The 114,163-nt window shown below is 72.8% G+C and carries 101 protein-coding genes, 1 tRNA gene and 1 pseudogene (1 of these 103 cut by a window edge); 63 read left to right on the top strand and 40 right to left on the bottom strand.

The genetic code is table 11. The features are described 5' to 3' along the window. On the bottom strand, window positions 1-570 hold the 5' end (the start) of the coding sequence (locus tag ACH4N1_RS11065; protein ID WP_398096261.1) for a low temperature requirement protein A. The gene continues 720 nt to the left of window position 1, outside the view; only the first 570 of its 1,290 coding nucleotides appear in the window; the start codon lies at window positions 568-570; its stop codon lies beyond the left edge, outside the window. Between the two features lie 214 nt (window positions 571-784). Between ACH4N1_RS11065 and ACH4N1_RS11060 the strand changes: the two genes are divergently transcribed. Beyond that, a complete protein-coding gene (locus ACH4N1_RS11060; protein WP_398096260.1) occupies window positions 785-967 on the top strand; it encodes a hypothetical protein in 183 nt (60 codons plus the stop codon). Window positions 968-1,013: 46 nt separating this feature from the next. Here ACH4N1_RS11060 and mscL read toward each other — a convergent pair whose 3' ends face one another. The 6 genes from mscL to ACH4N1_RS11030 all read right to left on the bottom strand — a co-directional run bounded on the left by mscL (window position 1,014) and on the right by ACH4N1_RS11030 (window position 7,259). After that, complete coding sequence (gene mscL / locus ACH4N1_RS11055; RefSeq protein ID WP_398096258.1) at window positions 1,014-1,490, bottom strand: large conductance mechanosensitive channel protein MscL; 477 nt, start codon at window positions 1,488-1,490, stop codon at window positions 1,014-1,016. A gap of 138 nt (window positions 1,491-1,628) precedes the next feature. Then, on the bottom strand, window positions 1,629-2,201 hold the full coding sequence (locus ACH4N1_RS11050; protein ID WP_398096256.1) for an RcpC/CpaB family pilus assembly protein: 573 nt from the start codon (window positions 2,199-2,201) through the stop codon (window positions 1,629-1,631). Between the two features lie 382 nt (window positions 2,202-2,583). Next, window positions 2,584-3,417 (bottom strand): S-methyl-5'-thioadenosine phosphorylase, encoded by an 834-nt coding sequence (locus ACH4N1_RS11045; protein ID WP_398096254.1) that lies wholly within the window; start codon window positions 3,415-3,417, stop codon window positions 2,584-2,586. Between the two features lie 259 nt (window positions 3,418-3,676). Further along, a complete protein-coding gene (locus ACH4N1_RS11040) occupies window positions 3,677-3,988 on the bottom strand; it encodes an FmdB family zinc ribbon protein (RefSeq protein ID WP_366057258.1) in 312 nt (103 codons plus the stop codon). A gap of 67 nt (window positions 3,989-4,055) precedes the next feature. Beyond that, the gene (locus ACH4N1_RS11035; protein WP_398096253.1) at window positions 4,056-5,348 is read right to left on the bottom strand and encodes an MFS transporter; all 1,293 of its coding nucleotides are present in this window, start codon (window positions 5,346-5,348) and stop codon (window positions 4,056-4,058) included. A 354-nt stretch (window positions 5,349-5,702) separates the two neighbouring features. Then, entirely contained in the window at window positions 5,703-7,259 is a 1,557-nt protein-coding gene (locus ACH4N1_RS11030; RefSeq protein WP_398096252.1) for a potassium/proton antiporter, read from the bottom strand. 217 nt (window positions 7,260-7,476) lie between these two features. Between ACH4N1_RS11030 and ACH4N1_RS11025 the strand changes: the two genes are divergently transcribed. Then, window positions 7,477-10,323, top strand: a complete 2,847-nt coding sequence (locus ACH4N1_RS11025) for a penicillin acylase family protein (RefSeq protein WP_398096251.1) — start codon at window positions 7,477-7,479, stop codon at window positions 10,321-10,323. A 64-nt stretch (window positions 10,324-10,387) separates the two neighbouring features. Here the strand turns inward: ACH4N1_RS11025 and ACH4N1_RS11020 are convergent, their stop codons facing one another. After that, window positions 10,388-11,005 (bottom strand): 5-formyltetrahydrofolate cyclo-ligase, encoded by a 618-nt coding sequence (locus tag ACH4N1_RS11020; protein WP_398096249.1) that lies wholly within the window; start codon window positions 11,003-11,005, stop codon window positions 10,388-10,390. Window positions 11,006-11,098: 93 nt separating this feature from the next. Here ACH4N1_RS11020 and galU point away from each other — a divergent pair, with 93 nt between their 5' ends. The 7 genes from galU to ACH4N1_RS10985 all read left to right on the top strand — a co-directional run bounded on the left by galU (window position 11,099) and on the right by ACH4N1_RS10985 (window position 16,812). Next, the gene (gene galU / locus ACH4N1_RS11015; RefSeq protein WP_398096248.1) at window positions 11,099-12,010 is read left to right on the top strand and encodes a UTP--glucose-1-phosphate uridylyltransferase GalU; all 912 of its coding nucleotides are present in this window, start codon (window positions 11,099-11,101) and stop codon (window positions 12,008-12,010) included. Then, window positions 12,007-13,329 carry a gephyrin-like molybdotransferase Glp gene (gene glp / locus ACH4N1_RS11010; protein ID WP_398096247.1) on the top strand — a complete coding sequence of 441 codons (1,323 nt, stop codon included), beginning with the start codon at window positions 12,007-12,009 and terminating at the stop codon, window positions 13,327-13,329. Before galU ends, glp begins: the two co-directional genes overlap by 4 nt. Window positions 13,330-13,437: 108 nt before the next feature. Then, the gene (gene moaC, locus ACH4N1_RS11005) at window positions 13,438-13,950 is read left to right on the top strand and encodes a cyclic pyranopterin monophosphate synthase MoaC (protein ID WP_363086626.1); all 513 of its coding nucleotides are present in this window, start codon (window positions 13,438-13,440) and stop codon (window positions 13,948-13,950) included. Continuing rightward, on the top strand, window positions 13,947-14,462 hold the full coding sequence (locus ACH4N1_RS11000) for a molybdenum cofactor biosynthesis protein B (protein ID WP_398096246.1): 516 nt from the start codon (window positions 13,947-13,949) through the stop codon (window positions 14,460-14,462). The genes moaC and ACH4N1_RS11000 overlap by 4 nt, the downstream gene beginning before the upstream one ends. Continuing rightward, window positions 14,459-15,127: a GNAT family N-acetyltransferase gene (locus ACH4N1_RS10995; RefSeq protein ID WP_398096674.1), complete on the top strand. Its 669-nt coding sequence runs from the start codon at window positions 14,459-14,461 to the stop codon at window positions 15,125-15,127. Before ACH4N1_RS11000 ends, ACH4N1_RS10995 begins: the two co-directional genes overlap by 4 nt. 171 nt (window positions 15,128-15,298) lie before the next feature. Continuing rightward, window positions 15,299-16,624: a gephyrin-like molybdotransferase receptor GlpR gene (gene glpR / locus ACH4N1_RS10990; RefSeq protein WP_398096244.1), complete on the top strand. Its 1,326-nt coding sequence runs from the start codon at window positions 15,299-15,301 to the stop codon at window positions 16,622-16,624. Window positions 16,625-16,738: 114 nt separating this feature from the next. After that, window positions 16,739-16,812, top strand: a tRNA-Ala gene (locus tag ACH4N1_RS10985). Window positions 16,813-16,934: 122 nt separating this feature from the next. Here ACH4N1_RS10985 and sbnB read toward each other — a convergent pair. Together sbnB and ACH4N1_RS10975 are read right to left on the bottom strand one after the other, a co-directional pair. Next, window positions 16,935-17,966, bottom strand: a complete 1,032-nt coding sequence (gene sbnB / locus ACH4N1_RS10980; RefSeq protein ID WP_398096242.1) for a 2,3-diaminopropionate biosynthesis protein SbnB — start codon at window positions 17,964-17,966, stop codon at window positions 16,935-16,937. A gap of 29 nt (window positions 17,967-17,995) precedes the next feature. After that, window positions 17,996-20,218 carry an MMPL family transporter gene (locus ACH4N1_RS10975; RefSeq protein ID WP_398096240.1) on the bottom strand — a complete coding sequence of 741 codons (2,223 nt, stop codon included), beginning with the start codon at window positions 20,216-20,218 and terminating at the stop codon, window positions 17,996-17,998. A 231-nt stretch (window positions 20,219-20,449) separates the two neighbouring features. Between ACH4N1_RS10975 and ACH4N1_RS10970 the strand changes: the two genes are divergently transcribed. Next, window positions 20,450-21,412 carry an ATP-binding cassette domain-containing protein gene (locus tag ACH4N1_RS10970; protein WP_382790017.1) on the top strand — a complete coding sequence of 321 codons (963 nt, stop codon included), beginning with the start codon at window positions 20,450-20,452 and terminating at the stop codon, window positions 21,410-21,412. Then, a complete protein-coding gene (locus ACH4N1_RS10965; RefSeq protein ID WP_398096239.1) occupies window positions 21,405-22,181 on the top strand; it encodes an ABC transporter permease in 777 nt (258 codons plus the stop codon). The genes ACH4N1_RS10970 and ACH4N1_RS10965 overlap by 8 nt, the downstream gene beginning before the upstream one ends. Window positions 22,182-22,633: 452 nt before the next feature. Here ACH4N1_RS10965 and ACH4N1_RS10960 read toward each other — a convergent pair whose 3' ends face one another. Next, window positions 22,634-23,602, bottom strand: a complete 969-nt coding sequence (locus tag ACH4N1_RS10960; protein WP_398096238.1) for a LuxR family transcriptional regulator — start codon at window positions 23,600-23,602, stop codon at window positions 22,634-22,636. Between the two features lie 230 nt (window positions 23,603-23,832). Between ACH4N1_RS10960 and ACH4N1_RS10955 the strand changes: the two genes are divergently transcribed. The 13 genes from ACH4N1_RS10955 to ACH4N1_RS10895 all read left to right on the top strand — a co-directional run bounded on the left by ACH4N1_RS10955 (window position 23,833) and on the right by ACH4N1_RS10895 (window position 47,535). Next, window positions 23,833-24,093, top strand: a complete 261-nt coding sequence (locus ACH4N1_RS10955) for a hypothetical protein (protein WP_398096236.1) — start codon at window positions 23,833-23,835, stop codon at window positions 24,091-24,093. Between the two features lie 477 nt (window positions 24,094-24,570). Beyond that, window positions 24,571-24,774: a hypothetical protein gene (locus ACH4N1_RS10950; protein WP_398096235.1), complete on the top strand. Its 204-nt coding sequence runs from the start codon at window positions 24,571-24,573 to the stop codon at window positions 24,772-24,774. Between the two features lie 28 nt (window positions 24,775-24,802). Further along, the gene (sbnA, locus tag ACH4N1_RS10945; protein ID WP_398096233.1) at window positions 24,803-25,807 is read left to right on the top strand and encodes a 2,3-diaminopropionate biosynthesis protein SbnA; all 1,005 of its coding nucleotides are present in this window, start codon (window positions 24,803-24,805) and stop codon (window positions 25,805-25,807) included. Then, entirely contained in the window at window positions 25,804-33,708 is a 7,905-nt protein-coding gene (locus tag ACH4N1_RS10940; RefSeq protein ID WP_398096231.1) for an amino acid adenylation domain-containing protein, read from the top strand. Before sbnA ends, ACH4N1_RS10940 begins: the two co-directional genes overlap by 4 nt. Before the next feature lie 14 nt (window positions 33,709-33,722). Further along, window positions 33,723-40,691 carry an amino acid adenylation domain-containing protein gene (locus ACH4N1_RS10935; RefSeq protein ID WP_398096230.1) on the top strand — a complete coding sequence of 2,323 codons (6,969 nt, stop codon included), beginning with the start codon at window positions 33,723-33,725 and terminating at the stop codon, window positions 40,689-40,691. Window positions 40,692-40,831: 140 nt separating this feature from the next. Further along, window positions 40,832-41,035 carry an MbtH family protein gene (locus ACH4N1_RS10930; RefSeq protein WP_366057269.1) on the top strand — a complete coding sequence of 68 codons (204 nt, stop codon included), beginning with the start codon at window positions 40,832-40,834 and terminating at the stop codon, window positions 41,033-41,035. 69 nt (window positions 41,036-41,104) lie between these two features. Next, window positions 41,105-41,359, top strand: a complete 255-nt coding sequence (locus ACH4N1_RS10925) for an acyl carrier protein (RefSeq protein ID WP_398096228.1) — start codon at window positions 41,105-41,107, stop codon at window positions 41,357-41,359. Next, window positions 41,356-42,576, top strand: coding sequence for a beta-ketoacyl-[acyl-carrier-protein] synthase family protein (locus ACH4N1_RS10920; protein ID WP_398096226.1), 1,221 nt, complete (start codon window positions 41,356-41,358; stop codon window positions 42,574-42,576). Before ACH4N1_RS10925 ends, ACH4N1_RS10920 begins: the two co-directional genes overlap by 4 nt. 2 nt (window positions 42,577-42,578) lie before the next feature. Beyond that, on the top strand, window positions 42,579-43,697 hold the full coding sequence (locus ACH4N1_RS10915; RefSeq protein WP_398096225.1) for a beta-ketoacyl synthase N-terminal-like domain-containing protein: 1,119 nt from the start codon (window positions 42,579-42,581) through the stop codon (window positions 43,695-43,697). A 113-nt stretch (window positions 43,698-43,810) separates the two neighbouring features. Then, entirely contained in the window at window positions 43,811-44,530 is a 720-nt protein-coding gene (gene fabG / locus ACH4N1_RS10910; protein ID WP_398096672.1) for a 3-oxoacyl-ACP reductase FabG, read from the top strand. A gap of 53 nt (window positions 44,531-44,583) precedes the next feature. Further along, window positions 44,584-45,699 carry a class I SAM-dependent methyltransferase gene (locus ACH4N1_RS10905; protein ID WP_398096223.1) on the top strand — a complete coding sequence of 372 codons (1,116 nt, stop codon included), beginning with the start codon at window positions 44,584-44,586 and terminating at the stop codon, window positions 45,697-45,699. A 392-nt stretch (window positions 45,700-46,091) separates the two neighbouring features. Then, window positions 46,092-47,288 (top strand): methionine adenosyltransferase, encoded by a 1,197-nt coding sequence (gene metK / locus ACH4N1_RS10900; RefSeq protein WP_398096222.1) that lies wholly within the window; start codon window positions 46,092-46,094, stop codon window positions 47,286-47,288. 16 nt (window positions 47,289-47,304) lie between these two features. Next, complete coding sequence (locus ACH4N1_RS10895) at window positions 47,305-47,535, top strand: acyl-CoA carboxylase subunit epsilon (RefSeq protein WP_398096220.1); 231 nt, start codon at window positions 47,305-47,307, stop codon at window positions 47,533-47,535. 101 nt (window positions 47,536-47,636) lie between these two features. Here ACH4N1_RS10895 and ACH4N1_RS10890 read toward each other — a convergent pair whose 3' ends face one another. Then, window positions 47,637-49,643, bottom strand: a complete 2,007-nt coding sequence (locus ACH4N1_RS10890; RefSeq protein WP_398096218.1) for a serine hydrolase domain-containing protein — start codon at window positions 49,641-49,643, stop codon at window positions 47,637-47,639. 173 nt (window positions 49,644-49,816) lie between these two features. Here ACH4N1_RS10890 and ACH4N1_RS10885 point away from each other — a divergent pair, with 173 nt between their 5' ends. The 5 genes from ACH4N1_RS10885 (at window position 49,817) to ACH4N1_RS10865 (ending at window position 53,484) form a co-directional block, all read left to right on the top strand. Further along, on the top strand, window positions 49,817-51,058 hold the full coding sequence (locus ACH4N1_RS10885; protein WP_398096216.1) for a sensor histidine kinase: 1,242 nt from the start codon (window positions 49,817-49,819) through the stop codon (window positions 51,056-51,058). Continuing rightward, window positions 51,043-51,690, top strand: a complete 648-nt coding sequence (locus ACH4N1_RS10880; protein ID WP_366057279.1) for a response regulator transcription factor — start codon at window positions 51,043-51,045, stop codon at window positions 51,688-51,690. The genes ACH4N1_RS10885 and ACH4N1_RS10880 overlap by 16 nt, the downstream gene beginning before the upstream one ends. A gap of 209 nt (window positions 51,691-51,899) precedes the next feature. Then, window positions 51,900-52,919, top strand: coding sequence for a hypothetical protein (locus tag ACH4N1_RS10875; protein WP_398096215.1), 1,020 nt, complete (start codon window positions 51,900-51,902; stop codon window positions 52,917-52,919). Next, window positions 52,916-53,197, top strand: a complete 282-nt coding sequence (locus ACH4N1_RS10870; RefSeq protein WP_398096213.1) for a type II toxin-antitoxin system Phd/YefM family antitoxin — start codon at window positions 52,916-52,918, stop codon at window positions 53,195-53,197. The genes ACH4N1_RS10875 and ACH4N1_RS10870 overlap by 4 nt, the downstream gene beginning before the upstream one ends. A gap of 5 nt (window positions 53,198-53,202) precedes the next feature. Next, window positions 53,203-53,484: a type II toxin-antitoxin system RelE/ParE family toxin gene (locus ACH4N1_RS10865; protein WP_398096212.1), complete on the top strand. Its 282-nt coding sequence runs from the start codon at window positions 53,203-53,205 to the stop codon at window positions 53,482-53,484. A gap of 131 nt (window positions 53,485-53,615) precedes the next feature. On the opposite strand, the gene ACH4N1_RS10860 is transcribed toward ACH4N1_RS10865, so the two are convergent. Continuing rightward, entirely contained in the window at window positions 53,616-54,098 is a 483-nt protein-coding gene (locus ACH4N1_RS10860; RefSeq protein ID WP_398096210.1) for a GNAT family N-acetyltransferase, read from the bottom strand. A gap of 79 nt (window positions 54,099-54,177) precedes the next feature. Between ACH4N1_RS10860 and ACH4N1_RS10855 the strand changes: the two genes are divergently transcribed. Further along, window positions 54,178-54,981, top strand: a complete 804-nt coding sequence (locus ACH4N1_RS10855) for an exodeoxyribonuclease III (protein ID WP_398096209.1) — start codon at window positions 54,178-54,180, stop codon at window positions 54,979-54,981. A 22-nt stretch (window positions 54,982-55,003) separates the two neighbouring features. Here ACH4N1_RS10855 and ACH4N1_RS10850 read toward each other — a convergent pair whose 3' ends face one another. Then, window positions 55,004-55,645, bottom strand: a complete 642-nt coding sequence (locus ACH4N1_RS10850; RefSeq protein ID WP_398096207.1) for a MerR family transcriptional regulator — start codon at window positions 55,643-55,645, stop codon at window positions 55,004-55,006. A gap of 178 nt (window positions 55,646-55,823) precedes the next feature. Here ACH4N1_RS10850 and ACH4N1_RS10845 point away from each other — a divergent pair, with 178 nt between their 5' ends. From ACH4N1_RS10845 to ACH4N1_RS10830, 4 genes are all read left to right on the top strand, one after another. Further along, window positions 55,824-57,362, top strand: coding sequence for a flavin-containing monooxygenase (locus ACH4N1_RS10845; protein ID WP_398096205.1), 1,539 nt, complete (start codon window positions 55,824-55,826; stop codon window positions 57,360-57,362). Then, window positions 57,359-58,279, top strand: a complete 921-nt coding sequence (locus ACH4N1_RS10840) for an alpha/beta fold hydrolase (RefSeq protein WP_398096203.1) — start codon at window positions 57,359-57,361, stop codon at window positions 58,277-58,279. The genes ACH4N1_RS10845 and ACH4N1_RS10840 overlap by 4 nt, the downstream gene beginning before the upstream one ends. Beyond that, window positions 58,276-59,160, top strand: coding sequence for an SDR family oxidoreductase (locus ACH4N1_RS10835; RefSeq protein WP_398096201.1), 885 nt, complete (start codon window positions 58,276-58,278; stop codon window positions 59,158-59,160). The genes ACH4N1_RS10840 and ACH4N1_RS10835 overlap by 4 nt, the downstream gene beginning before the upstream one ends. A gap of 90 nt (window positions 59,161-59,250) precedes the next feature. Beyond that, window positions 59,251-59,469 carry a hypothetical protein gene (locus ACH4N1_RS10830; RefSeq protein ID WP_398096199.1) on the top strand — a complete coding sequence of 73 codons (219 nt, stop codon included), beginning with the start codon at window positions 59,251-59,253 and terminating at the stop codon, window positions 59,467-59,469. 225 nt (window positions 59,470-59,694) lie between these two features. Here the strand turns inward: ACH4N1_RS10830 and ACH4N1_RS10825 are convergent, their stop codons facing one another. Continuing rightward, a complete protein-coding gene (locus ACH4N1_RS10825) occupies window positions 59,695-63,039 on the bottom strand; it encodes a S41 family peptidase (RefSeq protein ID WP_398096197.1) in 3,345 nt (1,114 codons plus the stop codon). A 164-nt stretch (window positions 63,040-63,203) separates the two neighbouring features. Here ACH4N1_RS10825 and ACH4N1_RS10820 point away from each other — a divergent pair, with 164 nt between their 5' ends. From ACH4N1_RS10820 to ACH4N1_RS10805, 4 genes and pseudogenes are all read left to right on the top strand, one after another. Beyond that, window positions 63,204-63,806 (top strand): TetR/AcrR family transcriptional regulator, encoded by a 603-nt coding sequence (locus tag ACH4N1_RS10820; protein WP_398096195.1) that lies wholly within the window; start codon window positions 63,204-63,206, stop codon window positions 63,804-63,806. Between the two features lie 87 nt (window positions 63,807-63,893). Then, window positions 63,894-64,268 (top strand): annotated as a pseudogene (locus tag ACH4N1_RS10815) (MMPL family transporter); the annotation flags it as partial. 465 nt (window positions 64,269-64,733) lie between these two features. Then, window positions 64,734-65,318: a lamin tail domain-containing protein gene (locus ACH4N1_RS10810; RefSeq protein ID WP_398096194.1), complete on the top strand. Its 585-nt coding sequence runs from the start codon at window positions 64,734-64,736 to the stop codon at window positions 65,316-65,318. Window positions 65,319-65,395: 77 nt separating this feature from the next. Then, the gene (locus tag ACH4N1_RS10805; protein ID WP_398096192.1) at window positions 65,396-66,241 is read left to right on the top strand and encodes an EamA family transporter; all 846 of its coding nucleotides are present in this window, start codon (window positions 65,396-65,398) and stop codon (window positions 66,239-66,241) included. Between the two features lie 30 nt (window positions 66,242-66,271). Here ACH4N1_RS10805 and ACH4N1_RS10800 read toward each other — a convergent pair whose 3' ends face one another. Further along, entirely contained in the window at window positions 66,272-66,670 is a 399-nt protein-coding gene (locus tag ACH4N1_RS10800) for a VOC family protein (protein WP_398096190.1), read from the bottom strand. Between the two features lie 357 nt (window positions 66,671-67,027). Here ACH4N1_RS10800 and ACH4N1_RS10795 point away from each other — a divergent pair, with 357 nt between their 5' ends. Then, window positions 67,028-67,876: an arylamine N-acetyltransferase gene (locus ACH4N1_RS10795; RefSeq protein WP_398096189.1), complete on the top strand. Its 849-nt coding sequence runs from the start codon at window positions 67,028-67,030 to the stop codon at window positions 67,874-67,876. Window positions 67,877-67,942: 66 nt separating this feature from the next. Beyond that, entirely contained in the window at window positions 67,943-68,218 is a 276-nt protein-coding gene (locus tag ACH4N1_RS10790; RefSeq protein WP_392243693.1) for a DUF1876 domain-containing protein, read from the top strand. A 22-nt stretch (window positions 68,219-68,240) separates the two neighbouring features. Here ACH4N1_RS10790 and ACH4N1_RS10785 read toward each other — a convergent pair whose 3' ends face one another. The 6 genes from ACH4N1_RS10785 to ACH4N1_RS10760 all read right to left on the bottom strand — a co-directional run bounded on the left by ACH4N1_RS10785 (window position 68,241) and on the right by ACH4N1_RS10760 (window position 73,231). Further along, on the bottom strand, window positions 68,241-69,407 hold the full coding sequence (locus tag ACH4N1_RS10785) for a serine hydrolase domain-containing protein (RefSeq protein WP_398096186.1): 1,167 nt from the start codon (window positions 69,405-69,407) through the stop codon (window positions 68,241-68,243). A gap of 74 nt (window positions 69,408-69,481) precedes the next feature. Then, window positions 69,482-69,886: an organic hydroperoxide resistance protein gene (locus ACH4N1_RS10780; RefSeq protein WP_366057439.1), complete on the bottom strand. Its 405-nt coding sequence runs from the start codon at window positions 69,884-69,886 to the stop codon at window positions 69,482-69,484. 298 nt (window positions 69,887-70,184) lie between these two features. Next, window positions 70,185-70,667 (bottom strand): MarR family winged helix-turn-helix transcriptional regulator, encoded by a 483-nt coding sequence (locus ACH4N1_RS10775; RefSeq protein ID WP_398096185.1) that lies wholly within the window; start codon window positions 70,665-70,667, stop codon window positions 70,185-70,187. Next, window positions 70,664-71,422 carry an energy-coupling factor ABC transporter ATP-binding protein gene (locus ACH4N1_RS10770; RefSeq protein WP_398096183.1) on the bottom strand — a complete coding sequence of 253 codons (759 nt, stop codon included), beginning with the start codon at window positions 71,420-71,422 and terminating at the stop codon, window positions 70,664-70,666. Before ACH4N1_RS10770 ends, ACH4N1_RS10775 begins: the two co-directional genes overlap by 4 nt. Beyond that, window positions 71,410-72,171, bottom strand: coding sequence for a cobalt ECF transporter T component CbiQ (gene cbiQ, locus ACH4N1_RS10765; protein WP_398096181.1), 762 nt, complete (start codon window positions 72,169-72,171; stop codon window positions 71,410-71,412). The genes ACH4N1_RS10770 and cbiQ overlap by 13 nt, the downstream gene beginning before the upstream one ends. A 1-nt stretch (window position 72,172) precedes the next feature. Beyond that, window positions 72,173-73,231 carry an energy-coupling factor ABC transporter permease gene (locus ACH4N1_RS10760; RefSeq protein ID WP_398096180.1) on the bottom strand — a complete coding sequence of 353 codons (1,059 nt, stop codon included), beginning with the start codon at window positions 73,229-73,231 and terminating at the stop codon, window positions 72,173-72,175. A 195-nt stretch (window positions 73,232-73,426) separates the two neighbouring features. Between ACH4N1_RS10760 and ACH4N1_RS10755 the strand changes: the two genes are divergently transcribed. Continuing rightward, a complete protein-coding gene (locus ACH4N1_RS10755; protein WP_398096179.1) occupies window positions 73,427-73,792 on the top strand; it encodes an SsgA family sporulation/cell division regulator in 366 nt (121 codons plus the stop codon). An 87-nt stretch (window positions 73,793-73,879) separates the two neighbouring features. Here the strand turns inward: ACH4N1_RS10755 and ACH4N1_RS10750 are convergent, their stop codons facing one another. The 3 genes from ACH4N1_RS10750 to ACH4N1_RS10740 form a co-directional block, all read right to left on the bottom strand. After that, complete coding sequence (locus ACH4N1_RS10750; RefSeq protein ID WP_398096178.1) at window positions 73,880-75,547, bottom strand: penicillin-binding transpeptidase domain-containing protein; 1,668 nt, start codon at window positions 75,545-75,547, stop codon at window positions 73,880-73,882. Window positions 75,548-75,885: 338 nt separating this feature from the next. Then, window positions 75,886-77,517, bottom strand: coding sequence for a penicillin-binding transpeptidase domain-containing protein (locus ACH4N1_RS10745; protein WP_398096176.1), 1,632 nt, complete (start codon window positions 77,515-77,517; stop codon window positions 75,886-75,888). 110 nt (window positions 77,518-77,627) lie between these two features. Next, a complete protein-coding gene (locus ACH4N1_RS10740; protein ID WP_398096175.1) occupies window positions 77,628-79,379 on the bottom strand; it encodes a dolichyl-phosphate-mannose--protein mannosyltransferase in 1,752 nt (583 codons plus the stop codon). 129 nt (window positions 79,380-79,508) lie between these two features. On the opposite strand from ACH4N1_RS10740, the gene rsmI reads away from it, so the two are divergent. The 6 genes from rsmI (at window position 79,509) to ACH4N1_RS10710 (ending at window position 85,546) form a co-directional block, all read left to right on the top strand. Beyond that, window positions 79,509-80,366: a 16S rRNA (cytidine(1402)-2'-O)-methyltransferase gene (rsmI, locus tag ACH4N1_RS10735; RefSeq protein WP_398096174.1), complete on the top strand. Its 858-nt coding sequence runs from the start codon at window positions 79,509-79,511 to the stop codon at window positions 80,364-80,366. 240 nt (window positions 80,367-80,606) lie between these two features. After that, entirely contained in the window at window positions 80,607-81,047 is a 441-nt protein-coding gene (locus tag ACH4N1_RS10730) for a hypothetical protein (protein ID WP_398096172.1), read from the top strand. A 49-nt stretch (window positions 81,048-81,096) separates the two neighbouring features. Next, on the top strand, window positions 81,097-82,050 hold the full coding sequence (locus tag ACH4N1_RS10725; RefSeq protein ID WP_398096170.1) for a TatD family hydrolase: 954 nt from the start codon (window positions 81,097-81,099) through the stop codon (window positions 82,048-82,050). A 93-nt stretch (window positions 82,051-82,143) separates the two neighbouring features. Continuing rightward, the gene (locus ACH4N1_RS10720) at window positions 82,144-83,625 is read left to right on the top strand and encodes a ubiquitin-like domain-containing protein (RefSeq protein WP_398096169.1); all 1,482 of its coding nucleotides are present in this window, start codon (window positions 82,144-82,146) and stop codon (window positions 83,623-83,625) included. A gap of 158 nt (window positions 83,626-83,783) precedes the next feature. Then, window positions 83,784-84,656, top strand: coding sequence for a 16S rRNA (adenine(1518)-N(6)/adenine(1519)-N(6))-dimethyltransferase RsmA (gene rsmA / locus ACH4N1_RS10715; protein ID WP_398096167.1), 873 nt, complete (start codon window positions 83,784-83,786; stop codon window positions 84,654-84,656). Next, complete coding sequence (locus tag ACH4N1_RS10710) at window positions 84,653-85,546, top strand: 4-(cytidine 5'-diphospho)-2-C-methyl-D-erythritol kinase (RefSeq protein ID WP_398096165.1); 894 nt, start codon at window positions 84,653-84,655, stop codon at window positions 85,544-85,546. The genes rsmA and ACH4N1_RS10710 overlap by 4 nt, the downstream gene beginning before the upstream one ends. A 4-nt stretch (window positions 85,547-85,550) precedes the next feature. Here ACH4N1_RS10710 and ACH4N1_RS10705 read toward each other — a convergent pair whose 3' ends face one another. Then, window positions 85,551-86,147 carry a Uma2 family endonuclease gene (locus tag ACH4N1_RS10705; protein WP_398096669.1) on the bottom strand — a complete coding sequence of 199 codons (597 nt, stop codon included), beginning with the start codon at window positions 86,145-86,147 and terminating at the stop codon, window positions 85,551-85,553. Between the two features lie 157 nt (window positions 86,148-86,304). Here ACH4N1_RS10705 and ACH4N1_RS10700 point away from each other — a divergent pair, with 157 nt between their 5' ends. From ACH4N1_RS10700 to ACH4N1_RS10675, 6 genes are all read left to right on the top strand, one after another. Continuing rightward, window positions 86,305-88,110: an ABC-F family ATP-binding cassette domain-containing protein gene (locus ACH4N1_RS10700; protein ID WP_398096164.1), complete on the top strand. Its 1,806-nt coding sequence runs from the start codon at window positions 86,305-86,307 to the stop codon at window positions 88,108-88,110. Between the two features lie 339 nt (window positions 88,111-88,449). After that, window positions 88,450-90,300 carry a PQQ-binding-like beta-propeller repeat protein gene (locus ACH4N1_RS10695; protein WP_398096162.1) on the top strand — a complete coding sequence of 617 codons (1,851 nt, stop codon included), beginning with the start codon at window positions 88,450-88,452 and terminating at the stop codon, window positions 90,298-90,300. Between the two features lie 172 nt (window positions 90,301-90,472). Continuing rightward, window positions 90,473-92,716, top strand: coding sequence for a PQQ-binding-like beta-propeller repeat protein (locus tag ACH4N1_RS10690; RefSeq protein WP_398096160.1), 2,244 nt, complete (start codon window positions 90,473-90,475; stop codon window positions 92,714-92,716). 287 nt (window positions 92,717-93,003) lie between these two features. After that, window positions 93,004-93,714, top strand: a complete 711-nt coding sequence (locus ACH4N1_RS10685) for a LuxR C-terminal-related transcriptional regulator (RefSeq protein ID WP_398096158.1) — start codon at window positions 93,004-93,006, stop codon at window positions 93,712-93,714. 167 nt (window positions 93,715-93,881) lie between these two features. After that, window positions 93,882-94,229 (top strand): hypothetical protein, encoded by a 348-nt coding sequence (locus ACH4N1_RS10680; protein WP_398096157.1) that lies wholly within the window; start codon window positions 93,882-93,884, stop codon window positions 94,227-94,229. After that, entirely contained in the window at window positions 94,226-94,552 is a 327-nt protein-coding gene (locus ACH4N1_RS10675; RefSeq protein ID WP_398096155.1) for a hypothetical protein, read from the top strand. The genes ACH4N1_RS10680 and ACH4N1_RS10675 overlap by 4 nt, the downstream gene beginning before the upstream one ends. Before the next feature lie 204 nt (window positions 94,553-94,756). Here the strand turns inward: ACH4N1_RS10675 and ACH4N1_RS10670 are convergent, their stop codons facing one another. Beyond that, window positions 94,757-95,167, bottom strand: a complete 411-nt coding sequence (locus tag ACH4N1_RS10670; protein ID WP_398096153.1) for a RidA family protein — start codon at window positions 95,165-95,167, stop codon at window positions 94,757-94,759. Between the two features lie 80 nt (window positions 95,168-95,247). On the opposite strand from ACH4N1_RS10670, the gene ACH4N1_RS10665 reads away from it, so the two are divergent. Further along, window positions 95,248-95,619 carry a winged helix-turn-helix transcriptional regulator gene (locus ACH4N1_RS10665; protein ID WP_398096152.1) on the top strand — a complete coding sequence of 124 codons (372 nt, stop codon included), beginning with the start codon at window positions 95,248-95,250 and terminating at the stop codon, window positions 95,617-95,619. A gap of 52 nt (window positions 95,620-95,671) precedes the next feature. Here ACH4N1_RS10665 and ACH4N1_RS10660 read toward each other — a convergent pair whose 3' ends face one another. The 4 genes from ACH4N1_RS10660 to ACH4N1_RS10645 all read right to left on the bottom strand — a co-directional run bounded on the left by ACH4N1_RS10660 (window position 95,672) and on the right by ACH4N1_RS10645 (window position 97,746). Continuing rightward, window positions 95,672-95,860: a DUF397 domain-containing protein gene (locus ACH4N1_RS10660; RefSeq protein WP_398096150.1), complete on the bottom strand. Its 189-nt coding sequence runs from the start codon at window positions 95,858-95,860 to the stop codon at window positions 95,672-95,674. A gap of 176 nt (window positions 95,861-96,036) precedes the next feature. Then, a complete protein-coding gene (locus tag ACH4N1_RS10655; RefSeq protein WP_398096149.1) occupies window positions 96,037-96,597 on the bottom strand; it encodes a hypothetical protein in 561 nt (186 codons plus the stop codon). Window positions 96,598-96,694: 97 nt separating this feature from the next. Then, a complete protein-coding gene (locus tag ACH4N1_RS10650) occupies window positions 96,695-96,886 on the bottom strand; it encodes a DUF397 domain-containing protein (RefSeq protein WP_398096147.1) in 192 nt (63 codons plus the stop codon). 8 nt (window positions 96,887-96,894) lie between these two features. Beyond that, on the bottom strand, window positions 96,895-97,746 hold the full coding sequence (locus ACH4N1_RS10645; RefSeq protein ID WP_398096145.1) for a helix-turn-helix domain-containing protein: 852 nt from the start codon (window positions 97,744-97,746) through the stop codon (window positions 96,895-96,897). 205 nt (window positions 97,747-97,951) lie between these two features. On the opposite strand from ACH4N1_RS10645, the gene ACH4N1_RS10640 reads away from it, so the two are divergent. Continuing rightward, window positions 97,952-98,365, top strand: a complete 414-nt coding sequence (locus tag ACH4N1_RS10640; protein WP_398096143.1) for an ATP-binding protein — start codon at window positions 97,952-97,954, stop codon at window positions 98,363-98,365. 33 nt (window positions 98,366-98,398) lie between these two features. After that, window positions 98,399-99,295 carry a hypothetical protein gene (locus ACH4N1_RS10635; RefSeq protein ID WP_398096141.1) on the top strand — a complete coding sequence of 299 codons (897 nt, stop codon included), beginning with the start codon at window positions 98,399-98,401 and terminating at the stop codon, window positions 99,293-99,295. A gap of 110 nt (window positions 99,296-99,405) precedes the next feature. Here the strand turns inward: ACH4N1_RS10635 and ACH4N1_RS10630 are convergent, their stop codons facing one another. Both ACH4N1_RS10630 and ACH4N1_RS10625 read right to left on the bottom strand, forming a co-directional pair. Beyond that, complete coding sequence (locus ACH4N1_RS10630) at window positions 99,406-99,771, bottom strand: hypothetical protein (protein ID WP_398096139.1); 366 nt, start codon at window positions 99,769-99,771, stop codon at window positions 99,406-99,408. Between the two features lie 46 nt (window positions 99,772-99,817). Then, window positions 99,818-101,497: a sodium:solute symporter family protein gene (locus ACH4N1_RS10625; RefSeq protein WP_398096137.1), complete on the bottom strand. Its 1,680-nt coding sequence runs from the start codon at window positions 101,495-101,497 to the stop codon at window positions 99,818-99,820. A 181-nt stretch (window positions 101,498-101,678) separates the two neighbouring features. Here ACH4N1_RS10625 and galT point away from each other — a divergent pair, with 181 nt between their 5' ends. From galT to galK, 3 genes are read left to right on the top strand one after another with little or no spacing between them, the layout of a single operon-like run. Next, window positions 101,679-102,737, top strand: a complete 1,059-nt coding sequence (gene galT / locus ACH4N1_RS10620) for a galactose-1-phosphate uridylyltransferase (protein WP_398096136.1) — start codon at window positions 101,679-101,681, stop codon at window positions 102,735-102,737. Continuing rightward, window positions 102,737-103,705 carry a UDP-glucose 4-epimerase GalE gene (gene galE, locus ACH4N1_RS10615; protein WP_398096134.1) on the top strand — a complete coding sequence of 323 codons (969 nt, stop codon included), beginning with the start codon at window positions 102,737-102,739 and terminating at the stop codon, window positions 103,703-103,705. Before galT ends, galE begins: the two co-directional genes overlap by 1 nt. Then, entirely contained in the window at window positions 103,706-104,863 is a 1,158-nt protein-coding gene (galK, locus tag ACH4N1_RS10610; RefSeq protein WP_398096132.1) for a galactokinase, read from the top strand. Between the two features lie 157 nt (window positions 104,864-105,020). On the opposite strand, the gene ACH4N1_RS10605 is transcribed toward galK, so the two are convergent. Then, window positions 105,021-105,476, bottom strand: coding sequence for a GNAT family N-acetyltransferase (locus ACH4N1_RS10605; protein WP_398096130.1), 456 nt, complete (start codon window positions 105,474-105,476; stop codon window positions 105,021-105,023). A gap of 262 nt (window positions 105,477-105,738) precedes the next feature. Here ACH4N1_RS10605 and ACH4N1_RS10600 point away from each other — a divergent pair, with 262 nt between their 5' ends. Next, entirely contained in the window at window positions 105,739-106,518 is a 780-nt protein-coding gene (locus tag ACH4N1_RS10600) for a LuxR C-terminal-related transcriptional regulator (protein WP_398096128.1), read from the top strand. Here the strand turns inward: ACH4N1_RS10600 and tamR are convergent. Then, complete coding sequence (tamR, locus tag ACH4N1_RS10595) at window positions 106,477-106,974, bottom strand: MarR family transcriptional regulator TamR (protein ID WP_356568718.1); 498 nt, start codon at window positions 106,972-106,974, stop codon at window positions 106,477-106,479. The two genes, ACH4N1_RS10600 and tamR, sit on opposite strands and share 42 nt — an antisense overlap. A gap of 125 nt (window positions 106,975-107,099) precedes the next feature. On the opposite strand from tamR, the gene ACH4N1_RS10590 reads away from it, so the two are divergent. Continuing rightward, complete coding sequence (locus ACH4N1_RS10590) at window positions 107,100-107,894, top strand: trans-aconitate 2-methyltransferase (protein WP_398096126.1); 795 nt, start codon at window positions 107,100-107,102, stop codon at window positions 107,892-107,894. Here ACH4N1_RS10590 and ACH4N1_RS10585 read toward each other — a convergent pair. Beyond that, window positions 107,791-108,108: a type II toxin-antitoxin system RelE/ParE family toxin gene (locus tag ACH4N1_RS10585; protein WP_398096667.1), complete on the bottom strand. Its 318-nt coding sequence runs from the start codon at window positions 108,106-108,108 to the stop codon at window positions 107,791-107,793. The genes ACH4N1_RS10590 and ACH4N1_RS10585 overlap by 104 nt on opposite strands. A 35-nt stretch (window positions 108,109-108,143) precedes the next feature. Next, window positions 108,144-108,398 (bottom strand): type II toxin-antitoxin system Phd/YefM family antitoxin, encoded by a 255-nt coding sequence (locus ACH4N1_RS10580; RefSeq protein WP_398096124.1) that lies wholly within the window; start codon window positions 108,396-108,398, stop codon window positions 108,144-108,146. A 106-nt stretch (window positions 108,399-108,504) separates the two neighbouring features. Between ACH4N1_RS10580 and ACH4N1_RS10575 the strand changes: the two genes are divergently transcribed. Continuing rightward, entirely contained in the window at window positions 108,505-108,678 is a 174-nt protein-coding gene (locus ACH4N1_RS10575) for a CsbD family protein (RefSeq protein ID WP_366057331.1), read from the top strand. Window positions 108,679-108,744: 66 nt separating this feature from the next. Here ACH4N1_RS10575 and ACH4N1_RS10570 read toward each other — a convergent pair whose 3' ends face one another. Together ACH4N1_RS10570 and ACH4N1_RS10565 are read right to left on the bottom strand one after the other, a co-directional pair. Continuing rightward, window positions 108,745-109,422 (bottom strand): TetR family transcriptional regulator, encoded by a 678-nt coding sequence (locus ACH4N1_RS10570; protein WP_398096122.1) that lies wholly within the window; start codon window positions 109,420-109,422, stop codon window positions 108,745-108,747. Next, a complete protein-coding gene (locus tag ACH4N1_RS10565; protein WP_398096120.1) occupies window positions 109,419-110,453 on the bottom strand; it encodes an acyl-CoA desaturase in 1,035 nt (344 codons plus the stop codon). Before ACH4N1_RS10565 ends, ACH4N1_RS10570 begins: the two co-directional genes overlap by 4 nt. Before the next feature lie 288 nt (window positions 110,454-110,741). Between ACH4N1_RS10565 and ppc the strand changes: the two genes are divergently transcribed. Continuing rightward, window positions 110,742-113,471 carry a phosphoenolpyruvate carboxylase gene (ppc, locus tag ACH4N1_RS10560; protein ID WP_398096118.1) on the top strand — a complete coding sequence of 910 codons (2,730 nt, stop codon included), beginning with the start codon at window positions 110,742-110,744 and terminating at the stop codon, window positions 113,469-113,471. Window positions 113,472-113,555: 84 nt separating this feature from the next. Here the strand turns inward: ppc and ACH4N1_RS10555 are convergent, their stop codons facing one another. Continuing rightward, window positions 113,556-114,107, bottom strand: a complete 552-nt coding sequence (locus ACH4N1_RS10555; protein ID WP_398096116.1) for a hypothetical protein — start codon at window positions 114,105-114,107, stop codon at window positions 113,556-113,558. Between the last annotated feature and the right edge of the window lie 56 nt (window positions 114,108-114,163).

The following is a 114,163-nucleotide window of genomic DNA, read 5'->3' as shown; positions in this document are numbered from 1 at the left end:
CTGGCAGAGCGCCACACCGACGGCGTACCGCAGGGCCATCGCTCTCTCCGGGCCCTCGCTCGACAGGGCGACGCGCAGCCACTGCGTGGTCAGGGCGAGCCGCATGACCAGGTAGCCCACCACGACGGCCAGCCAGTCGTGGTCCTCGAACGCCCGCGACACCCCGGCGGCCAGGATCAGGACACCGGCGATCTGTATGAGGGTGACGACCCGGTACAGGACGTCGTCGTTGTCGTACGCCGAGGCGAACCAGGTGAAGTTCATCCAGGCCCACCAGATGGCGAAGAAGACCATCGCGTAGTTGAGGATGCCCTCGCCCGCGTGGGACTCCGCGACGGCGTGCACCAGCTGGACGCCCGCCTGGGCGATGGCCACGACGAAACAGAGGTCGAAGAACAGCTCGAGCGGGGAGGCGACGCGGTGGGCCTCGCCCCGTCCGCGAGCGGTGAGCCTGCGCACCGGCTTGGCGTGGGCCGGCACACCGGGGGAGGAAGAGGGTGCCGGGGAGGAAGAGGACGAGGGAGAGGACGGGGACGACGAGGACGACGAGGGAAGGGGACTGGACGTCATGGACCCCAGCACAGCAGATAAACCAGGGAAAATCTTGCCGAGGAGTGCACGGCCGGGAGGCCGGGGCGGCCGCACCTGAAGACCCAGCTCAGAGGGGCTCCGCAGGGTCCGGTGGATGCGGACCCGGGGGCGGCCCGCGACCGACCCCGGCCCGCGTCCCGGCACTCGTCCCGGTCCTCGTTCCGGCCCGCGCCCGGCGCCGTACCCTGGAGGCATGAGCACTCCCGCCGCCCCCGAGCCGCGCGAGCCCAGGGCCGCGCTGATCTTCGACGACCCGCTGGACCGGCAGTCCTCGGACGACACGGACCACGGGTGGGGCGAGCGGCCCGGATCCGCCTCCGACAGCGCGGCCGACCTCAAGCGCTTCCTCGACGAGAAGCCGCCCCACCACATCTGAACCGGGCGGGCCCGGACCGCCGCCCGCGGCTCCCCGCACAGGACCGCTACAGCTGTCGCTGCCCCTCGCCGGGCCCGGAGCCGCGCTGGGCGACCAGGGCGTCGCGGATCTCCTTGAGCACCTCCAGCTCGGTGACCTCGATGATCTCGCGCGTGCCCTCCTTGGCCTTCCGGCGGGCCTCCATCCTCGCCAGGTACTTCGACATCGGCAGGACCATCAGGAAGTAGACGACGGCCGCCGTGATCACGAAGGTCAGCGTCGCGCCGAGCACGGAGCCCCAGAGGATCCGGACCCCCGTCGCGGTGTCGCCGGTGCCGGTGCAGGGGCCCTTGAGGCAGGAGCTGTAACTGTCCAGGTTCTTGGTCCCGACGGCCCCGACCAGCGGGTTGATGACCCCCTTCACCACCGAGTTGACGATGTTGGTGAAGGCCGCGCCGATCACCACGGCCACTGCCAGATCGACGACGTTCCCGCGCATCAGGAAGGCCTTGAAGCCCTGCAAGACGCTCGTCTTTTCGCTCACCTGGGTGACGCTCCTCACATGTACAGGTTGTGGAACAAACAGCTCCGCAACCTACGTCACCCAGATGCGGGCGTGTCCAGTTGGGTGACACCGATGAGGGGCTCGACGGCAGAACCCTTCCGGGGCGGACGGTGAGACTCACCACAAGGTCACCGCCAGCCGGGCCGTGGCACTCGCACCCGCGAGGCGGGCCGCGGTGGACCGGGGCACGGACAGCACGACCAGCGCACCGTCGTCACCGCTCCCCTCGACGCCGAGGTCGGCACCCCGGTCGGAGCCGTCGCCCGAGCCGGCCGGCGGCTCCGGCACCCTCGTCACGAGCGCACCGCGCGCGACCACCCGGGCCTCGCCGTCCCGCACGGCGGGCCGCTCGGCGGGGTCGACGGCGATGACGTCCACCCGGTCACCGGGGCGCAGCAGCCGGACGGTCGCCGCGTCGGCGATCCGCACCGGCGCCCGCACCCTTCCAGCGGTACGACGGTCCTCGGCAGGGGCGCGCGCCGACGACTGCGCGCGGACGTGAGAGCCCCCGCCCGCGTGGGAGCCTCCGCCCGGGTGCCCGCGAGCCGTGTCGCCGTCGCGCGGGCCCGCCGCCACGAGTGCGGCGGCCGTGACGGCGAGGCCGACCGCGAGAGCCCGCCTCCGGGTCCGTACCAGCAGGCGCAGCCGGTGCAGCCCGCCCCGCACCCGCACCGGAGCGAACTGCGGCACCTCGCACGCAGGAGGCACGGGCAGGGACGGGGGCAGGGACGGAGACGGAGGTACGCCGAGAGAAGGAGGGGCGGGAAGAGAAGCGGAGACAGAGGGAGGAGCAGAGACAGGGGAAAGGGAAGGGGAAGGGGAAGGCGCACGAAAGGACAACGGGATCACCACCAGCGACGACGGACGAGCCTGCCCGTCCACGATGGGCCCTGCCGTCGCCGCCCGCCCGAGCCGGTGGATCACCGCCCGACTGTGGACAACTCCCTCACCCGAACGATGAGTTCCACCCCCGGCGCCCAGGGTCCCCGCGCCCAAGCCCGCGGCGCCCAGAAGCCCCGCGCCCAAGCCCGCGGCGCCCAGGGATCCTCCGGGCGCCCAGGGATCCCGCCCCCTACGGCAGCTCGAACCCCGGATTCAGCCCGCCCAGCGCGTTCACGCACAGACAGTTCCGCTCCTCGGCGGTGGGCAGCGCGGCCACCGCGTCGAACAGGACGCCCCGCAGCCGGTCCACGTTGGCCGCGAACACCTGCAGCACCTCCTCGTGGGAGACGCCCTCACCCGTCTCGGCCCCCGCGTCCAGGTCCGTGACCAGCGTCAACGACGTGTAGCAGAGTTCCAGTTCACGGGCGAGAGCCGCCTCGGGGTGGCCCGTCATGCCCACCACCGACCAGCCCTGCGCCTGGTGCCACAACGATTCCGCGCGGGTGGAGAAGCGGGGCCCCTCGATCACGACGAGCGTTCCGCCGTCCACCGGCTCCCACTCCCGCCCGCGCGCCGCCTTCAGCGCGGCCGAGCGGCCGGTGGGGCAGTAGGGGTCGGCCAGGGACACGTGCACCACGTTGGGCACCGAGCCGTCGGGCAGCGGCAGTCCGTCGAAGTAGGTGCCCGGCCTCGACTTCGTCCGGTCGACCAGCTGGTCCGGCACCAGCAGCGTCCCGGGGCCGTACTCGGCGCGCAGACCGCCCACCGCGCACGGGCCGAGGACCTGGCGCACGCCGACCGAGCGCAGCGCCCACAGGTTGGCCCGGTAGTTGATCCGGTGGGGCGGCAGATGGTGACCGCGGCCGTGCCGGGGCAGGAAGGCGACCCGTCGGCCGGCGACGTCACCGAGGAAGAGGGAGTCGCTGGGCGGCCCGTAGGGGGTGTCCACCTGGATCTCGGTCACGTCGTCCAGGAACGAGTAGAAGCCCGAGCCGCCGATTACACCGATCTCTGCGTTCGCCATGACCAGCACAGTAGCGGGCGCCGCCGACGCCCCGGATCCGACTCCGGAATCCCGGCGGCTCCCCGCGCCACCGACCGGCCGCCCCGCCCGCCGACCGGCCGCTCCCCGGACCGACCGGCCGCTCCCCGGACCGGCCGGCCGCTCCCCGGACCGGCCGACCACCCGGACCCGCTGGCCGACCACCCGGCCCGACCGGCCGATGACACGGAAACACCGAGGGCCCCACCGTCGTACGACGGCAGGGTCCCGGAAGGGGGTCTTACGCGGCGGAGGTGCCCGCCGAGGTGCCGGAGCCGGCCGGCTTCGAGTCCGAGGAGGACGACGAAGCGGTCGAGGACGCCGAGGACGTCGACGACTTGGAGGTCGAGGACGCCGGCGAGCTGCTCGACGAGGAGCCGCGGCTGTCGTTCCGGTAGAAGCCGGAGCCCTTGAAGACGATGCCGACGGCGGAGAACACCTTCTTGAGGCGGCCACCGCAGTTGGGGCACTCGGTCAGGGCGTCGTCGGTGAACTTCTGCACCGCCTCGAGGCCCTCGCCACACTCGGTGCACTGGTACTGGTAGGTCGGCACTGTCTTCCTCCTGGCACTCTCACTCAATGAGTGCTAACGACGGTCCATACTGACGCATTCCCCGGGATCAGTCCACTGTGACCGGCGAGCGGTGACCGACGCCACGTGCGACGGTACGTCCCCGCGGGCGCGCCACCAGCCGCGAACGCAGTGCCAGCAGAGTCCCCAGGGCCAGGACCGTACCGGCCAGCGGCACCAGGAAACCCGCGCCGCCCCAGAAGCGGTCCTCCAGCTGACCGGCGGCGGTGACGGCCGCCGCCTGGCCGAGCGCCACCGCGCCGGTGAGCCAGGTGAACGCCTCGGTGCGCGCGCCCGCCGGGACCAGGCCCTCGACCAGCGTGTAGCCGGTGATCAGCGCGGGTGCGATGCACATGCCGACCAGGAGGCCGAGGCCGGCCAGCAGCGGCACGGAGTGCGCCGCCCACAGGCCGGAGGCCGTCAGGGCCAGCGCCGCGTACCCGACGACCAGACGGCGCTGCGGGGCCGCCTTCCAGGCGACGGCGCCGCAGACCAGGCCGGAGATCATGTTGCCGGCGGCGAAGGTGCCGTACAGGACGCCGTTCAGGCCGGGCTCGCCGATCGACTCGGTGAACGCGGCCAGCGAGACCTGCATGCCGCCGAAGACCGAACCGATGCCGAGGAAGGCCGCGATCAGCACGCGCACCCCGGGGATCCGCAGGGCGGAGGCGTGTTCCACGCGCGCGTGCCCGTCGACGGCGACCGGCGGCTGGGTGCCCTTCCGCGCGGCGAACAGCAGACCGCCGAACAGGGTCAGCGAGGCCTCCGCCACCAGTCCGGCGGCCGGGTTCACGGCGGTGCACAGGGCGGTCGCCAGGAGCGGGCCGACCACGAAGGTGAGTTCGTCCGTGACGGACTCGAAGGCGGCCGCCGTGGTCATCAGGGGCGAGCCCTTCAGCTTCGCGCCCCAGCGGGCCCGCACCATCGGGCCGACCTGCGGGACCGAGGCGCCGGTGGGCACGGCCGCCGCGAACAGCGCCCACAGCGGGGCGTGGGCCAGCGCCAGCGTCGTCAGGGCCAGCCCCGAGGCCGCGTGCACCAGGACGCCGGGGACCAGCACGGCGCGCTGGCCGTGACGGTCGGCGAGACGGCCGGTGAAGGGCGCGCACAGCGCCATGGAGACACCGGTGACGGCCGCGGCGGCGCCCGCCGCGCCGTAGGAGCCGGTGGTGTGCTGCACGAGCAGCACGATGGAGATGGTGAGCATCGCGAACGGCTGCCGCGCGGCGAAACCGGGCAGCAGGAACGTCCAGGCGCCGCGGGTGCGCAGCAGCTGCCCGTACCCCGGGCGGGGCGCGGCCGACGAGTCCTTCGACGGCTCGGAGGTGACCGTGGATGCCACGGCCCGTGCCTTTCTGCCGCCTGGTAGCGCGACCCCTCGTGTGTCCGGGCGGCGCCGAGAGCTGTCCTCTTGCGCGCACTGCGGTAGATACCGGTGCCCATTCGGGAGGTGTTCCGGCCGCCATACGGTCGCGCCAGCTCTGCGTCAGGCAGAGTTGGTTCGATCAAGGTGTGCCTTCATCGTACAGGGATCACTGTCCGCCGCACCTGTGAAAGTGAGCACCATGAGCGGCCGTACCTCCGAATGAAGGGGGTGTGAACGGTACGAAACCTGCACTTAACGCGCGCCGGGACGCGTCCTCACCCCGGAACGCGTCCTCACCCCGGGACCCGTCCTCGCCGCCGGAACGCGCCCTCACCGGGTGTCCGCGCCGTCCGTGCCCAGCCAGTCGGCCAGTTTGCCGCCGCGGCCCACGGCGCGCAGCCGCCGCTCGGCCGCGTCCCGGACCGGGTCGGTGGCCACGACCAGGAGCTCGTCGCCGCGCCGCAGCACCGTCGTCGGCAGCGGCACGAAGGAGGTGCCCTCGCGCACGACGAGGGTGACGGCCGCCCCGGCGGGCAGCCGCAGCTCGTTGACCTCGACGCCGTGCATCCTGGAGCCCTCGGGGATCGCCACCGACAGCAGGTGCCCGCGCAGCCGCTCCAGCGGCGCCGACTCGATGCCGAGGTCGGCGGCCTCGGAGTCCTCGCCCAGCCGCAGCTTGCGCGCCAGCCAGGGCAGCGTCGGCCCCTGGATCAGGGTGTAGACGACGACCAGGACGAAGACGATGTTGAAGATCCGGCGACTGCCCTCGATGCCGCTCACCATGGGGATCGTCGCCAGGATGATGGGGACCGCGCCGCGCAGTCCGGCCCAGGACATGAGCGTCTGCTCCTGCCAGGGCACGCGGAACGGCGTCAGGCAGAGCACGACGCTCAGCGGGCGCGCCACCATGGTCAGCACCAGGCCGATGACGAGCGCCGGCACCACGTCGTCGCCCAGTTCGTGCGGGGTCACCAGCAGGCCGAGCAGGACGAACATGCCGATCTGGGCGATCCAGCCGAGTCCGTCGGCGAAGCCGCGGGTGGCGGGCCAGTGCGGGAGCTTCGCGTTGCCCATGACCATGGACGCCAGGTACACGCCGAGGAAGCCGCTGCCGTGCGCCAGGGCGCCCGCCGCGTACGCCGTGACCGCGATCGCCATGACGGCGATCGGGTAGAGGCCGGAGGCGGGCAGGGCCACGTGCCGCAGCCCCCACGAGCCCAGCCAGCCGACCGCGAGGCCGACGGCGGCGCCGATGACCAGCTCCAGCGCTATCTCGCCCAGCAGCACGTACCAGTGCTCGACGGGGCCGACGGTCGAGAAGGCGACGACCAGGATGACGACCGGGGCGTCGTTGAAGCCGGACTCGGCCTCCAGGGTGCCCGTCACGCGCGCGGGGAGCGGGATCCTGCGCAGCACGGAGAAGACCGCCGCCGCGTCCGTGGAGGACACCACCGCGCCGATGATGAGCGCCTGCCGCCACTCCAGCCCGACGAGGTGGTGGGCGGCCGAGGCGGTGACGCCGACGCTCACCGCGACCCCGGCCAGCGCCAGTACGGAGGAGGCGGGCAGGGCCGGCCGGATCTCCTTCCACTTCGTGCCGAGGCCGCCCTCGGCCAGGATCACGACCAGGGCCGCGTAGCCGATGACCTGGGTCATCTCGGCGTTGTCGAAGTGGATGTCGCCGATGCCGTCCTGGCCCATGAGGACGCCGATGCCGAGGTACACGAGCAGGCTGGGGAGCCCGCTGCGCGAGGAGATCCGGACCGCTGCGACGGCGACGAGCAGGACGAGCGAGCAGACGAGCAGGAGCTGGTTGAGGTGGTGGACAGTCAGCGGCGGTTCCCTTCGCTGGTCCGCGCGTCTCGCGCGCGGGACGCACACGTACATCGGACACGACGCGGTGGCGTCACGGACCCGATTACTTCGTTACCTTACCTAACTCTTGACGATTTCTTGACGCTCGCCGTCCGGAGATCGAACGTCCTTGCGCGCCGGTTACCGACTCCGCGTCAAGTGGCGCGGACCCCTGCGCCTATGGTTGCTCCAGCGCTCATTCACAGTCATGGCCCGACCTGCCGCTCGCGTTAGGACAGCAAGGACAGCGATGCCCCCCAACACCACCGCCACAACGGGTGACAAGCCCGCCAAGTCCGGCAGGAAGAAGGGGCGCAAAGCCCGACTTATCGTCCTCGTCCTGGTTCTGGCCCTCATCGGAGGCGTCGCGTACGGCGGTTACTGGTCCATCAGTACCGTCCGCGCCTCCTTCCCGCAGACCAAGGGTTCGATCACGCTCGACGGCCTGTCCGGGCCGGTGGACGTGAAGCGGGACGGCTACGGCATCCCGCAGATCTACGCGTCCTCCGACGAGGACCTGTTCATGGCGCAGGGATTCGTCCAGGCGCAGGACCGGTTCTACGAGATGGACGTGCGCCGGCACATGACGTCCGGCCGCCTGTCGGAGATGTTCGGCAAGAGCCAGGTCGACAACGACGAGTTCCTGCGCACCCTCGGCTGGGACCGGATCGCCGAGCAGGAGTACGAGAAGGAGCTCTCGGCCGACACCAAGAAGTACCTTCAGGCGTACGCGAAGGGCGTCAACGCCTACCTCCGGGGCAAGGACGGCGAGGACATCTCGCTGGAGTACGCGGCGCTCGGGTTCACCAACGACTACAAGCCCGCCGAGTGGACGCCCGTCGACTCGGTCTCCTGGCTGAAGGCGATGGCCTGGGACCTGCGCGGCAACATGCAGGACGAGATCGACCGCGCCCTGCTGACCAGCCGCCTCGGCCCGCAGCAGATCATCGACCTGTACCCGCAGTACCCGTACGACCGCAACAAGCCGATCGTCCAGGAGGGCCAGTACGACGAGCTGTCCGAGACGTTCGAGCAGAGCGGCTCCGGCGGCTCCGGCGGTTCGGACGGCTCCGGTGACTCGGGTGACTCCGGCTCCTCCGCGGACGGCTCCTCCGCGGACGGCACGACCGGCGGCACCGGCACCGGCACCTCCTCCGGCACCGGCACCGGCACCGGCTCGTCCGGCTCGGCCCTGGAGAGCCAGCTCGCGGGCCTCTACGACGTCCTGGACGACCTGCCCACGGCGGTCGGCGTGAACGGCAACGGCATCGGCTCCAACTCCTGGGTCGTCGCCGGCGAGCACACCATCACCGGCAAGCCGCTGCTGGCCAACGACCCGCACCTGTCGGCCTCGCTGCCGTCCGTCTGGTACCAGATGGGCCTGCACTGCCGCAAAGTCTCCGCCGCGTGCCAGTACGACGTCTCCGGCTACACCTTCGCGGGCATGCCCGGCGTGATAATCGGCCACAACGCGGACATCGCCTGGGGCATGACCAACTCCGGCGTCGACGTCACCGACCTCTACCTGGAGAAGCTGTCCGGCGACGGCTACCTCTACGACGGCAAGGTCAAGCCCTTCCTCACGCGCGAGGAGACCATCAAGGTCGCCGGCGGCGCCGCGAAGAAGATCGTCGTCCGGCAGACCGCCGACAAGATGCCCCTGTTGTCCGACCGCAGCGACGAACTGGTCAAGGTCGGCAGGAAGGCCACCGTCGACGACGGCGCCCCCGACCGCGGCAACGGCTACGCGGTCGCCCTGAAGTGGACGGCGCTGGAGCCTGGCAACACCATGGACGCGGTGTTCGCCATGAACAAGGCGGCCGACTGGGACGGCTTCCGCAAGGCGGCCGAGAAGTTCGACGTGCCCTCGCAGAACCTCGTCTACGCCGACACCAAGGACAACATCGGCTACCAGTTGCCCGGAAAGATCCCCACGCGCGCCAAGGGGCTCGACGGCTCGGTCCCGACCCTGGGCTGGGAGTCGAAGGACAAGTGGGGCGACGACTACCTGGACTTCGACGAGCTGCCCTACGAGTACAACCCGGAGCGCGGCTACATCGTCACCGCCAACCAGGCCGTGGTCGACCCGGAGAAGTACCCCTACACGCTCACCACGGACTGGGGCTACGGCACCCGCAGCCAGCGGATCACCAACCTGATCAAGCAGAAGATCAAGGGCGGCGGCAAGGTCTCCACCGACGACATGCGCCAGATGCAGACGGACAACACCAGCGAGATCGCGAACATGCTGGTGCCGACGCTGCTGAAGATCAACCTGGACGACCCGGACGTCCGTGAGGCGCAGGACCTGCTCCAGGGCTGGGACCGCACGCAGGACGCCGACTCCGCCGCGGCCGCCTACTTCAACGCGGTGTGGCGCAACGTCCTCAAGCTGGCCTTCGGCCACAAGCTGCCCAAGGAACTGCGGGTCGAGGGCCAGTGCCTGTGGGTCGACCCGGTCGACACCACCGGTCCGGTCGACGACAAGGACAAGGTCCGCGAGTGCGGGCAGCGCGACGGCGACCAGGCGCAGCCGGACGGCGGCGACCGCTGGTTCGAGGTCGTGCGCAACCTCATGGAGAAGCCCGACAGCGACTGGTGGACGACGCCCGAGGTGGGCACCCGCCCCGGTGCCGAGAAGGACCGTGACGCGCTGTTCGAGCGCGCCATGATCGACGCCCGCTGGGAGCTGACCGCCAAGCTCGGCAAGGACATCGACTCCTGGAGCTGGGGCCGGCTGCACCGCCTGTTCCTGAAGAACCAGACCCTGGGCACCAGCGGCCCCGGCTTCCTCCAGTACCTCCTCAACCGCGGTCCGTGGAAGCTCGGCGGCGGCGAGGCGGCGGTGGACGCGACCGGCTGGAACGCCGCGGGCGGCTACGACGTCGTGTGGGTGCCGTCGATGCGGATGGTGGTCAACCTCGACGACCTCGACAAGTCGAAGTGGATCAACCTCACCGGCGCCTCCGGGCACGTCTTCAGCGCCCACTACACCGACCAGACGGACAAGTGGGCCAAGGGCGAGCTGCTCGACTGGTCGTTCAAGGCCAAGGCGGTCGACGACAGCACGACCGACACCCTCGTGCTGAAGCCGTGAACCGGTGAACAAGGGGAAGGGGCCCTCCACGCGCGCGCGTGGAGGGCCCCTTCCCGTTCGCCCGTCAGCCGGTGAGGCGCCGCACGCCCGACGGCGTCACCACGGCGTCGACCGGCCGGTCGTGCGGTTCCTCCCGGAGGTGCTCGACGACCTCGCCGTCGTACAGCAGCACCACCAGGGAGGGATCCGCGCCCGCGCGTTCCAGCCGCGCCAGCACGCGGTCGTACGATCCGCCGCCGCGGCCCAGGCGCACGCCGCGCGCGTCGACGGCGAGACCCGGCAGCAGCACCACGTCGGCGTCCGTCACGGCGTCGGGTCCCAGCCGTTCGCCCGCGGGCTCGAAGAGGGTCATCCTTCCGCCGTGCCGGACCCGCGCGAGAGACCCCTCGCCGGTGTAGGCGCCCCAGTCGAGGTCGTTGTCGGGCAGCAGCGCGGGGAGCAGGACCCGCACGCCCCGTGCGAGCAGCGCGTCCAGCAGCGCGAGCGTGCCCGGCTCGCTGCCCACGGAGACGTACGCCGCGACGGTCCGCGCGGCGGCCAACTCCGGGATTTCCAGGGCGCGCGCGGCGAGCAGAGTGGCGGTTTCCCGCAGGTCGTCCGTCGTCAACCTGTTCCTCACCGTGATGAACTCTCGCCGCAACATACGTTTGTGAGACTCTGCTCCGCCTTCGGTGTGGCTCATGTGTGGCTCCCGCGCGATTCCCGTACGCTCATATGATCATGAATTAACCGGAGCTACAGATACCTCACATAGCCACCGGATAAGGTTCCCGACATGACTCAGTCGCACCCCAGGATCAGCAAGGCTGTCATCCCCGCAGCCGGCCTCGGCACCCGGTTCCTGCCGGCGACCAAGGCCACTCCCAAGGAGATGCTGCCGGTCGTGGACAAGCCCGCGATCCAGTACGTGGTCGAGGAGGCCGTCTCCGCCGGTCTCGACGACGTCCTCATGATCACCGGGCGCAACAAGCGCCCGCTCGAGGACCACTTCGACCGCAACTACGAACTGGAGTCGGCGCTTCAGAAGAAGGGCGACGCCGCCCGCCTGGCCAAGGTCCAGCAGTCCAGCGACCTGGCGACCATGCACTACGTGCGGCAGGGCGACCCCAGGGGACTCGGGCACGCGGTGCTCTGCGCGGCCCCGCACGTCGGGCAGGAGCCCTTCGCCGTCCTCCTGGGCGACGACCTGATCGACCCCCGCGACCCGCTGCTCCAGCAGATGATCGAGGTGCGGGAGCGGCACGGCGGCAGCGTCGTCGCCCTCATGGAGGTCGCCCCCGAGCAGATCCACCTCTACGGCTGCGCGGCCGTGGAGGACACCACGGACGGCGACGTCGTCAAGGTGACCGGCCTGGTGGAGAAGCCGGAGCCGGCGGACGCCCCGTCGAACTACGCGATCATCGGACGCTACGTCCTCGACCCGGCCGTCTTCGACATACTGCGCCGCACCGAGCCCGGGCGCGGCGGCGAGATCCAGCTCACCGACGCCCTCCAGCAGCTCGCGCAGGACGAGAAGGCCGGCGGCCCGGTGCACGGCGTCGTCTTCAAGGGCCGCCGCTATGACACGGGCGACCGCGGCGACTATCTGCGTGCCATTGTCAGACTCGCGTGCGAACGTGAGGATCTGGGACCGGACTTCCGGTCCTGGCTTCGCCGTTACGTCACCGAGGAGATGCAACAGCCTTGAGCACCGCCGCGCCCCGCACCGCCGGACAGGACCGTCTGTGGTCGGTGGACGAGCACCTGGAGGACATCCTCGCCACCGTCCGCCCCCTGGAACCCATCGAGCTGCGACTGCCCGATGCCCAGGGCTGCGTCCTGGTCGAGGACGTCATAGTGCCCCTCTCGCTGCCGCCCTTCGACAACAGCTCGATGGACGGGTACGCGGTACGGGTCGCGGACGTCGCCGGCGCGAGCGAGGAGTACCCGGCCGTCCTGGAGGTCGTCGGGGACGTCGCCGCCGGCCAGGCCGACCTCCTGCACGTCGGGCCGGGACAGGCCGCCCGGATCATGACCGGGGCCCCGCTGCCGCCCGGCGCCGAGGCCGTCGTTCCGGTGGAGTGGACCGACGGGGGCCTCGGCGAGGGACCGGTCGACGGGATGCGCGCCCGCAGCCTCGCCCCCGAGCAGGCCTCGGGGCAGGTCCGCGTGCACCGCTCCGCCGAGGCCCGCGCGCACGTGCGCGCCCAGGGCAGCGACGTGAAGGCCGGTGACCGCGCCCTGGAGGCCGGCACCGTCCTCGGCCCGCCGCAGATCGCCCTGCTCGCCGCCGTCGGACGCGGCACGGCCCGGGTCCGCCCGCGCCCGCGCGTGGTCGTGCTGTCCACGGGCAGCGAACTCGTGCAGCCCGGCGAGGAACTGCGCGGCGGCCAGATCTACGACTCCAACAGCTTCGCCCTCACCGCCGCCGCCCGCGACGCCGGCGCCATCGCCTACCGGGTGGGCGCGGTCGCCGACGACGCCGAGACCCTCCGCTCCACCATCGAGGACCAACTGGTCCGCGCCGACCTGGTGGTCACCACCGGCGGCGTGAGCGTCGGGGCGTACGACGTCGTCAAGGAGGCCCTGTCGCACGTCGGGGACGAGGACGAGGCGGGCAGCGGCATCGACTTCCGCAAGCTCGCCATGCAGCCCGGCAAGCCCCAGGGCTTCGGCTCCATCGGCCCCGACCACACCCCGCTGCTGGCCCTGCCCGGCAACCCGGTGTCGTCGTACGTCTCCTTCGAGCTGTTCGTGCGGCCCGCGATCCGCACCCTCATGGGACTCGCGGACGTCCACCGGCCCACCACCCGCGCGAAGCTCGTCGCGGACCGGGCGCTGTCCTCGCCGAAGGGGCGCCGGCAGTTCCTGCGCGCGACCTGCGCCGAGGGCACCGTGCGCCCGGTGGGCGGCGCCGGCTCGCACCTGGTCGCGGCCCTCGCGCACGCCGACTCGCTCATCGTCGTCCCCGAGGACGTGGAGTCCGTCGAGCCGGGGACCGAGGTCGAGGTCGTCCTGCTCGGCTGAGCGCACCCGCGGGCGCGGGTCCGCAGGCCGGTCCTGGTCCGCTGCGGGCCCCCGCATGGGGGTACCGTGTCGCGCACAACACGCCCGGAGCGGGAGCGCCACACCACCATGACTGTGCCTTCCCGGGGGAAGACCCCCGGACCCCCTGTGCAGGACCGACTGACGCACATCGACGAGGCGGGCGCCGCCCGCATGGTCGACGTGTCCGGCAAGGACGTGACGGCGCGGACGGCGCGGGCCAGCGGGCGCGTCGTCGTCTCGCCCCGCGTGGTCGAGCTGCTGCGCGGCGAAGGGGTGCCCAAGGGGGACGCGCTGGCCACCGCCCGGATCGCGGGCATCATGGGCGCCAAGCGCACGCCCGACCTCATCCCCCTGTGCCACCCCCTGGCCGTCTCCGGTGTGAAACTGGACCTGTCGGTCGCGGACGACGCCGTCGAGATCACCGCCACGGTGCGGACCACGGACCGCACGGGCGTCGAGATGGAGGCCCTCACCGCGGTCTCCGTCGCCGCGCTCACCGTGATCGACATGGTGAAGGCGGTCGACAAGGGAGCGGTCATCACGGACGTGCGGGTCGAGGAGAAGACGGGCGGCAAGTCGGGCGACTGGAGCCGGCCGTGAGCGCCGCGCCGTACCGCGCGCTGGTCGTGACGGCCTCCAACCGCGCCTCGGCCGGTGTCTACGAGGACCGGGGCGGCCCGCTGATCGCCGACGGCCTCACGGGCTTCGGGTTCGCCGTGGACGGGCCGCGGGTCGTGCCCGACGGAGACCCGGTGGAAGCCGCCCTGCGCGCCGCCGTGGCGGCCGGCTACGACGTGGTCGTCACCACCGGGGGCACCGGCATCTCGCCCACCGACCGCACCCCCGAGGCCACCCGCGCGGTGATCGACCACGAGGTGCCGGGCATCGCCGAGGCCATCAGGGCGCACGGCCGCCAGAAGGTGCCCACCGCGTCGCTGTCGCGGGGCCTGGCCGGCGTGGCGCAACGCACACTGATCGTCAATCTGCCGGGTTCCACCGGCGGGGTCAGGGACGGGCTGGCCGTCCTGGAGCCCCTGCTGGTGCACGCCGTGGACCAGCTCCGCGGCGGTGACCACCCCGGACCCGGCGCCGGCCCCGGGGGTGCGAGCTGAACAGCCCGTCCTGGCCCGTCGAACTGACGGAGGGCGACATCGTCCTGCGGCCGATAAAGCTGCGCGACCAGCGGGCCTGGCGCGAGGTCAACCGGCGCAACCGGGACTGGCTGCGGCCCTGGGAGGCGACCATCCCGCCGCCCGCGCCGAGCGGGCCGGTCACACACCGGCCGACCTACCGGCAGATGGTCCGCCATCTGCGGTCCGAGGCGAACGCGGGCCGGATGCTGCCGTTCGTCATCGAGTACCAGGGACGGCTGGTCGGGCAGTTGACGGTCGCCGGGATCACCTGGGGGTCCATGTGCTCGGGGCACGTCGGCTACTGGGTGGACGAGTCGGTGGCCGGCCGCGGGGTGATGCCGACGGCCGTGGCGATGGCCGTGGACCACTGTTTCCGCAGGGTCGGGCTGCACCGCGTCGAGGTCTGCATTCGGCCCGAGAACGGGCCCAGCCGCCGGGTGGTGGAGAAACTCGGATTCCGTGAGGAGGGTCTGCGGCCGCGTTATCTCCACATCGACGGGGCCTGGCGCGACCATCTCGTGTTCGCGCTCACGGCCGAGGAGGTGCCCGAGGGCCTGCTCAGCCGCTGGCGGCGCAATCGTCCGCGAAGCGCGCCCCGTGACCCGCAGAACACCCGGGGGAATCCCGCGAACCCCGGAAATTGAATAAGTGTTCGAAAATGGCCGTCCGGTGACCGTCTGGGGCGCTGAATTCACCGCTCCGGTGGCCTGTTGATCGGATCGGTCGCAAAAAAAGCTCGAAATATCAGCCGGATCGTGCGACACACCGGCTCAATTGGCGGATGGCCTCACGTAAACCCCTCTACCGTGTGAGGGGTGAGCAGCAGCGGCCTGATCTACGCAGTCATCGTCGGGGCCTGGGCCGCCTACTTGGTGCCGATGTGGCTCCGTAGGCAGGACGAGCTGAACGAGGCCCGTCCGACCGAACGCTTCAGCACCGCCATCCGGCTTCTGTCCGGACGGGCGGGCATGGAGCGCCGGTACGCCAAGGACCTGCGGGCGCGCTCCGCCGAGGAGGAGGAGCCCGACGCCGACGCGCCGGACATCCCCACCGAATCGGTGGACGTCCGGGCCTTCGCCATGCCCCCGGCCCGGCCCCAGGTCACGGCGCCGGTCCAGGAGCGCGAGCAGGCCCGCCCGGAGTCGGCCCGCGAGCAGCCCCGTTCCGAGCCGGCCCGCGAGCACTCCGCCAGGGCGGCCCGTGAGCAGCCGGCCGGGCCCGCGCAGGAATCCGGCACCGGGCCGGCGCATCCGCGCGTGCCCGAGACGCGGCGCGCGCCCTCCGCGCCGGCGGCCTCCACCGCCGAATCCGCGCAGGCGCAGGCGGCCGCGGCGCGCGCCCGGCGCTCGAAGGTCCTCGCGCGCCGCAGGCGCACCACCGTCGTCCTCTTCCTCGCCTTCACCCTCGGCGCGATCGTCGCCGCCGTCGGCGGACTCGCGTTCCTGTGGGCGCCCGGCGTGCCCGCCGTCCTGCTCAGCGGATACATCGCCCACCTGCGCTCCCAGGAGCGCCGCCGGTTCGCGTACCAGATGGACCGCAGGCAGGCCGAGGCCGCCGCCCAGCGGCTGCGTGAGCGGCAGCCGCGCCGACGGGCGTCCGCCCCGGCCGCGCACGGCTCCGGCTCCGCCTCCGTCGACTCCGGCCTCGACGCCGGCGCAGAGGAGCCGCACGAGGGCCCCGAGGCCGAGACCGACCCGGGCCTGGTGGCGCTCGCCGCGGACCGCAGGGCGCTCGTCGAGCAGACCGACCACGCCGAGTGGGTCGACCAGCAGCGCGAACGCCAGCGGCGGCCCGGCCACGGCGACAGCTGGGACCCGGTGCCGGTGCCGCTGCCGACGTACGTGACCGCGCCGGTCGCGCCGCGGGCCACCTCCGACGTGGACCTCGGGGCGCCGGACACCTGGAGCTCGGCCCGGTCCAGCACCGTCGCGCCCGAGCACGAGGCGGCCGACGAGACGCCCGACCGGGACGCCGCGGACGGCGCGGAGGAGGGGCCGGACGGGGACGCGGGACGGGCCGAGGACGGCGAGCGCAGCGACGCGCGCCGTGCCGCGTCGGCCCGGCGCTCGCGCGAGCGGGGCCGCACGCCGCTGTTCGACCAGTACGAGGACGGCGAGCGGCCGCGGGCCGCCAACGAGTGAGCGGCGACGCGGATCGGGCGACGCGTGGGCGATGCCGTGTCCGCGGTGGTCGGGGGCCCGGGGAGCGGATTTCCGAGCACCCCGACGGGGATGCTAGAGTTTCACTCGTTGCAAGGGCCTGTGGCGCAGTCCGGTAGCGCACCTCGTTCGCATCGAGGGGGTCTGGGGTTCAAATCCCCACAGGTCCACACAACATGAAGGCCCGTTCCTGATATCAGGAACGGGCCTTCTGCCATGTGCTGGTGCGACCCGGAAGCCGGCACGGAGCCCCCGCCGGTGAGGTCGGCGGGGGCTCCGTCGGGTGCGAGGGTCAGCCGTGCTGGGGCGGGCGGGTCGGCCAGCGGGTCGTCTCGCCGAAGAAACCGTCGATGGCGACGGCCTCGCCGGCGGCCCGGGCCTCCCGGTAGACGTGCAGGCCCACCGCGAGGTCGAGGACGCCGAGGCCGAACGGGGAGAAGATCACCGGCTTGTCGGTGCCGGTGCTCACCTGGCCGCGGATGTGCTGGGCGAGGGTGCCGGTGACGAAGTCGCGGTTGCCGTACTTCTGTTCCGCGAGGTGCGGCGAGGTGTCGGCCTTCAGACAGTGGTCGACGTCGTCGACGACGTTGTAGGCGTCGTGGATCAGCTCGGGGCCGATGTCCCTGAGGGAGATGTTCAGCACGACCTGACCGGGGGCGAACGCGCCCGCGTCCAGCACGTACGGCTCCGCCGCCGTCGTCGCGAACACCACGATGTCGGCCTTGAGCAGGGCGACTTCGAGGCTCGCGGTGGTCGACGTGCGGTAGCCGAGGTGGTCGTCGGCGTGGGCGGCGAGGGCCTCGGCGTACTCGGGGACCTTGTCGTGGACCGTGACGCCGCCGAACTGCCAGCCCTGCGCGGCGAAGAACTCCAGGATGTTGCGGGCGATGATGCCGCCGCCGATCACCGACAGGTGCCCGGCGGTGCGGGAGCCGGAGAGCTGCTCGGCGGCCAGGACCGCGGAGGCGGCCGTACGGGCGGCGCTGATCTGGGAGGCCTCCAGGAGGGCGAAGGGGTAGCCGGTGGCGTAGTCGTTCAGCAGCAGGGCGGCGCTGGCGCGGGGGATGCCGTCGGCGATGTTCTGCGGGAACGAGCCGATCCACTTGATGCCGGCCACGTCGTGCTCGCCGCCCAGGTAGGCGGGGAGCGCGATGATGCGGGCGTCCGGCTTGTCGGGGAAGCGCAGGAAGTAGCTGTCGGGGTTGACCGAGTCGCCGTCGTCGTGCGCCAGGTAGGTGGAGCGCACCTCGCGCACGATCTCGGGACGGGAGCGGGCGATGACCTCGCGGGCCGTGGTGCCGCCGACCACGCTGAACTCGAACACGGGGGTGCCTTCCGTCGGATGGGTGGGGGTCATCGGCCCGCGGCCGCGCGTTCCGGGGCCGTGCGGGCCGCGGCGTGGTCGCCGGACGTGGCCGGGCGGGACGCGCGCAGGAACTTCGGGGCCGCCCAGTTGGCGTTGCCGAGCAGGAGCATCACCGAGGGCAGCAGGACCGCCCGGACCAGGGTGGCGTCCAGCAGGACCGCGACCGCGAGGCCGACGCCGAGCTGCTTGAAGTCCTGCATCTCCAGCGTCCCGAAGACCGCGAAGACGGCGACCATGATCAGACCGGCGCTGGTGACGACGCCCGCGGTGGTGCGGATGCCGTGCGCGATGGCGTCACGGGTGGTGGCGCCGCGGTCGTAGGCCTCGCGGATCCGGGAGACCACGAACACGTGGTAGTCCATCGAGAGGCCGAACAGCACCACGAAGACGAACAGCGGCATCCAGGACTCGACCGCGCCGATGCCCTCCGTGCCGACCACGGACGCGCCCCAGCCGTGCTGGAAGACGGCCGTCATCACGCCGTAGGCGGCGCCCACCGAGAGCAGGTTGAGGAGGATCGAGGTGAGGGCGATGACGGGGGAGCGGAAGGAGAACAGCATCAGCAGGAAGGTCACGCCGAGGACGAAGGCGAAGACCGGGACGATGCTCTTCTTCAGCTGGTCGTTGTAGTCGACGGAGAAGGCGAGGTCGCCGCGGACCAGGGCGGTGGTGCCGGCGACCTTGCCGACGGTGTCCGGGACGAGGGTCTCGCGCAGGGTGGTGAGGGCCTCCTTGGACGTGGCGTCGGAGCCGTTCCCGGCCAGCGGGACGCTCAGCTCGGCGATGTTCTCCTTCGCGTGGACGGTGACGTCGATGGACTTGCCGGTCCGGCCGGAGGCCACAGCCTTGGCCTGGAAGTCGGCGATGGCCCGCTTCATCTCCGCGGAGTCGATGTCGGCGGACTTGACGATGACGCTCGCGGGTGCCGGTGAACCGGGGAAGTCCTTCTCGATCTGCTGGGAGACGACCACGGTCGGGTTGTCCTCGGGCAGCAGCTTGTCGGTGCCGAGCTTCTCCGTCTTCATGCCGAGCGCGGGCGCGGCCAGGGCGAGCAGGAACGCGGCGGCGAGCAGGGCGAAGACGGCGGGGCGGGCCAGGACGCCGCGCAGCAGGACGCTGTCGCGCCGCGGGGTGCCGGTGGCGGCGCGGCGGGCCCGGCGGCGGCCCAGGAACGGGATGCGGCCGGCGCCGATCCGGTCGCCGAGCATGGCCATCAGGGCGGGCAGGACGGTCATGGAGCCGAGGACGGCGATGACGACGACCTCGATGGTGGCGATGGCGAAGCCCTCGAAGACGGTCAGCCCGGACAGGAACATGCCGGCCATGGCGACGCAGACGGTGACGCCGGAGATCAGCACGGAGTGGCCGGAGGTGGCCGCGGCGATCTGCAGCGCGGTGGCGTTGTCGCGGCCCGCCTCGCGCTCCTCGCGCTGGCGGCGCAGGTAGAAGAGGCAGTAGTCGACGCCGACGGCCAGACCCATCAGGAACATCATGGAGTTGGTCATGCCGTCGACCGGCACCACGTGGCTGGTCAGGGCGAGCAGGCCGAGCGCGCCGACGCAGGCCGTCACGGCGAGCGCGATCGGCAGCAGGGCGGCGACCAGCGCGCCGAACACGGCGAGCAGGATGCCCAGCGAGACCGGCAGCGCGGTGTACTCGGCGCGCACGAAGTCCTCGCCGAGGCTGTCGTTGATGGACTTCAGGCCGGTGGCCGCGCCGTACTGACCGAGCGTCACGTCGGCGTGGGCGGCGTCCGTCTTCTCCACCGCGTCGATGACCGGCTGGACGCGGTCGGCGGCGGTGTCCGGGTCGCCCTTGACGTCGTACGTGATGAGCACGGCGTGCTTGTCGGCGGAGACCAGCTTCGTGGTGTCGGGGGTGCGGACGCGGGTGACGAGGCCGGTGGCCTCCAGGGCGTCGGCGGTGTCGGCGACCGCCTTGGTGAACCGGGGGCTGTCGGCGGTGAGTTCGTCGCTGCGGACGTAGACCAGCTCGCCGGCGGGTTCGGTCAGCCCGGCGTCCTGGAGGATGCGCTCGGCGCGGCCCGAGTCGCCGGTTCCGTAGTCGGCCTCGGTGAGGTTGACCTGGCCCGCCGAGCTGCCCAGCGTCATCACCAGAACGACCAGGACGAGCCAGCCGAACACCGCGGTCTTCCGGTGTTCGGCACTCCACCTGCCGAGTGCGGCTGCGAGGTTCCGTTTGGCTGCCATTTTCGCTTCTTCTCTCCTGCGGCATGGGGGGTGCGGGGTTCCGGGAAAAAGCTTGGCGTGCGCTCACGGGCATTCGTAGGTCTCGCGGAGGCAGCAAGCTGCGGCTGCAGAGTGCTGCCATGTCATATCGGACATAACGGTCACCTGGCCGGTATTTATCCTGCTACCTTCACGCCTCGGAAAGGGAATCCAAACACACTCGGAGAGATCCGGAAGAGGGCGGGGAGGGGCATGGAATTCGCCATTCAGGCCGAAGGGCTGAGAAAGAAATTCGGCGATCACGAGGTGCTGGCCGGTGTCGACCTGAGCGTGCCACCGGGCACCGTGCTCGGGCTGCTCGGCCCGAACGGCGCGGGCAAGACGACCACGGTGCGCACCCTGGCCACCCTTCTCGCGCCGGATGCCGGCCGCGCGACGGTGGCCGGCTACGACGTGGTGCGCCGGCCGCGTGAAGTGCGCCGCAGGATCGGCCTGGCCGGGCAGTACGCGGCCGTGGACGAACTGCTCACCGGGCGCGAGAACCTGGTCCTGATCGGCCGGCTGATGGGCCTCGGACGGCGCGGCGCGCAGACCCGGGCCGAGGAACTCCTCGACGGCTTCGGGCTCCAGCACGCGGCCGGCCGGCCCTCGAAGACGTACTCCGGGGGAATGCGGCGGCGCCTGGACCTGGCCGCCTGTCTCGTCGCCTCGCCGCAGGTGCTGTTCCTCGACGAGCCGACCACCGGGCTGGACCCGGCCAGCCGGATCACGCTGTGGCAGCAGGTCCGCGAGCAGATCGCCCGCGGTGTCACCGTGCTGCTGACCACCCAGTACCTGGAGGAGGCGGACTTCCTCGCCGACCGCATCACCGTGTTCGGCTCCGGCCGGGTGATCGCCGAGGGGACCGCCGACGAACTCAAGCGGAAGGTGGGTGACGAGCGGCTGGAGATCTCCGTGGAGCGTTCCGCGTCGCTCGACGCGGCCGCGGCGGCGCTCGGCCGCGCGGTGTCCGAGGCGCCGGTGGTCGACCGGGAGACCCGGCGGGTCGCGGTGCGGCTCGTGGACGGCATCGGGGGAGTGGCCCGCGCGGCCGCCGAACTCGAACGCTCCGGCGTGCCGGTCACCGACTTCGCCGTGCGACGGCCGTCGCTCGACGAGGTGTTCCTCCAGCTGACCGGGGCGGGCGCCCAGACGAAGGAGAGCGGCGATGAGTGAGGTCCTGGCCCTGACCGGACGGCAGATGACGCATCTGCGCCGGACACCGGAGAAGATCATCTCGGTGTCGCTCACACCGATCGCGATGGTCGTCATCCTCGGCTACCTGTTCGCCAGCGTGATCAGCGTCAAGGGCGGCGAGTACCACGACTACGTGATGGCGGGCGTGTTCGCGCAGGTCGGCCTGGCCTGTGTGGGCGCCACCGCGCTCGGGGTGGCCTCGGACCTGCGCACGGGGCTGACCGACCGGTTCCGCTCGATGCCCATCTCACGGGCCTCGGTGCTGTTCGCGTACACCGTGGCGGACCTGGTCACCGCGGCCGCCGCGATGAGCGCGGTGGCGGGGATCGGCCTGCTGGTCGGCTGGCGCATCCACGGCGGGTTCCTGGAGGCGGTCGCGGGCTTCGCGCTGCTCCTCGGGTTCACGTACGCGATGCTCTGGCTGGGCGTGCTGATCGGCCTCGCGATGCGCAACATGGAGGCCATCAACGGCGTCACCGCTCTCGCCCTCGTGCTGTTCTCGTTCCTCTCCAACTCCTTCATGCCGCTGCGGGGCCTCCCGGGGTGGCTGCGGGCGGTCGCCGAGTGGAACCCGGTCAGTTCGGTGGCCGAGGCGTGCCGGGTGCTGTGGGGCAACGCCCCCGCCTCCGCCGGCGCGAGCCTGCCGGTACGGCATCCGGAGCTGGCCTCGGTGCTCACCCTGGGGGTGCTGCTCGCGGTCGTCGTACCGCTGGCCCTGCGCGCCTTCCGCACGGCCGCGGCCCGGTGAGCGGCGGGTGTCGTGGCGCCCGGCGCCACAGCCGCGACACCCGCTCCCCGCTGGGGGCGGCCTCGGTTCCCGCGGCGGACCGCGCGGCCCACGCCGCCACGGCGGCCCGCCGCACCTTCGTCTCCGCACCGGCCCGCGACGCCCTCGCCCCGAGGGCGGCCCGCGGCGCTTTTGTGCGTACGGCGGCCCGCGGCGCTTCGGTGCGTACGGCGGTCCGCGACGCCGTCGTCCTCGCGGCGGTCCGCCGCGGACCTGCTCCTACGGTGGTCCGCGGTTCCTCTGTCCGTACGGGGGGCCGCGGTTCTCGCTTTTCCGCGGTGGTCCGCGGTGTCCGTCTTTCCGCGGCGGTCCGCGGCTTTTGCTTTCCCGTGGCGGTCCGCGGCCTCCGCTTTTCCGTGGCGGCCCGTTCTCCCGTGGCGTGCCGTCCGGCCGGTGGTGCCGGTCCCGCCCGGTCAGGCCGGGGTCTCGCCCTCCGCCGTCGCCCCGCGCAGCCAGCCCCGCTCTCCGGCGAGGACGCCGGCCTGGAAGCGGCTGCGGGCGCCGAGCTGGCTCATCAGTTCGGCCGTGATGCGGCGCGAGGTGCGGACCGAGACCCCTATCTTTCTGGCCACCACGTCGTCCGTGTACCCCTGGGCGAGCAGGCTGAGGATGGCACGGGCCTGGCTCGACAGGCCGGTGCGGGAGTCGGTGATCGGCTCCTGGCCGTAGGGCGTCGCGGCCTCCCAGACGTGCTCGAACAGCGAGCACAGGGCGGAGACCAGGCCCTTCCCGCGCAGCAGCAGGGCGCCGGAGGCGGTGTTCTCCGGATCGGAGGGCACCACGGCGATCCGCCGGTCGAAGACGATGAGCCGCAGGGGCAGGGTGGCCACCGTGCGCACCCGTCCGCCCAGGTCGCTCAGCCAGTCGAAGTGCGTGGTCATGTCGGGGTCGTTCAGCGAACCCTGGAGATAGATGCTCCGCATGTGGACGCCCCGGCCCAGCAGGCTCTCGTCCAGCGGGCGGACCGCGCGGCGGGAGTCGGCCGGTTGCCTGCTCAACGGGATGAACGCGCTGAGCTCCTCGGCGCACTCCTGGGACAGCTCCTCCAGCCGGGCGCGGATCATCTCCAGACCGGTGATGCGCTCCACCTCCAGTCCGCGCTGGTTGTGGACGGCGTTGTGGTAGCTGCCGATGATCTCGGTGACGGCCTGGCGGCTGGTGGCGATGGCCTGCTGGCGCTCGGCGAGCCGGACCTCCTCCTGGGTGAGCAGCGCGGTCAGTCGCAGCTCGGGGTTGACGACGAGGAGTTCGCCGGGGGAGTCGCCGGAGGGGCGGACGAGGGCGAGCCGGGCCAGCTCGTCGAGGGCGTGCCGGACCCGCTCGACGGCCCAGTCCAGATGCGAGGCGAGCCCCGGCACATCCAGGTGGGGTTCCTCGATCATGGCTCGATACAGACTCTCCGGATCCGATGCCAGCCCGAGTATCCGCAACACTCTTCGCCCCCTATGTACGTCTTCAGACCACGTACCAGTCTCCCGCTCTCCCGGTCCCCGCGGGCTAGGTAGATCGTCAGTGACGGCCCCCGGCTGTCCTACCGGAATGAGACACCTGTGGCGCGATTACAACCGAAGTTGACCGATTGTCGGCCAAGCCGCGTGAGCTTGCTGTGTACATGATTAATGTGCGCCTGGCGCGTGGCCGCAGACCCCTGGACGACCGGGAGTTGTGCCGGTCGGTGCGCGCGGTGGCCGGCAGTCGGGACGGTGTCCAGCACGTCTACGCGGAGGTCGGTGCCGGTGGCGCCGACCTCGTACTGTTCGTGTCCGCCTCCACGCAGGCGGCGGCCCACGCCGCCGCGCGGCGCGTCGTGACGCGGTCGCTGCGGGGGGAGCCGCTGCGCGGCTGGGAGATCCGGGAGTCCGTCGGCGACTGACCGCCGCCCGGCCGCTCCCGGCCGGAACCCGACGGGATCCCGGCCGGAACCCGACCGGCGGCCGGGCCGGCGCCCGGCCGGAACCCGACCGGGCTCCGAGCGTCACCTGACCGGATCCGTGCCGGTGGTGCCGACCTGGTTCCCGCCGGTGCCGACCTGATCCGCGCAGGTCCCGACCGGTTCCCCGTCGGTGCCCGGTCGGCGGCCCGCCGTCCGCCCGGGGTTCCCGGAATGTTGAGCTCCTATTTCGACGGGGTCCCTATGCCATGGGGGAATGGTCAGTTCCCTTTTCCCGCGGCTCCGGAAAACAATCTGGCATGACGTTGTCACGGCAGGACCCTGACAGCTGAAACCCTTAACCCAGGGGTGACGGGTTGTAAGAATCGAGCCATCGGACGAGATGCCCCGGACTTTCCCCGGGAAACTCCGAGCGGGCCTCTCCGGAATTACCCGACAAGTTGAAACGAGGAATTATCCATGCCGTCGATGCTTCGCATTGCTGCCTGCGCCGCCGTCGCCGTTTCCGCGCTCGTCGTGGGCGCCGGGTCCGCCTCCGCGAGCACGGTCACCGCGAGAACGGGAACGGCGGTCACCTCGCCGGCCGTCGGCGGCGCGGTCGCCGACCTGCTCGGCACCCTTCAGGGGCTGATCGGGCTGCACGGCGAACCCGAGTGGTCCTGACACGGGAAGACGGGGGAGGTCGGGCACGGTGCCCATCATCGGGACCCCGCAGGAGTTCCACGAGGAAGACCTCTTCGTAGACCTGCGGCAGTTGTACGGATGGCCGCTCTATCTGAAGTGCGAGGCCTTCAACTTCGCCGGCTCGGTGAAGCTCAAGGCAGCCGCCTCCATGATCGACGCGGCCGAGCGCAGCGGCACGCTGGGACCGGACTCCGTTCTGGTGGAGTCCTCGTCGGGCAATCTGGGCCTGGCGCTGAGCATGATCGCCGCGGCCAAGGGATATCGCTTCATCTGCGTCGTGGACGCCCGCACGAACCTGACGACCCGCCAGGCCATCGAGTCGCTCGGCGGTGAGGTGCACGTCATCACCGAGGCCACCGGCGCGGGCGGCTTCCTGGGGGCCCGGCTGGACCACGTACGGGCGCTGTGCTCCGAGGACGAGCGGGTGCTCTGGCTCAACCAGCACGCCAACGCCAACAACTGGATGGCGCACTACCGCACCACCGCTCCGGCCATCGAGAAGCAGTTCCCCGGACTCGATCTGCTCTTCGTCGGCGCCGGCACCACCGGCACGCTGATGGGCTGCGCCCGCTACTTCAAGGACCGCCCCGGCTCGCAGGTGACGATCGTGGGCGTCGACAGCGTCGGCTCGGTCACCTTCGGCGGGCCCGCCGGCCCCCGCATGATCCCCGGCCTCGGCGCCGGCGTGCGGCCGGCCCTCTTCGACGAGTCCTACATCGACGACATGGTGCTGGTGCCGGAGATCGACACCATCCGCACCTGCCACCAGCTGGCGCGCAGCGGATTCCTCTTCGGCGGTTCGACCGGGACGGTCGTCAACGGCGCGGTGCGCTGGCTCGCCGAGCACCGGCCCGGGGAGGACGTCACCGCCGTGGCCATCTCCCCCGACCTCGGTGATCGCTACCTGGACACGATCTACCAGAGCAACTGGGTCCAGGACATCTACGGCCTCGACGAGTTCGGCCTGGGGACCGGGCCGACCCCCGCCACTTCTGGAGTGAATCAACGATGAGCGAGTCGTCCAGCCACGAACTGCCGCTCTCGCTCGCGCAGCGGGAGATGTGGTACGCCCAGCAGCTCGACCCCGGCAACCCGGTCTTCACCATGGCCGACCACCTCGACCTGCACGGCCCCTTCGACCCGGCCCGCTTCGCCGCGGCCTGGCACGGCCTGCTCGCCGAGACCGACGCCCTGCGCGCGGTGTTCACCGAGCGGGACGGCGAAGCCGTGCAGACGATCCGGGAGTTCGGCCGGGAGGTCCGCGAGGGCGCCCTGCACCGGGCCGACCCCGCCGACCCCGCCGGCCCGCTGACCACGCCCGGCGTCGCGGTGCGCGACCTGCGCGCCGAGGCCGACCCGGACGCCGTCTCGCGCCGGCTGATGGAGGAGGACCTGGCGCTGCCGTCCTCGCTGCTGGACGGCGCCGTGCGGTGGCAGCTGCACCGGCTCGCCGACGACCACCACCGGTTCTACGTGTCGGCCAACCACATCCTGCTGGACGGCTTCAGCCGCACCCCGTTCTACCGGCGGTTCGCGGAGCTGTACGCCGGAGCGGACGGCGGTGCGCCCCTGCCGCCCCTGCGGGTCCTCGTCGACGACGAACAGGCCTATCTCGACTCCGCGAAGCACGAGCGCGACGCCCGGTTCTGGGCCGGCCGGTTCACGGAGACCCCCGAGCCGACCCGGCTCTCCGCGCGGCGCCCGCTGCGGGCACGGAACACGCTGAGGTGGAATTCCCCCGTTCCCCCGGCGACCGTGGCCCGGCTGGAGCGGGTCGCCTGGGAGAGCCGGGTCACCCTTCCCGCCGCGCTGGTCGCGGCCACCGCCTCCTACCTGGCCCGGGTCACCGGCGGCAGCCGGGTCCTGCTGACGCTGCCCGTGCCGGCCAGGACCACGCCGGTGGCCCGCACCGTCGCCGGCATGCGCGCCAACTTCCTGCCGCTGCCGCTGGAGGTCACGCCCGCGCTGACCCGCGAAGGCCTGCTGGAACGCACCGCGGCCGAACTGCGCACCACCCTGCGCCACCAGGGCTACCGCGGTGACCGGCTGCGCCGCGAGCTGGGTCTCGCCGGGGACGCGGAGCTGTCGTACGGGCCGACCGTCAACGTGCTGGAGTCGGGGGCCGACCTGGTCTTCGGCGCGTGCACCGGCCGGCTGCACAACCTGTCCACCGGGCCCGTGCCGGGACTCCAGCTCATCTACCTGGACGCGCCGGACGGTGCCTGGACGCTGCGGCTGGACGCCAACCCGGGCCTGTTCACGGACGAGGAACTCGCCGCGCACGGCGAGCGGCTCCTCGCCCACCTGGAGGGCTTCGCGCTCGCCCCGCCCGCGCTGCCGCTGGGCCGGCTCGACGTCACGCTGCCCGCCGAGCGGCAGGTCGTCCTGGAGGACTGGAACGCCACCGCCCGCACCGGCGGCTTCACCGACGTGGTGGAGCGGGTGCGCGAGCTGGCCGCCGCCGCCCCGGACGCGGTCGCCGTCGACGACGGCACCGAACGGCTCACGTACGCCGGACTGTGCGGGCGCGCCGACCGGGTGAGCCTGCGGCTGGCCGGGGCCGGGGTGTCCACCGGGTCGCTGGTGGCGCTGGTCGCCGATCCGGGCGCGCAGTTCGTGGCCGCCGTCCTCGGAGTGCTCGCCACCGGTGCGGCCTGGATCCCGCTCGACGTGCACGCACCCGTCGCGCGCGGGGCGGCCCTGCTCGCCGACAGCGGCGCGGACGCCCTGCTGTTCAGCCCCGCCCGCGAGGGGTACGCCCACCAGCTGCTGGCGGCCGGCGACCACTGGCCCAAGATCGTCGAACTCCAGGAGGGGGGAGCGGACGACACTTTGGTGCCCGCTCCCGCGGCCGCGGGCACGGACGACGACCTGGCCTACGTGATCTTCACGTCCGGTTCCACCGGCCGCCCCAAGGGCGCCATGGTGCACCGGGCCGGCATGGTCAACCACCTGCTCGCCAAGGTGGAGGACCTCGCTCTGACGGCCGGCGACGTCCTGGTGCACAACGCGCCCGTCACCTTCGACATCTCCGTGTGGCAGATGCTCGCCGCGCTCGTGGCGGGCGGCCGCACCCGGGTCGTGCCGCGCTCGCTGGCCGCCGACCCGCAGGGCCTGTTCGCGCTGGTCGACGAGGAGGGCGTCACCGTCCTGGAGGTCGTGCCCTCGCTGCTGCGGGCGGCCGTCGACGACTGGGACAGCGGTGCCGTCCGGCCCCGGCTGGCCTCCCTGCGCCACCTCGTCGTCACCGGCGAGGCGCTGCCCGCCGACCTGTGCCGCCGCTGGTTCGCGCACTTCCCCGACGTGCCGCTGGTCAACGCCTACGGCCCCACCGAGGCCTCCGACGACGTCACCCACGCCTTCATCCGCACCGAGGCCGACCTCGGTGACGTCCACACCCCGATCGGCTCCGCGATCCGCAACACCCGCCTGTACGTCCTCGGCGACGGCCTGCGCCCCGTGCCCGTGGGCGCGCCCGGCGAGCTGTACGTCGGCGGCGTCGGCGTGGGCCGCGGCTACCTGGACGATCCGCGCCGCACCTCGGCCGTGTTCGTCGCCGACCCGTTCGCCCCCGAGCCCGGCGCCCGCATGTACCGCACCGGCGACCGCGTACGGCACCGCCCGGACGGCCGCCTGGAGTTCCTGGAGCGCGTCGACCACCAGGTCAAGATCCGCGGCCACCGCATCGAACTCGGCGAGGTCGAGGCCGCGCTGCGCGGTGTCACCGGCGTCACCGACGCGGCCGTGGACGTCGCCGTGGACAGCGCCGGCACCACCCGGCTGGCCGCGTTCGTCACCGGGGACGTCGACGTCGCCGAGGTGAAGGCCGAGCTGGCCGGCACCCTGCCCGACTACATGGTCCCGGCCGCGTTCGTGGTCCTGGACCGGCTGCCGCTCACCCCCAACGGCAAGGTCGACCGCAAGGCGCTGCCCGTGCCCGACCTCACCGCCGGACAGCCGGGACGCCGTCCCCGCACCCCGCAGGAGCAGGTGCTGTGCGCGGTGTTCGCGGAGGTCCTCGGCGTCGAACAGGTCGGCATCGACGACGACTTCTTCGAGTTCGGCGGCCACTCGCTGCTGGCGACCCGCGCGATCAGCCGGATCCGGGTGCTGCTCGGCGCCGAACTCCCCGTCCGGGTCCTCTTCGAGGCGCCCACCGTGGCCGCGCTCGCCGGCCGGCTCACCGGGGCCGGGGCCGCGCGTCCCGCGGTCACCGCCCGGGAGCGGCCCGCCGAACTGCCCCTGTCCTTCGCCCAGCAGCGCCTGTGGTTCCTCGACCGGCTCGACGCGGACGCGGCCGTCGGCTACCACCTGCCGCGCGCCGTGCGCCTGACCGGGGCCCTCGACCGGGAGGCGCTCGCCGCCGCCCTCGGGGACGTCGTCGACCGCCACGAGTCGCTGCGCACGGTCTTCCCGGAGCGCGACGGCCGGGCCGTCCAGGTCGTCCTGGCCGCCGGAAACAGACCGTTCGACCTCCCCGTCACCGAGGTCGCCGCCGCCGACCTCGACGCCGTGCTCGCCGAACGGGCCGTCCGCCCCTTCGACCTCGCCGCCGACCTGCCGCTGCGGGCCGAGCTGTTCACGCTGCCGGAGCGGGAGCGGGAGCGGGACCAGCGGCAGGGCCGGCCGCAGGACCAGGAGCAGGAGCACGTGCTGCTGGTGGTGCTGCACCACATCGCCGGCGACGGCTGGTCGGTGCTGCCGCTCGCCGAGGACCTGCGCGCCGCGTACACGGCACGCCTCGCGGGACACGCCCCCGACCGGGCACCCCTCGACGTCCAGTACGCCGACTACACGCTGTGGCAGCGCGACCTGCTCGGCGACATCGCCGAACCCGGCTCGCTCGCCGCCCGCCAGCTCGACTTCTGGCGCCGTGAACTCGCCGGGATCCCCGACGAGCTGGAGCTGCCGGCCGACTTCCCACGCCCCGCCCTGCCCGGCCACCGCGGCGGCCAGGTCGCCTTCCGGCTGGAGAAGGACCTGCACGAGGCGGTCACCGCGCTCGCCCGCGCCACCGGCGCCAGCGTCTTCATGGTGCTCCAGGCCGCGCTCGCCGCCCTGCTGCGCAAGCTCGGCGCCGGCACCGACATCCCGCTCGGCACCCCCGTCGCGGGCCGCATCGACGCGGCACTGGAACGGCAGGTCGGGTTCTTCGTGAACACCCTCGTGCTGCGCACCGACGTCTCCGGCGACCCCACCTTCCGTGAGCTGATCGGCCGCGCCCGCACCACCGACCTGGCCGCCTACGCCCACCAGGACGTGCCCTTCGAGTGGCTCGTCGAGGCCCTCAACCCGGAGCGCTCGCTGGCCCGCCAGCCCCTGTTCCAGGTGCTGCTCGCCCTCCAGAACAACGCGGCGACCGACCTCGCCCTGCCCGGCACCCGCGCCACGACGACCGCCGTTCCCACCGGCACCTCCCGCTTCGACCTGGCCTTCGAACTCACCGAGGAACAGGACGGCGGCGGGCGCCCCGCCGGCATCGACGGCCTGCTGGAGTACAGCGCCGACCTGTTCACCCGGGCGAGCGCCGCCTCGGTCGCCGCCCGCCTGGTGAGCTTCCTGCGCGCCCTCACGGAGCGGCCGGACACCGCGCTCAGCGGCTTCGACGCCCTGCTGCCCGCCGAGCGCGAGCGGCTGTTCGGCGAGGGGAACGGCTCCGCTGCCGCGGCGCCCGAACCCACCACGATCCCGCGCCTGTTCGCCGCCCGCGCCGCCACCGACCCGCACCGCCCGGCGCTCGCCCTGCCCGACGGCACCACCGTCTCCTACGGCGACCTCGCCGACCGGGCGCACCGGCTCGCGCACCTGCTCGTCGAGCGGGGCGTGCGCCCCGGCCAGGTCGTGGCGCTGATGGCGGACCGCTCCGCGCACACCGTCACCGCGGTCCTCGCGGTCCTGGCCGCCGGAGCCGCCTACCTGCCCGTCGACCCGGCCTACCCGGACGAGCGGATCGCCTACGTCCTCGACGACGCCCGCCCGGCCGCGGTGCTGACCACGGCCGCCGTCGCCGACCGGGTCCCCGCCACGGCCCCCGAGCCGCTGGTGCTGGACGCCGACGCCACCCTCGCCGACCTCGCCGGCCGGCCCACCCGCGCCCCCGGGTACGGCCCCGTGCCCGGCGACCCGGCCTACGTCATCTACACCTCGGGCTCCACCGGCCGCCCCAAGGGCGTCGTCGTCGGACACGCCTCGGCCACCGCGCTGACCGCGCAGGCCGCCCGGTTCGGGGTGCGCGAGGGCAGCAGGCTGCTCCAGTTCGCCTCGCTCAGTTTCGACGCGGCGGCCTGGGAGGTGCTGACCGCCCTGGTCACCGGCGCCGTCCTGGTCCTCGCCACGGAGGAGCAGCGCGCACCCGGCGACCCCCTCGCCGCGTACCTGGCCGACGCCGGCATCGACGTCGTCTGCCTGCCGCCGGCCGTGCTGGCGGCCTGGCCCGAGGACCGGCCGGTGCCGTCCGGAATGACCGTCATCACCGCGGGGGAGGCCTGCCCGCCCGCCCTGGTGGAGAAGTGGGCCGCGCACACCACCCTGCTCAACGCCTACGGGCCCACCGAGACGACGGTCTGCGCGACCGTCAGCGAACCCCTCGTCCCCGGCGGCCGGCCGCCCATCGGCACCCCGCTGGCCGGCACGGTCGTGCACGTCCTCGACGACGACCTGCGGCCCGTCCCGGCCGGGGTGACCGGCGAGCTGTACGTCGGCGGCGCGAGCCTCGCGCACGGCTACCTGGGCCGCCCGGACCTGACCGCCCAGCGGTTCGTCACCGACCCCTGGGGTCCGCCCGGCGCCCGCATGTACCGCACCGGCGACCTGGTGCGCCGCCGCGCCGACGGCACCCTCGACTACCAGGGCCGCGCCGACGACCAGGTCAAACTGCGGGGCTTCCGCATCGAACTGGCCGAGGTGGAGGCCGCGCTGACGGCCCACCCGGAGGTGGACCGGGCCGCGGTCGTCGTCCGCGAGGACCGTCCCGGCGACAAGCGCCTGGTCGCCTACGTCGTCCCGGCGGCCGGCGCGGCCCCGCTCCCGGCGACCCTGCGCGGCCACGTGGCGGGACGGCTGCCCGACTACATGGTCCCGGCCGCCGTGGTCACCCTGGACGGCCTGCCGCTGACCACCAACGGCAAGCTCGACCGGCGCGCCCTGCCCGCCCCCGACTACACCGACGCCACCCGCGGCCGGGCCCCGGTCACCGAGGGGGAACGCGCGCTGTGCGCGGTGTTCGGCGAGGTGCTCGGGCTCGACGAGGTCGGCGCGGACGCCGGGTTCTTCGACCTGGGCGGCGACTCCATCAGCTCCATCCAGCTGGTCGGACGGGCCCGCGCGGCGGGCCTGCTGCTCACCGCGCAGGACGTCTTCCTGCACCGCACGCCCGCCGGGCTCGCCGCGGTGGCCCGCCCGGTGACGGAGCAGGTCGTGCGCGGCACGGACGACGGCGTCGGCACCTTCGCCCCCACCCCGATCATGCGCTGGCTGCACGCCCTGGACGGCCCCCTCGACGCCTTCCGTCAGGCGGTCGCCGTCCGCACCCCGGCCGGCGCCACCCGGGCGAGCCTGGCCACCGCCCTCCAGACGGTGATCGACCACCACGACGCCCTGCGGACCCGGCTGCTCGACCAGGACGGCACCTGGACGCTGCAGGTGCGCGAGCCGGGCACGGTCAACGCGCCCTGGCTGCTCGGCCGGGAGAACACGGCCCGGCTGGACGGCCCCGCCCTCGCCGAGGCCGTACGGCGGGCCGCCCTCGCCGACGCCGCACGCCTGGACCCCCGCGAGGGCACGGTGCTCCGCGCGACCTGGCTCGACGCGGGCACGGGCCGCCCCGGCCGGCTCGTCCTGACCCTGCACCACCTGGTCTGCGACGGCGTCTCCTGGCGGATCCTGCTGGACGACCTCGACCGCGCCCACCGGGCCGCCGTCGCGGGCACCCCGGCGCGGCTGGAGCCGGTCGGCACCTCCGTACGGCACTGGGCCGGACTGCTCGCCGCCGAGGCCGCCTCCGAACGGCGCGCCGACGAGGGCGAGTTGTGGCGGCGCACGCTGTCCGCCGCCGACCCGCTGCTCGCCGGACGCGCCCTCGACCCGGCGCGGGACACCCACGCCACCGCCCGCACCCTGCGCCGCACCCTCGACACCGAGGCCACCCGGGCGGTCCTCACCGAGGTGCCCGCCGCCTTCCACGCCGAGATCAACGACGTACTGGTCACCGCCTACGCGCTGGCCGTCGCCGACTGGCGGCGCCGCACCCGCGACGACGCGGCCGCGGTGCTGATCGAGATGGAAGGCCACGGCCGCGAGGAGATCGCCGACGGCGTCGACCTCGGCCGGACGGTCGGCTGGTTCACCACCACCTACCCGCTGCGCGTCGACCTCGGCGCGCCGGACTGGGCGGAGGTGTGGGCCGGCGGGCCCGCGGCGGGACGCGTGCTCAAGCAGGTCAAGGAGCAGCTGCGGGCCGTGCCCGACCACGGGATCGGCTTCGGCGTCCTGCGCCGGATCGCCGCCCTGCCGGGCCTGGAGCGCACCCCGCAGCTCGGCTTCAACTACCTGGGCCGGCTGCCCGCCCCGCGCGACGCGGACTGGGCGACCACCGAGGAGTCCGCGCTCATCGCGGCGGGCGCCGACCCCGGGCTCGCGCTGCCGCACGTGCTCGGCCTCAACGCCCTCACCGAGGACGGACCGGACGGGCCGCGCCTGACCGCCGTGTGGACCTGGCCGGGCGAACTCCTCGACGAGGCGGACGCCGCCGACGTCGCCGAGGGCTGGTTCCGGGCGCTGCGCGCGCTCGTCACCCACGCCCAGAACCCCGACGCGGGCGGCCACACGCCCAGCGACGTGGAGCTCATCGCCCTGAGCCAGGACGAACTGGACGCATTCGAGAACGAGATGGACGACTGGGGGGCCTCCCTGTGACACGAGGACGGTCTGTGACACGAGGACGATCCAATCTGAGCGACGTCCTGCCGCTCACCCCGCTCCAGGAGGGCCTGCTCTTCCACGCGGTCTCCGGGCGGCGGGAGCTGGACGTCTACACCGTGCAGCTGGTCCTGGACCTGTCCGGGCCGCTGGACGGGGCCCGCCTGAGGGCCGCCGCCGAGCGGTTCCTCGACCGCCACCCGCACCTGAGGGCCGGGTTCCGCTACCGCGACAACGGCGACCCCGTCCAGCTCGTCCCGCGCACCGCCGCCCTGCCCTGGCAGGAGGACCACGTCACCGACGCGGACGAGATCGGGCGACTGACCGAGGAGGACCGCCTGCGGCCCTTCGACATGGCCCGCCCGCCGCTGCTGCGGTTCCGCCTGATCCGCACCGGCGACACGACGTACCGCTTCGTGCTGACCGCCCACCAGATCCTCTTCGACGGCTGGTCGATGCCGGTCATCATCGGCGAACTGTTCACCCTGTACGGCGACCCGTCGGCCCCGCTGCCGCCCGTCACCCCGTACAAGACCTACCTCGCCCACCTCGCCCGGCAGGACGCCACCGGCGCCGAGACGGCCTGGCGGGAGGCGCTGGACGGGCTCACCGACGCCACCCTCGTCGCCCCCGGCGGCACGGCCGGCTCCCGGCTGCCCGACCACCACGTCCTGGCCCTCCCGGCCGGCTTCACCGCCGAGCTGACCGCCTGGGCCAAGGAGCGCGGGCTCACCCTCAACACCGTTGTGCAGGGCGCCTGGGCTGCGGTCCTGGGCACCCTCACCGGCCGCTCCGACATCGTCTTCGGCTCCACGGTCTCCGGCCGCCCGCCGGAGCTGCCCGGCATCGAGTCGATGGTCGGCCTGTTCATCAACACCGTCCCGGTGCGGGTGACGCTGGACCCGTACGCGACCTTCCCGGAGATCCTCGGCCGGCTCCAGGAGCGGCAGGCCGCGCTCCTGCCCCACCAGCACCTCGGCGCCGCCCGCATCCAGCGCGCGGTGGGCCTGGGCGAGCTGTACGACACCGTGCTGGTCTTCGAGAACTACCCGCTGGACCCGGACGCCCTGCGCGACCCGGTCCCCGGCCTCGCCGTGACCGGCCTGGAGGCCAAGGACGCCACGCACTACCCGCTGAGCCTCATGGCGGTCCCCGGCGAACGGCTGCGGCTGACGGTGTCCTACGACCCCGGCAGGTACGCCCCCGCCGACGCCGCCGACGTCGCGGCCCGGCTGGAGCGGGTGCTGCGGACCGCGGTCGCCGAACCGGGGACGCCGTCCGGCCGGATCGGCACGCTGCTGCCGGGCGAGGACGTGCTGGACCTGCCCGTGCCGTCCGGCCGGGACGCGTTCACGGACGTCGTGGCCCGGGTGCGCGAACTGAGCGCCGCCCGGCCCGACGCCGAGGCCGTCGCCGACGACCACGGCAGCCTCACCTACGGCGCCCTGGCCGGACGGGCCGGCGGCATCGCCGCCCACCTCGGCGGCGCCGGCATCGGCCCCGGCTCCCTGGTCGGCGTCCTCGCCGGCCCCGGCCGCGACTTCGTCGCCGCCGTCCTCGGCACCCTCGCCGCGGGCGCCGCCTGGGTCCCCCTCGACGTGCACGCCCCGACGGCCCGCAGCGCCGCCCTGGTCCGGGACGCGGGCGTACGGCACCTGCTGATCGACGAGGAGCACGAGGGGGCGGCCCGCGAGGTGCTGGCCGCCGCCGGGACGGACCTGCCCGTCACCCGCGTCGCCGGCCTGCCGACCGCCCCGCTCCCGAAGGCCCCCGGCGGCCCCCTCGACCTGGCCTACGTCATCTTCACCTCCGGCTCCACCGGACGGCCCAAGGGCGCCATGGTGCACCGCGACGGCATGGTCAACCACCTGCTGGCCAAGGTGGCGGACCTCGGCCTCGACGAGGACACCGTGCTCGTGCACAACGCGCCGGTGACCTTCGACATCTCCGTGTGGCAGATGCTGGCCGCCCTGGTCGCCGGGGGCCGGCTGCGGGTCGTGGCACGGTCCACGGCCGCCGACCCGCAGGCCCTGTTCGCGCTCGCGGACGCCGAGGCGGTCACCGTCCTGGAGGTCGTGCCCTCGCTGCTGCGGGCCGCGCTCGACGCCTGGGACGCGGGCGCCCGCCCGCCGGCCCTGGCCGCGCTGCGGCAGCTCGTCGTCACCGGCGAGGCGCTGCCCGCCGACCTGTGCCGCCGCTGGCTCGCCCGCCACCCCGCCGTCCCCCTGGTCAACGCCTACGGGCCCACCGAGTGCTCCGACGACGTCACCCACGCCCTCATCACCGACACCACCGGCCTCGGCGACGTACGGGCGCCCATCGGACGGGCCGTGCGCGAGACCGGACTGTACGTCCTCGACGACGCGCTGCGTCCGGTGCCCGCGGGGGTGCCGGGAGAGCTGTACGTCGGCGGGCGCGGGGTCGGGCGCGGCTACCTGGACGACGCCGGGCGCACCGGCGCCGTGTTCGTGGCCGACCCGTTCGCGGGGACGCCCGGCGCCCGCATGTACCGCACCGGCGACTGGGTGGTGCGCGGCGCGGACGGGCGACTGGAGTTCCTGGAGCGGCGCGACCACCAGGTCAAGGTGCGCGGCCACCGCGTGGAACCCGGCGAGATCGAGGCCGTCCTGCGCACCCTGCCCGGCGTCGCGGACGCCGTGGTCACCGTGTTCGGCGAGACCGGCGGCGCCCGCCTCGCCGCCCACCTCGCCGGCGACGCGGACCCCGCGCGCGTGAAGCGCGAACTGGCCGCGCTGCTGCCCGAGTACATGGTGCCGTCCGCGTTCGTCGTGCTGCCCGCGCTGCCGCTGACCCCGAACGGCAAGGTGGACCGCAAGGCCCTGCCCGCCCCGGACCTCGCCGGCTCCGCCACCCGCGAGCCACGCACCCCGCAGGAGGCGGCGCTCTGCCAGGCCTTCGCCGACGTCCTCGGCGTCGAACGGGTCGGCGCCGACGACGACTTCTTCGACCTGGGCGGCCACTCGCTGCTCGCGACCCGCCTGATCAGCCGCGTCCGCGCGCTGCTCGGCGCCGAACTGCCGATGGCGCTGGTCTTCGAGGAGCCCACCCCGGCCCGCCTCGCCGCCGGCCTCCTGCGCACGGCGGGCGCGGCCCGCCCGGCACTGGCCCCCGCCGCACGGCCCGCGCGGCCGCCGCTGTCGTACGCCCAGCGGCGGATGTGGGTGCTCAACCGGCTGGAGGGCACGGCCGGCGCCTACCACCTGCCGTGGACGCTGCGGCTGACCGGGCCGCTGGACCGTGAGGTCCTCCAGGCGGCCCTGAACGACGTCGTCGCCCGGCACGAGGCGCTGCGGACCGTCTTCCCGGAGGCCGACGGGGAGCCCTGGCAGCAGGTCCTGGAGACGGCCTCCGTGCCGCTGGCCGCCGTCGACGACCTCCCGGAGTTCGTCGCCCGCGGCTTCGACCTGGCCCGCGAACTCCCGCTGCGCGCCGGTCTGTCGACGACCGGCGACGAGGAGCACCTGCTGACCGTCGTCATCCACCACATCGCCGCCGACGGCTGGTCCAACGCCGTCCTCGCCCGCGACCTCGGCACCGCCTACCGGGCCCGGCGGGGCGGCGCGGCACCGCGGTTCGCGCCGCTGCCCGTGCAGTACCCGGACTACGCGCTGTGGCAGCACGAGCTGCTCGGCGCCGACGACGACCCGGGCAGCCTCGCCCACGAGCAACTCGCCTACTGGCGCAAGGCCCTGGACGGACTGCCGGACGAACTCCAGCTGCCCGCCGACCGGCCCCGGCCCGCGGTCGCCTCCTACCGGGGCGCCACCGTCGGCTTCACCGTCCCCGCCGCGACCCACCGCCGGGCCGCCGCCCTCGCCGCGCGCTCGGGCGCCAGCCTCTTCATGGTCCTCCAGGCCGCCCTCGCCGCCCTCTACGCCAAGCTGGGCGCCGGCCCGGACGTGCCCCTGGGCACCCCGGTCGCCGGCCGCACCGACGAGGCACTGGACGACCTGGTCGGCTTCTTCGTCAACACCCTCGTGCTGCGCACCGACGTCTCCGGCGACCCCACCTTCACCGACCTCGTCGACCGCGTCCGCACGGCCGACCTGGCCGCCTACGCCCACCAGGACGTGCCCTTCGAGAAGCTCGTCGAGGCCCTCGCCCCGACCCGCTCCCTGGCCCGCCACCCCCTCTTCCAGACCCTGCTGGCCCTGCACAACAACACCCGGCCCGACCTCGAACTCCCCGGACTGGAAGTCGAGTTCGGCGCGGCCGCCACCGGCGGGGCCCGCTTCGACCTCGCCTTCGACCTGGCCGAGGAACAGGACAGCGCGGGCGCGCCCGCCGGGCTCGCCGGACGGCTGGAGTTCAGCGCCGACCTGTTCACCGAGGACACCGCCCGGCGCCTCGCCGACCGCTTCGCCCACCTCCTCGACGCCCTGACCGACGCCCCCGACCAGCCCATCGGCAAGGTCTCCGCCCTGCTGCCCGGCGAACGCGAGACCCTCCTGGAGGACTGGAACCGGGCCCCCGCCCACCCCTGGGACGGGCCGCCGCACCACTGGTTCGCCCAGCGGGCCGCCGCCCACCCCGACCGCACCGCCCTCGCCTTCGAGGACGGCACCCTGACCTACCGCGAGCTGGACGAACGGGCCGGGCGGCTGGCCCGCGCCCTGCGCGCCCGGGGCGCCGGACCCGGCAGCCTGGTCGCCGTCGCCCTGCACCGCTCGCCCGACCTGGTGGTCGCCGTCCTCGCCGTGCACAAGGCGGGCGCCGCCTACCTGCCGATCGACCCGGCCTACCCCGCCGACCGCATCGGGTACGTCGTCGAGGACGCGGCACCGGTCCTCGCCCTCACCACCGGCGACGTGGCCGGCCGGCTGCCCGCCCTGGACGCCGTACCGCGCCTGCTCCTGGACGAACCCGTCCCCGAGGCACCGGAGTTCACCGGCGGTCCGGCGCCCGCCGACGCCGCCTACACCATCTACACCTCCGGCTCCACCGGCCGGCCCAAGGGCGTGGTGATCTCCTTCGCCGCGTTCGCCAACTTCCTCGCCGACCTGCGCGCCCGCCTGGCACTGGGGGAGGCGGACCGGTTCGTCGCGGTCACCACCTTCGGCTTCGACATCGCCAACCTGGAACTGTTCGGACCGCTGGTCTCCGGCGCCCGCCTGGTGCTCGCCGGACACGACACCGTCCGCGACCCCGACGCCCTCGCCGCCCTCGTGACCGGCTCCGGCGCCACCGTCATGCAGGCCACGCCCACCCTGTGGCACGCCCTGGTCACCGCACACCCGCACGCCCTCGCGGGCCTGCACGCCCTGACCGGCGGCGAGGCGATCAGCCCGGACCTCGCCACCCGGCTGGCCGCCGCCACCCGGAAGCTGACCAACCTGTACGGCCCGACGGAGACCACCATCTGGTCCACCGCCACCGCACTCGACGGCACCGGGACCCCGCCCATCGGCCGCCCCCTCGGCGGCAACCGCACCTACGTCCTCGGCCCCGACCTGCACCCCGTGCCGACCGGCGCCACCGGCGAGCTGTACATCGGCGGCGTCGGCCTGGCCCGCGGCTACCACGGCCGCCCCGGCCTCACCGCCGAACGCTTCGTCGCCGACCCGTACGCGTCCGAGCCGGGCGCCCGCATGTACCGCACCGGCGACCTGGTGCGGCAGCGGCCCGACGGCACGATCGACTACCTCGGCCGGGTCGACCACCAGGTCAAGGTGCGCGGATTCCGCATCGAACTCGGCGAGATCGAGGCCGCGTTGATCGACCACCCCGACGTGTCACAGGCGGCGGTGGTGGTGCGCGAGGACCGGCTCACCGGATACGTCGTCACGGCGGACGGCACCGGACCGGCCGACCTGCGCTCCCACGTGGCCCGCCGGCTGCCCGACTACATGGTCCCGGCCGCCCTGGTCGTCCTGGACGAACTCCCGCTCACCCCCAACGGCAAGGTGGACCGCGCCCGGCTGCCCGCCCCCGCCGCACCGGTCCCGACGGCCGGCCGCGCCCCGGCCGGCCCGCGGGAGGAGCTGCTGTGCCGCCTGTTCGCCGAGACCCTCGGGACCGGCGCCGCACAGGTGGGCGCCGACGACGACTTCTTCGCCCTCGGCGGCGACTCCATCCGCTCCATCCGGCTGGTGGGCCGGGCGAAGGCGGCCGGAGTCCGGATCACGCCGGCGGACGTCTTCGTGCACCGGACGGCGGCGGCGCTGGCCGCGGTCGCCGACGCGGAGGTGGAGGTGGAGGACGGCCGGGACACCCGGGGTGACGCCGCCTTCGCGCCCGTCCTGCCGATCCGCCCGCACGGCAGCCGGCCGCCCCTGTTCTGCGTCCACGGCGGTGTCGGGCTCGGCTGGCCCTTCCTCTCCCTGGCCGCGCACCTCCCGGACACGCCCGTGCACGCCTTCCAGGCCGGCGGGATCCAGGACGACGCCCCGCAGCCGGAATCCGTCACGGAAATGGCCGCGCAATACGTCGAAAGAATGGTGGAAATCCAGCCGGACGGCCCGTATCATATTCTTGGCTGGTCGTTCGGCGGACTGGTCGCCCACGAAATGGCCTGCCAACTCGTGGAATCCGGGAAGAAGGTCGCCCTGCTGGCGAACCTCGACGGTTTCCCGGCAGGGGCGGCCGAAGCGGCGGGGACGGCCGGGGCACCGGCGGACGACGTTCCCGACGACGCCCTGCTGAGCGGTGAACTGCGCGCCAGGCTCGGCGCCGCGGGCGACGCGCTGGCGGAGCTGACCGACGACCAGTACACCCGCCTGCTGCGGGTCATCCGGACGCTCGACGCACTCGCCGTCCGCCACCGCCCCCGCCTCCACCAGGGCGACCTGCACTTCTTCGCGGCGACGCGAGGAGACACGCACGCCACCGGCGAGTCCGTCTGGGCCCCCCACACCGCCGGCCGGATCGTCCGCCACGAGGTGGACGCCGACCACGACGGAATGCTGGACGCCGCCCCCGCGGCGGCCGTGGCCCGCGTGCTGACCGACCTCATGGAATGACATCCGAACGATCCAGATGCGAATTCCGGGGAAGCCCGATGATTCAGGGAACCCTGAGGAATTCCGAGCAATTCCATGAAAACGCCCGCGCGGGATGAGTGCGCCCGCGTCCGTGGAAAGAGAAGGGACACGTCACGGTAATGGGAAATCCGTTTGACGACGAGACCGGGACATTTCATGTGCTGGTCAACGAGGAAGGCCAGCACTGCCTGTGGCCGGCGTTCGCGCAGATACCCGACGGCTGGCAGGCCGTCCTCTCCGACGCCGGCCGGGCCGAGGCCCTCGACCACATCGAGCGGAACTGGACCGACCTGCGGCCCAGGAGCCTCGCCCGGGCGAGCTGACCTGACCGCGACACCACCGCCCGACCCTCACCACGCACCACCTCACCACCCAGGAAAGGAACCGACACCATGAGTGCCATCACCATCGACGCGGCCGTCGAGGCCCAGGTGAGAGAGATCGTCACCGACGCCCTCGAACTGGAGGAGGAGCTGACCTCCACCGGCCTGTTCGTCGACGACTACGGCGCCGACTCCCTCGCCGCGATCGAGCTGCTGTCCACGCTGGAGAAGACCTTCGGCGTGACGATCGAGCAGGACGAACTGCCGAAGATGGTCAACCTCGAGGCCGTCCTCGAGGTGCTGTCCCGGGCCGCGGCGCGATGACCGCCCGGCGTGTGGTGCTGACCGGGATCGGGGTCCTGTCCAGCATCGGCAACGGCGTCACCGAGTTCACCCGTGGCCTGCGCGAGGGCCGGTGCGGGGCGGGCCCCATCACCCGCTTCGACAGCACCGGGTTCCGCCGGCAACTCGCCCACGAGGTGCACGGCTTCACCCCGTCCGCATGGGTCCGCCACACGCCGGCCGAACAGCTCGGCCGCGCCACGCAGTTCTCCGTCGCCGCCGCCCGCATGGCGGTGAGCGACGCCGGGCTCGACCCGGCGGACCTGCGGGGCGGGCCGGGCCTGGTCACCGTCGGCACCACCGACGGCGAGGCCGACGCCCTCGACCGGCTCGTCGAGGCCCAGGCCAACGGCACCGACCCGGCCGGACTCGACCCGGTCGGCGTCGGCCGGCTCGCCGCCCACCGGCTCGCCCTCGCCGTCGTCAAGGAACTGCGGCTGCCCCGCGCGGTGCCCTCCGTGCTCGGCACCGCCTGCGCCGCCGGCAACTACGCCGTCGGCGACGGGTACGACGCGGTGCGCTCCGGCGAGGCCGAGTGGGCGCTCGTCGGCGGCGCGGACGCCCTCACCCGGCGGACCTTCGCCGGATTCCACCGGCTCGGCCTGGTCGCCTCCGACCGCTGCCGGCCCTTCGACGCCGACCGGGAGGGACTGCTCACCGCCGAGGGCGCGGGCATCCTCCTCCTGGAGAGCCTCGACTCCGCCCGCGCCCGCGGCGCTCGCGTCTACGCCGAACTCCTCGGCTACGGACTCAACTGCGACGCCCACCACCCCACCGCCCCCAACATGGACAGCGTCGCCCAGGTCATGCGGCTCGCGCTGGCCGACGCGGGCGTCAAACCCGAGGAGGTCGACCTCGTCTCGGCGCACGGCACCGGCACCCCCACCAACGACGTCACCGAGATCCGGGCCGTCCGCCAGGTGTTCGGGGACCGCCCGCCGCGCACCGTCGCCCTGAAGTCGATGCTCGGCCACTCCATGGGCGCCGCCAGCGCCCTCGGCGCCGCCGCCTCGGCGCTCGCGCTGACCCACGGCTTCATCCCGCCGACCGTCAACCACCGCTCCACCGACCCCGAGTGCGCCGTCGACTGCGTGCCCAACCACGCCGTCGACGCCGACCTCAGGGTCGTCGTCAACAACGGCCTGGCGTTCGGCGGCAACAACGCCGCCGTCGTCCTCGGCAGACACGAGGAGACCTGATCATGACGACCGTCGCGGTCCCCACGGACCGCCACTACATCACCGCCTGGTCGGCCGTCTCGCCCTACGGCGTGGCGAGCGCCGACTACGCGCGGGGCATCATGACGGAGGACCCCGGCGGCAGCCGGGCCGTGCCCGTCCCCGCCGGACACGCCGCCCAGGAGGCCTGCCTGGTCCCCGGGTTCGAGGTGCGCGAGGTGCTCGGCCGGGCCGGCACCCGCACCATGGACCGGGCCACCGGCCTCGCCGTCACCGCCGTACGGGAACTCCTCGACGAGGCCTCCCGCGAACAGCGGCCGGTCCCGGTCGGCACCGGCACCGCCCTCGTCCTCGGCACCACCCTCGGCAGCGCGCAGAGCCAGCACGACTTCGCCATGGCCTCCTTCACCGGGGACAAGCCGTACGACGTGCCGGCCCAGTTCATGCCGAACGTGCTGATGAACTGCCCCGCCGCCGCCAGCGCCATCCGGTTCGGCCTCAAGGGACCCAACACCACGCTCGCCGGCGGCCGCCCCACCGGGCTCATCGCCCTCGGCTACGCCCGCCGCCTCCTCGCGGCCGGCCGCGCCGAACGGGTCCTCGTCGGCGCCGTCGAGGAGTACTCGCCGTCCCGCTCCTGGATCGAGCACCACACCCGGGGCGCCGACGAGACGCCCGGCCCGCTCGGCGAGGGCTGCGCCCTCCTCCTGGTCGAGCCCGGCAACGGCATGCAGGCCGGCCGTACCGCGCTGGCCGAACTCCTCGCCGTGGACGCCCGCGTGGACGTCGACGACGAACTCGCCAGCACGGCCGAGGCGTCCGTCCGGGACGCCCTCGCCGCCGCCGGCGTCGAACCGTCCGAGGTGTGGGCGGCCGTCGGCGGCGGACTCACCGGACGGGTCGGGCACGTCGAGACCGCCCTGCTGCGGCGGCTGTTCGGCGCCGACGCCGCGACCCGCGTCGACGTCCACGACCGCATCGGCGACACCGCGGGCGCCTCCGCCGCCTTCCAGTTCGCCGCGCTCCTCGCCACCGCCCGCCGCACGCCCGAGGCCCACGGCAGACCGGCCGTGATCACCTCCGTCGACCGCGACGGCTCGGTCGCCTGCGCGGTGGTACGGCTCCTCGGGGAGGCGTCGTGAGCACGCGCAACGCCCCCACGGGAAGCCGTGGGGGGAGCCGCGCCGGGGCGGACGCCCGCAGCGCTGCCGGGACCGCCGCGGGGAGTGGCGCCGGGAACGCCGTCGGGACCGCCCTGATCAGCGGAGGGTCCCGCGGCATCGGGCGGGCCACCGCCCTGCGGCTCGCCCGGGACGGGTACGACATCAGCTTCGCCTACCGCTCCGACGAGGAGGCCGCGAGCAGCCTCCGCAAGGAACTCGACGAACTGGGCGTGCGCCACCTCGCGCAGCGGCTCGACGTCGTCGACGCGCCGGCCGTACGGGAATGGGTGGCCCGCACCGAGAGCGACCTCGGGCCCGTCGCCGTCGCCGTCGCCTCCGCCGGCATCACCCGCGACCGCCCCCTGCTGCTGATGTCCGACCAGGACTGGCAGGACGTCGTCGACACCAACCTCGACGGCACCGCCCACCTCTGCCGGGCCGCCCTCTTCCCCATGGTCAAGCGGAAGTCCGGCGTCATCATCACCCTGTCCAGCGTCTCCGCCGCCGGCAACCCCGGCCAGGGCAACTACTCGGCGTCCAAGGCCGGAATCATCGGCCTGACCTGCGCCCTCGCCAAGGAAGCCGCCCGCTTCGGCATCCGCGTCAACGCCGTCGCCCCCGGCATGATCGAAACCGACATGACCGCCGGGGCCTTCACCGAGGAACAGCGCGCCCGCACCCTCGCCGCCGTACCGCTCGGCCGCTTCGGCACCGCCGAGGAAGTCGCCGAGTCCATCGCCTTCCTCGCCTCCGACAAGGCCTCGTACATCACCGGCGCCGTGCTCCGGATCGACGGCGGGATCGTCGTGTGACCGGCCGCTCCACCGACCTCACCCCACCACACCGCACCGGGAGTAGACCTGCCATGACCGCGCCCGTCGACCTCACGCCCAAGGCCACCGCCAACCACACCCCGCTCGTCGACACCCGGCTGCTGACCGCCGACGACGACGGCGCCCGCGCCACCCACCGCGTCTACGAGCACCTCATCGGCATGTGGGCGCCCGGCGTCATCGAGGCCGCCCAGGACCTCGGCGTCTTCGCCACCCTCACCGCCGGCCCCGCCACCGCGGCCGGCCTCGCCGAGACCCTCGGCACCGACCTGCGCGCCACCCGCGTCCTGCTGGACGGGCTGCACGCCTACGACATCGTCGCGCGCGAGCGCGGCGGCGACGGCCAGGCCGTCTACACCCTGCCCGCCGCCCTGCACGGCGTGTTCGCGCCCGACGGGCTCTACAGCCTCTCCGGGAAGATCACCCACGACCGCAACGTCGCCTGGCACGCATGGCGCAACCTCGCCGAGAACGTCCGCAACGGGGCGCGCGGCGAGCACGGCGGGCAGCAGGTCAACCAGATATCCGAGGAGGACTACACCTCCCTCGCCCGCGGCATCAACTTCTGGGCCCCGCCCGTCGTCTCCGTCCTCGCCGACGCGCTGCGCGAGCGGGGCTGGGGGGACGACACCGAGGCCGTCCTCCTCGACGTCGGCTGCGGCACCGGCATCTACAGCCACCTGCTGCTCCAGGCGTTCCCGCAGCTGACCGCGCGCGGACTGGACGCGCCGCGGATCACCGCGATCGCCGCCGAGCAGGCGGCGCGGCTCGGCGTCAGCGAGCGGTTCTCGCCGCTGACGGCGGACTTCTGGAACGACGACTGGGGCAACGGCACGGACCTCGCCCTGTTCGTCAACATCTTCCACCTCCAGACGCCGGAGTCGGCCCACGAGCTGCTGCTCAAGACCGCCAAGGGGCTCACCGAGGGCGGGGTCATCGCGATCGTCGACCACATCGTCGACGAGGAGGCCGGCTCGGCGAACGTCCAGAACCGGTTCTTCCGGCTGTTCGCGGCGTCGATGCTGGCCACGGGGGGCGGGGACGCGTACACCGTGCACGACTACGACCAGTGGCTGGCGGACGCCGGGCTGCGGCGGGTCGCCCTGCTGGACACGCCGATGCACAGGGTGCTGCTGGCGGGGCGGTAGCCCGCCCCGGGGGCGGGGTGGGAGGGTGACCGTCGCGGGGCTCCGCCCCGGACCCCGGTCCTTGCCCACCCGCCCGCCCGACTCGGTGGGCTGAGACGCCCCGCCACGGGGCTCCGCCCCGGACCCCGGTCCTTGCCCACCCGCCCGCCCGGCTCGGTGGGCTGAGACGCCCCGCCACGGGGCTCCGCCCCGGACCCCGGGGGGACTGCGTCCCCTGCACCCCTCCCGCGGGGACTGCGTCCCTCGCACCCCTCGCGGGGACTGCGTCCCTCGCACCCCCCGCGGGGACTGCGTCCCGGCCCCTCCCCCTCCCCCTCCCACCGGCTCCACCCCCTCCCTCCCCCCGCCCCTGCTCCACCCATCCACCCGACTCACCCAGGAGCAACCCACCCATGACGCGTCATCTCTTCACCTCCGAATCCGTCACCGAGGGGCATCCCGACAAGATCGCCGACCGGATCAGTGACGCCGTTCTCGACGCCCATCTCGCGCAGGATCCGTCGGCGCGGGTCGCCGTGGAGACGCTCATCACCACCGGGCAGGTGCATCTCGCGGGGGAGGTCTCCTCCGCCGCCTGCTTCGACGTGGCCTCGCTCGTGCGGCGGGAGATCCTGGACATCGGGTACGACCACTCCGTCAAGGGGTTCGACGGGGCCACCTGCGGTGTCTCCGTGTCCCTGGGGCAGCAGTCGCCGGACATCGCGCGGGGGGTGGACGCCGACGACGTCGCCGGTGACCCGCTGGACGCGCAGGGGGCCGGGGACCAGGGGCTGATGTTCGGGTACGCCTGCCGGGACACCCCGGAGCTGATGCCGTTGCCGGTGTCGCTGGCGCACCGGCTCGCGCAGCGGCTGACGGCCGTGCGCAAGGACGGCACCGTCCCCTACCTGCGGCCCGACGGCAAGACGCAGGTCACCGTCGAGTACCGGGGGAGCCGGCCGGTCCGGCTGGACACGGTGGTCGTGTCGGCGCAGCACGCCGCCGACGTCGACCTGGACACCTTCCTCGCCCCGGACATCCGCACGCACGTCATCGAGCCCGAGCTGGCCGCCCTGCGCGAGCGCGGCATCGACCTGGAAACCGACGACTTCCGCGTCCTGGTCAACCCCACCGGCCGGTTCGAGATCGGCGGCCCGACCGGGGACGCCGGCCTGACCGGGCGGAAGATCATCGTCGACACCTACGGGGGCATGGCCCGGCACGGCGGCGGCGCCTTCTCCGGCAAGGACCCCTCCAAGGTGGACCGGTCGGCGGCGTACGCGATGCGCTGGGTCGCCAAGAACGTCGTCGCCTCCGGGCTCGCCGACCGCTGCGAACTCCAGGTCGCCTACGCGATCGGCAAGGCCGAGCCGGTCGGCCTGTTCGTCGAGACGTTCGGCACCGCCCGGGTCGCCGTCGACCGCATCAAGGACGCCGTCGCCGAGGTCTTCGACCTGCGCCCGGCGGCCATCATCCGCGACCTCGACCTGCTGCGCCCGATCTACGCGCAGACCGCCGCCTACGGCCACTTCGGGCGTGAGCTGCCCGACTTCACCTGGGAGCGCACCGACCGCGCCGACAAGCTCCGTGCCGCGGCGGGCCTGGGCTGAGGGGGAGGAGCCGGCCGTGCACACCGACCAGCCCGCGCTGCCGTTGCCCGCCGGGCTTCCCGCGCCCCGTTTCGAGGTCACCCACGGTGAGCCCGACATGACCGAACTCGCCGCCCTGACCCTCGTCCTGTACGCCTTCACCCAGTCCCGCCCCGAGTCGACGGAGGCCACCCGCTCGGTCGCCGAGTGGTGGCGCCGGCGTCCCGGCGCCTACCGGGCCGCCGGTTCCTGGCGGGACCGGGGATGACCGCTTCCCTCCGCCGCGTGACGTGCCGTCACGCGGTGAGCCCGCCGCCGTCCGGGAATCTTCCGGGCGGCGGCGGGCTCCTTGTGCGGGGCCCGGCCCCGTTACGGCAGGAGCCCGTACGCGGCACCCAGGCCGACCACGACCGTCGCCGCCAGGGCGTGGCAGGTGTAGGTGATCCGGCCGGTCACCGGCCACCAGCCCCGGCGCCAGGCCAGCACCGTGCAGACCAGGAGCAGGGCGGTGGCCGCCGCCGCGGCCGCGACCAGGTGGGGGATCAGGGTCAGCAGGGGCGAGTCGCCCACCAGGACGGTCCGGTTGAGGGCGTTGCCGTCGCCGGTGAGCCTGACGAAGCACACGGTGGCCGTGGCCAGGGTGGCGCCGGTGAGCCAGGCCAGCGTCCAGGCGAGCCGGCCGCCGGGCGCCTTGGCCCGGTGGCGCCGTACGAACGCCACCACCGGCAGCAGCAGGAGGGCCGCGCCGAGGACCGCGAGGCCGGCCAGCAGGGCCTGCTGGTGCAGGGCCGGCGACTGGTACCAGGCGAGCTTGTCGAAGACCTGGGTCGGGTCGGAGGCCAGGGCCAGCCGGCCGTCCCGGAAGGCGATCCGGTCCTGTCCGGCGCGCTCCTGGAAGACCCCCGGCGCGACCGGCACCCAGTGCTGCTCGCCGACCCGCGGGTCCCGGGCCAGGCCGGTGGTGGCCAGGGTGCCGTCGGCGTCCGCGGTGACGTGCACGGAGGTGGTGAGCGCCGCGACCCGGGTCAGGTCCGAGGTGCTGGTGCGGGTGGTGCGGTAGTAGCCGGAGTAGGGGGAGGCCGCGGCCTCGTCCTGCCGGGCGAGCCGCGCCGAGGCGTCGGCCGGGGGCCTGCCGTCGGCGTTGCCGCGGCCGGCGGCGGAGGGGGTGGCCGCGGCGCCCTCGCCGCCGTCACCGAGCCGGTCCGCCACCCGGTTGACCAGTTCCTGGCCGGCGTAGGAGGCGCTGCCGTCGACGCCGTCGCCGTTGTAGACGACGTACACGCCGACTCCGGACGCGGGGAGCAGGGCCAGGTTGCCGTGGAAGCCGGGCAGGTCGCCGTCCTTCACCCACAGCCGCTGTCCGGCCCGCACGCGCTCCTCCAGCAGGTAGCCGATGCCGGGCAGCCGGGGGTCGTTGGCGAACTGGCGGTGCAGCATGGCGCGGGTGGAGGTACGGGTCAGGACGGGGCCGCCGTCGTCGAGCAGGGCGCTCATCAGGCGGCCCATGTCGGCGGCGGTGGTGACGGCGCCCGCTCCGGTCGGCGTCCAGGCGCCGTACTGTCCGTCCTCGGCGCGCTGCCGGCCGCCGTCGGGCCGGTAGCCGAGGGCGAGGGAGCCGGCGGTGCGGGCGTCGGGCCGGGCGAAGGTGGTGCGGGTCATGCCGAGGGGCTTGAGGACGGCGTCGTGGACGTAGGTGGCGAACGGGGTCCCGGTGACCTGCTCGACCAGGTAACCGGCGAGCGCCACACCGTAGTTGTCGTAGCTGGCCACCTCGCCGGGCGGCCGTACCCGCCGGGGCTGGTGCTCGCCGAGGCTCTCGCCGAGGGCGCCCGCCGGTTCGGGCGCGGTGCCGCCGCGGCCCAGGATGCTGGTGTCGAACCCGGCGGTGTGCGTGAGGAGATGACGGACGGTCACCGGGTGGCCGGGGTAGCTGTCCTTGATCTTGAAGGCGGTCAGGTACCGGTTGACGTCGGCGTCCAGGCTCAGCCGGCCCTTCTCCACCTGCTGGAGCACGGCGACCGCCGTGAACAGTTTGGCGTCGGAGGCCATGAAGTAGCCGGTGCGCCGCGGGTCGCTGCGCACGCCCCGCTCGACGTCGGCCAGCCCGTAGCCCTTGGTCAGCGTCCGGCCGCCGCGGTCCACCACGACGACGGAGGCGCCCGGGATCCGGTACTCGGCCAGCTGCTTCGGCACCAGGTCGTCCAGCAGCGCGGACAGGCTCCCGCCCTGCCGTGCGGACGCCGCACCGGCGCCGGTACCGGCGGCGGTGCCGGCGCCGGGGCCCGAACGGCCGTCCGCGGCGGCCGGGGTCACCACGCACAGGACGGCGGCCACCACGGCCGCCACCACGATGAGGATTCGCTCTCGGCTCGTCATGCCTTCGATTCCACCCGCTGCGGCCGTCGCGTCCCAGGGCCCTGTGTGGTGTCCGAGGGGTACCCAGGTACACCCCCCGAGAGGGGACAATGGTCCCGTGATCGGCGGCACGTGGCGCACCAGGATGTAACACGTAGGGCGGCAACGGGCCGCCGGATCTCAGGAGTTGTGGAATGAATATCGCCAAGGACGCGCGTACCGCGGTCGCCGGGCTTCCGCTGGCCGGACTGGCCCTCGCCGAGGTCTTCTTCTTCTCCCTGCTGGTGACCGCGATCTCCCTGCTCGGGGCGGGCATCGGCCTCTTCCTCATCCCGGCGGCCGCCCTCGCCGCCCGCGGCACGGTGGGCGTCACCCGCCGGCTGGCCGGCGCCCGCCTGGAGGGCGGCATCCCCGAGCCGTACCTGCCGGAGCCGCCCCGCGAGGGCGGGCTCAAGAGCTGGTGGACCCGCACCCAGTGGATCCTCACCGACCCGGCGACCTGGCGGGACCTGGCCTGGATGCTGGTCAACCCGGTGGTCGGGATCGTCCTGGTCCTGCTGCCGCTCACCCTGGTCGCGTTCGGCGTCTTCGGCCTCCTGATGCCCATGCTGTGGGAGGACATCAGCGGCAACGGCGGCAACAACTGGTACTGGTTCGTCAAGGTGACCGACAGTCAGAGCGCCCTGTACGCACTGGGGCTGGGCATCCCGACCCTGCTGATCGGTCTGGTCTCCGCCCCCGCCCTGATGCGCGCCCACGCCCAGCTCGCCCGCACCCTCCTCGCCCCCACCGAGACCTCCCGCAAGGTCCTGCACCTCACCCGCACCCGCTCCGAGGTCGTCAGCAGCTCGGCCGCCGAACTGCGCCGCATCGAGCGCGACCTGCACGACGGCGCCCAGGCCCGGCTCGTCGCCCTCGGCATGAACCTCGGCGTCGCCGAGCAGCTCCTCGCCAAGGACCCGGAGGCGGTCCGCGAGATCCTCGCCGACACCCGCAAGGCCTCCGCCAGCGCCCTGAACGAGCTGCGCGACCTGATCCGCGGCATCCACCCGCCGGTCCTCGCCGACCGCGGCCTCGCCGACGCCGTCCGCGCCCTCGCCATGGACAGCCCGCTCGACGTCTCCGTCACCGCCGAACTGCCCGGCCGCGCCGACGCCCCCGTCGAGTCCGCCGTCTACTTCGCCGTCTCCGAGATCCTCACCAACGCGGCCAAGCACGCCGCCCCCACCCACGTCGACGTCGACCTCTGGTACGCCGACGGCCGGATCCGCGCCCAGGTCAGCGACGACGGCCACGGCGGGGCCGACGTCTCGCGCGGCACCGGCCTGCGCGGCATCGAGCGCCGCCTCGCCGCCTTCGACGGCGTGCTGGCGGTCCACAGCCCGGTGGGCGGACCCACCACCCTCACCCTGGAGATCCCTTGCGCGTTGTCCTAGCCGAAGACCTCTTCCTCCTGCGCGACGGCCTGGTGAGGCTGCTGGAGGCGTACGACTTCGAGATCGTGGCCGCCGTCGACAACGGGCCCAGCCTCTTACGGGCCCTCGTCGACGAGCGGCCCGACGTCGCGATCGTCGACGTACGCCTCCCGCCCACCTTCACCGACGAGGGTCTCCAGGCCGCGCTGGCGGCCCGCAGGAAGGTCCCGGGCCTGCCGGTGCTCGTCCTCTCCCAGTACGTCGAGCAGCTCTACGCGCGTGAGCTGCTCGCCGACGGCAGCGGCGGCATCGGCTACCTCCTCAAGGACCGCGTCTTCGACCCCGACCAGTTCGTGGAGTCCGTCCGCCGGGTCGCCGCCGGCGGCACCGCCATGGACCCCGACGTCGTCGCCAAGCTGTTCGCCAAGGACAGCAACGGCCCCACCGGCTCCCTCGCCCGCCTCACCCCGCGCGAGCGGGAGGTGCTGGCGCTGATGGCCGAGGGCCGCTCCAACGCCTCGATCGCCCAGTCCCTGGTGATCACCGAGCGGTCCGTCATCAAACACACCTCGAACATCTTCGCCAAACTCGACCTGCCGGTCTCCGACGACGCCAACCGGCGGGTCCTGGCAGTCCTGGCGTTCCTCAAGTGAGCCACGGGCGAAGTGAGGCGCCGCCCCGCTCGACGAGCCTTCGAACAGGTGAATCTTCCTCGTGCGAGTGAACGTACTCGCGAAACCTTTCTTCACTCAGCGCGTCCGCGCGCACACTTTCCGTGCGGTACCGTCGGCACGAATACGGCCCCCGCAACGGCTGCAACCGTTCGCGAGGGCCTGAACCACCAGTGGACAGGACCTCCACCGTGATTTACCGGCACCATATCGCGCCCCCGCGTGCCTTCACGCAGTTCTCGCACGACCTGATCCGGCATCCCCGGCTGTCGTCCGATGCCGTTCGACTCCTGACCTGGCAGCTCTCCCTTCCCGAGGGAGCGCGCGACACCCTCTCGCGCACCGCCGAACGCGCCAACATCGGCGCGACCGCCTTCACCCGCGCCAAGCGCCAGCTCAAGGACGAGGGCTTCGTGCACGAGCGGCGCGTCCAGGGTCCCGGTGGTCACTGGGTCACCCAACAGCTCGTCTCCAACGTGCCATTGAACCCCGCCGAAGCCGCCAAGCTCCTCGCCCGGATGCCCGTGGGCCCCGGCGGGGGAACCATGACCGAGCGGGTGTCGCCGCAGGTCGCACCGGGTCGCCGTAATCCGGCGGTCGGTGAGCCGACTGCTCCGCTCTCCGACGGTCATCCAGATACGGACACCCGTGGGGACACCTCCCACCGACCCCCCGAACCCCCCGAGCGGACGGCCCCGGCGGTGGCCGAGCCCGCCCCACCGGCCCGACCGGCGGCCGGGACGGAGCGGTTCCTCGAGGAAGCCCACGCCCTCGCCTCCGGCTACCGTGACCTCGATCCGGCCCTGCGCGGCATCCCCCGCGCCATGGACGCCGAGCTGACGGACCTCACCGCCCGCTGGCTCGCCGCCGGACATCCGCCCACCGCCGTCCGCACCCACATCCTCCGCGGCCTCCCCGACGACGACACCGCCGTCCGCCGCCCCGGCGGCCTGTTGCGCCACCTGCTCCGCGAGGTCCCGCCCGCGCCCGTCCCCGCGCCCTCGGCGAGCACTGTGGACACCCTCCCGTCCGCGCCACCCGCACCACCCGTACATCCGGCCGGCCCCCGCCTCTCCGCCCGCCTGACCGGCACCCGGGAGTGCGAGGGCGATCACGTCCAGCCCATGCTCTTCCGTCCCGTCGCCGACGAGACTCGGTGTCCCGGCTGCATCACGAGGTTTTCATGTACACCTGTTACATTCGCTACATGACTGATCCGGTGGTGGAATCCATGGCCGAGGTCCGCAACCACCTCGCCGACGTCATCGACCGTGCCCGTCGGGAGGAGATTCCGACGATCATCACGCGACGCGGCAAGCAGGAAGCCGTGGTCATCGACATCCAGGAGTACCAGCGCCTGCGCCGGATCGCCGAGGACGCCGAGGAGGCATGGCTCAACGGGCTGGCCGACGAAGCCGAGTCCGAGGGCATGGAGGGATCCGTCTCGCTGGAGGAGATGGCCGCCCGGCTCCGCGGACCTCAGGACTGACCCGCATGGGATACGTCACCCGCTTCACCCCGCATGCCCAGCGGGACATGCTCAAGATCCCGCGTCCGGACGCCGTACGCGTTCTGCACCGTCTCGCCGAGCTCCAGAAGGCGATGGACTCGGGGGACACGACGTCGTTCGACGTCAAAGCCCTCCAGGGGCACAACGCCCGCTGGCGACTCAGGGTCGGAGACTACCGCGCCGTCTACACGGTCGAGAACGGACAGCTGATCGTGTGGGTCCTCGCCGTCGGCAACCGCCGTGAGGTCTACCGCCGGGCGCCGTGAGCCCCGCTCGCCGACGGTGGGCGCGGCCCGGCCCTCGCGGCGGCGCCGGCCGAGGAGCGGGGTGCCGCACCCCGGCCCGGTGCCCCCGGCGGACGACACCCACCGCAGGGTGCTGGCGGTTCTGGCCTACCTCAGGAGCTGAGCGGCTTGGCGTAGCAGCGGCTGGCCTCGTGGAAGCGGTAGTAGCCGAACTTGGCGCACGGCTCGTAGCCGCTGGAGGTGTACAGCGCGATGGCCTCCGGCTGCTGGGTGCCGGTCTCCAGCACCATGCGCAGCCGCCCGGCCGCGCGGGCGTCCTCCTCCAGCTCGGCGAGCATCCGGCGGGCCAGCCCGCGCCCCCGCGCCTGCTTCACCACGAACATCCGCTTCAGCTCGGCGTCCCCGTCCCGGTTCCCCTCGCCGTTCTCGTCCTGGCTGCGCCAGCCGCCCGTGGCGACCGGCCGCTCCAGCTCGTCGTAGGCGATGAGGTACACGCCGCGCGGCGGGTCGAAGTCGGCGGGCGCCAGCACCGTGGCGTCACCGCCGTCGCCGTAGCGCTCGTGGTACTCGGCCTGGACCTCGTCGTTGAGCTTGACGGCGTCCGGGTGGTCGAAAGCGACACGGCGTATAATCATGCTGCTCAAGGTACATCCATGCATCGATAGGGGGCGGGAAGGAAACGGACCCCGTCCAGTGTGCCGGTATCGTGCCGGGGTGCTGACCGTGACCTCCGTGAACGTGAATGGGCTGCGGGCCGCCGCGAAGAAGGGCTTCGTGGAGTGGCTCGCCGACACCGCCGCCGACGTGCTGTGCCTCCAGGAGGTGCGCGCCGAACCGCAGCAGCTGCCGGAGGAGGTGCGCGCCCCCGAGGGCTGGCACGTCACCCACGCGCCCGCCGCCGCCAAGGGCCGCGCGGGCGTCTCCCTCTACACCCGCCGCGCACCGGACGCCGTCCGCGTCGGCTTCGGCTCCGCCGAGTTCGACGTGTCGGGCCGCTACGTCGAGGCCGACCTGCCGGGTGTGACGGTCGCCTCCCTCTACCTCCCGTCCGGCGAGGTCGGCACCGACCGCCAGGACGAGAAGTTCCGCTTCCTGGGCGAGTTCCTGCCCTACCTCAAGGACCTGCGCGAACGCGCCGCCGCCGACGGCCGCGAGGTCCTGGTCTGCGGCGACTGGAACATCGCCCACCAGCAGGCCGACCTGAAGAACTGGCGTTCCAACACCAAGAAGTCCGGCTTCCTCCCGGAGGAACGGGACTGGCTGACCCGGGTGCTCACGCCGGCCGACGGCGGCTATGCCGACGTGGTCCGCGCCCTGCACCCGGACGTGGCCGGCCCGTACACGTGGTGGTCGTACCGGGGGCGGGCCTTCGACAGCGACGCGGGATGGAGGATCGACCTTCAGGTGGCGACCCCCGGCCTCGCGGCCAAGGCCGTGAAGGGCGTGGTGGAACGGGCGGCCACGCACGGCGAGCGCTGGTCGGACCACGCGCCGGTGACGGTGGTCTACGACCTCTGACGGCCGTCCCGGCGACGCGGACCTACGGCTGCCGCAGCCGCCGGTCCAGCGCCAGCGAGAGCTCCGCCTCGACCACGCTGCGCGCCAGCGGGCGCAGGCGGGGCAGGGCCTGTTCGTCCGCGTGGCGGAGGATCAGGTCGGCGAAGAGTTCCGCGAGGGCGTCGGCGTGGTCGCGGACGCGGGCGCCGGCGGCGAGGACCTCCGCGAGGGGGATGCCCTCGCGGACCAGGGCGGCGGAGACGTCCAGCAGGCGGCGGCTGATGTGGACGATCTCGTCGCCGTCGGTGCCCAGGTAGCCGAGGTCGAGGGCGGCGGCGAGGTTCTCCGGGGTGACCTGGCCCTCGAACCGGGCGGCGAGTTCCTCGGGGGTGAGGTGGACCGGTTCCTCCTCGGTGGGGCCGCCGACGCCGAGCAGGTCGGCGACGTCGCGGCCGTGGTCGAGGGCGTCGGCGAGTTCGGCGATGCCGGTCAGGGTGTGGCCGCGTTCCAGCAGGGCCGCGATGGTGCGCAGGCGGGCCAGGTGGTGGTCGTCGTACCAGGCGATGCGGCCCTCGCGCCGGGGTGGCGCGAGCAGTTTGCGCTCGCGGTAGAAGCGCAGGGTGCGCACCGTGATGCCGGCCTCCCCGGCCAGCTCCTCCGCCCTGTACTCCCGCTTGTCCGTCACCCGGGAAGCCTATGTCGTACCGCCGGTAACTTGCCTCCTCCGCCCCCTACCCATCGGTACGGAGCTGCTCTACGCTCCGATTGCGCCAGTGTTCACTGGCGGAGTCACGGAAGCGCGGACTCACGGAGTGGTGGATGCGCACAGTTGTCGCAGTGTCGCGAGGCAGGGAGGCGTCGGGATGACCGAGCACGAGCATGTGCGGGTGGCGGTGATCGGGTCCGGGTTCGGCGGACTGGGGGCCGCGGTGCGGCTGCGCCGGGAGGGGATCACCGACTTCGTCGTCCTGGAACGGGCGAGCGGCGTCGGCGGCACCTGGCGGGACAACAGCTACCCCGGGTGCGCCTGTGACGTGCCCTCCCACCTGTACTCCTTCTCCTTCGCGCCCAACCCCGACTGGCCGCGCACCTTCTCCGGGCAGGAACACATCCGCGCCTACCTGGAGCACGTCGCGGACGTCTTCCGGCTGCGCCCCCACATCCGCTTCGACGCCGAGGTCGAGCGGATGGCGTGGGACCCGGAGCGGCTGCGGTGGGACATCGAGACGGCGAGCGGGTCGCTCTCGGCCGACGTCGTCGTCTCCGCGACCGGGCCGCTGTCCGATCCGAGGATCCCCGAGATCCCCGGCCTGGACTCCTTCCCCGGCAAGGTCTTCCACTCCGCCCGCTGGGACCACGACTACGACCTCACCGGCAAGCGCGTCGCCATGGTCGGCACGGGTGCCTCGGCCATCCAGATCGTGCCCGCCATCCAGCCGCGGGTCGGCCGCCTCACCCTCTTCCAGCGCACCCCGCCGTGGGTGATGCCCCGCATGGACCGGGCGATCAGCGGCGCCGAGCGCTGGCTGCACAAGCAGCTGCCGTTCACCACGCAGGCCCGCCGCGGGCTCCTGTGGGGCATCCGCGAACTCCAGGTGCAGGCCTTCACCAAGCGCCCGGACGAACTCGGCTTCGTCGAGCGGCTGGCCAAGCGGAACATGGCCCGCGCGGTCAAGGACCCGGCCCTGCGCGCCAAGCTCACCCCGGACTACCGCATCGGCTGCAAGCGGATCCTGCTGTCCAGCGAGTACTACCCGGCGCTCACCCGCCCCAACGTGGACGTGGTGGCGAGCGGGCTGCGCGAGATCCGCGGGAACACCCTCGTCGCCGCCGACGGCAGCGAGGCCGAGGCCGACGCGATCGTCTTCGGCACCGGTTTCCGCGTCACGGACATGCCGATCGCCGAGCGGGTCGTCGGCGCCGACGGGCGGACCCTCGCGGAGAGCTGGAAGGGCGGCATGGAGGCCCTGCGCGGCGCCTCGGCGGCCGGTTTCCCCAACTGGATGACGATCATCGGCCCCAACACCGGCCTCGGGAACTCCTCCATGATCCTCATGATCGAGTCCCAGCTGAACTACCTGGCGGACTACCTCCGCCGGCTCGACGTCCTGGGAGGCCGGGCCGCCCTCGACGCCCGCCCCGGTGCCGTGCGTGCGTGGAACCGGCGGGTGCAGGACCGCATGACGCGCACGGTGTGGAACACCGGCGGCTGCACCAGCTGGTACCTGGACGCGAACGGCCGCAACACCACCATCTGGCCGGGCACCACGGGCGAGTTCCGCCGCGCGACCCGGCGGGTGGACCTCGCCGAGTACGAGATCCTGCGCGCCCCGGGGACCACGGCCGCCCCGGCCGCCCCGCAGGCGGCGGACCGCGGCGAGCGGCCGGAGGTGACCGCGTGACGGCGCCCGCAGCCTCCACAGCCCTCGGCCCGTACGCCCCGCCCGCCCCGGCCCGGGTCCTGACCGCGCGGTCCGCCGACGGCACCGAACTGCACGTCGAGGTGCACGGCCCGGACTCCGCCCCGGCCGTCGTCCTCGCGCACGGCTGGACCTGCTCGACCGCGTTCTGGGCGGCGCAGATCCGCGCCCTGTCCGCCGACCACCGGGTGATCGCCTACGACCAGCGCGGTCACGGCCGTTCCCCGGCGAGCCCGGTGTGCAGCGTGGACATGCTCGCCGACGACCTGGAGGCCGTGCTCGGCGCGACCCTCGCGCCGGGCGAGAAGGCCGTGGTCGCCGGGCACTCCATGGGCGGCATGACCGTCATGGCCGCCTCCGCCCGGCCCGCGTTCCGCGAGCACGCGGCGGCCGTCCTGCTGTGCAGCACGGGCAGTTCGCGGCTGGTCGCGGAGTCCACCGTCGTACCGATGCGGCCGGGCCGGCTGCGGACCTGGCTGACCGGGCACGTCCTCGGTTCGCGGGCACCCCTCGGCCCGGTCACGCCCGTCGCCCGCCGGATCCTCAGGTACGCCACGATGGGCGCCGGTTCGGCCCCGCACATGGTGGAGGCCTGCGCGCGGATCGTGCACGCCTGCCCGCGCCGGGTCCGGCACGCCTGGTCGAACGTCCTCGACCTGCTCGATCTCGACCACGCCGTACGGGAGTTGCGGGTGCCGACGGCGGTGATCGTGGGGTCGGCGGACCGGATGACCCCGCCCGTGCACGCCCGCCGGCTCGCCGAGGCCCTGCCGGTCTGCGCCGGCCTGACGGTGCTGCCCGGACTCGGCCACATGACGCCGGTGGAGGCACCGGAGCTGGTCACCGGCGCGATCCGGGACCTCGTCACCACCCACACAGCCACGAAGGAGGGCGCATGAGCAAGGTGAGCCTGGAAGGACAGGTCGCGGTCGTCACCGGCGCGGCACGGGGCGTCGGCGAGCTGCTCGCGCGCAAGCTCTCGGCGCGCGGGGCGAGCGTCGCACTGGTCGGCCTGGAGCCCGACGCGCTCAAGGCGGTCGCGGAGCGGCTGCACGGCGACGCCGACCACTGGTACGCCGACGTCACCGACCACGTGGCGATGGCCCGGGTCGCCCAGGAGGTGAAGGCGCGCTTCGGCAAGGTGGACATCGTGGTCGCCAACGCGGGCGTGGCCACCGGCGGTCCGTTCGCCGACTCCGACCCCGACGCCTGGCGCCGGGTCATCGAGGTCAACCTCGTCGGCTCGGCGGTCACCGCCCGCGCCTTCCTGCCGGTGCTGACGGAGAGCCGCGGCTACCTCCTGCAGATCGCCTCCCTCGCGGCGATCACCCCGGCCCCGATGATGACGGCGTACTGCGCCTCCAAGTCGGGTGTGGAGGCGTACGCGCACTGCCTGCGCGCCGAGGTCGGCCACAAGGGCGTGCGGGTGGGCGTCGGTTACCTGTCCTGGACCGACACCGACATGGTGCGCGGCGCCGATCAGGAGGACGTGATGCGGGAGTTGCGGCAGCGGCTGCCCTGGCCGTCGAACAAGACGTACCCGCTCGGACCGGCCGTGGACCGGATCGTCGCCGGCATCGAGCGCCGCTCCCCGCACGTGTACGGGCAGTGGTGGCTGCGCGGGATGCAGGGGATCCGCGGATACCTGCCCGGGGTCATCGGGACGGTCGGGCAGCGGGAGATGCGGCGGTTCGAGCCCCGGCTGCGGGGCATGCGGACGGGCCTGGTCGGAGCGGGGGGCGCGGCCGACGAACAAGCCCGCGCTACGCAGCGTAGTTGATCGAAATGCGCGGAATGTCCTGCCGTGTGAATCTGGTCGAGGCCCGACCAAGGGCCGATCCCCCTCACCCTCATACGGGAGTGAACCCACATGGGTATGAAGGACAAGTTCCAGGACCAGGCCGAGCAGTGGCAGGACAAGGCCAAGCAGAAGATGGACGAGACGAAGGAACGGGCCACGGAGCGCGGCCGTCAGCGTGGTGAGCGCGAGCACGAGCGCGGGCACGAGCGCGGTCAGGACCCGCAGCGCACGGTCCGTGACGAAGAGGACCGCTACGACGCGGACTTCGACCCCGAGGCGATGCGGTAACGCTGCCGCTGGGCTTGAGCGCACAGGGGTGCCCTCCGTGAAGGGGGGCGCCCCGCGTTTGCCGTCCACCGGGGGTGCGTCGTCGGGTGCGGGCCGGTGGAGGTCGGTCGCGCAGTTCCCCGCGCCCCTCAAGCGAGCTGCACTGCAGCCCGCTTGAGGGGCGCGGGGTTGTACCGGCATGCGGCTCCGGCACCCGGCCGCGCCCGACGACGCAGCCTCCACTGTTCACAAGTCCCGCGGGGGCAGCCGCGGACGGGACCGGTCGGGGGCGTCGGCGAGGCTCGGCGGGGACGCCGGCGGCTCCGTCTCCAGCAGGGCCAGCGCCAGCGACACCGCGTCGTCGAGCTGTGCGTACCGCCCCTCCGCCCAGTCCAGCGGGGTCCGCAGCGCCTCCAGGTCGGGGGCGACGCCGTGGTTCTCCACCGACCACCCGTAGGCGTCGAACCACGCCGCGTTCATCGGCACGGTGATGACCGACCCGTCGCCGAGCCGGTGCCGTCCGGTCATGCCGACCACCCCGCCCCACGTCCGCTGCCCCACCACCGGCCCGAGTCTCAGCAGCTTGAACGCGGCCGTGATCATGTCGCCGTCGGAGGAGGTCGCCTCGTCGGCGAGGGCGACCACGGGGCCGCGGGGTGCGTCGGTGGCGTACGACACGGGCTGGGCGTCGCGGGTGAGGTCCCAGCCGAGGATGGTGCGGGTCAGCTTCTCCACCACGAGTTCGCTGATGTGCCCGCCCGCGTTGCCGCGGACGTCCACGATCAGTGCGGGCCGGGACACCTCCATCCGCAGGTCGCGGTTGAACTGCGCCCAGCCGGAGCCGCCCATGTCGGGGATGTGTAGATAGCCGCACCGCCCGCCGCTCAACTCCCTTACGACCTCGCGCCGTTTGGCGACCCAGTCCTGGTAGCGCAGCGGCCGTTCGTCGACGAGGGGGACGACGGCGACCCGCCGGGTCCGCCCCCTCTCGCCCTCGGCGGGGGTGAACGTCAGCTCCACCGTCGTACCGCCCGCTCCCGCCAGCAGCGGGAAGGGGCCGGTGACCGGATCCACCGGCCGTCCGTCGACATGGGTGAGCACCGCGCCCTCGCGGATGCCGGTCCCGGCCAGCGGTGACCGCGCCCTGGAGTCGGAGGAGTCGCCCGGCAGGATCCGCTTGACCGTCCAACGGCCCTCCCGGCAGACGAGGTCGGCGCCGAGGAGCCCCTGCCGGCGCTGGTAGTGCGCGGGGCCCTCGTTGCGGCGGGCGGCGGTGACGTAGGCGTGGGAGGTGCCGAGTTCGCCGAGGACCTCCCGGAGCAGGTCGGCGAACTCGTCGGGGGAGGCGACCCGTTCGACCAGGGGCCGGTACTGGTCGAGGATCGCGTCCCAGTCGATGCCGCACATCCCCGGGTCCCAGAAGTAGGCGCGGATGAGCCGGCCCGCCTCCGCGTAGGCCTGCCGCCACTCGGCGCCCGGGTCGACCTCGTGGAGGATGCGGCGCAGGTCGATCCAGACCGTGGAGTCGAGGTCGCCGGACTCGGTGGCGGGCACCGCGCGCAGTTCGCCCTCGTCGACGACGACCAGCCGGCTGCCGTCGCCGCTGACCGCGAACCAGTCGAGGTGCCCGACGAGTTCGGACCTCTTCGCCTTGCCGAGGTGGAAGTGCTCCAGGGTGGGCCGGCCGCTGGTGTCGTCGGGGTTGGCGAAGGTCTCGCCGAGCGCCCCGGAGATCGGCCAGCGCAGCCAGACCAGACCGCCGCCCGCGACCGGGAACAGCGCCGAGTACTTGGAGGCGGGCACCGGGAACGGGGTCACCCGGCTCGCCAGCCCCTCGACCTCGACGCTCACCGTGCCGTCGCCGCCCTCGTCCTCGGCCGGGTCGAGCCCGCCGGCGGCCGGCCGTCCCTCGGGGGTGAGGGCGAAGGGGGACGGGGTCGCGGAGTTCAGCGGCACCAGGTAGGGGCGGCAGCCGAGCGGGAAGGACAGGTCGCCGGTGTGGACGTCGTACACCGGGTCGAAGCCGCGCCAGGAGAGGAAGGCGAGATAGCGGCCGTCGCGCGTGAAGACCGGGTTCTCGTCCTCGAAGCGCCCGTTCGTCACGTCGACGACCAGTGCGTCGCCCCTGTCCGGTCCGCAGATCCGGCCCATCTTGATCTGCCGCAGCGACCGCCCGATCCCCGGATGCGACCAGGTCAGCCAGCCCCCGTCGGGAGAGAACGCGAGATCGCGCACCGGCCCGTTGACCGACCGGATCAACTCCACGACCTCGCCGCCGGAGCCGCCTGAGCTGTCTGCCTCCTCTGCCTCCTCTGCCGCCCCGGCCTCGCCCGCCTCGCCGCCGCCCGGAGGCTCCCCCGTCCCGCCCGCGTCCGCCGCCTCGTCGGGCACCGTCACCAGCAGCAGGCGGCCGTCGTGCGAGGCGATCGCCAGTCGTCCGCCCGCCGGGTCGGAGACCATCTCCAGCACCCGGCCGAGGCCGCCGGAGGCCAGTCGCCGCGGCGCGCGGTCGCCGCTCGCGCGCGGCAGGTAGGCGATCTCGACGGCGTCCTCGCCCTCCGCGTCCGTCACGTAGGCGACCTGCCCGCCCGGGCCGAGCATCTCGGGGAGCCGGATCCGTGCCCCGGGCGGGTCGGTGATGGTCCGCGCGGGTCCGTCGCGGTGGGTGAGCCAGTACAGGCTGCCGCGCACGACGACCGCGCTCGCCCGCCCGGTCTCGTCGACCGAGATCCCGTCCACGTGCTGCGCGGCCGGGATCGGGTAGCGCCGCTGTCCGGTCCGCGGCCCGCCGAGCCGTACGTCGATCCGGCGCGGCGCTGAGTCCGGGGACAGGTCGTCGACGATCCAGAGGTCCCCGGCGCACTGGTAGACCACGCGGGTGCCGTCGCTGGCGGCGTTGCGGGCGTAGAAGGCGTCGTGGTCGGTGTGCCGTCGCAGGTCGGAGCCGTCGTGGGCGCAGGAGTAGAGGTTGCCGACGCCCTCGTGGTCGGAGAGGAAGGCGACCCGGCTGCCGACGAGCATGGGGGCGGCGAGGTGGCCCCCCAGGTCGGCGAGCAGCCGCTGTCCGTGCAGCCAGAGCCGGCCCGTGGCGCCGCCCCGGTACCGCTTCCAGGAGGCCGGCTCGTGCGGCGGGGTGCCGGTGAGGAGGAGGGTGCGGCGTTCGCCGTCGAGGTCGGCGCTCTGGAGGTCGGTGACCGGACCCCAGGGGAGTTTGCGGCCGGGGGAGCCGTCGGGGGAGACCTTGTAGGCCCAGGTGAAGTAGGAGAAGGGTTCGCCGTGGGAGCCGACGGCGAGGATCTCGCCGTCCGGCGTCCAGCCGCAGACGCGGGTGTCGGGGCTGCCCCAGTACGTCAGCCGCCGTCCGGGACCGCCGTCCACGGGGACCAGGTGGATCTCGGGCACGAGGCTGCGCCAGCTCGTGTAGGCGACCTGGCCGCCGTCGGGCGAGAAGCGGGGGTGGCCGGCCTTGGTGCGGTCGGCGGTGAGCCGCCAGGCGCGGCCGGGTCCGTCGAGCGGGGCCAGCCAGAGGTCGTCCTCGGCCACGAAGCACAGCTGGTCACCGCTGAGGTGCGGCAGGCGCAAGTAGGTCACGCTCCCATGCTTTTCCGGCACCGGGGGCCGGGCAACTCATGGGTTCTTGACGGACGTGAGCCAGGGCACGTACGAAACCGTTTCGTTTCGAAGAGGCGCAGGGTATCTTCTTGGTGTACGGGATGTACGGGACGAGTCCGTACCGGAGCCGGAAGGTGAGTGGCATGACTGAGGTCGCGACGGCGCGTCGCAGTCGCATCACGCCCGAGCGCGAGGCCGAGCTGTACGCGGCCGTGCTCGACCTGCTCCGAGAGGTCGGCTACGACGCCCTGACCATGGACGCCGTCGCCGCCCGCACCCGGTCCAGCAAGGCCACGCTCTACCGACAGTGGGGCGGCAAGGCCGATCTGGTCATGAAGGCCATCAAGCACAACAAGCCGGATCACGGCGAGGGGATCGACACCGGCTCGCTCCGGGGCGATCTGCACGCGCTGATCCTGCTCGAGGACGACTGCACCATCGAGCAGAACTCGGCGCTCATGCGGGGCATCGCCATGGCGATGCACAACAGCGCCGACCTGCGCAGGGCGTTCCGGGCTCAGCTCGTCGAGCCCGAGATGGCGGGCTTCCACCAGGTGATCCAGCGGGCCGTCGACCGGGGCGAGGTCCGTGCGGACCGCCCCGCGCTGGAGTTCCTCCTCCACATGATGATCGGCGGCTTCGCCACCCGGGCCCTGCTCGACGACCAGCCGCCCACGCAGGCCTTCCTCATCTCGTACATCGACGCCGTGGTCCTTCCCGCCCTCGGTATCCCCGCTACCCCCTGACCGTCCCCGCGGTCGCCGTTCCCTGACCGTCCCCGCGGTCGCCGTTCCCCGACCGCCCCCGCGGCCACCACCTCCTGACGCCACCGCTCCGCCGCGGGCACGGTCGTCGTCGCCGTCCTCATCGCCCTCACCATGATCCCGGCGCTGCTCGGCTTCTCGGGCCGCAGGATCCGCCCGGCGGGCGAGAAGCGCGAGCGGCGCGGCACCGGACGGACCGCACGGGCCGGCCGGGCGGAGAAGGCGGCGGCGTCCCGGCCGGCGGCCCCTGCCGGGCCCGGCCTCGGCACCCGCTGGGCGAGCTTCGTCGTCCGCCGCCCGGCCGCCGTCCTGCTGCTCGGTGTGGTCGGCCTCGGGGCGGTCGCCGTCCCGGCCACCCAGCTCGAACTGGGCCTTCCCGACGACGGCTCGCAGCCCACGCCCACCACGCAGCGCCGGGCCTGCGACCTGCTGTCGGAGGGCTTCCCCTGCTCGGGGAGAAGGCCTGGTGGCTGCCGAGGTGGCTGGACCGGGCCCTGCCCGACGTGGACGTCGAGGGCGAGGGACTCAAGGCCCTCGACTCCCGCGACGCGGACCCGGACCCCGACAAGGACCGGGAGCTGGTCCGCGCATGACGCCGCGTTGAGCGGGCGCGGTGGGGAGAAGGCCGGTGCGGGCTCCGTGGGGACGGGGCGCCCGCACCGGCCTTTTGTTCGCCCTGCCCGTTGTGACCCACTTTCGGGTGACGCCCGATCACCGGGAGGGCCCGCAGGGCAGATCTGGCAACGGCCCCGCGCCTTCAAGGCATAGATGGACATAGAACGTTACTGTCACCGGAATATGGACGATTCGTAACGTGAGGCGTCAATCGGCTGCTTGCGGGATGTGTGGTGGTCAAGTGTGGGTTCTGCGGCCGATGTGGTCGCAACTCGCACAAAACTAGGAGACCTTGTGTCTGCTTCCGTTGTTTCCGCCCGTCGTCTCGCCGCCGCCGGCCTCGTGGCCGCCGCCGTGGTCGGTGCCGTGGCACTGCCGGCGTCCGCCGCCGACCACTCGCGCGACGAGCGGCCGAAGGTGGAGATCAGCGACGTCCAGTACGACGCGCCCGGCGGCCGTGACGACCGCTCCAACCGTTCCCTGAACAGGGAGTGGATCGAGCTCACCAACACCACCCGCCACGCGATCAACCTGGACGGGTGGAGGCTGTCGAACCGGGACGGCCGCGTCTACACCTTCGACGACTACCGCCTGGCCCCCCGCGCCACCGTCAGGATCCACACCGGCCAGGGCCGCGACACCCGCACCGACCTGTTCCAGGACCGCCGCCGCGAGGTGTGGGACAACCGCGCCGACACGGCCACCCTGCGCAACGACCGCAACCGCTTCGTCGACGCCGAGTCGTGGGGCGGCCGCCACCACGGCGACGACCGCTACGACCGCGGTGACCGCTACGACCGCGGTGACCGCTACGACCGTCACCACGGTGGCGACCGCCACGACCGCGGTGACCGCCACGACCGCGGCGACCGTCACTGACACACCCTCACCGGCGGCGCGCCCGACCCCCTCTTCCAGGGGCGGGCGCGCCGTCCTGACGTGCGCGAGCGCACCGCGTGACGCCACTGGTCACCTCGGCGGTCCTGCTCGCCGCGGTCACCCACGCGAGCTGGAACGCGATCGCCCACCGGATCACCGACAAGCTCACCGGCTTCACCCTCATCTCGGGCGGCGGGTTGCTCATCGGCCTCGCGACGGCGCCGTTCGCGGCGTTCCCCGCGGCGGCGGCGTGGCCGTACCTGCTGGTCTCGGCCGTGATCCACATCGCCTACTACGCACTGCTGATGCGCTCGTTCCGGCTCGGCGACTTCGGGCAGGCGTATCCGATCGCGCGCGGCTCGGCGCCTCTCGTCGTGACGGTCCTGGCCGCCGTGTTCGCGCACGAGGTGCCCGACGGCTGGGCCGCCGCCGGGATCGCCGTGTCCTGCGCGGGCCTCACCGGCGTCGCCCTGTGGGGCCTGCGCGGGCGGCGCCCCGACTGGGCGGCGATCGGCGCGGCGCTGGCGACCGGCCTGACCATCGCCGCGTACACGGTCGTCGACGGCCTCGGCGTCCGCGCGTCCGGGTCCTCCCTCGGCTACATCGCCTGGCTGATGGCCGTCCAGGGCACGGTCCTGCCCCTGTACGTCCTCCTCCGCCGACGCGGCGCAACCCTCGCCCTCCTCCGCCCCCACGCGGCCCTCGGCCTCCTCGGCGCGGCCCTCTCGGTCACCGCGTACGCCCTCGTCCTGTGGGCCCAGACGCGCGCCGCACTGGCCCCGATCTCCGCCCTGCGCGAGTCGTCGATCATCGTCGGGGCGGCGATCGGCGCGGTCTTCTTCAAGGAACGCTTCGGCGCCCCGCGCATCGCCGCCGCCGTCCTCCTCGTGGTGGGCATCGGCCTGATGCTGCACACGGGGTGAGGGCGACGGCGAGCGGAGCCGTTCCGTCCGCTACGGCCGTGCGTACGGCCGCGTCATGATCTCCAGGTTGTGGCCGTCCGGGTCGGCGAAGTACGCGCCCCGGCCGCCGAACAGGCCGTTGGTACGGCCGGGTTCGGTGTGCCGGGGGTCGGCGTAGTACGTGACGCCGACGGCGTCCAGGCGGGCGATCATCGCGTCGAACTGCTCCTCCGCCACGAGGAACGCGTAGTGCTGGGACTGGATCGGCTCGTCGCGCTTCTCGTAGAAGTCGAGGGTGACGCCGTTGCCGAGGTCGACCGGCAGGAACGGGCCGAAGGGCGCGCCGACCGGAAGGCCCAGGATCGCGGCGAGGAACTCGGCCGAGAGCTGCCGGTCACGGGCGTGCACGGCGAGGTGGTCGAGCTGAGGAAGCGGTGACTGAACGGGCATGGTGAGGGAAGGTCTCCGGTCTCGGTGTCCACGGTGGTGCCCTCGCGGGGAGGGCGGGGAGGAAGGACGCGGAGACGGGACGGCGGGCCCCTGGCCCGCCTGGTGCTCACGCCGGGGCCGGGCGCCTCACTCGTGCGTGGCCCATGGCCGACCCGGCAGTCACCCGGGCGACGCCAGCGGCCGCCCCCGGCCGGCCGCAACGATGTTTCCGGCCGGGCCGGATCACCGGCCTCCCCGCGATCCGCGACCCGCGACCCGGGGTCAAAGGCGGTGTCCCCGTGACCCGGGACCAAAGGACCAGGTCCGCTCCCGCCCCGGTCCGAGGCGGGCCGGGGCGGCGGTGACTACGGTGAAGTCATGCCCGACAGAGCTCAGTTCACCCCCGACGACCTCGACGCCTACTTCCGCCGCGTCGGCTGGAGCGGCGCCCGGCGTGCCGACGTGGCCACGCTGAAGGGCGTACACCTGGCGCACGCCCGCGCCATCCCCTTCGAGAACCTGGACCCGGTCCGCGGCTCGGCCCCTTCCCTCGCCCCCGCCGACCTGATCGCCAAGCTCGTCAGCAGCCGGCGCGGCGGCTACTGCTACGAGCACAACACCCTGTTCGCGGGCGTCCTGGAGGCGCTCGGCTTCGGGGTGACACGGCTCGCCGCCCGCGTGGTCGTCGGCGCCGAACGGTTCGAGGACCGCCCGCGCACCCACCTGGCGTTGCTCGTCGAGGTCCCCGGCGGGACGGGGCCGTACCTCGCCGACGTCGGTTTCGGCGCCCCCGGCGCGCTCCTGGAGCCCGTCCCGCTGACGCCGGACACCGAGTTCCGCGCCGTGGGCCGCCGCCACCGCCTGGTGCACGCCCCGCACCGCGGGCCCCTGGAGCTGTGGGTGCTGGAGACGCGCGTCGCGGAGGAGGACCGGACCCCCTGGCGGGCCCAGTACGCCTTCACCGTGGAGCCGTTCGAGCACCCCGACTTCGAGGTCGTCAACTGGCACATCGCGACCAACCCCCGCTCGCCCTTCAGCCGCCGCCCCTACGCCCAGCGCGTCACCCCGGACCGCCACCTCCTCCTCGACGGCGCCGTCCTCACCGAGACCCGCGCCGACGGCACGGTCACCGAGCGCGAACTGACCCGGGACGCGGAGGTGCGCAAGGTGCTCGCCGAGGACTTCGGCATCGACGTACCGGACGACTGCCCGAGCCTGCTGCCGTGACCCGAGTGGGTGCGCGCGGGCGCGTCGAGGAGCACCCTGGAAGCAGGTGTTCCGGAGGTGATCGTCATGATGCACACCACAGTCGGATGGCACGTCGAGCTGGAGTTCGAGGAGGACGACCAGCACACGCGCGCGGTCGCGCTGGTCAGGTTGCCCGACGGGTCCGAGGTGCGGGCCCACGGGCAGGCCAGCCGCCACCGGGTCGACCCCAACCAGCCGCGGGTGGGCGAGGAGATCGCCGGCGCCCGTGCGCTGAACGAGATCGCCATGCAACTGCTCACGAAGGCCCACGGGGAGATCGACGGCGCGTCGGGGAGGACCTCGCACCCCATCCACGTGTGAGCGCGTACGGGAGAAGGTCCGGTCAGGCGGTCTTGGTGGCCGCCCGCACGGCCCGTACGAGTGCCTGCGCCCGCGGGTCCGCCGTCACGCTCGACCGGAAGCCGTTGGTGACGTAACCGAAGGCGATGCCCGACTCCGGGTCGGCGAAGCCGAGGGGGCCGCCGCGGCCGGGGTGGCCGAAGGAGGTGGGGGACAGCAGCGGCGACGCGGCGCCGTGCAGCATGTAGCCGAGGCCGAAGCGGGTGTTCACGACGAGCACCCGGTCCGGCCCGGCCGACCGCTCACCGCGGGCCGCGTCCGTCGTCTGCGGGGCGAGGAGGCGGCGGCCGCCGTCGGCCGCGCCGATCAGCGACGCGTAGAAGCGGGCCAGGCCGTCCGCCGTGGCGATGCCGTTGGAGGCGGGCAGGACCGCCGCCCGGTAGGCGGGGTCGTTCTCGTCGGGCAGCGGGGTGATCGCGGCGAAGGCGCGGCGGGTGAGCGAGCCGGGGTCGGCGTAGGCGTCGGCGACCGCGCGCTTGGGGCGCGTGCGCAGCGCACCCGTCGGCGAGGGCGCCTCGGTCTGCCCCACGCGTCCCACGCGCGCCCGCTCGCGCTCCGGCAGACCGAGCCACAGCTCGGCCCCGGCCGGTGCGGCGATCTCCTCGGCGATCCAGGCGCCGATCGTCCGCCCGGTGACCCGTCGCACCAGCTCGCCGGTCAGCCAGCTGTAGGTCTGCGCGTGGTAGCCGTGGTCCGTCCCCGGCTCCCACGCCGGTGCCTGCGCGGCGACCGCCGCGGCGCCGAGATCGGGGTCGGCGGCCTCGGCCGGCGTCAGCGGCCGGTCCAGCACGGGCACCCCGGCGCGGTGCGCGAGCACGTCCCGCACGAGGGTCCGGTCCTTGCCGGCCGCCTTGTACTCCGGCCAGTACGCCCCCACCGGCGCGTCCAGGTCCAGCTCCCCGCGCTGCCACAGCATCAGCAGGACGGCGGCGGCGACACCCTTCGTCGCGGAGCGCACGATCTGCGCGGTGCCCCGCTCCCAGGGCGCCCCGCCGTCGACGTCGCGGCTGCCGCCCCACAGGTCGACGACCTTGTGCCCGTCCCGGTAGACGGCGACGGCCGCGCCCCGCTCCCCGAGCGTGTCGAAGTTGCGGGCGAAGGCCTCCCCGACCGGCTCGAAGCCGGCGGTCACCGTGCCGTGCACATCCACGTCCGTACGTCCTCTCGGTTCACCTGCGACCGAGGGGACAACGCCCTCGCCGGGCCCGCGATTCCGGTGTCCGGTCAGCCCAGCAGAATCGTTACGTCGATGTTGCCGCGGGTCGCGTTCGAGTACGGGCACACCTGGTGCGCCGCGTCGACCAGCTCGGCGGCGAGGCCCGCGTCGAGCACGGGCAGCGAGACGCTGAGGGCGACCGCGAGGCCGTAGCCGTGGGTCCGGTTGGGGCCGATGCCGACCTTCGCGGCGACGGTGGAGCCGGTGAGGTCGTATCCCGCCCGGTTGCCGACCAGGATCAGCGCGTTGTGGAAGCAGGAGCTGTAGCCGGCCGCGAAGAGCTGTTCGGGATTGGTGCCGTTGCCGTCGCCGCCCAGCTCCGGCGGCATGGCCACCTTCAGGTCGATCCGGCCGTCCTGACTGGTCACATAGCCGTCCCGGCCGCCGTGGGCGGTCGCCTCGGCGACGTACATGATCTTCGTCGGACGGGTGTCGATCGCGTCGACGCCATGGACGGCGTCGACGGCGGCGCCTTCGGTCACTGCGGGACCTCCCGGAGTTGTGCCCAATTACATCGTGCACAAGGTACCTGCCGGTGGCGAGGCGCTCGGCCGAGGGGGCGGTAACCGCAGGTAAGAGGCCTCGTCCCGGGAGCCTGGCGGCCTCACGCCGGAGCCTCGGCGGTCTCGGCGAACGGGCTCGGCGGTCTCGGGCGCGGCTCGGCGGGCTCGGCGGTTTCAGTGCACGGCTCGGCGGTCTCGCCGTGCGGGCTCAGCGGCCCCGCTCCGCCGCTCCCCGAGCCTTCTCCACGAGCCCCCACAGCTCCTCGCGCAACCGCGCGACCTCCGCCGCGCCGAGGCCGGTCGACGCGAGCAGTGCGCCGGGCACCCGCTCCGCGCGCTCCTTCAGCGCCTCCCCGCGCCCGGTGCAGGCGACGAGCACCGAGCGTTCGTCGCGCGCCGAGCGTTCCCGGTGCACGAGCCCGGCCGCCTCCAGCCGCTTCAGCAGCGGCGACACCGTGCCGTAGTCGAGCCGCAGGGCCGCCGCCAGCTCCTTGACCGTGGTCTCGCCGCGCTCCCACAGCACCAGCAGCACCAGGTACTGCGGGTAGGTGAGACCGAGGTCGTCCAGGATCGGCCGGTAGGCGGCCGTCACCGCCCGCTGGGCCGCGTAGAGCGCGAAGCACAGCTGCTCGTCCAGCGACAGCGAGCCCTCGACGTCACGGTCCTGACGGGTCACGCGCGCGTTCGTCACGCCCCCATTGTCACGGACCGCGGGTCGAATCCGAACGGCAGCTCCAGACGGTGCGCCCGCATCAGCGCGTCGTCGGCGAGCAGTTCGCCCGTGCGACCGTCCGCCGCGATCACGCCCTCGCTGAGGATCAGGGAGCGCGGGCACAGCTCCAGGGCGTACGGCAGGTCGTGCGTGACCATCAGGACGGTGACGTCCAGGGAGCGCAGGATGTCGGCGAGTTCGCGGCGGGAGGCGGGGTCGAGGTTGGAGGACGGCTCGTCCAGGACGAGGATCTCCGGCTCCATCGCCAGCACGGTCGCGACGGCGACCCGGCGGCGCTGCCCGAAGGACAGGTGGTGCGGCGGACGCTCCTTGAAGTCGGCCATGCCGACCCGCGCGAGCGCCCGGTCCACGCGCTCCTCCAGCTCCGCGCCCTTCAGTCCGGCCGCCGCGGGCCCGAACGCCACGTCCTCCCGCACGGTCGGCATGAACAGCTGGTCGTCGGGGTCCTGGAAGACGATGCCGACCTTGCGCCGGATCTGCGCCATGTGCCGCTTGCCGACGGGCAGTCCGGCGACCGTCACCGTGCCGGCGCCGCCGGTCAGGATGCCGTTGAGGTGCAGCACGAGGGTGGTCTTGCCGGCGCCGTTCGGCCCGAGCAGCGCCACCCGCTCCCCGCGCGCGATCGAGAAGTCCACGCCGAACAGGGCCTGGTGGCCGTCGGGGTAGGCGAAGGCGAGGCCCGAGACCTCGAGGGAAGCAGTCACAGGGTCCATCCCAGCACGCAGACGACGAGGGCGGCCAGCGGCAGGGTCAGCGCGTACGACCACTGCGCGCGCGAGGCGGTCACCTCGTCGATCACCGGCATGGCGCCGGCGTACCCCCGGCTGACCATGGCCAGGTGCACGCGCTCCCCGCGTTCGTAGGAGCGGATGAACAGGGCGCCCGCGGACTTCGCGAGGACGCCCCAGTGCCGGAGGCCGCTCGCCTCGAAGCCGCGTGACTCCCGCGCGATCCGCATGCGCCGCATCTCGTCCGTGATGACGTCGCCGTAGCGGATCATGAAGGAGGCGATCTGCACGAGCAGCGGCGGCAGCTTCAGGCGCTGGAGGCCGAGGAGGAGTTCGCGCAGTTCGGTGGTGGAGGCCAGCAGGACCGAGGCGGCCACGCCGAGGGTGCCCTTGGCGAGCACGTTCCAGGCGCCCCACAGCCCGTCGACGCTGAGGGACAGCCCCAGGACGTCCACCCGCTCGCCCTCGGCCACGAACGGCATCAGCACGGCGAACGCGACGAACGGCACCTCGATCAGCAGCCGTTTCAGCAGGAAGCCGGCCGGGACGCGCGCCCGGAACGCGACGACGCCGAGCAGCACGGCGTACAGGCCGAACGCCCACAGCGCCTCGCGCGGTGTCGACACCACCACCACGACGAACGCGAACGTGGCGGCGAGCTTGGTGTGCGGCGGCAGGGAGTGCACCGGCGAGTGTCCGTGCCGGTAGAGCCGGTGGGCGTGCCCGGCGCCCATGTCAGACGTTCTCGACGGCGGTCGGGGACGCGTCGGAGCCGCGCCGGCGGCGTACCGCCCAGAACACGGTGCTGCCCGCCACGACGGTCGCGCCGACGCCGATGACGCCCGCGAGCCCGCCGGACAGCCGGGCGTCGTCGACGTCCTCGACGCCGTAGTCGGCGAGCGGGGAGTCCGCGGCGGCGTGCTCCTCGGCCCTGTCGTCGATGCCCTTGTCGGCGGCGACCTTCTCCAGGCCGTCCGGATCCGAGGAGGCGTAGAAGCTGACGAAGCCGGCGAGGACGAGGGAGGTGACCAGGCCGGTCACCCACAGCGTGCGGCGGGAGGCGCGCGCCGCGACGGGCGCCGCGCGCGCCCCCTCGGCGGCGGGCACGTCCACGAGCTCGCCGTGCACCCGCAACTGGAGCCGCTGCCGCAGCCCGCGCGCCCCGTACACGAGATCCGGCCGTACGGCGATGACGGCGCCGACCGTCAGCGCGGTGATCGCGGCCTCGCCGACGCCGATCAGCACGTGCACGCCGACCATCGCGGTGGCCACCTTGCCGATCGCCACGTCGGTGGTGCCGCCGACCGCGTACATCAGCGTGAAGGAGAGGGCCGCCGCCGGTACGGACAGCAGCGCGGCGGCGAAGGAGGCGACGGTGACGGAGCGGCGGCCGCGCGGCAGGATCTTCAGCAGTGCGCGGAAGACGGCGTAGGCCACCACCGTCGTCACGACCGCCATGTCGGTGATGTTCACGCCGAGCGCGGTCAGGCCGCCGTCGGCGAAGAGGATGCCCTGCATCAGCAGGACGACGGACACGCACAGGACCCCGGTGAAGGGGCCCACGAGTATCGCCGCGAGGGCACCGCCGAGCAGATGGCCGCTTGTTCCGGCCGCGACGGGGAAGTTGAGCATCTGTACGGCGAAGATGAAGGCGGCCACCAGGCCGGCCAGCGGTGCCGTGCGTTCGTCGAGTTCGCGGCGCGCCCCTCGCAGGCTCACGGCGATGGCGCCCGCGGCGACGACTCCGGTCACGGCGGAGGTCGGGGCGTTGATGAATCCGTCGGGTACGTGCACCGTTCGATGATAGTGGCTTAATGCGAATAGGTTGCAAGAGCGAGGGAGTCCTGTTGTGGGACGCGCGACGACGTTCGTGTATCGCACAGGTGAGATGCGCCCGCCCCGGCGGGCGGGGCCCGGAAAATGTGCGACATTGGAGAAGGGGTGGACGCACAGATTCCGCACAGGTCACGCAGAGTGAGAGGGCGGCAGATGTCTGTAGTCGAGCAGTACGCGCGAGCCCACATCGTCACGGACGCGGACCTGGCGGAGGAGGAACGGAGCGCCGTTCCCGTCGCCCTTCACTACGACCCCGACGAGGACCCGCGCACCGTGCGGGTCGGACTCCCCGGCGGCCGTGAGTGGAGCATCGCCCGCACCCTGCTGGAACAGGGGCTGCGCGCCCCGGCCGGCACCGGGGAGGTCCGCGTCTGGCCCTGCGGACGCGTCCAGGCCATCGTCGAGTTCCACTCCGCGCAGGGCGTCTCGGTCGTGCAGTTCGAGTCCAAGGCGCTGCTGCGCTTCCTGCGCCGCACCTACACGGCGACGAGCCCGGCGGGCCGGCAACTGACCCGCTAGCCGCCCGCGCCGGTTCGCCCGGCGTGCGCGTCCCGGCTCGCACGGCCCGGCGCGTCCGGCTTCTGCGGCCCGTCCGGTCCGTCCGTCCTAGGCTCCCGCCCTCAGCAGCGCCGCCACGATCGGTCCCGCCGACTCGCTGCCGTGACCGCCCTGCTGCACCACGCCCGCCGCCGCGAGGTCGCCCCGGTAGGCCGTGAACCAGCCGTTGGGCTGCTTCTGCCCGTCGACCTCGGCGGAACCCGTCTTGGCGCCGTAGTCCGGACCGAGCCCCGCCATCGGTTCGGCCGCCGTGCCGTGCGCGGCCGTGTAGTTCATCAGCTCCCGCAACTGCGACAGCGTGTCCGCGGACATCGTCCGCGGGGCCTTGGCCAGGCTGCGGCCGTCGACCGACGGGGCGACCAGGTACGGCTGGTGGAAGGTGCCCGACTTCACCGTGGCCGCCACCGACGCCATGTTCAGCGGGTTCATCCGCACCCCGCCCTGGCCGATCAGCTCCGCCGCCTTCTGGGCCGCCGACTGGACCGGCACCGCGCCGTCGAAGGTCGGCACGCCGATCGCCCAGTTGTTCGACGACAGGCCGAAGACCTGCTGGGCCTGCTTGGTCAGGCTGTCGTCGTCGAGCTTGCCCGCCTGGCTGATGAAGGCCGTGTTGCAGGAGCGCGCGAAGCTCGCCTTGAAGGTGCCGCCCTTGATCTCGAACTTGTCGTCGTTCTGGAACTTCCAGCCGCCGTAGCTGAAGTACTTCGGGCACGGATGCGCCTTGTTCGCCGACGCCAGGTCCTTCTCGATGAGCAGCGAGGAGGTGATGACCTTCATGGTGGAGCCGGGCGCCAGCGAGCCCTGGAACGCGGTGTTGAAGTTCGGGTTGCTGTTGGCCACGGCCAGGATCTCGCCGGTGGAGGCGCGGGTCACCACGACCGACGCCCGCGCGGCGCTCGCGACCTGCTTCTCCGCGGCGGCCTGGAGGGACGGGCTCAGTGTCGTCCGCACGGTGCCGGGGGTGCCCTCGCTCAGCTCCAGCAGCGTCTTGTCGGAGGCCTTCTTCGCCTTCGACGCCTTGCCGCGGACCACCCGCAGCTCGACCCCCGCGGTGCCGCCGGCCTTCTTGCCGTACTTCTCGCGCAGCCCGTCCAGGACGGTGCCCAGGGACGGGTACTTCTTCGCGGTCAGCTCACCGCCGTCGCGGTCGAGCGCCTTGACCGGCGGATCGCCGGCCTCACCGGTCACCAGGGTGTCCCCGTCGGCCAGGTCGGGGTGGACCACGGACGCGTGCCAGCCGACGAGCGGCTTGCCGTCCTTCGCCCGCCGCACCACGGTCAGCGCGCTGTCGTACGCCACCGGCTTGCTCGCCTTGCCGAAGGTGACGGTGCCCTTCACGGCGAAGGGGACCTTGGCGCCCGCGCGCGGTGCGGCCGTGAGGGTGGCGCCGGTGACGCGGGCGTCCTTGGTCCAGCCGGTGAGCAGGGCGCCGGCGGCCGCCGGATCGTCGGTGGCCGCGGCGGCCTCGGCGACCTTGCCCTGCTGCCAGGCCGTCAGGAACGCCCGGGCGGCGGTGGTGACCTCGGTCGCCGACAGCGGACCGGTCCGGACCGCCGGTTTCCGCGCCGCCGCCGAACCGTCCTGGGCCGCCGCTCCACCGCCGCCGTACAGCGCGTAGCCGCCGAGGCCCGCGCCCGCGACGACGACGGCGATCACGCCGCCGACCACGGCCGGCCGCTTGTTCCCTCGTTCGGCGACGCGCCTTCTCTTGCCCACAGCCCGCGATCCTCCGTGCTCTACGGGGGGCCGCCTCGCCCCACTGTCCCCACCGGACCCTCCCCGCCGGGCGAGTCGTCCCACCGGCGGTGCGAGTCCCCCCACCGCACCGACGACGGCGCCCAGCCTAGGGCCTCTCGTGGGGATCATGCCGGGCTCGCGGGCCCCGGCACCGTCCCCCGTCGCGTTGTCGTCGGTTGCCAGGGCTCCGCCATGGAGCCCTCCTCCGCCTTGCGGTGAACGCCACCGGACCCCGCTCCCTGATCCGGCCTGATCCCCACGAAAGACCCTGGAGTCCCCGCCCGCAGGGTGACGTCACCCACGCCGTACGGGTGTCCTCAGGCGCCCGACCGCAGTACGGCCGCCACGATCGGGCCGGCCGCGTCGGTGCCGTGACCGCCGTCCTGGACCATCGCCGCGGCGGCGACGTCGTTCCGGTAGCCGGTGAACCAGCTGTCGGAGCTCGCCCTGCCGTCGACCTCCGCCGAACCCGTCTTCGCGCCGATCCGGCGGCCCAGGCCGGACATCACGTCGGCCGCCGTGCCACTGGTCGCGGTGCGGTTCATCATGGCGCGCAGTTGCTCCACGGTGCCGGCCGGCAGCCCGCGCGCCTGGGCGAGTTCGCGGCCGTCGAGGCTCCGCGGCACGATCACCGGCTGCCGGAAGGCGCCCGTCATCGCGGTCGCCGTCACCGACGCCATGGTCAGCGGGTTCATCTGGACCTGGCCCTGGCCGATCATGTCGGCCGCGGTGTCCGGGCCGCCGGAGGCCGGGACGGAGCCGTCGAAGGAGGGGATGCCGGTCCTCCAGTCGAGGCCGATCCCGAAACGGTTCCTGGCCTCGTCGGCCAGGGAGTCCACCTTCACCTCGTCCGCGTACTTCACGAAGGCGGTGTTGCAGGAGCGCGCGAAGCTCTCGGAGAGGGTCGCGTCCTCGTCCGGGGGCATGTTCTTGATGTTGTGGAAGGTCTGGCTCTGCCAGGTCGCCTCGGACGGGCAGGGCGCCGGGCCGGTCGCGGTGGTGATGCCGTTGTCGATGAGGGTGGCCGCGCTGACGATCTTCATGGTGGAACCGGGCGCCACCTGCCCCAGGAAGGCCGCGTTCCAGCCGTCGTCGCGGTTGTTGGCGACCGCCAGCACCTCACCGCTGCTCGGCTGGACGGCCACCACCGACGACTCGGGGTACTTCAGGACCGCCTGCTCGGCGGCCGCCTGCGCGCTCGCCCTGAGTGTGGTGGGCAGCCGGCCCGCCCTGCCCTCGGCCAGGGTCAGCAGCGGCGTGTCCGCGGAGTCCGGGGCGGCGTGGTGGATCGCCAGTTCGACACCGGCCGTGCCGCCCGCCTTGTCGCCGTACTTGGCGCGCAGTTCGTTCAGCATCGGCCCGAGCGAGGGGTACTTCTCCTTCGTCAGCACCTTGCCGTCGCGGTCCACGGCCTCGATCGGCGGCGCCGCCGACTCGCCCGTGACCAGCGTGTCGTCCATGTCCCTGAGCTGGGGGTGCACGACCGACGGCTGCCAGTCCACCAGCGCCCTGCCGGTGGTCACCCCGCGCACGACGGTCAGCCGGCTGCCGTAGGCGAGCGGCTTGGACTTCCCCCCGTACGACACCGTGGCCTTCACCGTGAACGGCACGCTGCGCCCGGCCGGCACGCCCGGCGTGATCCTCACCCCGGTGATGCGCGCGCTCTGGCCGTAGGAGGCGAGCAGCGGCCGCGCCTTCTCGGCGTTGTCGGTGAGCGCCGCCGCGCTCGCCGCCTCCCCCTTCTCCCAGGCCGCGAAGAACGCGGCGCTGGTCTCCTTCACCTCGGCGGTGCTCGGCGGCCCGGTCCGCGCGGGCGCCGGCCCGCTCGCCCCCGGTGCGCCGCCGTCCCCGTCCAGCGCGTTCACGATGTTGAAGGCGCCGTACCCGGCCCCGCCCACCATGACGGCGAACACCGATCCGACGATCGCCGCCTTGGCCCCCTTGTGCATGGTCGTCCTCCCCGTTGACCCGTCAGACCCTTCTGAACGCGTTCAGAAAGCTCCCCCAGGGCTCACAGTAAGCGGAAGAGGGTTCTACGGCACGGGAGTTGTCGCAATCGTTAGACCCAGGTGTCCAACCACATACGTGAACGCCAGTCGCTGATCGGGATGGCGGTGCCGGTGTACAGGGGCCAGAAGTAGATGAAGTTCCACGCGATCAGCAGTACCAGAACGCCCGCGCCCGTCGCGCCCACCACCCGCCGGGTGTCGCTCGATCCCGGCCGGCCGACGAGGGCCCCGGTCATCATCGCCACCGCCAGGCACAGGAACGGCAGGAAGACGACGGCGTAGAAGAGGAAGATCGTGCGTTCCTGGTACAGGAACCACGGGAGGTACCCGGCGGCGATGCCGCACGCGATCGCGCCCGCCCGCCAGTCGCGGCGGAAGAACCAGCGCCACAGCACGAACAGCACCGCGAAACAGGCCGCCCACCACAGCATCGGCGTGCCGATCGCCAGCACCTCGCGCGCGCACTTCCCGCCCGCGTCCACCGGACAGCCGTCCGTGCCGGGCGCCGGGGACTCGTAGAAGTACGACACCGGACGGCCCAGGACCAGCCAGCTCCACGGGTTCGACTGGTAGGTGTGCGGCGAGGTGAGGTGGGTGTGGAACTCGTACACCTCGTGCTCGTAGTGCCACAGGCTGCGCAGCCAGTCCGGGAACAGCCAGGTCCAGCTGCCGCCCTTGCCGTCCGTCGCCGCCCAGTTGCGGTAGTAGCCGCCCGAGCCGCTGTCCGAGGAGAGGATCCAGCCCGTCCACGACACCAGGTAGGTGACCAGCGCCACCGGCACGGTCGCCAGGAACGCCAGGCCCGTGTCCCGCCTCAGCACCACCCGGTACGGGTGCCGGGCACCGGCCACCCGGCGCGCGGCGACGTCCCACAACACCGTCATCAGGCAGAACGCGACCATGATGTACAGGCCGTTCCACTTCGTGCCGATCGCCAGCCCCAGCATCACGCCCGCCGCCCAGCGCCACGGGCGCAGGCCCAGGCGGGTGGTCTCGGCGACGTGCGCGTCGGGGCGGCGGCGGCCGTCCGCGTCCGGCGGCAACGCGGCGGCCAGCCGCGCGCGCGTCCGGTCCCGGTCGGCCACCAGGCAGCCGAACGTGGCCAGCACGAAGAACATCAGCACCCCGTCGAGCAGCGCGTTGCGGCTCATCACGAAGTGCAGTCCGTCCACCGCCATCAGCGCGCCCGCCAGACAGCCCAGGAACGTGGAGCGGAAGAGGCGGCGCCCGATCCGGCACAGCAGGAGGACCGACAGGGTCCCCAGCAGTGCCGTCATGAACCGCCAGCCGAACGGATCGAACCCGAAGACCAGTTCGCCCAGCCCGATGACGTACTTGCCGACCGGGGGATGCACGACGTACGCCGCGTCCGTCGGGATCGTGACGTGGCCGCCGCTGTTGAGGATGACGTCGTTGGCGTTCTTGTCCCAGTTGACCTCGAAGCCGCGGTGGACGAGCGCCCACGCGTCCTTGGCGTAGTACGTCTCGTCGAATATCACCTTCCTCGGGGTGCCCAGGTTCCAGAACCGCAGCACGCCCGCCACCAGCGTGACCAGCAGCGGGCCCAGCCAGCCCGACCAGCGGGTGATCCGGTCGGCGAGCCCGGCCGGCACCCCGAGCGCCTGCCACAGCCGCGGGCTCGGTTCGGCGAACGGCGGCACCAGCCGCTCCCGGACGTCGCCGTCCGGCGCCGCCGCGTAGCCGAACCGGCGCAGCCGCGACTGCCATCCCGGCCGCCGGTCCTGCGGTGCCTGGTCCTGCCGGTAGTCCGTGGAGTCCGTGGAGGACGCGGTACTGGTCACCGCGCCATCGTAGGGAACGGGACTGTGGGAGTCCCGTGCACGGGCCCTGTTCGTCCGGCCACGCCGGGCTCCCGGCGCTCCGGCCCGGCCGGTCGAACAGGGACCTTCTCCCCCTGCGAGGATGGAAACGTGACAGTCGCACCCGGAACCCTGGTCCTTGCCGGCACGCCCATCGGGGACATCGCGGACGCCCCGCCCCGGCTCGCGGAGGAGTTGGCCGGCGCCGACGTCATCGCCGCCGAGGACACCCGCCGGCTGCGCCGGCTCACGCAGGCGCTGGGCGTGACGCCCAAGGGGCGCGTCGTCTCCTACTTCGAGGGCAACGAGTCCGCCCGCACCCCCGAGCTGGTCGACCACCTCCTCGGCGGCGCCCGCGTCCTCCTCGTCACCGACGCCGGCATGCCGTCCGTCTCCGACCCCGGCTACCGGCTGGTCGCCGCGGCCGTCGAGAAGGACGTCCGGGTCACCGCCGTACCCGGCCCGTCCGCCGTCCTCACCGCGCTCGCGCTGTCCGGCCTGCCCGTCGACCGCTTCTGCTTCGAGGGCTTCCTGCCGCGCAAGGCGGGGGAGCGGCTGTCCCGGCTGCGCGAGGTCGCCGAGGAGCGCCGCACCCTCGTGTACTTCGAGGCCCCGCACCGGCTCGACGACACCCTCGCCGCGATGGCCGAGGTGTTCGGCACCGACCGGCGCGCCGCCGTCTGCCGCGAACTGACCAAGACGTACGAGGAGGTCCGGCGCGGCCCGCTCGGCGAGCTGGCGGAGTGGGCGGCGGAGGGGGTGCGCGGCGAGATCACCGTCGTCGTGACCGGGGCGCCCGAGCGCGGCCCCGGCGAACTCGACGCGGCGGAACTGGTCCGGCGGGTGCGGGTGCGCGAGGAGGCCGGCGAGCGGCGCAAGGAGGCGATCGCGGCGGTGGCCGCGGAGGCCGGGGTGCCCAAGCGGGAGGTCTTCGACGCGGTCGTCGCGGCCAAGAACGCCGCGGGCTGAGGCCGAGGACGCCGCGGGCTGAAAAGCTCCCGTCACCGCCCGGTGAGAGGTATGCCCACCGGGCGGTAAAGAAGTGTCGCCGACGGCAAAGCCCACGAGTCGCTCCCCGTCCCGCTTCGGCAAGGAACGCCCAAATCGGGCCCAACACTCGACAGGTCGGCTGCGCCCGCCCCGGCGGAGCGGTCCACTGGACGGCAGGGACGCATCCGTCCCGGCGTCCAGCGGACCAGAGGAGCCTGCATGAGCGAGACCAGCGGGACCGGCGGGATCACCGGGCAGGGCGGGATCACCGGGCAGGGCGGCGGCCCGCGCGCGGCGGTCCCCGTCGTGCACGAGGCGTACTCCTTCGCCTGCATGCGCTGCGGGCACGGCTGGGAACAGTCGTACGAGATCGAGCACCACACGGACGCGGAGGGCCACGCGTTCGTCCGGTACGTGGCGGACGGACGCCTCGTGCCGTCCCCGCTGAGCCGCCCCGCCTGCCGCAACTGCGACGGGCACCTGCTGCGCATCATGCGGGCCGGCCAGGTCTCCTCCGTGCTCGGCGCCGCCCGTCCCCGGCCGGTGCCGGCGGCCGGCCCGGTGGAGGTTCCGGCGGCCGCGGGAGCCGGGGAAACCGGCCGGCACCACCACTGGCACCTGTCCGACCTCCTGCACCCCTTCCAGCGCCGGGCGAGCTGAGCCGGTCGGCGGCCGACGGCCGGGTGCGCCCCTTCCGTAGGATCGGGGCATGCCTTCGAACGCCGACAAGAACGCGGCGCCGCCGCTCCCGGCCCCCCTGCGGGTACCGGTCGCCGACTCCCACACCCACCTCGACATGCAGTCCGGCACGGTCGAGGAGGGCCTCGCGAAAGCCGCGTCGGTCGGCGTGACGACGGTCGTCCAGGTCGGCTGCGACGTCGCCGGCTCCCGCTGGGCGGCCGAGACGGCGGCGGCGTACGACAGCGTCCACGCGGCGGTGGCCCTGCACCCCAACGAGGCGCCCCGCATCGTCCACGGGGACCCTGGGGGCACCTCCCAGCCCCCTGGGGCTGGGGGAGGGTGGTCGCGGCAGGGGGCGCGCGCGGCCGGCGGCGCCGGGGCGCTCGACGAGGCGCTCGCCGAGATCGACCGCCTCGCCGCGCTCCCCGAGGTCAAGGGCGTCGGCGAGACCGGACTGGACTACTTCCGCACCGGTCCCGAGGGCAAGGACGCGCAGGAGCGTTCCTTCCGCGCCCACATCGAGATCGCCAAACGGCACGGCAAGGCCCTCGTCATCCACGACCGCGACGCCCACGCGGACGTGCTGCGCGTGCTGAAGGAGGAGGGCGCCCCCGAGCGCACCGTCTTCCACTGCTACTCCGGCGACGCCGCGATGGCGGAGATCTGCGCCCGCGCAGGCTACTTCATGTCCTTCGCGGGCAACGTCACCTTCAAGAACGCCCAGCACCTGCGCGACGCCCTCGCCGTCGCCCCGCTGGAGCTGGTCCTCGTCGAGACCGACGCGCCCTTCCTCACCCCGGCGCCCTACCGCGGGCGGCCCAACGCCCCCTACCTGGTGCCGGTCACGGTCCGCGCCATGGCGGCCGTCCGCGGCATCGACGAGGACGCCCTGGCGGGCGCCCTGGCCGCCAACACGGCCCGCGCCTTCGGCTACCGACCCGCGGGCACCACCGGGCACCGCACCGAACGCCACCCTGGGTAGTCGCGTCGCTTTGGAGAGTGACGGCCGCTCCGCTAGGTTCTGGGGGCCCGATCCGGACCCCTCCGGACCCCAGGACCCCTGGAGCGTGTCGGCGTGAGCAACGTGCACCACCCACGCAACGCGTACGGCGCCGACGGCACGTACGTCGACGTCCACAACGCCGAGACCCTCGCCCACGGGGTGTACACGGCCCCCCGGGAGCAGGGCACCCCCCGCGCCCCCCGCATCCCCGACAGCCCCCGCATCCCCGGGGTGCCAGGGGCCCGCGAGGACACGTACCGGCCCGCCTACGAGTCGACCGTGCCCGCGGTGCCTGCGATGTCCGCGGTGTCGCCGCAGTCACCCGGGCCGGTGCTGCCGCGCCCGGCGGACGGAGCGCCGTACGCCGGCGGTGCCGGCGGTGCCGGCGGTGCCGGCACGGGGCGCGCCGCACGCCGGCGCAGGACGCGCGACGCCGAGCGCGCGGACTCCCCGATGCGCCGGCTGCTGCCCCTGCTCCCGCTGGTGCCGCAGGCGCTGGTCGTCGCCTTCCTCGCGGGCGGCACCACCGCCTTCGTCGCCGAGGACAAGGCGATCGAGCTGACCGTCGACGGCGAGCCGCGCACCCTGCACACCTTCGCCGACGACGTGGGCGAGCTGCTGGCGGAGGAGGGCGTGCGGGTCGGGGCGCACGACATGGTGGCGCCCTCCCCCGGCACGGCCCTCGACAGCGGCGACGAGATCGCCGTGCGCCACGGCCGCCCCGTCCGGCTGACGCTCGACGGCCGGCGGCACCAGGTGTGGACGACGGCGCACACCGTGGAGGAGGCGCTCGGACAGCTCGGCGTGCGGGCGGAGGGCGCCCACCTCTCCGTCTCCCGCTCCCGGCGCATCGGACGCGAGGGGCTGGCACTGGACGTCCGTACCGAACGCGCCGTGACGGTCATGGCCGACGGCCGCGCCCGCACCGTCCGCACCAACGCGGCGACCGTGGGCGAGGCCGTCGAGGAGGCCGGCATCACCCTGCGCGGCCAGGACACCACGTCCGTCCCGCCCGGCAGCTTCCCGCGCGACGGCCAGACGATCACCGTCCTGCGGATCACCGGGGCGAGGGAGGTCCGGGAGGAAACGATCCCCTTCCCGGTACGGCGCACCGAGGACCCCGCGCTGTTCCGGGGCACCGAGGTCGTGGAGCGGGCCGGCCGGCCGGGGCTGCTGCGGGTCACCTACGCCCTGCGCACCGTCAACGGCGTCCGGCAGAGGCCGAGACGCGTCCGGTCCGAGATCGTGCGCGAGCCGCGCGCGCAGGTGGTCAAGGTCGGCACGAAGCCGCGGCCGGCCTCCGTGCGGGGCGCCGACCACCTCGACTGGCAGGCGCTCGCGGCCTGCGAGTCGGGCGGCCGCGCCGACGCCGTGGACCCGTCCGGCACCTACGGGGGCCTCTACCAGTTCGACGCCCACACCTGGCACAGCCTCGGTGGCACCGGCCGCCCCCAGGACGCCTCCGCCGCCGAACAGACCTTCCGGGCCAAGAAGCTCTACATCCGCCGGGGCACCGCCCCCTGGCCCCACTGCGGCACCCGCCTGGAGAACTGACCCCGGGCGGGCGGCGCCCCGCGCCCCTCACCCACCGCCGCCGGGCACGCGCCGTCCGGCGGCCGCCCGCCGCCCGCGGGCACGGCGCACGCGCGGCCCGCCGCAGCCCCGGCCGGGGACCTGCGGTCCCGCCCCCCGCGCCCCCGTACCCTTGTCCCGTGACCAGCCCCACCTCCGACGCCCTCCTGGGCCCCGCCGACATCCGCGAGCTCGCGACAGTCCTCGGCGTGCGGCCCACCAAGCAGCGCGGCCAGAACTTCGTGATCGACGCGAACACGGTCCGCCGTATCGTCCGCACCGCGCAGGTGCACCCCGAGGACGTGGTCGTCGAGGTGGGTCCGGGCCTCGGCTCCCTCACCCTCGCGCTGCTGGAGGTCGCCGACCGCGTCACGGCCGTGGAGATCGACGACGTCCTGGCGAGCGCCCTGCCCGCGACGATCGCCGCCCGCATGCCGCGGCGCGCGGACCGCTTCGCGCTGGTGCACTCCGACGCCATGCACGTGACCGAACTGCCGGGCCCCGCCCCCACCGCCCTGGTGGCGAACCTGCCGTACAACGTCGCGGTGCCCGTCCTCCTGCACATGCTCGAGACCTTCCCGAGCATCGAGCGGACCCTCGTCATGGTCCAGTCGGAGGTCGCCGACCGCCTCGCCGCCGGCCCCGGCTCGAAGGTGTACGGCGTCCCGTCCGTGAAGGCGAACTGGTACGCCGACGTCAAGCGGGCCGGCGCCATCGGGCGCAACGTCTTCTGGCCGGCGCCGAACGTGGACAGCGGGCTGGTCTCGCTGGTGCGACGGGCGGAGCCGATCGCGACCACGGCCTCCCGGCAGGACGTCTTCGCCGTCGTCGACGCGGCCTTCGCCCAGCGCCGCAAGACCCTGCGGGCCGCGCTCGCCGGATGGGCCGGGTCGGCGGCCGCCGCCGAGGCGGCCCTGGTCGCCGCCGGGGTGTCCCCGCAGGCGCGCGGCGAGTCCCTCACGGTCGAGGAGTTCGCCCGGATCGCCGAGAACAAGCAGGAGGACGCGGCGTGAGCGTCACCGTCCGCGTGCCCGCCAAGGTCAACGTCCAGCTCGCGGTCGGCGCCGCGCGCGCGGACGGCTTCCACGACCTGGCGAACGTCTTCCTGGCGGTCGGCCTGTACGACGAGGTCACCGTCACCCCGGCCGACGAGCTGCGCGTCACCTGCGAGGGCCCGGACGCCGCCCAGGTCCCGCTGGACCGCACCAACCTCGCCGCGCGCGCGGCGATCGCCCTCGCCGAGCGCCACGGCCGTACCCCGGACGTGCACCTGCACATCGCCAAGGACATCCCCGTCGCCGGCGGCATGGCGGGCGGCAGCGCGGACGGCGCGGGCGCCCTCCTGGCCTGCGACGCGCTCTGGGGCACCGGCGCCTCCCGCGGCGAACTGCTGGAGATCTGCGCCGAGCTGGGCAGCGACGTGCCGTTCAGCCTGGTGGGCGGGGCCGCCCTCGGCACCGGCCGCGGCGAGAGGCTGGCCCCGCTGGAGACCGGCGGCGCGTTCCACTGGGTGTTCGCGATGGCGGAACGGGGACTGTCGACCCCGGCCGTCTTCCGCGAGTTCGACCGCCTCGCCGAGGGCCGCGACATCCCCGAGCCGGTCGCCTCGCGGGACCTCCTCGACGCCCTCGCGAAGGGGGACGCGGACGCGCTCGCGGCCACCGTCTCCAACGACCTCCAGCCCGCCGCCCTCTCCCTCTTCCCCGAACTCGCGGACACGCTCGCCGCGGGGGAGGCGGCCGGCGCGCTCACCAGCCTCGTCTCGGGCTCGGGCCCCACCACCGCGTTCCTGGCACGGGACGCGGAAGCGGCGGAGGGGATCGCGCAGGCGCTGCGGACGTCCGGCACGTGCCGGAGCGTGCGCACGGCGTCGGGCCCGGCACCGGGGGCGACGGTGCTCTGAGGGATCAGGACCGGGCGTCGGCCCTGACCAACTCGATGGCGATGGCGGCAGGTTTGTCGACCTTGATCTGGTCGCGCTGTACGCCCATGTGCACGTAGCGCTGTGTCATCGGGTCGAGCTCGTACACGTGGACGAGAGGACGGCCGGTGGTTCCGTCCTGCTCGACACGCCAGTAATGGGGAATTCCGGCGGTGGCGTACTTGAGCGGTTTGGTCGTGCGGTCGCGAGATTCCGAGTCCGGTGAGACGACCTCCACGGCGAGCAGCACGTCCTTGGCCTCAAAACTGGTCTGGTCCAGCCCGGTGACCGCGTCGGCTCGCACCACGCTGACATCGGGTTCGGGGCCGTTGCGCTTGTCCAGGACGACGGTCATCTCCCGCTCGACACTGAAGCCGGGGCCAAGAGAACTGCGCAGCCCGTCGACCAGGAGGTCGATCACAAGGAAGTGGAAGCGACGCTGCGGACTCACGAAAACCAGGCTCCCGTCGATCAGTTCGGTGTGCGGCGGGAGATCGGGCAGCGTGAACAGGTCGTCCACGGTGTAGCCGTCCTGCGGCGGCACCGGCCACTGGACGCGGTGCTGTACGGACTCGGCGGTCATGGTTCCTCCCATGGACGGGATCCTGCTGCCCGTCCTCCACGGTAGCGGCCCTCTCCCGATCACGTCATCACAAAGAGTGACCGCCTCCTCGCGCCCCGTCCCCGGCCCGGCAGGCCCTAGGCTAGAAGGCTGACCGACCCCCATGCGCAGGAGAAAAATGGCCGTCAACCTGGTCAATGTCGAGAACGTCAGCAAGGTGTACGGCACCCGTGCGCTGCTCGACGGTGTCTCGCTCGGTGTCTCCGAAGGGGACCGGATCGGGGTCGTGGGCCGCAACGGCGACGGCAAGACCACCCTGATCCGCATGCTCGCCAAGCTGGAGGAGGCCGACACCGGGCGCGTCACCCACTCCGGCGGGCTGCGCCTGGGCGTCCTCACCCAGCACGACTCCCTCGACCCGGCCGCGACCGTGCGGCACGAGGTCATCCGGGACATGGCCGACCACGAGTGGGCCGGCAACGCCAAGATCCGCGACGTCCTGACGGGCCTGTTCGGCGGGCTCGACCTGCCCGGCTTCCCGCAGGGCCTGGACACCGTCATCGGGCCGCTCTCCGGCGGCGAGCGGCGCCGCATCGCGCTCGCCAAGCTGCTGATCGACGAGCAGGACCTGATCGTCCTCGACGAGCCGACCAACCACCTCGACGTCGAGGGCATCGCCTGGCTCGCCCGGCACCTGCGCGAGCGCCGCTCCGCGCTCGTCTGCGTCACCCACGACCGCTGGTTCCTCGACCAGGTCTGCACCCGCATGTGGGACGTGCAGCGCGGCGCCGTCCACGAGTACGAGGGCGGCTACTCCGACTACGTCTTCGCGCGCGCCGAGCGCGAGCGGATCGCCGCGACCGAGGAGGTCAAGCGGCAGAACCTGGTCCGCAAGGAGCTGGCCTGGCTGCGGCGCGGCGCGCCCGCGCGGACGTCCAAGCCGCGCTTCCGGGTCGAGGCCGCCAACGAGCTGATCGCCGACGTGCCGCCGCCACGGGACAGCAGCGAGCTGATGAAGTTCGCGTCGTCGCGGCTCGGCAGGACCGTCTTCGAGCTGGAGGACGTGACCGTCCAGGCGGGCCCCAAGGTGCTGCTCCAGCACGTCACCTGGCAGCTCGGCCCCGGCGACCGCATCGGCCTGGTCGGCGTCAACGGCGCCGGGAAGACGTCCCTGCTGCGCGCCCTGGCCGACGCCGCCCGCACCGGGGGCGAGGCCCAGCCGGCCGGCGGAAAGGTCGTCGTCGGCCGCACCGTCAAGCTCGCCTACCTCTCCCAGGAGGTCGGCGAACTCGACCCGAACCTGCGGGTCCTGGAGGCCGTCCAGCAGGTGCGCGAGCGCGTCGACCTCGGCAAGGGCCGCGAGATGACCGCCGGGCAGCTGTGCGAGACGTTCGGCTTCGGCAAGGAGAAGCAGTGGACGCCGGTCGGGGACCTGTCCGGCGGTGAGCGCCGCCGCCTGCAGATCCTGCGGCTGCTGATGGACGAGCCCAACGTCCTCTTCCTCGACGAGCCCACCAACGACCTCGACATCGAGACCCTCACCCAGCTGGAGGACCTCCTCGACGGCTGGCCCGGCTCGATGATCGTCATCTCCCACGACCGCTTCTTCGTCGAGCGCACCACGGACCGCGTCTTCGCCCTCCTCGGCGACTCCGCGCTGCGCATGCTCCCGCGCGGCATCGACGAGTACCTGGAGCGCCGCCTGCGGATGGAGGAGGCCGCGGCCGCCGCCGTGCCCGCCGCGCAGCAGAAGGCGGCGCCCGAGAGGAGCGCCGCCGACCAGCGCGCCGCCAAGAAGGAACTCCAGAAGATCGAGCGCCAGTTGGACAAGGTCTCCGAGAAGGAGGCCAAGCTGCACGCGCGGATCGCCGACAACGCCACCGACTTCGCGAAGGTCGCCGAACTGGACGCCGAGCTGCGCTCCTTGGCCGGCGAGCGGGAGGAACTCGAGATGCGCTGGCTGGAGTTGGCCGAGGACGCGTGAGAGGACGCATGAGGGAACGCGTGAACCGACCGGCATGACCGAAACACGCCCCCGCGGAGTCGGGGGGCTCCGCGGGCGGGCGGCGGGCACGCGCGGGGCGGGCGCGGGCACGCGACCCGGCGCGCGGTAGCGGCGCACGCGCCGCGTGAAGGGGGCGTGAAGGCGCATAACGGCGGCATCACGGCCCGGTCCGCCCTTGGGAACAGCGGCGGACGCGGGCCCCTTCACCGTCGGTGCCGGGTGATAGAAAGAGCCGTCCGGGACTTTCCGAGCACGAGTCCGGGCCCGTCACGAGCCTCAGGGCGTGGCTAAAAATCAGTGAGCGAGGGGGAGACGCTGATGACTCAGCCGCCCAACCAGCAGCCGCCGCAGGGCGGTTCCGGAGCACCGCAGGACCAGCCGCCCCAGCCGCCGCAGGGCGGCTTCGGCGCGCCGCAGATGCCGGTCCCGCCGGGCCCGCCCGCCCAGCCGCCGCAGGCCCCGCAGCCCGGCTACGGCTATCCGCAGCAGCCCCCGCAGCCGGGGCCGTACGGTCAGCCGGCCGGCCCCTACGGCGCACCGGCCGCACCGGGGCCGTACGGGCAGCAGCCGCCGCAGCCCGGACCGTACGGGCAGCCGCCGCAGCCCGGACCGTACGGGCAGCCGCCGCAGCCGGGGCCGTACGGTCAGCCGGCCGGCCCCTACGGGCAGCAGCCCGGCCACGGTTTCCCGCCGCCTCAGTTCCCCGGCGCCCCCGGCACCCCGCAGCCCGGTTCCCGCAACCCCTTCAAGGGCAAGCCCGCCCTGGCCGTCGGCGCCGCGGTGGCGGCGCTGCTGGTGATCGGCGGGACGGTGTTCGCGGTCACGGGCGGTGACGACGGCGGCGGCGAGAAGAAGCCGGTCGCCGGACCGAGCGACGACGGCAAGCCGTCGGCGAGCGACAGCCCCGTCAACCCGGGTGACGGCAGCGGCGACGGCGGCGAGGACCCCGAGGACTTCAACGCCGACCGCAAGAGCGGCGAGGCCAAGGTGCTCTGGTACAAGGAGGCGCCCGACGCGCCCGCCTCCGGCGCCGACGCCCCCGGCATGTGGATCACCTCCAAGACCGCGGTGAAGGCCGCCTACAAGGAGGTCGTCGGGTACGGCGTCGGCGACGGCAAGCCCGCCTGGGACACCATCGCCCTGCCGCAGAAGATCTGCGCGGTCACCCCGCGGAAGACGGCGACCGACAAGATCGTCGTGGCGTACATGAACGGCACCAGCGACCGCGCCAAGTGCAACCAGCTCCAGCAGATCGACCTCGACACCGGCGCCAAGGGCTGGACGGGGACGGTTCCCGACGGCGCGCTGTTCGACAGCGCCATCACCATCGAGCTGTCCGTCGCGGGCAACACGCTGATGGTGGGCCGCTCGCAGTCGGGCACCGCGTACGACGTGAACACCGGCAAGAAGCTCTGGGAGAAGAAGAAGTACGGCGACGCCTGCTTCCCGACCGCGTTCGCGGGCGGCGCCAAGCTGATCTCCGTGGCCTCCTGCGACGCGACCGGCGCCGACGAGCACGACGAGCTGCAGGAACTGGACCCGGCGACCGGCAAGGTCAAGTGGACCCAGAAGTTCGACAAGGGCTGGACGGTCGCCCGCGCCTACTCCCTGGACCCGCTCGTCGTCTACAGCACCAACAAGGACAAGAACGCCTGGAACATCTCGACGCTCAAGCCGGACGGCACGTTCCGTTCGCAGGTCGGCGTCGACGAGGACTTCGCCCCCGAGTGCGGCTGGGCGATCCTCCAGCGCAACCTGACCGGCTGCAAGGGCACGGCCGCCGACGCGAACACCCTCTACCTGCCGACCAAGGCGACCACCGGGGCCAACGAGATCGTCGCGATCGACCTCGCCACCGGCAAGGAGAAGTGGCGCGTGAAGTCCCCGGCGGACGAGTCGATGCTGCCGGTGACCGTCGAGGGCGGCAACCTCGTCGCCTACGTCGAGCCGTCGTACGACGCCGCCGGGCGGGTCGTGTCGATCCCGACCGCCGGTGCCGCGCACACGCCGTCGACGCTGCTCCAGATGCCGGAGAGCACGATCGAGCTGGAGGACAGCTTCTTCTCCCGCGACCTCGCCTGGGCGGCCGGCCGCTTCTACCTCTCCTCCACCCGGCTGGCGGGCAGCGACGACTCGAAGGAGAAGCTGATGCTCGCCTACGGCAAGTGAGGCGGGCGAACCCGGCCGGGGCGGTCCGCCACGGCCGGCCGGCCGGGCCGCCACCCCGGGCCGTCCGGCCCGGAGCGCACGGCCCTCTGGCCGTCGCCCGTCCACCCCGCGTCCGCGAGGTCCCGTACTCCCGTCCCCGTCTCTGCCCGCGTCATCCCGAGGTACCCACACCATGACCCAGCCGCCGCCTCCGCCCCCGAACCAGCCGCCCCAGGGCACCCCCGAGGACCAGCCCCCGCAGCAGCAGGGCACCTCCGGCGCACCCCAGGACACCCCGCCGCAGGACACCCCGCCGCAGGACACCCCGCCCCAGGACGCGGCTCCCCCGCAGGGCACCCCCGAGGCCCCCGGGGCACCGCAGCCGCAGGACCCCCCGCCCCCGCCGCAGGACGCTTCCGGCACGCCCGCCCCGCAGACCCCGGCTCCGGAGTCACCCCAGCACCCGGCCCCCGAAACCCCTGCCTCCGCGGCACCCCAGACCCCGCCGCCCGCGGCACCGGCGGCTCCGCCCGCGGGCCCGCAGCTCAGCAAGACCCCGCAGGCCGAGGCCGGTTACGGCTATCCCGCCGGGCCCCCGCAGGCACCCGCGGGACCGCCCCAGCCCCCGGCCGGCCCCGGTTACGGCTATCCGCAGGCGGCCCCGCCCGTCCAGCCGCCCCCGCCCCCGGCGGGCCCCGGCTACGGCTACCCCGGCCAGCCGGCTCAGCCGGGCCAGCCGAACCCGTACGCCCAGCAGCCCCCCGCCCCCTACGCCCCGCAGGCCCCCTACGGCCAGCAGGCGCCGTACGGTCAGCAGGCGCCGTACGGTCAGCAGCCGGGCTACGGCTACCCGGGGCAGCCCGGTCAGCCGGCCACGCAGGGCTACCCGGCTCCGCACGCCTACCCGACCCAGCCGGCCTACCCGGGTCACCCCGGTCAGCCCACCGTGCCGATGCAGGCGCCGCCCGCCCCCGCCGGCGGTGGCCGCAAGGTCAAGGCCCAGGTCGCGATCATCGTCTCGGCCGTCGTCGCGATCGCGCTGATCATCGGCGGTGGCGTCTGGTTCGCGAACTCCGGCGGCAAGAAGGACGACACCGCGAGCACCGCCGGTACGACCGGCGGTGGTGGCGGTGGTGACGACAAGGGCGGCAGCGGCGGCACGACGTCGGCCGGCGGCACGGAGAAGGTGCCCGGCGACCCGGCCTCCGAGGTCCTCTTCCAGATCCCGTCGCCCGCGGTCGCCAAGGACGACAGCGTCGTCGTGAGCGGCTCCTGGCTGACCGAGAAGGCGTACGTGAAGTCGGGCGTCGCCGAGATCGTCGGCTACGACCCCGACAAGGGCACGAAGCTCTGGACGATCAAGCTGCCCGGCCCGGTGTGCACGGCCAGCCGCAAGACCACGGCGGACGGGAAGACCGCGGTGGTCTTCCAGCCGAAGATGCCCGCCAAGGACTCCTCCGCCGGATGCAGCGAGGTCGCCGCGATCGACCTCAACGCGGGCAAGCAGCTGTGGCACAAGAACGTGACGGTCGGCGACTACCCGGTCACCTTCGACAACGTCACCGTCAGCGCGAACACCGTCGCGCTGGGCGCCACCGAGGGCGGAAGCGCCTTCGACATCACCACCGGCAAGGTGCTGTGGTCCCCCAAGGCGGCCGACACCTGCTACGACGCCGGTTACGGCGGCGGCGCGAAGCTGGTCGCGGTGCGCAAGTGCGGCAAGTACGACGCGCGCGAGCTGCACATCCAGACCATCGACCCGGCCTCCGGGAAGGTGCTCTCGGAGTACAAGATGGCGGCCGGCATCGAGTACGCGGCCGTCGTGTCGACCGACCCGCTGGTCGTGGCCGCCGACGTCGGCGACAGCGCCCAGGACGGCAGCGGCATCTCCGACTTCTTCTCCATCGACAACAAGACCGGCAAGCTGCTGACCAGGATCTCCGCGCCGGGCGACCAGTTCGCGGCCCGCTGCGACGGCATCACCGAGATGGAGAAGTGCTCCGGCATCGCGGTCGGCCCGAACCGGCTCTACCTGCCGACGGAGGAGCACGACGGCACCGGCGAGTACAGCCGGACCAACGAGGTCGTCGCCTTCGACCTGACCACCGGCAAGCAGACCGGCCAGCGCGCCGACGCCGGCGACGGCCACGTGCTGACCCCGCTGCGCACGGACGGCGAGAACGTCATCGCCTACAAGCGTCCGCCGTACGACGAGGGCGGCCAGATCGTCAGCATCGACGGCGGCACGTTCAAGCAGACGACGCTGCTCCAGAACCCGTCGACGGAGGCGGTGCGCGACGCGGAGAGCAGCATGCTGCCCGAGCACTCCGAGATCATCTACGCGCAGGGCCACCTGTACATGGCCGCGGTCTACGCGGACGACTACAGCTCCGGTGACAAGGAGTACCTGGCGCTCGCGTTCGGCGCGGCCGGCTGATCGTCCCGCCACCGCCGTGACGGCCCCGCCCCTGCTCAGGGGGGCGGGGCCGTCCGCGTACCGCCCCCCGCCCCCGCGGGCGGGGAACTTCGGCGATCCGGGGCCCTTCTCGCCGGTAGGGGGAGCGCGGCGTCGAACAAGCGTGTAGCTTCCGGGGGCATGACGACGGGGTGCCGGGGGGCACCTTTCGGCTGTCCGCGCGTGCCCGTCCGCACGTGTGCCGGTACGGGCTTTGCCCGGGTGCCCGTGCGGGCATCCATGGGGGGACTGGGGGGTGGGGTTGCTCGATGGGAGTGCGGCTGATGGTGGTCGACGACCACCGACTGCTCGCCGAGGCGCTGGCCTCGGCGCTGAAACTGCGGGGGCACCGGGTGCTCGCCGCGACGGCGCCCGCCGCGGGCGCGGCGGAACTGGTGATCACCCGGGCGCCCGAGGTGTGCCTGCTGGGCACGGCGACCCCGGACGGGCCGGGCTTCTTCGACCCGGTCGTCCGCATCAAGCGGGAGCGGCCCCAGGTGGCCGTCCTGGTGCTGGGCCCGGTGCCGAACCCGCGCGGCATCGCGGCGGCCTTCGCCGCGGGCGCCTCCGGCTACGTACGCCATGACGAGCGCATCGAGGGAGTGGAACGGGCGATCATGAAGGCGCGGTCGGGGGAGGCGGCGGTGGCCCCCCAGCTCCTGCAGGCCGCCTTCGGCGAACTGCTCAACCCCGCGGCCCAGCCCGACGACGAGGGCCGGCGCCTCCTCCAGCTCCTGACCCCCCGCGAGGTGGAGGTCCTGGTCCGCGTGGCCGACGGCGAGGACACCCGCCTGATCGCCGCCGGCATGGGCATCGCCCCCTCGACGGCCCGCACCCACGTCCAGCGCGTCCTGATGAAACTGGACGTCGGATCGAGACTGGAGGCGGCGGCACTGGCGGCGCGGACGGGCCTGCTGGACCGCGCGGGCCCGCTGAAGCGGGGGCTCCGGGACACGGAGGCGGGGCCGGAGCTCCCGTAGGAACTCCGGCCCCGCGCGGGGCACCGTAGAACGTGGCCGCCCAGGACAAGCGCGACGCGAGCAACTCCTTCGAGGGGACGTCCGCGCATGCTTCCCGACGGGTTCGACGGCAGGGCTATGGTCATAGGTACGGTGCGACGATGGAGCACGAAGGAGGATCCCCGGTCATGACCGCCCATGCCGCAGAACCCGTACCGGCCGTCCCGCCCATGCCCGAGCGGACTCCGAAGGCGTTGCGCGAGGCCATCGCCCAGCACGCCCCGCAGCTGCTCGCCGACTTCGACGAGCACTGGAAGTGGGCCGTCGCGGACGCGTACGACATCAGCACCGTGCCCGCGTTCATGGCCCGGTGGTGGGGTGAGTACGCGATCGCCCGCGACGTGAGGCTCGATGCCCTGGTGACGGATCTCGAACACCGTGCGGCCGATTCCACCGACCTCGCCGAAGCCAAGCAGCTCCTCGAAGAGGTCTCCCACCTCCGCTACGAGGCGCAGCGGCTGGAGCCCGGCCAGTGACCGGTGAGGGGTTCATGGGCCCGCCCTGGCAGATGGACTGGACGCTCAAGGCCCAGACGGCCCGCGATGTGCTGCCGGAGCGCGTGCGGAAGATGATCGACGCGGTGCGCGCGGAGATGGTCACCGCGACCGATCCCTACTTCCGTGGTATCGACGCCGACACGCACCTCCCCGACGACATGAAGGTCCGGCCGGTTCGCTCCAGCGATCCGAAAGGTTCTCGCATCTTCTTCTTCGACCATGGGCACGGCTGGCTCAGGTACACGTTCGTGCGGCGCGTCGAGGACCCGCAGATCATCGTCGAAGAGATCTTCTGGCAGTGACCCGGCACGGACACGGGGCCGGAACGGCGCCTGAGAGCGGATTCTCCGCCGAACTCGAGCCGAGGAGCGCGGCCACCTCCTTGGCCGTTCAACCCGCTCAGTCTCGACGGTGACCACCCGACCACCCGGGATCGTCTGGACGCTGTTGTCGCCGCAGAGCGCGGGACGCTCATCCGCCGAGGACGGGCGGGCTCATGCGAACGGTCAGTCAACGAGGGCGGTGGCTTCGATCTCGACCAGGACGCCGGGCTCGAAGAGGCAGTCGACGCCGATGAGCGACGAGGGGGGAAGGGGCAGCGACAGCCCGATCTCGTCCGCGACGCTTTCGAGACCGGCCATGAAAGCGTCCATCTTCCCCGGCTCCCACTGGGTGACGTAGACCGTCAGCCGCACCACGTCGTCGAACGTCGCGCCGGCACCGGCGAGACCGCGTGCGGTGTTCCGCAACGCCTGCGCGACCTGCCCGGAGAGATCTCCGACGGCGACGGGCGTCCCGTCCGCGAGAACAGAGATCTGCCCACTGACGTGGACGTGCTTGCTGCCCGTGCCGACGGCGACGTGGTGGTAGGGCGTGGGCTGCAACATGCCTTCGGGGGTGAAACGCTGGACGGGCATGAGATCTCCTTGTGAGGTGACGGACCTGGTACCTCTTTGATATCTAGGAGATGCAGGACACTTCAACGAGACCAGGTTTCATGAGCGATACCGCTGCTTTTCACGACGACGAGCTGAGCATCTCCGCGCCGCACCGCGAACTGCTCGACCAGGTGCTGGACAAATGGTCGTTGAGCGTGCTCGGCGAACTGTGCGAGAGACCTTGCCGGTTCAACGACCTGCGCCGCGCGATCCCCGCGGTCACCCAGAAGTCGCTGACCGCCACCCTGCGCAGACTGGAGCGCAACGGCATCGTCGAACGCCAGGTCGTGAACACCCGTCCGGTCGCGGTGGAGTACCGGATCACTCCGCTGGGGAAGACGATGCGCCCTCCCGTCGACGTCCTCCTGGAGTGGGCCCGGGTGTACATGCCCCAGATCGAGAAGGCACGAGAGGCCTACGACGCCATGTGAGCGGCGGGCGAGTCAGGGCACCGCACCCGGGGTTGTGCGCGCGAGACCGCTTTCACAGGGCGCCGTTGCGTATGTCTTCGAGGAGGTGGGCGAGGGCGACGGTGTCGGTGGTGAGTGCGGTGGCAGGGGTGTCACTCTCGCGAAGGTGGATCGCTCCTCGGGAGGCGGCGAGTTCGACGCAGTCGTTTCCCTCGCCGCCGCCGGAGAACGTGGACTTTTGCCAGTGCGGGGTGTGGTCCATTGGGTGCCTCACAGCCCTTCGCCAAACGGTGGATGACGGGAAGAACTTGCCCCTGGCCAAGCCGTGTCTCCTTGGGGAAGTCGGCCCCCTCGCAACAGAGTCATCCTGCCGTGCGAAGTTGCATGCCACTGTGGCACAAGTGGTGACCGGTACCCCTGTGGGAGGCGCGGGCTGACTCAGTGCACGTGCCATTCGTCCGCTGGAACGCAGTCGTGCATGGTGCAGGCCCAGTCGTTGGGCCTGCCGAAAACCAGCCGGGTGAGCAGAACGTCGCCGGCCCGCTGTGCGCGCGGATTCATCCCCAGTTGCTGCGAGCCGATGTCTCCTTCGGTGGTGATCTCGATGTCCCTGCCGGTCCTTTCCAGGTACGCGGTGAGCTCGGCCGAGAGTTCTGAAGGGGGCCTGCCTACCAGCCGGATCCCGTCGAAAGTGACCTGAGGACCGGACAGGGCGTCGACAGCGATGCAGGTCAGTCCCATCGGACCGACGTAGTAGGCCGTGACGGCATTGCGGTGGAACGGGGTGTCGGCTGCACGAGATCTCGTGCGCAGGTGCCGGAAGGGGCCGAACGTGCCGATGTCCGAGGCGGTGTCCGAGGTGAACCCGTATGCCTCCATCGCGGCGGTCGCCTCGTGCACGCTCATGCCGAAACGCAGCGGGCCGACGCGCTCGAGCGGCGAGTAGTCCCACTGCACCCGGTCGCATTCGTCGACCACCGCCCACGGGTCGGGCCACATGTTCGGCGACTCCTTCGGACTCCGGTTACTGGACGAGCGTCGCCGACCTTATCGGGTGCGGTAAGTAACCGGCATGATCCGCCCGCCGGGAGAGACCCTAGTGGCCTGCGTTAGCTCGTATGCCTTCGAGGAGGTGGGCGAGGGCGGCGGGGCTGGTGGTGAGGGCGGTGGCGGGGGTGTCGCTCTCGCGGAGGTGGACGTGGGTGGGGGAGGCGGCGAGTTCGACGCAGGCGTTGCCTTCGGCGCCGCCGGAGTACGTCGACTTCTGCCAGTGCAGTGCCTCAACCATGGGACGCCTCACAGTTCCTTCGACAGGCGGTGGACGAAGTCGCGGGACGCGCAGGGGTCGAGCGTCGCCCTCTCCACCTTACGGAAAAGCGTTCGAAGCATTTTCAGTTGAGGTTCCGCGTCGATGAACGCCGTGCCGGTCGCTCCCTCCCGTAGCCCGGTGTCGAGTTGGGGGACCGGCCCGTCCATGTACATCATCGAGGCGCCGGCGCCACCGAAGCCGTCCTGGTCGATGGGGATGACGCGCACGGTGACGTGCTCCTGCTCGGTCTGCTCCAGGATCCGCAGGAATTGGGCACGGGACACCTGGCGGTCGGCGACGCGGATGCGCAGGGCGAACTCATGGACGATCACCTCGTACGGAGTGGGCGCGTCGCCCTCGATGACACCGCGCCGCTTCATGCGGTGCTCCACGCGCGGCGTCAACTCGCTGTCGGGCAGTTCAGGGCGCATGTATCCGAAGACGGCTCGGGCGTACTCCGGGGTCTGGAGCAGCCCGGGAACGTAGGTGATGACGACTTCACGCAGCAGCGTCGCATGGTGCTCCGCCTCGGCCAGGTCCAGGTTCACCGGCGGCAGGACGCCCCGGTACTCCTCCCACCAACCGCGCGTGCGGTCGGTCGCCATGGCCACCAGAGCCTCGATCAATTCCTCGTCCGTACAGGCATAGTGGGCCGCCAGGCGGCGAACACGCTCTGCACTCACGCCCGCCACGCCGGACTCGATCTGGCTCATCTGGACTGCGTCAGCACCCAGTAGCGCGGCGGCTTCTCGTGCCTTCATGCCCGCGGCCTCGCGGAGTTTGCGCAGCTCGGCACCCAATCGCACCCTGCGGGCCGTGAGGTGTCTCTTCGGTGGCAACCGGCGTCTCCTCGTTGCAACTGCCCTGCTGACGTACCTCGTTCGAGGGTCAGGATAGGGCAACGGCTTGCGCCTTCCTAATGTTAGGAAATACCTTCGGTGACGCGTTGAACACTCTGCGGAAGCGCACCGCGTCGTCCTGTCCGGGCGGCTGCGGCACTGCCACCGCACCCTCACCCACCCGCTTCTCCCCTGGAGCTGACGCATGCCCGAAAGCACCCCCGACACCTGGGAGTACTCCCTCTACGTCCCCCACGACGTCAGAGCCGTCCCGGTCTGCCGCCGCACCCTCCGTCTGATCCTGACCGTGCACGGGCTGATCAACCTGGTGGACACCGCGGAGCTGATCGCCTCGGAGCTGGTCTCCAACGCCGTGCTCCACACGAAGGGCCCGGCGGCGCTGCGCATCCGCTGGGCGGACGGTGTCCTGCGGGTCGGTGTGTGGGACGCCGACCCGGAGCCGCCCGACCCGCCGCGCGAGGTGGCGGACCTGGCGGACGCCGAGAACGGGCGCGGCACCGCACTCGTCCGGGCCTGCGCGCAGGTGTGGGGCTGGCACCCGCTGTCCCGCTTCGGGCACCGGGGCAAGTTCGTGTGGTGTGACGTGCCGGTGGCATAGCTCGTTGAGCTGATCGCACAGAGAGGAGAGCCGATGGTCGGCTCGTCGCACGAGGCCATGCACCGGATCTTCCAGAAGGATCCCGCGCTGCTCACGCGTGCCCTGCAACAGGTGTTGGGTGTTCCCTTTCCCGAGCCGTACGACTTCGCCGGGATGAACGTCGATCTCACCGAGATCGAGCCCGTCGAGCGGCGGGTGGACACGCTGTTGCGGGCGGAGACGGATGAGGGGGCGTACCTGCTGGTGGTGGAGTCGCAGGGGAAGCGGGACGAGAGGAAGCGGGGCAGTTGGCCGTACTACCTGAGCTATCTGTACGAGAAGTACCGGTGCGAGCCGGTGTTGATCGTGGTCACGCAGAACAGTGCCACGGCCCGGTGGGCGGCCGAGCCGATCCACCTCGGGGTGCGGGGGTGCCCGTCGCTGACGGTGCGGCCGTTCGTGCTCGGCCCGGACAACGTGCCGGTGATCGCGCAGGCGTCACAGGCCGAGCGGGACCCGGCGCTCGCGGTGCTGTCGGCGATGACGCACGGCCGGGGGCCGCACGTCGCGAGCATACTGGAATCGCTGGTGGCCGCCCTGAAGACGCTCGACGCGGACACCGCCGCGGTCTTCGTGCAGTTCGTCGACTCCTGCCTGGCGGAACCCCGGGCACAGCAGATGTGGAGGGACCTGATGACGACGATGCAGTACTTCTGGCGACACCCGCTCGCCGAGGAGGTACGCGGCCAAGGACGCGAAGAGGGCGTGGAACTGGGGCGAATTCAGGATCGCGCCGAAATGACGCTGAACATCCTGCGCTGGCGCGGCATCGACGTGCCCGACGACGTCCGCGCGCGGGTGCAGGCCTGCACCGACCTCGACCAGCTGACCACCTGGTCCCAGCGTGCCGTTCACGCCACCACCGCCGCCGACCTCTTCACCGGCGAGTAGGCCCGTCACCGTCTCTCACCACCAGCCGCACGCACGGCCGCACGTGTACGGGACCGGACCCCGCCCCCTCACGCGGAATCCGGCCCCGTACGCACGCCCGGAAGGACCCCTCAGTCCTTCGGCTCCAGCGCCTCCGTCGGCAGCTGGGCCGGCGGGACCGACGGGCGGAGCTTCAGCCAGACCAGGAAGAAGATCCCCAGGGCCAGCATGCCCAGGCCCGTCCACAGGTTGATGTTGATGCCCTGGGCCTTGTCGATCTCCGCGTCGCCGTCGGTGATGCCGACGATCGTGACGATGACGCCGTAGAGGACGAACAGGCCGCCGATGATGCGGCGCAGGTCGAAGATGCGGGCGGCGGTCGCCGACTTCTGCTCCAGCTCGGAGACCTCGCGCTGGACTTCGGCCTCGGAGTAGCCGGCCTTGCGCAGCCGCTCCTCCGCTTCCGCCCGCTCGGACGGTTCGAATTGCTCTGACATGGTTCTTCCATCCTCCCGCGAACAGCGTCAGCAGGCTCGGGCGGGCTCAGAACGAGAACGGGATGTAACAGGCGGCGGCGAGGACGATCGCGCTCCAGCCCAGCAGCGCCGGTCGCCGGTACCAGGCGTCGTCGCCCTCGGCGGCCGGTTCGGCCATGCCGGGCGAGACGGTGCCGTAGACCAGGCCCTGGAGTTCCTCGGCCGGCTTGGGGGCGGTGAACAGGGACACCGCCACCATCACCACCGCGCCCGCGACGAAGCCGGCGATGGCGGAGACGAAGTTGGCGCCCTGGTCGGTGGGGATGCCGATGACGTCCTGCTTGTAGAGGACGAAGTAGTTGACCATCGCGGCCGTGGTGCCCGCGAGCAGGCCCCAGAAGCCGGACTTCTTCGAGGCGCGCTTCCAGAACATGCCGACGATGAAGACGACGAACATCGGCACGTTGAAGAAGGAGAACAGCGTCTGGAGGTAGCTCATGATGTTCGAGAACGACGAGGCCAGGAACGCCGTGCCGATCGACGCCACCACGCCGATCGCCGTGATCAGGCGGCCGAAGCGGACGTAGTAGGCGTCCTCGCGGCCCCGCACCACGTACTTCGCCCAGATGTCGCTGGTGAACACCGTGTTGAAGGACGACACGTTCGCCGCCATGCCCGCCATGAACGCGGCCAGCAGACCGGTCACCGCGATGCCCAGCACGCCGTTGGGCAGCAGCTGTTCCATCAGGTAGGGAATCGCGTCGTTGTACTGGAGGTCGGAGTCCGCCGTGCCGATCTTCGGGACCAGGACCGCCGCCACCAGGCCCGGGATCATCACCAGGAAGACGATGAAGATCTTCGGGAAGGCGGCGATCAGCGGGGTGCGCTGGGCCGCGGAGAGGTTCCTCGCGGACAGGGCGCGCTGCACCTCGGCGAAGTTCGTCGTCCAGTAGCCGAAGGAGAGCACGAAGCCGAGGCCGAGGACGATCGTCAGCCAGTTCGCGCCCAGCGGGTTGTCGCTGCCGATGCCGGTGCCGCCCCAGGCGCTGACGAAGTTGTCGCCCTTGGCCGCCGTCAGCGAGTCGGTCAGGCCGTCCCAGCCGCCGGTCTTCTTCAGGCCCAGCACCGTCAGCGGGATCAGGGCCGCCAGGATCACGAAGAACTGGAGCACCTCGTTGTAGATCGCCGACGACAGGCCGCCCAGCGTGATGTACGCCAGCACGAAGAAGCCCGCGACCACGATCGCCACCCACTGCGGCCAGCCCAGCAGCGCCTCGACGACGATCGCGAGGGCGTACAGGTTCACGCCCGAGATCAGGATGGCGGCGAAGGCGAACAGGGCCGAGCTGAACAGGTGCGCGCCCTTGTCGAAGCGCAGCAGCAGGAACTCGGGGACCGAGCGGACCTTGGAGCCGTAGTAGAAGGGCATCATCACCAGGCCGAGGAAGACCATGGCGGGGATGGCGCCGATCCAGTACCAGTGGACGGTGTACGCGCCGTACTGCGCGCTGTTGGCGGCCATGCCGAGGATCTCCGTGGCCGCCAGGTTCGCCGAGACGAAGGCGAGGCCGGTGATCCAGGCGGGCAGCGAGCGGCCCGAGAGGAAGAAGTCGAGACTGGTCTTCACCGAGCGGCGCGCGGCGAAGCCGATGCCGAGGACGACCACGAAGTAGATCGCCATGATCGTGTAGTCGAGCCAGTTGGTCGGAAGCCGTAGCTCAGCCGCGAGATACGTGGGGGTTCGCATGCACTGCTCACTTCGCTTGGTGGTCTTTGTTTGGTTGTGGTGGTGACTCTCGTGGGGGATTGTGGTTTGATGTGTTTAGTTCTGTTGGAAGCTTGTTCTGCTCGCTCTGTTCGACAGGAAGCGAGCCCCGCTCGACGTGAAGCCTGACGCGCTTCGCTCGGTGTACGGATGGAGAGCCGCGGTGAAGAAGACCTCGACCCGCCTGGCCGACGGTCGTGAGCTCATCTACTACGACCTGCGGGACGACGCGGTGCGCGACGCGGTGGACCGGCGTCCGCTGGATCCCACGGTCACCACTTCGGAGGTACGCCGGGACCCGCTCCTCGGCGACTCGGTCGCGATCGCCTCGCACCGCCAGGGGCGCACCTACCACCCGCCGGCCGACGAGTGCCCCCTGTGCCCCTCGCAGGGCGACCGGCTGAGCGAGATCCCGGACTCGTCGTACGACGCCGTCGTCTTCGAGAACCGTTTCCCCTCGCTGGCCGGCGATTCCGGGCGCTGCGAGGTGGTCTGCTTCACCTCCGACCACAACGCCTCCTTCGCCGACCTCACCGAGGAGCAGGCGCGACTGGTCCTGGACGCGTGGACGGACCGGACGTCCGAGCTGTCGCATCTGCCCTCCGTGGAACAGGTGTTCTGCTTCGAGAACCGCGGTGCCGAGATCGGTGTGACGCTGGGTCACCCGCACGGGCAGATCTACGCCTACCCGTTCACCACGCCCCGCACCGCCCTGATGCTGCGCCAGGTGGCCGCCCACAAGGAGGCCACCGGCGGCGAGAACCTCTTCGACGCCGTCCTGGAGCGCGAGCTCGCCGGCGAGCGGGTCGTCCTGGAGGGTGAACACTGGGTCGCCTTCGTGCCGTACGCCGCGCACTGGCCGTACGAGGTGCACCTGTACCCCAAGCGGCGGGTGCCCGACCTGCTCGGCCTCGACGAGGCCGCGCGCACAGAGTTCCCCCAGGTCTACCTGGAACTCTTGAGGCGCTTCGACCGGATCTTCGGGGAGGACCAGCCCCTCACGCCTTACATCTCGGCCTGGCACCAGGCCCCGTTCGGCGCGCTGGAGGAGTTCGAGGGCGTCAACCGCGACGACTTCGCGCTGCACCTCGAGCTTTTCACCATCCGCCGTACGTCCGGCAAGCTGAAGTTCCTCGCGGGTTCCGAGTCCGGCATGAACGTGTTCATCAACGACGTGCCGCCGGAGCACGCGGCGAAGCGACTGCGAGAGGTAGCGAGTTGATGAGCGGCAAGTACTTGGTCACGGGCGGCGCGGGATACGTCGGCAGCGTGGTCGCCCAGCACCTGCTGGAAGCCGGACACGAGGTCGTCGTCCTCGACAACCTGTCCACCGGCTTCCGCGAGGGCGTCCCCGCGGGCGCCGCCTTCATCGAGGGCGACATCCGCGACGCCGGGAAGTGGCTCGACGCCTCCTTCGACGCCGTCCTCCACTTCGCCGCGTTCTCGCAGGTCGGCGAGTCCGTCGTGAAGCCCGAGAAGTACTGGGAGAACAACGTCGGCGGCACCATGGCCCTGCTCGGCGCCATGCGCGAGGCCGGCGTGCGCAAGCTCGTCTTCTCCTCCACCGCCGCGACCTACGGCGAGCCCGTCAGCACCCCCATCACCGAGACCGACCCGACCGCGCCGACCTCCCCGTACGGCGCGTCCAAGCTCGCCGTCGACCACATGATCACCGGCGAGGCCGCCGCCCACGGGCTGGGCGCGGTGTCACTGCGCTACTTCAACGTGGCCGGCGCCTACGGCGCGCAGGGCGAGCGGCACGACCCCGAGTCGCACCTCATCCCGCTCGTCCTCCAGGTCGCGCAGGGCCGCCGCGAGGCGATCTCCGTCTTCGGCGACGACTACCCGACCCCCGACGGCACCTGCATCCGCGACTACATCCACGTCGCCGACCTGGCCGAGGCCCACCTCCTCGCCGTCGAGGCCGCCACCCCCGGCGAGCACCTCATCTGCAACCTCGGCAACGGCAACGGCTTCTCCGTCCGCGAGGTCGTCGAGACCGTCCGCCAGGTCACCGGCCACCCGATCCCCGAGGTCATGGCCCCGCGCCGGGGCGGCGACCCCGCCGTCCTGGTCGCCTCCGCCGCCACCGCCCGCGAGCGGCTCGGCTGGAACCCGTCCCGCGCGGACCTCGCGGGTATCGTCGCCGACGCGTGGGAGTTCACGCAGAAGATCGCAAAGGAGCGGTAAGTGGGGGCAGAGCAGCAGGTCAGCACCGGCTTCGCCGAGCTGTACGGGACCACGCCCGAGGGCGTGTGGGCGGCCCCCGGCCGCGTCAACCTGATCGGTGAGCACACCGACTACAACGACGGCTTCGTGATGCCCTTCGCGCTGCCGCACACCGCGGTCGCCGCGGTCTCCCGCCGCACGGACGGCCGTCTGCGCCTGCACTCGGCGGACGTCGAGGGCGGCGTCGCCGAACTGCGCCTCGACGACCTCGCACCCGAGTCGGACCGCTCCTGGACGGCGTACCCGGCCGGCGTGGTGTGGGCGCTGCGCGAGGCCGGGCACCCGGTCACCGGCGCCGACATCCACCTCACCTCCACGGTCCCCTCGGGCGCGGGCCTGTCCTCCTCGGCGGCCCTGGAGGTCGTCGTCGCCCTGGCCCTGAACGACCTGTTCGAGCTGGGCCTGCCGGGCTGGCAGCTCGCCCGCCTGTGCCAGCGCGCCGAGAACGTCTACGTCGGCGCCCCCACCGGCATCATGGACCAGACCGCGTCCGCCTGCTGCGAGACCGGCCACGCCCTGTTCCTCGACACCCGCGACCTGTCGCAGAAGCAGATCCCCTTCGACCTCGCCGCCGAGGGCATGCGCCTGCTCGTCGTCGACACCCAGGTCAAGCACGCCCACAGCGACGGCGAGTACGGCAAGCGCCGGGCCGGCTGCGAGAAGGGCGCCGCCCTGCTGGGCGTCGACGCCCTGCGCGACATCCCCTACGCCGAGCTGGACGCGGCGCTGGAGCGGCTCGGGGACGAGGAGGAGGTCCGCCGGCTGGTCCGGCACGTCGTGACCGAGGACCAGCGGGTGGAACGCGTGGTGTCGCTGCTGGAGTCCGGCGAGACCCGCGCGATCGGCCCGCTCCTGGTCGAGGGCCACGCCTCGCTGCGCGACGACTTCCGCATCTCCTGCCCCGAACTGGACCTCGTCGTCGACACCGCCCTGGCGAACGGCGCCCTGGGCGCCCGCATGACCGGCGGCGGCTTCGGCGGCTCCGCGATCGTCCTCGCGGAGGCGGCCGACGTCGACACCATCGGCAAGGCGGTCGAGGAGGCCTTCGCGGCGGCGGGCTTCACGGCCCCGAGGATCTTCGAGGCGGTCCCCTCGGCCGGCGCCCGCCGCCTGGTCTGACCCCCGGCAGCCCCGAGCGACCCGCGCCCACCGAGGGCGCGGGTCGCTCACTCTTCGTGATGACGCACGACGATCGCGCCGGTTACGGTGGACGGGCAGGCCGAGATGTCCGCGGAGCACCGGGTCCCGGCCGACGCGCTCGACGCGCTCTGAACGCTCACCCCAGCCGTTTCGTCAGCGTGTACTCCGTGACGCCCGGTGGGTAGTCCTCGATCACGCAGACCACCTCGTAGCCCCGGCGGCGGTAGAAGCGGGGGGCCTGGAAGTCCCAGGTCTCCACGCGGGAGCGCAGGCAGCCGCGGTCGTCGCGGGCCAGCCGTTCCGCCTCCGCGAGCAGGCGGGTGCCCAGGCCGGCACCGCGGTGGCGCCCGTCGACCCAGAGGTGGGTGACGTGCAGCCAGGTCGTCCAGGTGTGGCCGACCAGGCCGCCGGCCAGCGCGCCGGTGTCGTCCGACGCCCACACGTGCAGCGGCGCCTCACGTTCGGCGGGGGTGCCGCGCAGCGCGCGCAGGACGGGAGAGGCCGCCGTGTCGGCGTCGCGCAGCCGGGAGCGCAGCAGATCGCGTCGGGATCTGTCGACTTCTGCCTCAAGACGGAACATGCGGCACACCATAAACGCGCAGGACGGCCAGTTCCGCGATTCCCCTTCCGCTCTCCCCGCACGGCCCTACTCTGTTCGACAGCACCGGTGGGGGCCGGTGCTGATCAGGGGGCGAGACAGCCGGGTACGACGCCCGCGGTGGGGGTAGCAGTCTCTGCACGGCGGCGGCCGTGCGGTCGCACACCCCTCCCGGGCGTCGGACCCGCGCCGGTCGTCGTTCTCCGGGCCTGGGGTATCCCCTGCTCCGTGGAGGAGCCTGGGGGAGGGGGGTTTCGTGGTTCGCATCCGAGTTCTGGTCGTCGACGACCACCGCATCTTCGCCGAGTCGCTCGCCGCCGCCCTGGCGGCCGAGCCCGACGTCGACGTCTTCGCCGCCGGCAGCGGCCCGGCCGCCCTGCGCAGCCTGGAGCGCGCCGCCGCCGAGGGGCGCCGCTACGACGTCCTGCTCGTCGACGCCGACCTGGGCGGGCGCCCGCCCGGCGTACGGCCGGCCGTGCCCGTGCGGGAGGTGGGGGAGGACGGGCTGGTCGACGGGCTCTCCCTCGTCGCCGGCGTCCGCGCCGCCCAGCCGCACGTCAGGATCGTCGTCCTCGCCGAGAAGGACGACCCGCGCCGCGCGGCCCTCGCCCTCCAGGCCGGCGCGTCCGGCTGGGTGGCGAAGGACTGCTCGCTGTCGCGGCTGCTCACCGTCGTGCGCGGGGTGCTGCGGGAGGAGACGCACCTGCCGCCCGCCCTGCTCACGGGCGTGCTCAAGGAGCTGACCGCCGCGCGCAAGCACCGTACCGAGAGCGAGCGGCTCGTGGAGTCCCTCACGCCGAGGGAGCGCGAGGTGCTGCGCTGCATGGTCGCCGGGCTGGGACGCAAGGCGGTCGCCGAGCGGCTGTTCCTGTCCCCGCACACCGTGCGCACCCACATGCAGAACGTCCTCGGCAAACTGGGCGTGCACTCCACGCTCGCCGCGGTCGCGCTCGCCCGGCGGGCGGGGGTCGGACCGGCGGAGCCGGGACAGGCCCTAACCGGGGATGTTGTCGAACGGGGCGGTCAGCTGGCGTAGCAGCGCGGCCAGTTCGGCGCGCTGGGCGTGGGACAGCTCGGCGAGGATCGCCCGCTCCTGTTCGAGCAGGCCGGCCAGCGCCTGGTCGGCGCGGTCCTTGCCGCCGTCCGTGAGCCGCACCAGCACACCGCGCCGGTCGCTGGGATCGGGCAGCCGCTCGACCAGGCCCTTCTTCGCCAGCCGGTCGATACGGTTCGTCATCGTGCCCGAGGTGACCAGGGTCTGGGTCAGCAACTGCCCCGGCGACAGCTGGTACGGCGGCCCGGCGCGCCTGAGCGCGGTCAGCACGTCGAACTCCCAGGGCTCCAGCTGGTGCTCGGAGAACGCCAGACGGCGTGCGCGGTCCAGGTGCCGGGCCAGTCTGCTCACCCGGCTGAGTACTTCCAGCGGCTCCACGTCGAGGTCCGGGCGCTCCCGGCGCCACGCTGCGACCAGCCGATCGACCTCGTCCTCCATGACGATCAGTGTAGTGGTTGTGTCGACGTGAAGTCTCTTGATGTCAAGTCTCTTGACGTCGAGCTAAATCGGCGGGACGGTGAACCCACCGCGAACGACGAAGCCCCCACCCCGAGGAGTCGCCCATGCCCTCCCCCGCCTGGGACCCCGCCCAGTACCTGCGTCACGCCGGCCACCGCGCCCGCCCCTTCGCCGACCTCCTCGCCCGCGTCCCCGACCTGCCCGGCACCCCGCCCCGCATCGCCGACCTCGGCTGCGGCCCCGGCAACGCCACCCTCCTCCTCACCGACCGCTGGCCCACCGCCCGCGTCACCGGCTACGACAACTCCGCGCGGATGCTCGCCGAAGCCCGGGCGCACGCCGGCGCCCACCTCGACTTCGTCCACGCCGACCTCACGACCTGGACGCCCACCGAGACCTACGACCTGATCGTGTCCAACGCCGCCCTGCACTGGGTCCCCGGCCACCTCGACGCCTTCCCCGCCTGGCTGGCCGGCCTCGCCCCCGGCGGCACCCTCGCCTTCCAGGTCCCCCACAACACCGACGCGCCCCTGCACGCCCTCCTGCGCGACCTCGCCGGCACCCCCCGCTGGAAGAGCCGCCTCGGCGCGGTGCTCCGCCCCCGGGACTCCGTCCACGCCCCCGGCGTCTACCTCGACCACCTCGCCCGCCTCGGCTGCGGGACCGACGTCTGGACGACGACGTACCACCACGTCCTGACGGGCGAGGACCCCGTCCTCGACTGGGCCCGGGGCACCGGCCTGCGCCCCGTCCTCACCGCCCTCGCCGACGACCCCGAGGCCCGCGACGCCTTCGTCACCGACTACCGCGACCTGCTCCGCCAGGCCTATCCGCCCCGCCCGTACGGCACGGTCCTGCCGTTCCGCCGCCTGTTCGCGGTGGCACGGAAGGGGGCCTGAGCCACGGGGTCCGGCCCAGGTGGGTGACCAGAACGCGGATCACGGCGTCGTCGATGACGTACAGGACCCGGTAGTCGCCGATGCGGAGGCGGCGGAGGTCGGGGAACCCGTAGGGGATCGATCCCGCCGGGCGGGGATCGTGGGCCAGTTCGTCGATGCCGTCGAGGAGCAGGGCAAGGCCGCTCGGGTCCTCATGGAGGAACCGGGCGGCCATGTCCAGGGCGTGCGGCTCGAACCCGATCTCGTAGGTCACTTCTGCTCGAGCCCCAGCCGCTTGCGTACCTCCGCCATGGGGATGCCGGGGGGCAGCGTGCCCTCGGCCTTGCGTCGCTGGTAGTCGGACACCGCCAAGGCGTCCTCGAGATCCTCTATCACCTGCGGCGAGACGAGCAGCGCCGCCACGTGCCCGTGGTCGGTGAGGGCGATGGTCTCGCGGCCATGGGCTGCACGCCGGACCAGGTCGCCGAGCTGGGCACGGGCCGCGCTGATCGCAATCTCAGTCATGTGCACATGATGACAGAACATTACTCTTCATGCATATGGTTTGGGATGCCCGAAGTAGGTCACCCGTAGAGGCACGAGAGGCCAACCTGACTGGGAGTGAGACACCGTGGCAGGCGAGCAGAAGTCCAAGGCGAAGACGGAACAGGTCAAGGGCAAGGTCAAGGAAGCGGCCGGACGGGCCGTGGGCAACGAGCGGCTCGAGGCCGAAGGCCGCGCCGAGCAGGCCAAGGGCGACGCCCGCCAGACCAAGGAGAAGGCGAAGGACGTCTTCAAGCACTGACCCGGACACATACGCAGGGGCCCCGTCCGCCGGACGGGGCCCCTGCGTGTGCCGCGTGTACGTCAGTCAGCTCTTGCGGCGGCCTATCAGGTGCGGCTTGGCCTCCAGGCCGTCCAGCCCGTGCCACGCCAGGTTCACCAGGTGCGCCGCCACCTCCGCCTTCTTCGGCCGCCGCACGTCCAGCCACCACTGGCCGGTCAGCGCGACCATCCCCACCAGCGCCTGCGCGTACAGCGGCGCCAGCTTCGGATCGAAACCCCGGCTCTTGAACTCCCGGCCCAGGATGTCCTCCACCTGAGTGGCGATGTCCGAGATGAGCGAGGCGAAGGAGCCCGTGGACTGGGGGATCGGCGAATCCCGCACGAGGATGCGGAACCCGTCCGTGTACTCCTCGATGTAGTCCAGGAGCGCGAACGCCGCCTGCTCGCACAGCTCCCGCGGATGACCGGCCGTGAGCGAACTCGTCACCATGTCCAGCAGCCGCCGCATCTCGCGGTCGACCACCACCGCGTACAGCCCCTCCTTGCCGCCGAAGTGCTCGTACACCACCGGCTTGGACACCCCGGCCTTCGCCGCGATCTCCTCCACCGACGTGCCCTCGAACCCCTTCGCCGCGAAGAGGGTGCGACCGATCTCCAGCAACTGCTGGCGACGCTCCGCACCGGTCATCCGGGTGCGACGCACTCGCCGCGGCTTCTCATTGCTCGGGGTACTGCTGGAGTCGGTCGGCACACCGTCCATCATGCCGCTTCCGCGGTCGCCTTCCGGCGCCGGGAGCCGTCCCCGCCCGTGTTCCGGCGCGAATCGATACGCGAGCGTGACGGCCAGCGCACGTCGTACGCCCAGCCGAGCATCTCGAACCAGCGGATGAACCGCGCCGAGGAGTCCAGCTGGCCCCGCATCACACCGTGCCGCGCCGAAGTGGGGTCGGCGTGGTGCAGGTTGTGCCACGACTCCCCGCAGGACAGCACCGCCAGCCACCACACGTTGCCGGACCGGTCACGCGACTTGAACGGCCGCCTGCCCACCGCGTGACAGATCGAGTTGATCGACCAGGTGACGTGGTGCAGCAGCGCCACCCGCACCAGCGAACCCCAGAAGAACCCGGTGAACGCGCCCCACCAGGACATCGTCACCAGCCCGCCGATCACCGCCGGCAGCGCCAGCGAGAGCACCGTCCACAGCACGAACTGCCGCGAGATCGCCCGCAGCGCCGGGTCCTTGATCAGATCCGGCGCGTACTTGTCCTGCGGCGTCTGCTCCTCGTCGAACATCCAGGCGATGTGCGCCCACCACAGGCCCTTCATCAGCGCCGGCAGCGTCTCCCCGAAACGCCACGGCGAATGCGGGTCGCCCTCCGCGTCCGAGAACTTGTGGTGCCTGCGGTGGTCCGCCACCCAGCGCACCAGCGGCCCCTCGACCGCCATCGACCCCATGACCGCCAGCGCGATCCTCAGGGGCCGTTTCGCCTTGAAGGAACCATGCGTGAAGTACCGGTGGAAACCGATGGTGATGCCGTGGCACCCGAGGTAGTAGAAGAAGACCAGCAGGCCCAGGTCCAGCCAGCTCACCCCCCAGCCCCAGGCCAGCGGCACCGCCGCCAGCAGGGCCAGGAACGGCACGACGATGAAGACGAGCAGCGCGACCTGCTCGATCGAACGCTTCTGCTCACCGCCCAGCGTGGCGGTCGCCGTGGGGGAGGCGTGGGAGGAGGGGGTGCCGGAGCCGTCGGGCGCCGGCGAAGGGTCTTCGATCACGTCGGAGCTTGAGGTCATACGCGTCCCCTGTGGGGTCGTGGATGGAGAGAGGCGCCGGGTCCGCAGGACCGCACCACACTTCCTACGGTTCCGTAACCTACGGTGACGTAAGTATGGCAGTGCGGCACCCGGCGACACGAGCCCGCCAGACCGCGCGTCCCCACGGACACCTATCCTTGGATCGGTCGGACAGCGCGGTCCGCTCTGTTTTCTCCCCGGACGACAGACCCGCAAGCGGCCCCGCCGCCGGGCCTGACGGCCGAGTTCCCTCCCGGACGAGCTTCAACACTGCAAGGAGCCGCACCTGTGAGCAGTGCCGACGACCAGACGACAACCAGCCCCGAGCTGCGCGCCGACATCCGCCGACTGGGTGACCTCCTCGGTGAGACCCTCGTCCGGCAGGAGGGCCCCGAGCTCCTCGACCTGGTCGAAAAGGTCCGCCGCCTCACGCGCGAGGACGGCGACACAGCCGCCGAGCTGCTGCGCGGCACCGAACTGGAGACCGCGGCCAAGCTGGTCCGCGCCTTCTCCACCTACTTCCACCTCGCCAACGTCACCGAGCAGGTCCACCGCGGCCGCGAACTGCGCGCCAAGCGCGCCGCCGAGGGCGGCCTCCTCGCCCGCACCGCCGACCGCCTCAAGGACGCCGACCCCGAGCACATCCGCGAGACGGTCCGGAACCTCAACGTCCGCCCCGTCTTCACCGCGCACCCCACCGAAGCCGCACGCCGGTCGGTCCTCAACAAGCTCCGGCGCATCGCCGCGCTCCTGGAGACCCCCGTCATCGAGGCCGACCGCCGCCGCCACGACACCCGCCTCGCCGAGAACATCGACCTCGTCTGGCAGACCGACGAACTCCGCGTCGTCCGCCCCGAACCCGCCGACGAGGCCCGCAACGCCATCTACTACCTCGACGAACTCCACGCCGGAGCCGTCGGCGACGTCCTCGAGGACCTCACCGCCGAACTCGAACGCGTCGGCGTCACCGTCCCCCCCGCGACCCGCCCCCTCACCTTCGGCACCTGGATCGGCGGCGACCGCGACGGCAACCCCAACGTCACCCCCCAGGTCACCTGGGACGTCCTCATCCTCCAGCACGAACACGGCATCAACGACGCCCTGGAGACGATCGACGAACTGAGGGGCTTCCTCTCCAACTCCATCCGCTACACCGGAGCCACCGAGGAACTCCTCACCTCCCTCCAGACCGACCTCGAACGCCTGCCCGAGATCAGCCCCCGCTACAAGCGCCTCAACGCCGAGGAGCCCTACCGGCTCAAGGCCACCTGCATCCGGCAGAAGCTGGAGAACACCAAGCAGCGCCTCGCCAAGGGCACCCCGCACGAACCCGGCCGCGACTACCTCGGTACCAGCGAACTGATCAGCGACCTCACCCTCATCCAGACCTCCCTGCGCGAACACCGCGGCGGCCTCATCGCCGACGGCCGCATGAACCGCACCATCCGCACCCTGGCCGCCTTCGGCCTCCAGCTCGCCACCATGGACGTCCGCGAACACGCCGACGCCCACCACCACGCCCTCGGCCAGCTCTTCGACCGCCTCGGCGAGGAATCCTGGCGCTACTCCGACATGCCCCGCGACTACCGCGCCAAGCTCCTCGCCAAGGAACTCCGCTCCCGACGGCCCCTCGCACCCACCCCGGCCCCCGTCGACGCCGCCGGCGAGAAGACCCTCGGCGTCTTCCTCACCGTCAAGCGCGCCCTGGAGGTCTTCGGACCCGAGGTCATCGAGTCCTACATCATCTCCATGTGCCAGGGCGCCGACGACGTCTTCGCCGCCGCCGTCCTCGCCCGCGAAGCCGGCCTCGTCGACCTGCACGCCGGCTGGGCCAAGATCGGCATCGTGCCGCTCCTGGAGACCACCGACGAACTCAAGGCCGCCGACACCATCCTGGAGGACATGCTCTCCGACCCGTCGTACCGCCGCCTGGTGGCACTGCGCGGAGACGTCCAGGAAGTCATGCTCGGCTACTCCGACTCCTCCAAGTTCGGCGGCATCACCACCAGCCAGTGGGAGATCCACCGCGCCCAGCGACGCCTGCGCGACGTCGCCCACCGCTACGGCGTCCGCCTGCGCCTCTTCCACGGCCGCGGCGGCACCGTCGGCCGCGGCGGCGGCCCCTCCCACGACGCCATCCTCGCCCAGCCCTGGGGCACCCTCGAAGGCGAGATCAAGGTCACCGAACAGGGCGAGGTCATCTCCGACAAGTACCTCATCCCCTCACTGGCCCGCGAGAACCTGGAACTGACGGTCGCCGCCACCCTCCAGGCCTCCGCCCTGCACACCGCGCCCCGCCAGTCCGACGAGGCACTCGCCCGCTGGGACGCAGCCATGGACGTCGTCAGCGACGCCGCCCACGCCGCCTACCGCGCCCTCGTCGAGGACCCCGACCTGCCGACGTACTTCCTCGCGTCGACGCCGGTCGACCAGCTCGCCGACCTGCACCTGGGCTCCCGGCCCTCCCGCCGCCCCGGTTCCGGCGTCTCGCTCGACGGCCTGCGCGCCATCCCCTGGGTCTTCGGCTGGACCCAGTCCCGCCAGATCGTCCCCGGCTGGTACGGCGTCGGCTCCGGCCTCAAGGCCCTGCGCGAAGCCGGCCTCGACACCGTCCTCGACGAGATGCACGGCCAGTGGCACTTCTTCCGCAACTTCATCTCCAACGTCGAGATGACCCTCGCCAAGACCGACCTGCGCATCGCCCAGCACTACGTCGACACCCTCGTCTCCGACGACCTCAAGCACGTCTTCGACCGCATCAAGGCCGAACACGCGCTCACCGTCACCGAAGTCCTCAAGGTCACCGGCGAGAAGGAACTGCTCGACGCCACCCCCGCCCTCAAGCAGACCTTCAGCATCCGCGACGCCTACCTCGACCCCATCTCCTACCTCCAGGTCACCCTCCTCAAGCGCCAGCGCGACGCGGCGGCCGCCGGCCAGGAACCCGACCCCCTCCTCGCCCGCGCCCTCCTCCTCACCGTCAACGGCGTCGCCGCCGGCCTGCGCAACACCGGCTGACCCGCACCCGCACCACAGCGAAGGGCGCCCCCGATCGTCGGGGGCGCCCTTTGCCCGTCGTACCGCGACCGGCGCCCCGCACCGCTAAACCGCCACGAACGCCGCCGTCAGCAACGCCACCCCCGACCCCGCCAGCACCCACCCGAGCCGCGCCCGCCCCAGACCACCCGCGACCACCACCGACGCCAGCAGCAACGCACCACCCATCGGCACCCACGCGTACAGCACCCCCGCAGGACCCGACCGCACGACGTCGTCACCACCACCCGGCTTGATCACCACCGTGTACGTCCGCCCCCTGCGCACCGCCACCGTCTTCTCGATCACCACCCGCGCCCGCGCCAACGACCCCGGCGACAACGGCGTGTACGGCCCCGAACACCTGTCCGCACCACAGCGCGCCACCGCGATCGTGCCCTGCTCCCGGCCCTTCGTCAGCATCACGTGCTGCGCCGTCCCCCAGGAACCCCACACCCCCGCCACCAGGATCAGCGACGCCACCCCCCACATCGCCGCCAGCCGCCCGAACCGCACCACCGCCACCGAGGCACGACGCGAGGAACCCCGGCGCGCGGGACGCCGACGAGAGGGACGCCGATGGGACGTGGCGACGGTGGCAGGCATGGCCGGGATCATTGGCCATGCCTCAACGGCCCGTCAACCTCCCCGGGCGACACGGCGCGACTTGTCCC

Source organism: Streptomyces sp. NPDC017202 (assembly GCF_044331705.1).
Lineage (GTDB): Bacteria > Actinomycetota > Actinomycetes > Streptomycetales > Streptomycetaceae > Streptomyces.
Note: the sequence above shows the minus strand (reverse complement) of the source record. Positions and strands in the feature narration are given on the sequence as shown.

Bases quoted from the DNA above. Each gene is read 5' to 3' on its own strand.
- ACH4N1_RS10680 (WP_398096157.1), top strand. From the start codon at position 93,882: ATGACCGCCCATGCCGCAGAACCCGTACCGGCCGTCCCGCCCATGCCC.
- ACH4N1_RS10565 (WP_398096120.1), bottom strand. From the start codon at position 110,453: ATGACCTCAAGCTCCGACGTGATCGAAGACCCTTCGCCGGCGCCCGAC.
- ACH4N1_RS10925 (WP_398096228.1), top strand. From the start codon at position 41,105: ATGAGTGCCATCACCATCGACGCGGCCGTCGAGGCCCAGGTGAGAGAG.
- ACH4N1_RS10965 (WP_398096239.1), top strand. From the start codon at position 21,405: ATGAGTGAGGTCCTGGCCCTGACCGGACGGCAGATGACGCATCTGCGC.
- ACH4N1_RS10625 (WP_398096137.1), bottom strand. From the start codon at position 101,497: ATGCGAACCCCCACGTATCTCGCGGCTGAGCTACGGCTTCCGACCAAC.
- ACH4N1_RS10700 (WP_398096164.1), top strand. From the start codon at position 86,305: ATGGCCGTCAACCTGGTCAATGTCGAGAACGTCAGCAAGGTGTACGGC.
- ACH4N1_RS10635 (WP_398096141.1), top strand. From the start codon at position 98,399: ATGGTCGGCTCGTCGCACGAGGCCATGCACCGGATCTTCCAGAAGGAT.
- ACH4N1_RS10820 (WP_398096195.1), top strand. From the start codon at position 63,204: ATGACTGAGGTCGCGACGGCGCGTCGCAGTCGCATCACGCCCGAGCGC.
- galE (WP_398096134.1), top strand. From the start codon at position 102,737: ATGAGCGGCAAGTACTTGGTCACGGGCGGCGCGGGATACGTCGGCAGC.
- ACH4N1_RS10930 (WP_366057269.1), top strand. From the start codon at position 40,832: ATGGGAAATCCGTTTGACGACGAGACCGGGACATTTCATGTGCTGGTC.
- ACH4N1_RS10905 (WP_398096223.1), top strand. From the start codon at position 44,584: ATGACCGCGCCCGTCGACCTCACGCCCAAGGCCACCGCCAACCACACC.
- ACH4N1_RS10640 (WP_398096143.1), top strand. From the start codon at position 97,952: ATGCCCGAAAGCACCCCCGACACCTGGGAGTACTCCCTCTACGTCCCC.
- ACH4N1_RS10870 (WP_398096213.1), top strand. From the start codon at position 52,916: ATGACTGATCCGGTGGTGGAATCCATGGCCGAGGTCCGCAACCACCTC.
- ACH4N1_RS10950 (WP_398096235.1), top strand. From the start codon at position 24,571: ATGCCGTCGATGCTTCGCATTGCTGCCTGCGCCGCCGTCGCCGTTTCC.
- ACH4N1_RS10940 (WP_398096231.1), top strand. From the start codon at position 25,804: ATGAGCGAGTCGTCCAGCCACGAACTGCCGCTCTCGCTCGCGCAGCGG.
- ACH4N1_RS10690 (WP_398096160.1), top strand. From the start codon at position 90,473: ATGACCCAGCCGCCGCCTCCGCCCCCGAACCAGCCGCCCCAGGGCACC.
- ACH4N1_RS10725 (WP_398096170.1), top strand. From the start codon at position 81,097: ATGCCTTCGAACGCCGACAAGAACGCGGCGCCGCCGCTCCCGGCCCCC.
- metK (WP_398096222.1), top strand. From the start codon at position 46,092: ATGACGCGTCATCTCTTCACCTCCGAATCCGTCACCGAGGGGCATCCC.
- ACH4N1_RS10865 (WP_398096212.1), top strand. From the start codon at position 53,203: ATGGGATACGTCACCCGCTTCACCCCGCATGCCCAGCGGGACATGCTC.
- ACH4N1_RS10630 (WP_398096139.1), bottom strand. From the start codon at position 99,771: ATGTCAGAGCAATTCGAACCGTCCGAGCGGGCGGAAGCGGAGGAGCGG.
- ACH4N1_RS10770 (WP_398096183.1), bottom strand. From the start codon at position 71,422: ATGGACCCTGTGACTGCTTCCCTCGAGGTCTCGGGCCTCGCCTTCGCC.
- ACH4N1_RS10790 (WP_392243693.1), top strand. From the start codon at position 67,943: ATGATGCACACCACAGTCGGATGGCACGTCGAGCTGGAGTTCGAGGAG.
- ACH4N1_RS11045 (WP_398096254.1), bottom strand. From the start codon at position 3,417: ATGGCGAACGCAGAGATCGGTGTAATCGGCGGCTCGGGCTTCTACTCG.
- ACH4N1_RS10660 (WP_398096150.1), bottom strand. From the start codon at position 95,860: ATGGACCACACCCCGCACTGGCAAAAGTCCACGTTCTCCGGCGGCGGC.
- ACH4N1_RS10975 (WP_398096240.1), bottom strand. From the start codon at position 20,218: ATGGCAGCCAAACGGAACCTCGCAGCCGCACTCGGCAGGTGGAGTGCC.
- ACH4N1_RS10845 (WP_398096205.1), top strand. From the start codon at position 55,824: ATGACCGAGCACGAGCATGTGCGGGTGGCGGTGATCGGGTCCGGGTTC.
- ACH4N1_RS10670 (WP_398096153.1), bottom strand. From the start codon at position 95,167: ATGCCCGTCCAGCGTTTCACCCCCGAAGGCATGTTGCAGCCCACGCCC.
- ACH4N1_RS10885 (WP_398096216.1), top strand. From the start codon at position 49,817: ATGAATATCGCCAAGGACGCGCGTACCGCGGTCGCCGGGCTTCCGCTG.
- ACH4N1_RS10780 (WP_366057439.1), bottom strand. From the start codon at position 69,886: ATGTACGTCGCCGAGGCGACCGCCCACGGCGGCCGGGACGGCTATGTG.
- ACH4N1_RS10570 (WP_398096122.1), bottom strand. From the start codon at position 109,422: ATGATGGACGGTGTGCCGACCGACTCCAGCAGTACCCCGAGCAATGAG.
- ACH4N1_RS11030 (WP_398096252.1), bottom strand. From the start codon at position 7,259: ATGTACGTGTGCGTCCCGCGCGCGAGACGCGCGGACCAGCGAAGGGAA.
- ACH4N1_RS10650 (WP_398096147.1), bottom strand. From the start codon at position 96,886: ATGGTTGAGGCACTGCACTGGCAGAAGTCGACGTACTCCGGCGGCGCC.
- ACH4N1_RS10800 (WP_398096190.1), bottom strand. From the start codon at position 66,670: ATGCCCGTTCAGTCACCGCTTCCTCAGCTCGACCACCTCGCCGTGCAC.
- galU (WP_398096248.1), top strand. From the start codon at position 11,099: ATGACTCAGTCGCACCCCAGGATCAGCAAGGCTGTCATCCCCGCAGCC.
- ACH4N1_RS10585 (WP_398096667.1), bottom strand. From the start codon at position 108,108: ATGGCCGCCCGGTTCCTCCATGAGGACCCGAGCGGCCTTGCCCTGCTC.
- ACH4N1_RS10755 (WP_398096179.1), top strand. From the start codon at position 73,427: ATGTCTGTAGTCGAGCAGTACGCGCGAGCCCACATCGTCACGGACGCG.
- ACH4N1_RS10745 (WP_398096176.1), bottom strand. From the start codon at position 77,517: ATGCACAAGGGGGCCAAGGCGGCGATCGTCGGATCGGTGTTCGCCGTC.
- ACH4N1_RS10695 (WP_398096162.1), top strand. From the start codon at position 88,450: ATGACTCAGCCGCCCAACCAGCAGCCGCCGCAGGGCGGTTCCGGAGCA.
- ACH4N1_RS10665 (WP_398096152.1), top strand. From the start codon at position 95,248: ATGAGCGATACCGCTGCTTTTCACGACGACGAGCTGAGCATCTCCGCG.
- ACH4N1_RS10915 (WP_398096225.1), top strand. From the start codon at position 42,579: ATGACGACCGTCGCGGTCCCCACGGACCGCCACTACATCACCGCCTGG.
- ACH4N1_RS10555 (WP_398096116.1), bottom strand. From the start codon at position 114,107: ATGATCCCGGCCATGCCTGCCACCGTCGCCACGTCCCATCGGCGTCCC.
- ACH4N1_RS10835 (WP_398096201.1), top strand. From the start codon at position 58,276: ATGAGCAAGGTGAGCCTGGAAGGACAGGTCGCGGTCGTCACCGGCGCG.
- ACH4N1_RS10890 (WP_398096218.1), bottom strand. From the start codon at position 49,643: ATGACGAGCCGAGAGCGAATCCTCATCGTGGTGGCGGCCGTGGTGGCC.
- ACH4N1_RS10655 (WP_398096149.1), bottom strand. From the start codon at position 96,597: ATGTGGCCCGACCCGTGGGCGGTGGTCGACGAATGCGACCGGGTGCAG.
- ACH4N1_RS10920 (WP_398096226.1), top strand. From the start codon at position 41,356: ATGACCGCCCGGCGTGTGGTGCTGACCGGGATCGGGGTCCTGTCCAGC.
- ACH4N1_RS10860 (WP_398096210.1), bottom strand. From the start codon at position 54,098: ATGATTATACGCCGTGTCGCTTTCGACCACCCGGACGCCGTCAAGCTC.
- tamR (WP_356568718.1), bottom strand. From the start codon at position 106,974: ATGGAGGACGAGGTCGATCGGCTGGTCGCAGCGTGGCGCCGGGAGCGC.
- ACH4N1_RS10590 (WP_398096126.1), top strand. From the start codon at position 107,100: ATGCCCTCCCCCGCCTGGGACCCCGCCCAGTACCTGCGTCACGCCGGC.
- ACH4N1_RS10795 (WP_398096189.1), top strand. From the start codon at position 67,028: ATGCCCGACAGAGCTCAGTTCACCCCCGACGACCTCGACGCCTACTTC.
- ACH4N1_RS10580 (WP_398096124.1), bottom strand. From the start codon at position 108,398: ATGACTGAGATTGCGATCAGCGCGGCCCGTGCCCAGCTCGGCGACCTG.
- ACH4N1_RS10830 (WP_398096199.1), top strand. From the start codon at position 59,251: ATGGGTATGAAGGACAAGTTCCAGGACCAGGCCGAGCAGTGGCAGGAC.
- ACH4N1_RS11025 (WP_398096251.1), top strand. From the start codon at position 7,477: ATGCCCCCCAACACCACCGCCACAACGGGTGACAAGCCCGCCAAGTCC.
- ACH4N1_RS10730 (WP_398096172.1), top strand. From the start codon at position 80,607: ATGAGCGAGACCAGCGGGACCGGCGGGATCACCGGGCAGGGCGGGATC.
- ACH4N1_RS10605 (WP_398096130.1), bottom strand. From the start codon at position 105,476: ATGGTGTGCCGCATGTTCCGTCTTGAGGCAGAAGTCGACAGATCCCGA.
- ACH4N1_RS10960 (WP_398096238.1), bottom strand. From the start codon at position 23,602: ATGATCGAGGAACCCCACCTGGATGTGCCGGGGCTCGCCTCGCATCTG.
- ACH4N1_RS11020 (WP_398096249.1), bottom strand. From the start codon at position 11,005: ATGAGCCACACCGAAGGCGGAGCAGAGTCTCACAAACGTATGTTGCGG.
- ACH4N1_RS10685 (WP_398096158.1), top strand. From the start codon at position 93,004: ATGGGAGTGCGGCTGATGGTGGTCGACGACCACCGACTGCTCGCCGAG.
- moaC (WP_363086626.1), top strand. From the start codon at position 13,438: ATGACTGTGCCTTCCCGGGGGAAGACCCCCGGACCCCCTGTGCAGGAC.
- ACH4N1_RS11060 (WP_398096260.1), top strand. From the start codon at position 785: ATGAGCACTCCCGCCGCCCCCGAGCCGCGCGAGCCCAGGGCCGCGCTG.
- ACH4N1_RS10955 (WP_398096236.1), top strand. From the start codon at position 23,833: ATGATTAATGTGCGCCTGGCGCGTGGCCGCAGACCCCTGGACGACCGG.
- ACH4N1_RS10970 (WP_382790017.1), top strand. From the start codon at position 20,450: ATGGAATTCGCCATTCAGGCCGAAGGGCTGAGAAAGAAATTCGGCGAT.
- ACH4N1_RS10705 (WP_398096669.1), bottom strand. From the start codon at position 86,147: ATGACCGCCGAGTCCGTACAGCACCGCGTCCAGTGGCCGGTGCCGCCG.
- cbiQ (WP_398096181.1), bottom strand. From the start codon at position 72,171: ATGGGCGCCGGGCACGCCCACCGGCTCTACCGGCACGGACACTCGCCG.